Source organism: Streptomyces sp. NPDC048002 (genome assembly GCF_040653275.1).
Classification (GTDB): domain Bacteria; phylum Actinomycetota; class Actinomycetes; order Streptomycetales; family Streptomycetaceae; genus Streptomyces.
The window spans coordinates 1-91,740 of record NZ_JBEZNL010000031.1 but is presented as its reverse complement, the minus strand read 5'-3'; the positions used below and the strand labels follow the sequence as shown (position 1 = coordinate 91,740).

The following is a 91,740-nucleotide window of genomic DNA, read 5'->3' as shown; positions in this document are numbered from 1 at the left end:
GCGACCAGCCCGTCCAGGTCGGCGTCGAAGGCGATGGGGTAGATGTCCTGGTACTTCTTCGGCGGGTTCTCCGCGTACGCGATCGTCCCGTCCGGCCGGTGGTGGAACCACTCCGGGTGCTTCTCCACCCACGGATGGTCCGGCGAGCACTGCAACGCGAAGTCCAGCGCCACCTCCAGACCCCGCGCGCGGGCCTGCTCCACGAACCAGGTGAAGTCCTCCACCGTCCCCAAATCCGGGTGCACCGCGTCATGGCCGCCCTCCGGCGAGCCGATCGCCCACGGCACCCCCACATCCTCCGGCGCGGGGTCGAGGGTGTTGTTGCGGCCCTTGCGGAACGTCGTCCCGATCGGATGGATCGGCGGCAGGTACACCACGTCGAAGCCCATGTCCGCGATCGCCGCGAGCCGCCGCGCCGCGGTACGGAACGTCCCGTGCGGCACCTCCTCGGTGCCCTCCGACCGCGGGAAGAACTCGTACCACGCCCCGTACAACGCCCGCTCCCGCTCCACCAGCAACGGCAGCGGGTCGGACACGGTGACGAACTCGCGCAGGGGATACCGGGCCAGTACCGCCTCCACCTCGGAGGACAGCGCGGCGGCGAGCCGGGCGGTCGGCGGGGCGGTGTCGTCCCGGAGGCGCTCCACCGCGTCGAGCAGGACCGCGCGCCGGTCGGCGGGAACGTCGGTGGCGGCCCGTTCGAGCAGCCGGGCGCCCTCCTCCAGGACCAGCTCCGTGTCGATCCCGGCCGGGATCTTGATCCGGGCGTGGTGGTGCCAGGTGGCGACCGGGTCCCCCCACGCCTCCACGGTGTACGTCCACAGGCCCGGACCGTCCGGGGTGACCTCGGCGCCCCAGCGGTCGGTGCCGGGCGCCAGCTCGCGCATCGGCGTCCAGGGGCCCTCACGGCCGTCCGGGCCGCGCAGCACGACATTGGCGGCCACGGCGTCGTGCCCCTCGCGGAACACGGTGGCGGAGATCTGGAACGTCTCGCCCGTCACGGCCTTGGCGGGCCGGCGGCCCCCCTGGACGACCGGGCGGACGTCGAGCACGGGAATGCGCCCGACAACGGGAGCGCCGGGCGCCGGGGGTGGCCCGGCCGCGGGCGGTCCGGCGGCTGCCGGGGGAGGGACGGGGGGTGCTTCGGGCTTGCGCGTCGGGGGTGCTGACGAGTGGTGCTTGGCGGGCATGACCGCTCCTGTCCGCGTCAACGTGGGTGGGCGGATGGCTGTGGGGAGGTGGGTCCTGCGGTGTGCTGCTGTGGTGTGCCTGTGGGGCGTACCGGAGGAGCCTTCCCACCCTATTCGGGTGAGCAATCCGGCGCTTTGTTAACTACTCACGCGTACATCGGCGCACAAGACCGGCCCCGTCCACGCCGGACGGGGCCGATCGTTCCGCGCCACGGCCAACGCGCCGCCAACGGACCGCTAAGGGCCCGGTACCTGGAGCAGTTTGTTCGGTGAGCCGAGCCCCCGCCCGGATACCTTGCCGTTCGCCGCCCCGGCCCGCAGCGCCCCGGCGACCTGCGCGGGACTGGCCGCGCGGTGGTCGGCCAGGTACAGCGCCGCCGCGCCCGCCGCGTGCGGTGCCGCCATCGACGTACCGGAGTAGGTCGCGCGGGCGGTGTCGCTGACGTACGAGGCCGAGGTGACCGAGACGCCCGGGGCGAACAGGTCCAGTGCCGAGCCGTAGTTGGAGAAGTCCGCCCGCGCGTCCCGCCGGTCCGTGGCGCCGACCGTGAGGGCCTGGCTCACGCTCGCCGGTGAGTACAGGCCGGCGGGGAGTCCGTCGTTCCCGGCGGCGACCGTGTAGGTGACACCGGAGGCGATCGAGTTGCGCACGGCCGCGTTGAGCCGGTCGTGGTAGCCGCCGCCCAGGCTGATGTTGGCGACCGCCGGCTTCCTGGCGTTCCTGGTCACCCAGTCGACGCCCGCGATGACCTGGGCGGTCGTGCCGGCGCCGGAGCTGTCCAGGACGCGGACCGAGACCACCGTCGCCTTCTTGGCGACGCCGTACCGGGCCCCGGCGACCGTGCCCGCGACATGCGTGCCGTGGCCGTTGCCGTCGCCCGCCGACGCGTCGTCGCCGACGAAGTCCCAGCCGTGCCCGGCCCGGCCCCCGAAGTCCCGGTGCGAGACCCGGATCCCGGTGTCGATGACGTAGACGGTCACCCCGGCGCCCGCCGAGTCCGGGGAGGTGTAGCGGCCGTTCAGCGGCAGACTCCGCTGGTCGACGCGGTCCAGCCCCCAGGACGGCGGGTTCTTCTGGGTGCGCTCCACGCGCACGGTGGTGTCCTGGACGACCGAGGCGACGCGTGGGTCCGCCGCGAGCCGCTCGGCCTGTCTCTCGCTCGCCCTGATGGCGTAACCGTTGAGAACGGTTCCGTAGATGTGGCTGATTCTCGCCCCGTACCCCTCGGCGATGCCGGTGCCGGCCGCCGACGGAGCCCTCGTTCCCCCCTTGAGCGTCACCAGGTAGCTGCCGCTGACGGAGCCGGGTTCACCGGCGCCGAGTATCCGCCCCGTGGGTGCGGCGTGCGCGGGCGGGCCGATGGCCGAAAGTGCCGCGGCGCACATCACCGCGGCCAGGCCTCCCGCCCGGCGCAGACGCCGGGTTCGCGTCCGTGCCATGGTCCGAGTCCCCTCCTCGACTCGGCGTCCGGCCGCCTTCGACCGCCGGGTGCGCCCGGCGCGGGCCGGACCGCCGGTCAGCAGCCTCTCGCGGGCGGCGAAGTCACCACAAGGACGCCTGTAGGGGCGGAATCGGCCATATCCCCGATGGCGGATCCGGGACGGTTGCGGCGGCTTTCGGACGGAGCGCGGACGATGGTCCGACTGGAGTGCGTCCGGAGCCTCGGTGGAGGCGCCGGGAAAGGCGCCGTGGTTACGGAGCGCCATCACCGATACCGTGCAGATGATGACAGGACGCACACCGCCGTGCGTCCACTTCCGCACGCCTGCCGAGGTGGAATGTGAAGGCGATCCGTCGATTCACCGTCCGTCCCGTTCTCCCCGAACCCCTCCGGCCGCTCAGCGACCTCGCGCGCAATCTGCGCTGGTCCTGGCATGCGGAGACCCGCGACCTCTTCCAGTCCGTCGACCCCGAACGCTGGGCCGCCTCGGACGGTGATCCCGTACGCCTGCTGGGCAGTGTGCCGCCGGAGCGGCTGGCCGAGCTGGCCGAGGACCGCCGCTTCCTGCGCCGGCTGACCGCGGTCGCCGACGACCTGAGCGACTATGTCTCCGGTGACCGCTGGTACCAGGCGCAGTCCGCCGACCTGCCGGCGGCCGTCGCCTATTTCTCCCCCGAGTTCGGCATCACCGCCGCGCTGCCGCAGTACTCCGGCGGCCTGGGCATCCTGGCCGGCGACCATCTGAAGTCGGCCAGCGACCTCGGAGTGCCGCTGATCGGTGTGGGGCTGCTCTACCGCCACGGGTACTTCCGGCAGTCCCTGTCCCGGGACGGCTGGCAGCAGGAGACCTACCCGGTGCTCGACCCCAACGAGCTTCCCGTGGGGCTGCTCAGGGAGGTCGACGGCACCCCCACCCAGGTCTCCCTCGCCCTGCCCGGCGGCCGTTCGCTGCACGCCCGGGTCTGGCTGGCCCAGGTCGGCCGGGTCCCGCTGCTGCTGCTCGATTCCGACGTCGAGGAGAACGACCTCGGCGAGCGCGGGGTGACCGACCGGCTCTACGGGGGCGGCAGCGAGCACCGGCTGCTCCAGGAGATGCTCCTCGGCATAGGAGGTGTGCGGGCGGTCCGGACGTACTGCCGGCTGACCGGCCATCCCGACCCCGAGGTCTTCCACACCAACGAGGGGCACGCGGGCTTCCTCGGCCTGGAGCGGATCGCCGAACTGTGCGACCGGGGGCTGGACTTCGACTCCGGCCTGGAGGCGGTGCGGGCCGGGACCGTCTTCACCACCCACACCCCCGTCCCGGCCGGCATCGACCGCTTCGACCGCGAGCTGGTCGCCCGCCACTTCGGGCCCGACGCCGAACTCCCGCGCATCGACGTCGAACGCATCCTCCGGCTCGGCATGGAGACCTACGCCGGGGGCGAGCCGAACCTGTTCAACATGGCGGTGATGGGGCTCCGCCTGGGCCAGCGGGCGAACGGTGTCTCGCTGCTGCACGGCAACGTCAGCCGCGAGATGTTCTCCGGGCTGTGGCCGGGCTTCGACGCCGACGAGGTGCCGATCACCTCGGTCACCAACGGCGTCCACGCCCCGACCTGGGTGGCCCCCGAGGTCTTCCGGCTCGGCGCCCGCCAGATCGGCGTCCAGCGCACCGAGGACGCTTTCACGGTCGGCGGCTCCGAACGCTGGGACGCCGTCGCGGACATCCCCGACCAGGACATCTGGGAGCTGCGCCGGGTCCTGCGCGAGCAGCTGGTGACGGAGGTGCGGGAACGGCTGCGCGCCTCGTGGCGGCAGCGCGGCGCGGGCAGCGCGGAGCTGGGCTGGATCGACGGGGTGCTCGACCCCGACGTGCTGACCATCGGCTTCGCCCGCCGGGTGCCCTCGTACAAGCGGCTGACGCTGATGCTGCGCGACCGGGACCGGCTGATGGACCTGCTGCTCCACCCCGAGCGGCCGGTCCAGATCGTGGTGGCGGGCAAGGCGCACCCGGCGGACGACGGCGGCAAGCGGCTGATCCAGGACCTGGTGCGGTTCGCGGACGACCCGCGGGTCCGCCACCGGATCGTCTTCCTGCCCGACTACGGCATGGCCATGGCGCAGAAGCTGTACCCGGGCTGCGACATCTGGCTGAACAATCCGCTCAGGCCGCTGGAGGCGTGCGGCACCTCCGGCATGAAGGCCGCCCTGAACGGCTGTCTGAACCTGTCGGTGCTGGACGGCTGGTGGGACGAATGGTTCCAGCCGGACTTCGGCTGGGCGATCCCCACGGCGGACGGCTCGGCGACCGACGCCGACCGGCGCGACGACATAGAGGCCGCGGCGCTGTACGACCTGATGGAGCAGCGGGTCACCCCGCGGTTCTACGAGCGCGGCCAGACCGGACTGCCCGACCGCTGGATCGAGATGGTCCGCCAGACCCTCACCCTGCTCGGCCCGAAGGTGCTGGCCGGCCGGATGGTCCGGGAGTACGTGGAGCGTCTCTACGCCCCGGCCGCGCTCGCCCACCGCGCGATGGACGCGGAGGCGGCGCGTGAACTGGCGGCGTGGAAGGCGCGGGTGCGGGGCGCCTGGCACGGGGTGTCGGTCGACCACGTGGAGACCTCGGTCGCCACGACGACGGCGGAGCTGGGCACCACCCTGAGCCTCAGGGTCCGGGTCGGCCTCGGCGACCTCGGTCCCGACGACGTGGAGGTGCAGGTGGTCTCGGGCCGGGTGGACTCCGAGGACCGCATCACCGACGGCACGACGGTCCCGCTGAAGTCGACCGGCGGCCCCGACCTGGACGGCCGCTGGGTCTACGAGGGCCCGCTCTCCCTGGACCGCACCGGCCCGTACGGCTACACGGTCCGCATCCTGCCGGCGCACCGGCTGCTGGCGTCGAGCGCGGAGCTGGGGCTGGTGACCTCGCCCTCGCAGGACGTGGTGGAGGGGGCCGGGCTGCTCATGCGCTGACCCCGGGCGGCGGGGGCGTCACTCGGCGTCCCCGCACATCCGGCGCAGCACCGTTCCGCACCGGCGCGCGTAGGCGTTCTGGAGTCCCCGGGTCGCCGGTCCGCCCGCGCGGGAGTACCACTTCGCGGGGCGGCTGAAGGCGTGCACCGTCAGCCACACGGTGCCGTCCCCGGTGCGGTCCACGACGAAGGACTCCTCGCCGCACTCCGGGTGGCCGGCCAGCGTGCCGTACGCCCAGCCGGCGCGGCGGTGCTCCTCCACCGTCCAGACCACCCGGCACGGGGCCTTGATCAGACCGCCGGCCAGGGTGACGGTGACGTCCACCCCGGGGGCCGCCCGGTCCGCCGAGGTGTCCATGCCGACGCCCATCGTCCGGTGCAGGTCCCAGGTCAGTACGGCCTCGGCAGCGCGGCGGAAGACCTCGTGGCCCTCTCCGACGCGGGTGCGCACATGCAGGGGGTGGAAGCCGGGCGGGCAGAAGTCGTGCTCCCGGGTGGCACCGACGTCTTCGTAACTGAAGGACATGGGGCCCTAGCGTAAAGCGGCACCCGGGGCCGCCTCAGGCCCGGGTGCCGCCCGTTCGGTGCGGGGGTCGGTCAGGTGACGTTGACCGCGGTCCAGGCCGCCGCCACCGCGCTGTACTCGGTGGAGGAGGAGCCGTACAGGGCCGATGCCGCGCTCAGCGTCGCGGTGCGGGCGCCCTTGTAGTTGGTGGTCGAGGTCATGTACTCGGTCAGCGCCTTGTACCAGATCCTGACCGCCTTGTCGCGGCCGATGCCGGTGAGCGTCGAGCCGTTGTAGGTGGGCGAGTTGTAGCTGACGCCGTTGATCGTCTTCGCGCCGCTGCCCTCGGAGAGCAGGAAGAAGAAGTGGTTGGCCGGGCCGGACGAGTAGTGCACGTCCAGGCTCGCCAGCGAGGACGACCAGTAGTTGGCGGACGAGCCGTCCTTGCTCGGCTGGTCCATGTAGCGCAGCGGGGTGCCGTCGCCGTTGATGTCGATCTTCTCGCCGATGAGGTAGTCGCCGGTGTCCTGGGAGTTGGCGGCGTAGAACTCCACCGCCGTGCCGAAGATGTCGGAGGTCGCCTCGTTCAGACCGCCCGACTCGCCCGAGTAGTTGAGCCCGGCGGTGTTGGAGGTGACGCCGTGCGTCATCTCGTGGCCGGCGACGTCCAGCGAGGTCAGCGGCTTGACGTTGCCGGAGCCGTCGCCGTAGGTCATGCAGAAGCAGCTGTCCGACCAGAAGGCGTTGACGTAGGCGTTGCCGTAGTGGACCCGGGAGTAGGCGGCGACGCCGTTGTTTTTGATGCCGTTGCGGCCGAGGACGTTCTTGTAGAAGTCCCAGGTGACCTGGGCGCCGTAGTGGGCGTCCACGGCGGCGGTCTGCGAGGTGGAGGAGCTGGAGGCCGCCCCGGTGCCCCAGGTGTCGTCGGCGTCGGTGAAGAGCGTGCCCGCCGAGGAGGAGGTGGAGCGCGCCTTGTTGTACGTCTTGTGGGCGCCGCGCGAGGCGTCGTTGAGCTGGTACGTCGAACCGGACAGCGAGGTGCCGACGGTCACCGTGCCGCTGTACTGGCTGTTGCCGGTGCCGGTCTGGATCGCCTCCCACTCGTAGAGCTTCTCGCCCGTGGTGGCGTCCGTGATGACGTGCAGCTCCTGCGGGGTGCCGTCGTGCTGGAAGCCGCCGACGACCGTCTCGTAGGCGAGGGCGGGGGTGCCGCTCGCGGCCCAGACGACCTTGCGCGGGGCCTGGTCGGCGGCCGACTTGGTGGAGCCCTCCGCCTTGGCGGCCTTCACGGCCTGCTTCTCGGCGGCGGCCCTGGTCACGTCCGCGCTGAGGTCGGCGACCTTCACGGCGGCCTTGGTGGCCTTGGTGACGCCCTCGGTGCTGCCCGCGGCGGTCTCGTGGACGATCAGGTCGCCGCCGAGGACCGGGAGTCCGGCGTAGGTCCGCTCGTAGCGGGTGTGGGTGGAGCCGTCGGCGTCCTTGACGACGTCCTTGACGACCAGTTCCTCCTGGGCGCCCAGGCCTATCTCCTCCGCCGTGGTGGGGGCTTCGGCGGCCGCCTGCTTGATCAGGGCGGTCCGGGCGGAGGCGCTGAGCTGGACCGGGCTCGCGCCGACGGCCGGGTCGCTCTTGGCGACGGCACCGGTGCTGGTCAGTCCGGTGGTGAGGAGGGCTCCGGCCGCGATCGCGGTGGCGATGGCCAGGGTGGTGCGCTTGTGACGCGCGTAGCGGGGGGTCACACAAGCTCCTTATGTGGGGGAGGAACGGGAAGTTGTGCGGCGGGTGAGGGAAGAGTGGCACCAGGGGCGCGTACATGTCAGGACCCCCAAACGATGTTGACCGAAAGTCGACTGTCCGGTGAACGTTTCAGGAATGTAAAGAGCGCCCCAAGGGCGGGTATGCAAACGGGCGCCGTCCCGGGGAGTTGAACCACCGGGACGACGCCCTGTCACTGAGCGGGAGCGCTGTGTCCTACGGGAACGTCAGCTTCCAGCTGTTGATGTAGCCGGTGTCGAGGGCCGCGTTGTCCTGAACCCGCAACTGCCAGGTCCCGTTGGCCACCTCGGAGGAGGCGTTCACCGTGTACGTGGTGTTGATGTTGTCCGAGCTGCCGCCGGTGCCGTACGCCTTGAGCGTGTACGCCGTGCCGTCGGGGGCGACTAGCTGGACCTGGAGGTCACCGATGTAGGTGTGCACGATGTCCACGCCGACCTGGAGGTTGGAGGGCGCGTTGCCGGTCCGCCCGGAGACGGTGATGGAGGAAGTGACCGCCGCCCCGCGGTCCGGGATCGCCACGTCGGTGGTGTTCTCGAAGGTGGTGCCGCCACCGCCGCCGCCGGGACGCGAGCCGACCGCCACGCCCGCCCAGGCGTGCTGCACCGCCGCGTACTCGGCGCTGGTGGTGCCGTACAGCTCACCGGCCGCCGCGAGGGTGCCCGTGCGGGCGCCCGCGTAGTTGGTGTTGGAGGTGAACTTGGTGGTCAGCGCGCGGAACCAGATCTTCTCCGCCTTGTCGCGGCCGATGCCGGTGACCGCGAGGCCGTCCGCGGTGGGCGAGTTGTAGGTGACACCGTTGATGGTCTTGGTGCCGCTGCCCTCGCTCAGCAGGTAGAAGAAGTGGTTGGCGGGGCCCGACGAGTAGTGCACGTCGATCGAGCCGATGCCCGAGTACCAGCTGTCCTTGGACGATCCGTCCTTGCTCGGCCGGTCCATGTAGCGCAGCGGGGTGCCGTCGCCGTTGATGTTGATCTCCTCGCCGATGAGGTAGTCACCGACGTCGGAGGAGTTGTTGGCGAAGAACTCGACGGTCGAGCCGAAGATGTCGGAGGTCGCCTCGTTCAGGCCGCCGGACTCGCCGCTGTAGACGAGGCCCGCGGTGTTGGAGGTGAGCCCGTGCGTCATCTCGTGCGCGGCCACGTCGATCGAGGTCAGCGGGTTGGCGTTGCCCGAGCCGTCGCCGTAGGTCATGCAGAAGCAGCTGTCCGACCAGAAGGCGTTGACGTAGTTGTTGCCGTAGTGGACCCGGGAGTAGGCGCCCACGCCGTCGCCGCGGATGCCCGAACGGCCGTGCACGTTCTTGTAGTAGTCCCAGGTCAGCGCGGCGCCGTAGTGGGCGTCGGCGGCGGCCGACTCCAGGTTGGACGGGCTGCCGTTGCCCCAGATGTCGTCCGCGCCGGAGAAGAGCGTTCCGGTGCCGGAGGTGCCGCGGTTGAGGTTGTACGTCTTGTGCCCGCCGCGCGCGCCGTCGGTGAGGTTGTACGTCGAGCCGGACTGGGTGGTGCCCAGGGTCACCGTGCCGCTGTAGACGGTGTTGCCGGTGCCGGTCTCGATGGCCTCCCACTCGTAGAGCTTCTCGCCCGTGGTGGCGTCGGTGACGACGTGCAGTTCCTGCGGGGTGCCGTCGTGCTGGAAGCCGCCGACGACCGTCTCGAAGGCCACCTTCGGGGTGCCGCTCGCCGCCCAGATCACCTTGCGCGGGGCCCGGTTGACGTCCGGGCTCTTGGCGTCCTCCGCCTCGGCCGCGGCCAGCGCCTGCCGCTCGGCCTTCGCCGCCGGTACGGCGGCCGTGGTGGTGGCCGGCCGGATGGCCCGCTTGGTGGCCTTCACGACCGAGGCCGTCGCGTCGGACTTGGTGCTCTTGACGACGAGGTCGCCGCCGAGCACCGGCAGGCCGTCGTAGGTCCGCTCGTAGCGCGTGTGGATCGTGCCGTTGCCGTCCTTGAGGACGTCACGGACGACCAGCTTCTCCTTGGCGCCCAGACCCAGCTCGCGGGCGGTGCCGGCCTTGCCGGCGTTGGCCGTGCGGATCAGCTCGGCGCGCTGGGCGGGGGAGAGCTTCACCGACTCGGCGCCCGGCAGGACCTTGCCGGAGGCCGCCGCGGGGACCTGCTCCGGGGCGGCGGTGGCGGCGCCCGACTGGACGGCCGCGGCGATCAGGGCGGAGACACCGACCAGGGCCACGGCGGCGGCCCGGCGGGTGGTGGATCTGTGGGAGGTGCGTCGGTCCGAGGAACTGCTTCTCAAAACTGACTCCTTCTGCGCGGCCGCGGATCGCGCGGCCAGGGGAGACCGTCCGGCGGGTGGGCCGGCCGGCAGAACGGGGTGGTGCGCAGAACCACGTGCGGGAGCTTCGGCCGCACACAGCGGAGAGAGCTATGGGGTTGCTGTGAAGCAGCCGTGGGAAGAGTGGCAGGAGATCGCCACTCCTGTCAGGGTCGCGTCAGAAACTTGGCCGGAAATCGTTCGTTGTCCGGGAGTTCATGTTCGTTATACGAACGCTTCGCGTCCGGGCGTGTGTGGGGGAGCGCCTAGGCCAGACTGTCCCGCCAGGCCCGGTGCAGATCCGCGAACCGGCCCGTCCCCGCGACGAGTTCGGCCGGCGAGCCGTCCTCGACGATCCGCCCGTGCTCCATCACCAGGACCCGGTCCGCGATCTCCACCGTGGACAGCCGGTGCGCGATCACCACCGCCGTCCGCCCGTGCAGCACCGTCGCCATCGCCCGCTGCACCGCCCGCTCACCCGGAACGTCCAGCGAACTGGTCGCCTCGTCGAGGATCAGCACCGCCGGATCGGCCAGCAACGCCCGCGCGAACGCCACGAGTTGACGCTGACCGGCGGAAATGCGGCCGCCCCGCCTGCGGACGTCGGTGTCGTAGCCGTCCGGCAGGGCGCTGATGAACTCGTGCGCGCCGATCGCCTTCGCGGCCCGCTCGATCTCCTCCCGGGAGGCGTCCGGCCGCCCGATGGCGATGTTCTCCGCGACCGTGCCGGAGAACAGGAACGCCTCCTGCGTCACCATCACCACCCCGCGCCGCAGTTCGGGCACCGGCAGCTCGCGCAGGTCCACCCCGTCCAGCAGCACCCGGCCCTCGGAGGGGTCGTAGAACCGGGCCAGCAGCTTCGCCAGCGTCGACTTGCCCGCGCCCGTCGAGCCGACCACCGCGACCGTCTGCCCGGCCGGCAGGGTGAGGTCGAAGACCGGCAGCACCTCGCCCCCGGTGCGGTAGGCGAACCGCACCCCGTCGAAGACGACCTCGCGGCCGGGGTGTTCGGACGCGGGCGGCGGGAGCTCCCGGGGCGCGGCCGGCTCGGGCACGGACGGCGTCTGCGCCAGCAGACCCGCGATCTTCTCCAGGGAGGCCGCCGCCGACTGGTAGGAGTTCAGGAACATCGCGAGCCGGTCGATCGGGTCGTACAGCCGCCGCAGGTACAGCACCGCCGCCGCCAGCACACCGAGCGCCAGGGTGTCGCCGGCCACCCGGTGCGCGCCCCACAGCACGATCAGCGCGACGGCCGTGTTGGCGACCAGCCGGGACCCCGTCACATAGCGCGCCATCTCCAGCAGCGCGTCCCCGTTGGTGCGCTCGTGCCGCCGGTTCAGCACGGCGAAGTCGGCGTCGTTCACGGCCTCCCGGCGGAACGCGCGCACCGGCCGGATGCCGTTCATGGTCTCCACGAACTTCACGATCACCGAGGCGATCGCCGTCGACCGCACCTGGAACACCCGCCCGACCCGCCGCCGGTAGCCGCGCATCAGCAGGTACAGCGGCACGAAGGAGGCCACCGCGACCGCGCCGAGCCCCAGGTCCAGCCAGAGCAGCATCGCGGAGATGTACAGGAACGACAGGATGACCGTGACCAGCTCCTGCAGGCCCTCGTCCAGCAGCTCCCGCAGCGACTCCACGTCCGTGGTGGACCGGGAGATCAGCCGCCCGGAGGTGTAGCGCTCGTGGAAGTCGACGCTCAGCGCCTGCGCGTGCCGGAAGATCCGCCCGCGCAGGTCCAGCAGCACGTCCTGGTTGACCCGGGCGGCGGCGACCACGAACGCGTACTGGAGGGCACCGGAGACCGCCGCGCACAGCAGATAGCCCACGGCCACCGCGATCAGCGGACCGTGGTCGTCGCGCCGGAACGCCGGCACCGCCTCGTCGATGGCGTACGCCACCAGCAGCGGGCCCGCCTGCACGGCCGCCTGCTGGACGAGCAGCAGCAGCGTGGTCAGCGCCACCCGCGCCCGCATCGGGGCGAGCAGGGAACGCAGCAGAGCGCCGGTGGCGCCCGGGGGAGTGGGCAGGACGTCGTGGTCGAAGGGGTCGCCGGCCGCCCTCTCGCACGGTTCGTCGTCCCGGGCCGGTGCCTTCGTGGTGGTGGGCGCGGTCATCGACGGGCCTCCTCGTCCGCGCCCGACATCAGATGGGCGTACTCGGCGTTGGTGCGGAGCAGTTCGTGATGGGTGCCGACCGCGGTGATCCGCCCGCCGGACAGCAGCGCGACCCGGTCGGCGAGCAGCACGGTGGACGGCCGGTGCGCCACGATGAGCGCGGTGGTCTCCGCGAGCACCTCCCGCAGCGCCGCCTCCACGGCGGCCTCGGTGTGCACGTCCAGCGCCGACAGCGGATCGTCCAGCACCAGGAACCGCGGCCGTCCCACGACCGCGCGGGCCAGCGCCAGCCGCTGCCGCTGCCCGCCGGAGAGGCTCAGCCCCTGCTCGCCGACCTGCGTGCCGGTGCCCTCGGGCAGGGAGTGCGCGAAGTCGGCCTGGGCGACCGAGAGCGCCCGGTCCAGTTCGGCCGCCGCGGCGCTGTCGTCGGCGCCCATCAGGACGTTCTCCCCGACCGAGGCGGAGAACAGGGTCGGCTCCTCGAAGGCCACGGCCACCTGGGAGCGCAGCCGGTGACGGGACATCGCCATGATGTCCTCGCCGTCCAGCGTGATCCGGCCCTCGGTCACCTCGTGCAGCCTCGGCACCAGCGCGGTGAGCGTGGTCTTCCCGCTGCCGGTCGCCCCCACCAGGGCCATGGACTCCCCGGGGCGGATGTGCAGGTCGACACCGTCGAGGACCGGCGCGGAGTCCTCCGCGGCGTCGGGGTAGCGGAACCGCACGGACTCGAAGCGGAGCCCGCGCTCCCCGGAAGCCACCGCTCCGGCCGCGTGCGAGCCGTCCTCCGGCCGCTCGTCCACCACCTCGAAGTACCGCTCGGTCGCCGTCGCCGCCTCCTGGCTCATCGCCAGCAGGAAGCCGATCGACTCCACGGGCCACCGCAGGGCCAGCGCCGTGGAGAGGAAGGCGACCAGCGTGCCCGCCGACAGCGCGCCGTCGGCGACCTGCACCGCGCCCACCACCAGCGCCGCCCCCACCGCCAGTTCGGGCAGGGTGACGATCACCGCCCAGATGACCGCCAGCAGCCGCGCCTTGCGCAGCTCGGTCCCGCGCAGCGTCGAGGACAGCTCCCGGAAGGCGCGGGCCTGGCTCCGGTGCCGTCCGAAGCCCTTGATGATCCGGATGCCGAGCACGCTCTCCTCGACCACCGTCGTCAGGTCGCCGACCTGGTCCTGCGCCCGCCGCGCCACCGTGGCGTACCGCTTCTCGAAGACCACGCACATCACGATCACCGGCACCGCCGGCCCGAGGACCACCAACCCCAGCGTCCAGTCCTGGAGCAGCATGATGACCACGCCGACCACAATGGTGACGCCGTTGACCAGCAGAAAGGTCAGCGGGAACGCCAGGAACATCCGCACCAGCATCAGATCGGTGGTCGCCCGGGACAGCAACTGCCCGGACGCCCAACGGTCGTGGAAGGCCACCGGCAGGCGCTGGAGATGCCGGTACAGACCCGCCCGCATCTCCGCCTCGACATGGGACAGCGGCCGGGCCACCAGCCACCGCCGCACCCCGAACAGCACCGCCTCGGCCAGCCCGAGCAGCAGCAGGTACAGCGCCCCCAGCCACACCCCGCCCTGGTCCCGCTCCGCGACCGGCCCGTCCACCATCCACTTCAGTACGAGCGGAATCACCAGCCCCACGCAGGAGGCGACGATCGCCACCCCGGCGGCGGTGAACAGTCGCGCCCGCACCGGCCGGACGTAGGGCCACAGGCGCAGCAGGGTCCGGACGGCGGAGCGTTCCTCGGTCGTCACACGTGTCGAAGGCATCAGCAGCGAGCCTACGGAACGCCACTGACAACGCCCACGGATTTTCCCGTCGTTCCCGCTCAGCCGGCCGGGTACGGCAGCAGCCCCGCCGCGATCCCCTCCCACGCCTGCCGCAGCTCGCCCAGCAGCTCCGTCTCGTCACCGGCGCGGTCGGCCTGTTCGCGCCGGTCGGCGCCGAGGTCGTAGAGGTGGTCCGCGCCGGCGGCGTCCCGGTAGTACTTCCAGTCGCCGCGGCGCAGCGCGCGCTGGGACCGGACCCGCCAGAACAGGTCCCGCTCCGGCACCTCCCGCCCGCGCAGCAGGTACCCGGCCAGGCTCGTCCCGTCCAGCGGGTACGCCGGGTCCGGGCGGGCGCCGCCGAACTCCAGCAGGGTCGCCGTCCAGTCGGGGGAGAGGTTCGGCACGTCGCTGACCTGGCGGCCGTCGATCCGGGCCGGCCAGCGCAGCAGCGTAGGGACCCGGATACCGCCCTCCAGCAGCCCGGACTTCGCGCCGCTGAGCGGCCAGTTGTAGGAGAAGCGCTCACCGCCGTTGTCGCTGGCGAAGAGCACGACCGTGTTCTCCTCCTGCCCGGACCGGCGCAGGGCGTCGAGGACCTCGCCCACGGCGGCGTCGAGGTCCTGGACCATCTCGACGTACTTGGCGACCGAGCCGCCGTCGTAGTGGAACAGCGCCTTGTTGACCTCGGCCTGCGAGGTCGCGGCCCGGATCCTCGCCGCGATCTCGGCGCCGGCCTCCTCGTCGCCCTCGCCCAGCCAGGGCCAGTGCGGGGTCGTGAAGTTGAGGTTGAGCAGCCAGGGGGAGCCGTGGTCGCGGCCGACGTACTCCACCGCGCGCTCGGTCAGGACGGTCGTGTAGTAGCGCAGGTCCTGGTACTCGGCGTCGCCCTCGTAGAGGTCGTGGGTGCCGAGCTGGCCGAGCTTGGAGAAGTACTCCAGCACGCCACCGAAGTTGCCGAAGAACTCGTCCCAGCCGGACTTGGTCGGGCTGTGGTCCGGCAGCCAGCCGCAGTGCCACTTGCCGATCAGGGCGGTGGAGTAGCCCGCCTTCTTCAGCAGCGAGGCCAGGGTGGGGTGGCGGGGGTCCAGGCCCTGCGACCGGTTGGCGATCGGCTCGGCGAGCCCGCCCGGCGTACGGCCCGGATAGCGGCCGGTGTACAGGCTGAACCGGGTCGGCGAGCAGGTCGCGGAACCGGAGTAGGCGTCGGTGAACCGCACGCCCTGCCGGGCCAGCCGGTCCAGGTGGGGGGTGCGGATGTGCGGGGCGCCGTACGAGGACAGATCGGCCCAGCCCAGGTCGTCGCCGAGGACGACCAGGATGTTGGGCCGCTTGCCGGAGGCGGCCGGGCGGGCCCGGAAGGGGCGTTCGGCGGCTGCGGAGGCTTCGGCCGGGGCGGTCGTCGCGGCGACGGCGGACACGGCGCCGCCCCCGACGAGACCACCGAAGGAGCGGCGGGATATCTCGGGCATGCGGCCCAGTTGATCAGCGGGCCCGGCGCCGGAGCCAGGAATCCGGCGCGGAGTTCACGGGCTTGCAATGTTGCCGCGGTCAACCACTTCTACGGCCCCGACTCCGGGGCCGGCGGGTTCACCATCACGCCCGGACTCGGGGGCCGGCGGGTTCACCATCACGCCCGGACTCGGGGGCCGGCGGGTTCACCATCACGCCCGGACTCGGGGGCCGGCGGGTTCACCATCACGCCCGGACTCTGGGGCCGGCGGGTTCACCATCACGCCCGGACTCTGGGGCCGGCGGGTTCACCATCACCCCCGGCTCCGGGACCGGCGGTTCACCATCCCCTCGGCTCCGGGGCCGGTCGTCAGCGCACCACCCTCAGCAGCAGCACCGCACGGGCCGGCACCGTGATCTCCGTGCCCGCCCGGTGCACCACGCCCGGCCCCTCCCCCTGCTCCTCCCGCGAGGTGTCGACGACCACCTCGTACTCCTCCGCCCACGGCGGGGCCGGCAGCGTGAAGCTCTCCGGCCGGTGCCCCGCGTGCAGCACGGCCAGGAAGCTGTCGTCCACGATCGTCGCGCCCCGCTCGTCCCGACCCGGGATGTCCCGCCCGGACAGATACATGCCGAGCGTGGCGGCGGGCGCGTACCAGTCCTGCTCCGTCATCTCGGTGCCCCGCGCGGTGAACCAGGCCAGGTCCCGCAGTCCGTCCGCCGAGTGCGCGCGGCCCGAGAAGAACGCCCGGCGGCGCAGCACCGGATGCCGGTGGCGCAGCGCGATCAGCCGCGAGGTCAGCTCGAACAGGGCCCTCCACTCCGGGTCGTCCAGCAGCCCCCAGTCCAGCCAGCTGATCTCGTTGTCCTGGCAGTAGGCGTTGTTGTTGCCGCGCTGGGTGCGCCCCAGCTCGTCGCCCGCGACCAGCATCGGCACACCCGTCGACAGCAGCAGCGTGGTCAGCATGTTCCGCAGCTGCCGCCGCCGCAGCGCACGGACCCGCTCGTCGTCCGTCTCGCCCTCGGCCCCGCAGTTCCACGCCCGGTTGTCGTTCGTGCCGTCCCGGTTGCCCTCGCCGTTCGCCTCGTTGTGCTTGTGCTCGTAGGACACCAGGTCGCGCAGGGTGAAACCGTCGTGCGCCGTCACGAAGTTGACCGAGGCGTACGGCCGGCGCCCGCCCCACGCGTACAGGTCGCTCGACCCCGACAGCCGGTAGCCGAGGTCCCGCACGTCCGGCAGCGCGCCCCGCCAGAAGTCCCGCACGGCGTTGCGGTAGCGGTCGTTCCACTCGGTCCACAGCGGCGGGAAGGCGCCGACCTGGTAGCCGCCGGACCCCACGTCCCAGGGCTCGGCGATCAGCTTCACCCGGCTCAGCAGCGGGTCCTGGGCGATCACGGCGAGGAACGGCGAGAGCATGTCGACGTCGTGCATGGACCGGGCCAGCGCCGCGGCGAGGTCGAAGCGGAAGCCGTCGACCCCCATCTCCGTCACCCAGTAGCGCAGCGAGTCGGTGATCAGCCGCAGCACATGGGGCTGCACCACGTGCAGCGTGTTGCCGCAGCCGGTGTAGTCCGCGTACCGGCGCGCGTCCGACTGGACCCGGTAGTAGCCCCGGTTGTCGATGCCCTTCAACGACAGGGTCGGGCCCAGCTCGCCCGCCTCCGCGGTGTGGTTGTAGACCACGTCGAGGATGACCTCGATCCCCGCCTCGTGCAGCGCGCGCACCATCCGCTTGAACTCGCCGACCTGCTGGCCCCGGGTCCCGGAGGCCGCGTACCCGGCGTGCGGGGCGAAGTAGCCGATGGAGTTGTAGCCCCAGTAGTTCTTCAGGCCCCGGCGCAGCAGGTGGTCCTCGTGCGCGAACTGGTGGACCGGCAGCAGCTCCACCGCCGTCACGCCCAGCGCGGTCAGGTGCTCGACCGCCGCCGGGTGCGCCAGCCCCGCGTAGGTCCCGCGCAGCTCCTCGGGGATGCCCGGGTGCAGCCGGGTGAACCCCCGGACGTGCAGCTCGTAGATGACCGAGTCCGCCCACGGGGTCTTGGGCCGCCGGTCGTCCGTCCAGTCGTCGTCGTCATGGACCACGACCCCCTTGGGCACGTACGGCGCCGAGTCCCGGTCGTCCCGGACCGTGTCCGCGACCTGCTGCTGCGGCCAGTCACGGACGTGCCCGTACACCTCCGGGGGCAGCCCGAAGTCGCCGTCCACCGCGCGGGCGTAGGGGTCCAGCAGCAGCTTCGCGGGGTTCCAGCGGGCGCCGGTCCACGGGTCCCAGCGGCCGTGCACCCGGAAGCCGTACCGCTGGCCCGGCATCACGCCCGGCACGAAGCCGTGCCAGATCTCGTGCGTCAGCTCGGTCAGCCGGGCCCGGGTCTCCTTGCCGGCCTCGTCGAACAGACACAGCTCGACCGACTCCGCCCCGCCCGCCCACAGCGCGAAGTTGGTACCGGCCGCCCCGTCCGGCCCGATCCGGAAGCGGGCGCCCAGCGGGGTCGGCGCACCCGGCCACACGGGCATGCCCGGTGCGCGGACCGGAGTCCCGTTCCGTACGGCTCCCGGACGCTCGGCGGCCCGCTCCCGAGCCACCGCCTCCCGCTCGGCTGCGCTGCTGGACACCTTCGGCCTCCCACGGCTCACGGAACGACGTGGAAACGGGCATGCCGAATCCCGGCAGCGGCTCCCCGTCGCGTCGTCCTCCCCACTGTTCTGCCCAGCGCTTGGCTCGCACTCACGTTTCCCCGGAGCGTGCCCGCTCGTTGGGTTCGGTGTGAGGCATGCACAAGGGCGCGCGCGGCGCGCGAGGGCCACGCTGGCCGCCGTACTGGCAGGGGCGGCACTGCTGGCGGGAGCCGTCGGCTGCACTTCGGACGGCACCGGCGGGACCGGGCTCGGCGGACTCGGCAGGCCCGCCGCCGAGGACGTCATCAAGGTCTCCCCGGACGACGGCAGCCGCGGCGTCGGCCCCGGGGAGCGGCTGCGGGTGAGGGTGCCCAGCGGGCGCCTGGAGTCGGTGAAGGTGGTCAGGTCCCAGGACGCCCAGGAGACCCCCGTCCCCGGGCACATCTCCACCGACGGACTGAGCTGGGAACCCGACGACCGGCGGCTGGCACTGGCCGCCCGGTACACGGTCGACGTGGTCGCCCTCGACGGACACGGCCGCCGCTCCGCGCGCCACACCACCTTCACCACCCAGGTCCCCGAGGAGCGCTTCATCGGCTACGTCTCGCCGGAGAACCGCTCGACGGTCGGCACCGGCATGATCGTCTCCCTGGAGTTCAACCGGGAGATCAGGAACCGGGCGGCCGTGGAGCGCGCCGTCCAGGTCACCGCCCGGCCGGCCGTGGAGGTCCGCCCGCACTGGTTCGGCAACGGCCGCCTGGACTTCCGCCCCGAGACGTACTGGAAGCCCGGCACCCAGGTGACGGTCTCCCTCAAGTTCCGTGACGTGGAGGGCGCGCCCGGGGTCTACGGCCTCCAGCACAAGACGTTCTCCTTCACCGTCGGCCGCCACCAGGTCTCCACCGTCGACGCGGCGGCGCACACCATGGACGTCCGGCGCGACGGCGAACTGCTCGCCACCGTGCCGATCACCGCCGGCGCCCCGAAGACCACCACGTACAACGGGAAGATGGTGGTCACCGAGATGCTGGAGGTGACCCGGATGAACGGCGCGACCGTCGGCTTCAAGGACGCCGACGGCAAGGGCGAGTACGACATCCCGGACGTCCCGCACGCCATGCGCCTGACCGACTCCGGCACCTTCCTGCACGGCAACTACTGGGCGGAGGGCGTCTTCGGCAACGCCAACGTCAGCCACGGCTGCGTGGGACTGCGCGACGTCAAGGGCGGCGGCTCGGACACCCCGGCGGGCTGGTTCTTCGACCGCACCCTGATCGGGGACGTCGTCGAGGTCGTCCGCAGCAAGGACAAGCAGGTCGCCCCGGACAACGGACTCGGCGGCTGGAACATGGGCTGGAAGGCGTGGAAGGCGGGGAGCGCGCTGAAGTAGTGGCACGCGGCGGGCCGTTCGGTCCGCCGCGCCCCCTCCCGAACCCGCCGGTGAACTCGGTACGGAACGGTGACAAACGCGGGGCGCCGTGCCGGATGACCTTGTGGTTAATATGCGCCGAGTGCGCGCGTGGACGCGCGGGGGCGGGGCCCGACCAGGCCCGGCGAGGGGAGAGAAGGACTTGAACGTGCGACCGATATCGGGGGCGTCGGTTGGCGCACGCGCGGGTGCGCGCGGGCGGCGCGGGCTGATGGCGATGCTGGCCGGCGGAGTGCTGCTGGCTACCGCCGCGTGCGGCGGCGGCTCGGACGTGGGCTCCGGTGCCGAGGACGCCAAGGGCGGGGCGGGTGACTCGGGGAAGGCCCGGAGCACCCAGTCGACGGCCGTGGTCTCCATAGCCCCCAAGGACGGCGCCAAGTCCGTCCGCACCAGCGGCGCCCTGAAGATCGGCGCCGAGAAGGGCAGGCTGTCCGAGGTCGTCGTCAAGGACGGCAAGGGCCGCGAGATACCCGGGAAGATCACCGACGGGGGCGCGCGCTGGACGCCGTCCTCCCATCTGTCCGCCTCCACCACGTACACGGTGCGCGCGACCGCCGAGGACTCCGAGGGCCGCACGGCCACCGAGGACTCCAGCTTCACCACCCTGACGCCGCAGAACTTCTTCACGGGGCACTTCACCCCCGAGGACGGTTCGAAGGTCGGCGTCGGAATGCCCTTCTCCCTCCGCTTCGACCGGGGCATCACCAACCCCGACGAGGTGGAGAGGGCGGTCACCATCAAGACCGAGCCCGCCGTCGACGTCGAGGGCCACTGGTTCGGCAACGACCGGCTGGACTTCCGTCCGGAGGAGTACTGGAAGGAAGGCACCAAGGTCACCGTCGACCTCAACCTCGACGGGGTCGAGGGCCGGGACGGCGTCTACGGCGAGCAGAGGAAGACCGTCTCCTTCACCATCGGCCGCGACCAGGTCTCCGTCGTCGACGTGAAGACCAAGAAGATGAAGATCACGCAGGACGGCAAGGTCGTCAAGACCATCCCGGTGACCACCGGCAAGCCCGGTTACGACACCTGGAACGGCCAGATGGTCATCACCGAGAAGTTCGTCGAGACCCGCATGAACGGCGACACGGTCGGCTACGACGGCGAGTACGACATCGACGACGTCCCGCACGCCATGCGCCTGACCCAGTCCGGCACCTTCATCCACGGCAACTACTGGGGCGGCGACGCCTTCGGCAACTACAACGCCAGCCACGGCTGCGTGGGCCTGCGCGACGTCAAGGGCGCCTACGACGGCTCCACCCCGGCCGCCTGGTTCTTCAACCACTCCATGATCGGCGACGTGGTCGTCGTGAAGAACTCCGACGACAAGCAGGTCGCCCCGGACAACGGCCTCAACGGCTGGAACATGTCCTGGGAGGAGTGGACGAAGTAGCGGGGCCGGGGGCCGCCCTTCTGCGCGGTCGTTAGTCACCGTTAACCTGCGGGGCATGACCGTGAATCTCGAAGTCGCCGAGGGCGTGGGCACGCTCCGCCTGGACCGCCCCCCGATGAACGCGCTGGACGTCGCCACCCAGGACCGCCTGAAGGAACTCGCCGAGGAGGCCACCCGGCGCGACGACGTACGCGCGGTGGTGATCTACGGCGGCGAGAAGGTGTTCGCGGCGGGCGCGGACATCAAGGAGATGCAGGCCATGGACCACGCGGCCATGGTCCTGCGCTCCCGGGCCCTCCAGGACTCCTTCACCGCCGTGGCCCGGATCCCCAAGCCGGTGGTCGCGGCGGTGACGGGGTACGCCCTCGGCGGCGGCTGCGAGCTGGCCCTGTGCGCGGACTTCCGGATCGCCGCGGAGAACGCCAAGCTGGGCCAGCCGGAGATCCTGCTCGGCCTGATCCCGGGGGCCGGCGGCACCCAGCGCCTGTCCCGGCTGATCGGCCCCTCCAGGGCGAAGGACCTCATCTTCACCGGCCGGATGGTCAAGGCGGACGAGGCGCTGACGCTCGGCCTGGTGGACCGGGTCGTCCCGGCCGACGAGGTGTACACCGCCGCACACGCCTGGGCGGCGAAGCTCGCCCAGGGTCCGGCCCTCGCGCTGCGCGCCGCCAAGGAGTCGATCGACGCCGGCCTGGAGACCGACATCGACACCGGTCTGACCGTGGAACGGAACTGGTTCGCGGGCCTGTTCGCCACCGCGGACCGGGAGACCGGGATGCGCAGCTTCGTGGAGGAAGGGCCGGGCAAGGCGAAGTTCCTCTGACGCACCCGAATCCCCGCTCCGAATTCCCCCGGACCCCTTGCAATTGACGCGATGTCTGATCCGGGTCCCTCGATGGGACGGTTTATGGCAGCCTTAAGCGAGCCTTAAGCCTGTCTTGTCGAGGAGGCCCGTCGCTTGCCCTCAACAGAGCCTTCGTCGCAGGTCGGACGGGTTGCCGCGGACACCGAACTGCCTGCGGCATATGCCGATCGGCGCTCGCGGAATGATGGATTCCGGGGGGCGTATTCCGCGGGAACGGCCCCGGAGTGTCCCTGGGGCGGCCATGATGGGGGCATGGCGGGGCTGGAGGGCATCGAACAGCCGCGGGGACACGGCCGTGCGACCGCGGCGCGCTGGTCGCCGACGGTCGAGGACGAACACGCTCTGAAGGCAATGGAGTTGTTCGGCAACCCCACGGAGGCGGAGGTCCGGCTCCCGTCCCGCCCCGAGTCCGCCGCCACCGCGCGACGGCTCGCCCAGGTGGTGGTCCTGCGCCAGTGGGGCCTGACTCCGAAGCTGACCGAGGACGCGGTCTTACTCGTCTCCGAACTCGTGGGCAACGCGGTCCGCCACACCGGCGCCAGGGTCTTCGGCCTGCGGATGCGCCGCCGCCGGGGCTGGATCCGCATCGAGGTCCGCGACCCGTCCAGGGGCCTGCCGTGCCTGATGCCCGTCCAGGAGATGGACATCAGCGGCCGGGGCCTCTTCCTCGTGGACAAACTGGCCGACCGCTGGGGCGTCGACCTGCTCCCGAGGGGCAAGACGACCTGGTTCGAGATGCGCGTCGCGGACCGCTGAACGGCCGTCGCGGGACCGCCTCAGAACCTCAGCAGCACCTCCGAACCCACCGGCCGGTAGCCGGCCGCCTCGAACGCCCGCATGCTGCGCGCGTTCCCCGCCGCGACCTGCGCCCACAGCGGCTCACCCCCGGTCAGCCGCCGTGCCGCCAGCAGCAGTTCCCGGCCCAGCCCGCGGTGCCGTGCCCCCTCCGGCACCTCGACCGCGACCTCCAGCCGCCCCGCCACCCCGCGCCCCAGCACCAGGACGCCACCGCCCGCCGTCCACACCCGCACCTCCGCGCGCCGGGCACGGGAACTCACCACCCTGGGATGGCCCGGATCGTCGATCTCCCGCAGCGCGAGCGACGGCCGGCCCGGCAGCGGGGCGCCGGTCAGCATCACGTCGACGGTGTCGCACCCCCGCCCGGTGCGGTCCATCAGCGCCGTGAGGAAACGGGGGTTCATGGCGGCGGCGAGGGCGTCGCACGCCGTGGCGGCCAGGGTGTCGCGCACCCACTGCGGGTCCTCGTCGAGGGCGATCACGGAGTGCGCGGTGAAGGCGAAGACCCCGGCGTCCCGGCCGGCGGGCTGTGCGACGACGGTGGTGCCGCCGTCCGGGCGCGGGAAGGCGCCCCGCGCGGCCGCGTCCAGAATGTCCCGCAAGGTCGCCACCGCGCCGCTCCTCCTCTTTCTGGCCGCCGTTCACCGGCGAGGGTGGTCGGCGCACCGCGCGCTCGGACGGCCGGTTAATCTGACCTGCGACAGTACGACCAGTAGTTGAGAAATGGGGCGGACGGGTGGCCGACATCGACGAGGCACGCAAGCAGTTCGAGCGGATCGACACGGACGGTGACGGCTTCATCACCGCCGCCGAGTTCAAGACGGCGCTCGCCCAGGGCGGCGACTGGAACGTCACCGACACCGTGGCCGAGGTCATCATCAAGACCCGCGACCTCAACGGCGACAAGGTCCTGTCCTTCGACGAGTTCTGGGCCTACCTGGGCAAGTAGCACCCACGAAAGGGGCGCCCCACCGGACAACGGCGGGGCGCCCCTTCTGCGTTCCACGCGGGGCGTCAGGCCTTCTTCGCCCAGGCCCGGAGTTCCGCCCTGCTGTCGAAGTCGGCGACGTTCCTGTCCAGGGGATCGTCCGTGTACTGGTGGAAGCGCCACTTCGCCTTGATGCGGGGCTTGCCCGCGGAGACGTAGTCGGCGATCCAGAGGCCGTCGCCCGCGTAGGAGGTGGTGTCGACGGTGAGCCAGAAGTTCCGATTGCAGTAGAGGACGACCCGGTTGTTCGGCCGTAGTTCCCTCACCTTGCGGATGAAGCGGTCCTTCTCCGCGTTGGTCGCGTGGGTGCCCTCGCTCGTCGACTCCCAGTCGACGGCGAGGATGTCGCCCGCCTTCTCGGGGGCGTGGCGGACGAAATACTCCGCCTGGGCGGTGAGGTTGCCGGGCCACAGGAAGTGGTAGAAGCCGACGACCAGTCCGGCCTCGCGGGCCCGCTCGGTCTGGGCGGAGAGTTTCGGGTTGACGTACGAACGGCCCTCCGTCGCCTTGACGAAGACGAAGGAGAGGCCGTCGGTGTCGTACGCGGAGGGCTGGTAGGCGCTCACGTCAATGCCGCGCAGCATCGTGGGGGCTCCCTGAGAGGTGAGTGGGGGGACGGGAGTGGTAGATGCCCCGTGCCGCGCGGCCGATGCGTCAGCACTCGATGATGTTCACCGCCAGCCCGCCCCGCGCCGTCTCCTTGTATTTCACGCTCATGTCGGCGCCGGTGTCCTTCATCGTCTTGATGACCTTGTCCAGGGAGACCAGGTGGGAGCCGTCGCCGCGCATGGACATCCTCGCCGCGGTGACCGCCTTCACCGCGGCCATGCCGTTGCGCTCGATGCACGGGATCTGGACGAGCCCGCCGACCGGGTCGCAGGTCAGGCCGAGATTGTGCTCCATGCCGATCTCGGCCGCGTTCTCGACCTGTTCGGGCGAGCCCCCGAGGACCTCCGCCAGCGCGCCCGCCGCCATCGAGCACGCCGAGCCCACCTCGCCCTGGCAGCCGACCTCGGCGCCGGAGATGGAGGCGTTCTCCTTGAACAGCATGCCGATCGCGCCCGCGGCCAGCAGGAAGCGGACGACGCCGTCCTCGTCGGCACCCGGCACGAAGTTGATGTAGTAGTGCAGGACCGCGGGGATGATGCCCGCGGCGCCGTTGGTCGGGGCCGTCACGACCCGGCCGCCGGCCGCGTTCTCCTCGTTGACCGCCATCGCGTAGAGGGTGATCCACTCCATGGCGTGCGCGAGCGGGTCGCCCTCGGCCCGCAGCTGGCGGGCGGACATCGCGGCCCGCCGCCGCACCCGCAGCCCGCCCGGCAGGATGCCCTCCCGGGACATGCCCCGCGAGACACAGGCCTGCATGACCCGCCAGATCTCCAGCAGCCCGGTACGGATCTCCTCCTCCGTGCGCCAGGCCCGCTCGTTCTCCAGCATCAGGGACGAGATCGACAGACCCGTCTCCCTGGTCAGGCGCAGCAGCTCGTCACCCGTGCGGAAGGGGTACTTCAGCACCGTGTCGTCGAGCTTGATGCGGTCCGCGCCGACCGCGTCCTCGTCCACGACGAATCCGCCGCCGACGGAGTAGTACGTCTTCGACAGGAGCTCGGCCCCCGAGGCGTCGTACGCCCATATCGTCATGCCGTTGGCGTGGTACGGCAGCGTCTCGCGGCGGTGCAGGACGAGGTCGTCGTCGAAGGAGAACGGGATCTCGTGCTCGCCGAGCAGGCACAGCCGGCCCGCGGACCTGATCGCCTCGACGCGCTCGTCGGCCGTCTCCACGTCCACCGTCCGCGGCGAGGAGCCCTCCAGGCCCAGCAGCACCGCCTTGGGCGTGCCGTGGCCGTGTCCGGTCGCGCCCAGCGAGCCGTACAGCTCCGAGCGGACCGAGGCGACCGAGGGCAGCAGGCCCTCGTTGCGCAGTCGGCGGGCGAACATACGGGCCGCACGCATCGGGCCGACCGTGTGGGAGCTCGACGGGCCGATGCCGATCGAGAACAGGTCGAAGACCGAGATGGCCACGGGGAACTCCTCAAAAAAGGGTGGGGGCACACATCCTTGGGCGCCCCCACCAGGGAACTACTACTTGCTCAGGCCGGGGTACAGCGGGTGCTTGTCGGCCAGGGCCTTGACCCGGGCCTTCAGGGACTCCACGTCGTACGACGGCTTCAGGGCCTCGGCGATCACGTCCGCGACCTCGGCGAAGTCCTCGGCCCGGAAGCCTCGGGTGGCCAGGGCGGGCGTGCCGATCCGCAGACCGGACGTCACCATCGGCGGGCGCGGGTCGTTCGGGACGGCGTTGCGGTTGACCGTGATCCCGACCTCGTGGAGGCGGTCCTCGGCCTGCTGGCCGTCCAGCTCGGACTCGCGCAGGTCGACGAGGATGAGGTGGACGTCCGTGCCGCCGGACAGCACGTTCACTCCGGCCTCACGGGCGTCGTCCGCCGTCAGCCGCTCGGCGAGGATGCGCGCACCGTCCACGGTACGCCGCTGGCGCTCCTTGAACTCCTCCGAGGCGGCGACCTTGAAGGAGACCGCCTTCGCCGCGATCACGTGCTCCAGGGGACCGCCCTGGAAGCCCGGGAAGACGGAGGAGTTCAGCTTCTTGGCGAACTCCTGCTTGGCGAGGATGATGCCGCCGCGCGGGCCGCCCAGCGTCTTGTGGGTGGTGGAGGTGACCACATGGGCGTGCTCGACCGGGTTGGGGTGCAGCCCCGCCGCGACCAGACCGGCGAAGTGCGCCATGTCGACCCACAGGTACGCCTCGACCTCGTCGGCGATCCGGCGGAACTCGGCGAAGTCCAGCTGCCGCGGGTACGCCGACCAGCCGGCGATGATCACCTTCGGGCGGTGCTCCTTGGCCAGGCGCTCCACCTCGGCCATGTCGACCCGGCCGGCCTCGTCGACGTGGTAGGCGACCACGTCGAACTGCTTGCCGGAGAAGTTCAGGCGCATCCCGTGGGTGAGGTGACCGCCGTGCGCCAGGTCCAGGCCGAGGATCGTGTCGCCCGGCTTGGCCAGCGCGAAGAGCGCGGCCTGGTTGGCGGAGGCACCGGAGTGCGGCTGGACGTTGGCGTACTCGGCGCCGAACAGCTCCTTGACCCGGTCGATGGCGATCTGCTCGGTGACGTCGACGTGCTCGCAGCCGCCGTAGTACCGGCGGCCGGGGTAGCCCTCGGCGTACTTGTTGGTGAGGACCGAGCCCTGCGCCTCCATGACCGCGACCGGGGCGAAGTTCTCGGAGGCGATCATCTCCAGCGTGGACTGCTGGCGGTGCAGCTCGGCGTCGACCGCGGCGGCGACGTCCGGGTCGAGCTCGTGCAGCGACGTGTTCATGGCGGACATATGTCTTCGACTCCTCAGCCGGCGGAAAAGGCGGTGTACTCGTCGGCGGAGAGCAGGTCGGCCGGCTCCTCCGTGACGCGGACCTTGAACAGCCAGCCGCCCTCGAAGGGGGCCGAGTTCACCAGGGACGGGTCGTTCACGACGTCCTCGTTGATCTCGGTGACCTCGCCCGAGACCGGGGAGTACAGGTCGCTGACCGACTTGGTGGACTCCAGCTCGCCGCAGGACTCGCCCGCGGTCACCGTGGAGCCGGCCTCGGGGAGCTGGGCGTAGACGACGTCACCGAGCGCGTTGGCCGCGAACTCCGTGATGCCGATCGTCGAGACGCCGTCCTCGGCGACCGACAGCCACTCGTGCTCCTTGCTGTAGCGCAGCTGCTGGGGGTTGCTCATGGCCTGAATTCTCCTGTACGCGGGGAGGTGCTGACGAAGGGGGGACTGCCGTGGGCGTGCGTGAGCAGCGGTGATGTGCTCAGCATCACCTACGGCGACTACTTCTTGCGCTGGTAGAACGGCAGCGCCACGACCTCGTACGGCTCGTGGCTGCCCCGGATGTCCACGCCGACCCCGGGGGTGCCCGGCGCGGCGTGCGCGGCGTCGACGTAGGCCATGGCGATCGGCTTGCCCAGGGTGGGGGAGGGGGCGCCGGAGGTGATCTCACCGATGACCCGGCCCCCGGCGACGACCTGGTACCCGGCGCGCGGGACCCGGCGGCCCTCGGCGACCAGTCCGACCAGGACCCGCGGCGGGTTCTGCCCGGTTGCGGCGGCCTCGGTGAGCGCCTCGCGCCCGACGAAGTCGCCCTCCTTCTCGAACTTGACCACGCGGCCGAGCCCGGCGTCGAAGGGGGTCAGCGAGGTGGTCAGCTCGTGCCCGTACAGCGGCATGCCCGCCTCCAGGCGCAGCGTGTCCCGGCAGGACAGGCCGCAGGGGATCAGGCCGGCGCCCTCGCCCGCCTCGGTGAGCGCCTGCCACAGCTCCACCGCGTGCTCGGGCTTCACGAACAGCTCGAAGCCGTCCTCGCCGGTGTATCCGGTGCGCGCGATCAGCGCCGGCACGCCCGCGACGGTGCCGGGGAGCCCGGCGTAGTACTTCAGGCCGTCGAGGTCGGCGTCGGTGAGCGACTTGAGGATGCCGGGGGACTCGGGGCCCTGGACGGCGAGCAGCGCGTAGGCGTCGCGGTCGTCGCGGACCTCGGCGTCGAAGCCGGCGGAACGGTCCACCAGGGCGTCCAGGACGACCTGGGCGTTGGAGGCGTTGGCGACGACCATGTACGCGGTCTCCGCGAGCCGGTAGACGATCAGGTCGTCCAGGATGCCGCCGTCGGACTGACAGATCATGGTGTAGCGGGCGCGGCCGACGCCGACCGAGCCGATGTTGCCGACCAGCGCGAAGTTCAGCAGTGCGGCGGCCTGCGGTCCGGTCACGGTGATCTCGCCCATGTGGGAGAGGTCGAAGAGGCCGGCCCGGGTGCGCACGGCGTGGTGCTCGTCGCGCTCGGAGCCGTAGCGCAGGGGCATGTCCCAGCCGGCGAAGTCGGTCATCGTCGCGCCGAGCGAGCGATGCAGGGCGTCGAGGGCGGTACGGCGGGGTTCGGTACTGCTCATCGGTCGGTCGTCTCCCAGGGCATGACGGGCGAGGTCGTTCCTCCCCATCTGTCATCGGAACCTGAGAGGTTCGCCATGACCATCTGGACATGGCTTGCACCTTGGGTGGGGCCCCGGCTGAGGGGCCCGCTTTTCAGATGTGCCTCGCCCGCGCGGTAGGGGGGCCTGAGAGATTCAAGGGAGGGACTTGCTCCTTCGGCGCCCCAGCAGAAGGCTGGGGACTCTCCCGCGCGGATTCGAACGGCCGGTATGCAGTTGGCGCGGACATCATTGCATGGCCGAGGGGTATCGGGGCAGGCCGCATCTGTAACCGGCTTGTGGCGGTACGCATACGAAAAAGCTGAAGATCGCCCGTTACCTTCTCTTTACGTTCAGTGGGAAGGGGGCTCCCGACCCCGGAGGAGGACGATGACGGTGAACAGGACCACGGCCTGTGCGACGACCGCGGGTATCGCGCTGCCCGAGCAGCCCGCCGCCCCGGCCGTCGAGGCACGGGCCGCGCGCCCCGCGCGGGTCGTCCGCGACCTGCGGGAGCGGGACGGCCGCAGCCCGCACGCCCTGCTCTTCGGCCCGAAGGACCTCGTGGTGATCACCGGTCTGCCCGGCAGCGGCAAGTCCACCCTGATGCGGCGGACGGTCAAGGGCCCGCGGATCGACTCCCAGGACACCCGGGACCGCTGGGACGCCCGCATGCCCCGCCACCTGCCCTACGCCGTCTACCGTCCCCTCGTCCGGCTCGCCCACTACGCCGGCCTGTGGCGCGTCCTGCGGTCCGGTGAAGGCGTCGTCGTGCACGACTGCGGCACCCAGGCCTGGGTGCGCGGCTGGCTGGCCCGCGAGGCGCGGCGCCGCGGCGGCTCCCTGCACCTGCTGCTCCTCGACGTCACCCCGGACCAGGCGCTCCAGGGCCAGCGCGAGCGCGGTCGCGGTGTCTCGCGGTACGCGTTCCTGCGGCACCGCTCGGCGGCGGGCCGGATGCTGCGCGCGGTCCAGGAGGGGGAGCTGCCGCCGGGGTGCGGGTCGGCGGTGCTGATCGACCGGGACGCGGCGAGCGCGCTGCGCCGGATCGGGTTCACGGGCTGAGGGTTCACGGGCCGGGGGGCTCACGGGCTGAACCCGGCGCCCTCTTCAGGCGCTAGCCTTTGAGCCACAGCAGCGGTTCACGGCAGGCGGTCGAAGAGATGGACTTCCCGGCGGATCTCCCCGCGGACTTCCCGGCGCAGGCACACCCCCATCCGCACGGCGGATGGCCCGGCAACGAGTTGGAGGAGGTGCTCTCCGCCTCCCTCGGCGTGCCCTCGGCGGGCGGCCGGATCATCGAGGTCCTCGGGCGCAGCTACCTCTGGGTCCCGCTCCCGTCGGGCGGCGGCCCGGACAGCGGCCCGCTGGACCTGCCCACGCTGGAGATCGCCGGGCAGGCGTTCGTGCCGGTCTTCAGCTCCGAGGAACAGTTCCGCCAGGTCGTCGGCGGCCATATGTCGTTCACCATCGCCCCGGCGGTGGAGTTCGCCCGGGGGCTGCCCCCGCAGGTCGGCATCGCCGTCAATCCGGACGGTGTGGTCGGCATCCCCCTGCCGCCCCCCGCGGTGGCGGAACTGTGCCGGGTGGGCCGCACGCCCCTGGACGGCCCCGCGAGCGGCGGCCGGGTCAAGCTCTACGAACCGGACTGGCAGGACGACCCGGTCGACTTCCTCGCCGCGGCCTCCGCCGAGTTCGCGGCGACCGGCGTGGTCACCACCGCCCGCCGCTGCCTCGCCGACGTCGAGACGGCGGACCCGGTGATGTTCATCGGGGTCGAGCTGTCCCACTGGGAGGGCGAACTGCGCACGGCCCCCCTCGACGCGCTGGGCCGCGCCCTGGGCAGGGTCCCCACGAAGTGGCCGGTCAACCTGATCCTGCTGGACATGGCGGCCCAGGACCCGGTGGCCCTCTGGCTCCGCGAAAGGGTCCGCCCCTTCTACACCCGGGACTAGCGCGACCGACTCGGGGGCGCGAGGCTGCGTCGATGTGCGGCTCCGCCGCGCGGGCGCGAGCCACGACGCAGCCTCGCGCCCTCAGGACGGCGACAAGTCCCACCCCCGCAGGCGGGCTTAAGCTAACCCCACAGCTCGGTCGGAGAAAAATGAAGGGGCGGTACAGGTGAGCGCCAGCGGCATCGCGGCCGGGCAGGTCGAGCACATGCTGCGCCAGGTCACGCCCGGGCGTTACGACGCCTACGAGGCGCTCCTGCGCGCGCTCGCGACCCCTAACTCCGGCCAGATCTGGATGCTGCTCTGGCACGGCCAGTCCGGCTCCCCGGACGCCCAGTACGGGAACATGGAGGTCGACGGCCACGGCTACGCCCCCTGTGTCACCTCCGCCCAGGAACTGTCGGCCAGTGGCTGGAACCGCAGCTACGAGGTGGTCGACGGACTCGACGTCGCCCGCACGCTGTACCCGGACCACTACGGCCTCTGGCTGAACCCGCACGCCCAGGGCGGCGGCGTCGGCATCCCCTGGCTCGATCTGCGCCGGATCGCCACCGGCCTGGACCGCCAGCCCGCCGGCCCGCTCAGCCTGTCGGAGCCCGGTATCGAGATCCCGCACTTCTACGCCCTGCTCGCGCAGAACGCCCACCGCACCCCCGCGGTGCGCGCCCTGCGCCGCGCCTGGGTGCAGCCGGCGCTGGGGGCGCCGTATCTCGCCATCGGCCTGGAGGTGTACGACACCAGCCCGCAGGCCGTGGACTCGGTACGCGCGATGATGCAGCAGTCCATCGGCGCCGTCCCGGACGGGTTGCCGGTGTCGACCGTGGCCATGTCCGACGAGTTCGACCCGGTGGCCCTGTGGATGCGGGCGAAGGCCCGCCCGTTCTACGACCGTGAGGCGCACGCGGCCCAGGCGCCGGCCGCCGGCTACGGCTACCCGCCCGTGCACGGCGGTTACTGACGGTGTGAGACCTGCCGTCGCTCGTGAAGCCGACACCTTCCGGCCTTCACGCACCCGGCACATTTCTGCGCGCGTAGATGACGCTCGAAATCGGCACATGTCCGAAGTGTCATAACTCCCCCACGTCCGCCCTCCGTTGTCTGCCGTTCGGATAACGGAATCCCTCGTTAAGCATCACGGTTGCGCATACTTTCGCCGTCAGATCTGGCGGGTGATCGCGATGACGCTGAAGACTCGCGATTCATACACAGAACCAACGGTCCTGTGTTCGACGTGAGTCGAGAGAACTGCCGGGCCAGCGGGGTGCATCATCTGCGGCCGCCGCCCGGCCCGCTGATTGAAAAAAGCCGCTGACAGCGGCGGGCGTAGGCCGGTCACCACCGGCGAGAGGGGTCGGGTCACTGTGACCGCACCGATCGAGACCACCGGCACAGCCGAGGCGCAGCCGGAGGCTGTGCTCATCGGCGCCGACAAGGCGAAGATCGAGGGCCGTTCCCTTGGACAGATCGCCTGGAGCCGGTTCAAGAAGGACAAGGCCGCCGTCATCGGTGGTGTCATCGTCGTCCTGCTGGTTCTGCTCGCGGTGCTGTCCCGACCCATCCAGGCACTGTTCGGTCTCGACCCCAACGCCTTCAACCAGGATCTGATCGACCCCAACACCTCGCTGCCCACCGGGGACTTCGGCGGGATGAGCGCGGACCACCCGCTGGGCGTGGAGCCCAAGTTCGGGCGCGACATCGCCACCCGCATCCTCGAGGGTTCCTGGGTGTCCCTCGTCGTGGCGTTCGGGGCCACGATCCTGTCCAACACGATCGGCACCGTCCTCGGTGTGATCGCCGGCTACTACGGCGGCCGGGTGGACACCATCATCAGCCGCCTGATGGACACCTTCCTGGCCTTCCCGCTGCTGCTGTTCGCCATCTCCATCTCGGCGACGCTCCAGGGCGGTGCGTTCGGCCTGGAGGGCCTGCCGCTGCACATCACGGTGCTGATCTTCATCATCGGTTTCTTCAACTGGCCGTACCTGGGCCGCATCGTCCGCGGCCAGACCCTGGCCCTCCGGGAGCGCGAGTTCGTCGACGCCTCCCGCGGCATGGGCGCCAAGGGGCCGTACATCCTCTTCCGGGAGCTGCTCCCGAACCTGGTCGGCCCGATCATCGTCTACTCGACGCTGCTCATCCCGACGAACATTCTCTTCGAGGCCAGCCTGAGCTTCCTCGGTGTCGGCATCCAGCCCCCGCAGGCGTCGTGGGGCGGCATGCTCAACGAGGCGGTCGACTTCTACGAGGTCGACCCGCAGTTCATGATCGTGCCCGGCCTCGCCATCTTCGTCACCGTCCTGGCGTTCAACCTGCTCGGCGACGGACTCCGTGACGCTCTCGACCCGCGCAGCCGCTGAGGTGCGGCCGCGTCGAGAGCCCATCAAGTTTCCAACTATGGAGGGGAAGCAGACCATCATGCGAAGGTCAGCGCTGGCCGCCATCGCGGCCATCGGCACCGTCAGCCTGGTTCTTTCGGGTTGCAGCAAGGCCGATGACAACAAGGACAACGGCGACGGCAACAGCAAGTCGGCCGGCGCCAACGCGGCGACCAAGGGTGTCGTCAACGCCTCGACCGCGAAGGGGGGCACCGTCACGTACGAGTACTCGGACGTGCCGGACTCCTTCGACCCGGGCAACACGTACTACGGCTACATGTTCAACCTCAGCCGTCTGTACGCCCGCCCGCTGATGACGTTCAAGCCCGCGGCCGGCGACGCCGGCAACGAGCTGGTCCCGGACCTGGCGGCGAGCCCCGGTGAGCCCAGCGACGGCGGCAAGACCTGGACGTACAAGCTGCGTGAGGGCCTCAAGTACGAGGACGGCACGCCGATCACGTCCGCGGACGTCAAGTACGCGGTGGAGCGCTCGAACTTCGCGCGTGACGTGCTCTCCCTCGGCCCCAACTACTTCCAGCAGTTCCTCGAGGGCGCTGACAAGTACAAGGGCCCGTACAAGGACAAGAGCGACAAGGGCATCTCGTCCATCGAGACGCCGGACGACACCACGATCGTCTTCAAGCTCAACCGCGCCTTCCAGGAGTTCGACTACCTGGTCGCCAGCCCGCAGACGGCTCCGGTGCCGAAGGCCAAGGACACCGGCGTCGACTACGTCAAGAACATCGTGTCCTCCGGCTCCTACAAGTTCGAGAGCTACGCGGAGGGCAAGGAGGTCGTCCTCGTCCGCAACGAGAACTGGGACGCCGCGACCGACCCGCTGCGCAAGCAGTACCCGGACAAGATCGTCGTCAAGCTGAAGGTCAACGCCGAGACCATCGACCAGGACGTCATGGCCGGCAAGGCCATCGACCTCGGTGGCGGTGGCGTCCAGGCCGCGACGCAGGCGAAGGTCGTCAACTCCGCCGACCTGAAGGCCAGCACGGACAACACCTACGGTGGCCGTCTGGTCTACATGGCCATCAACACCCAGGTCGCGCCGTTCGACAAGGTCGAGTGCCGCAAGGCCGTGCAGTACGCGGTCGACAAGGTCTCCGTCCAGACCGCCCTCGGCGGCCCGATCCGCGGTGACATCGCCACGACCGTCCTGCCGCCGGACATCCCGGGTTACCAGAAGTCCGACCTGTACGCCACCACGGACAGCAAGGGCGACGTCGCCAAGGCCAAGGAAGAGCTGAAGGCCTGCGGCGAGGACACCATCAAGACCAACATCTCCGCGCGCAGCGACCGCCCGCAGGAGATCGCCGCCGCCACCGCGATCATCAACTCGCTGAAGGCGGCCGGGATCGACGCGACGCTGAAGCAGTACCCCTCGGGCAAGTACTTCACCGACTCCGCGGGTGTGCCGAAGTTCAACAAGAAGGAGAACATCGGCCTGCACATGATGCAGTGGGGTGCCGACTGGCCCTCCGGCTACGGCTTCCTGCAGCAGATCCTGCACGGTGACGCGATCGGCGAGTCCGGCAACACCAACCTGTCGCAGCTCGACAACGCCGACGTGAACTCCATGCTGGAGGAGGCGATCGGTACCGAGGACGCCGCCAAGCGGAACACCCTCTACGCCGAGATCGACAACAAGACCATGGAGGAGGCGGCCCTCGTTCCGCTGTCCTACTTCAAGGTCCTGCTGTACCGCCCGGACGGCTTCACCAACCTGGTCTCCACGGCGGCCTTCAGCGGTCAGTACGACTACCTCAACATCGGCACGACCCAGAAGTAGCCCCGGAAGGCAGGTGAAGGCATTGGTGTCCGCGGGCCGCGAGGCCCGCGGGCACCAGCGCCGATCCCCGTGATCTCGTATATCCTCCGCCGGACGGTCGCAGCGGTGATCCTGCTGCTGGTCGTCACCGCGGTCACCTTCGCGATCTTCTTCCTGTTGCCCCGGCTCGCCGGCCAGACGGCCGACCAGCTGGCTCAGCAGTACATCGGGAAGAGCCCCTCGAAGGCAGACATCGCAGCGGTCAAGCAGAACCTCGGTCTCGACCAGCCCGTGTACGTCCAGTACTGGGACTTCATCAAGGGGATCGTCTCCGGCACCACCTATGACCTGGGCCCCACCACGGCGCAGTGCAACGCGCCGTGCTTCGGCTACTCCTTCAAGGCGCACGTCGAGGTCTGGCCGGAGCTCACCGCCCGTCTCCCGGTCACGCTGTCGCTGGCCGCCGGCGCCGCCGTGATGTGGCTGCTGGGCGGTATCACCGCCGGTGTGATCTCCGCGCTGAAGCCGCGCTCCCTGTCCGACCGCGTGTTCATGGGCATCGCGCTCGCGGGTGTCTCGCTCCCCATGTTCTTCACCGGTCAGCTCGCGAAGTTCCTCTTCACGTTCCAGTGGCCGATCTTCGGCCGCGAGTACGTCCCCTTCACGGAGAACCCCTCGCAGTGGGCCAACACGCTGTTCCCGGCGTGGTGTTCGCTCGCGCTGCTGTACTCCGCCATCTACGCCCGTCTCACCCGCTCCGGCATGCTGGAGACGATGAACGAGGACTTCATCCGCACCGCGCGCTCCAAGGGGCTGCGTGAGCGGAACGTCGTCGTCAAGCACGGGCTGCGGGCCGCGCTGACCCCGATCATCACCGTCTTCGGCATGGACCTCGGACTGCTCCTGGGCGGTGCGGTGATCACGGAGAGCGTGTTCTCGCTGCACGGCATCGGGGAGTACGCGGTGCAGTCCATCCGGGACAACGACCTGCCGCCGATCCTCGGCGTCACCCTGTTGGCCGCCTTCTTCGTGGTGCTGGCAAACTTCCTGGTGGACCTGTTGTATGCCGCCGCCGACCCGCGGGTGAGGATCTCGTGACCGAACTCTCCAAGACCGCTGCCGCCGTGGGCGAGCCCGTCAAGGCGGGTTCCGACGAGCCCAAGGCCTTCCTTGAGGTCCGCGACCTCAAGGTGCACTTCCCGACCGACGACGGCCTGGTCAAGTCCGTCGACGGGCTCAGCTTCAAGCTGGAGAAGGGCAAGACGCTCTCCGTCGTCGGCGAGTCCGGCTCGGGCAAGTCGGTCACCTCACTGGCGATCATGGGTCTGCACCGGCTCGGCGCGCGCGGCAAGAACGTGCAGATGTCCGGCGAGATCTGGCTCGACGGCAAGGAACTGATCTCTGCCGACCCGGACGAGGTCCGCCGGCTGCGCGGCCGCGAGATGGCGATGATCTTCCAGGACCCGCTGTCCGCGATGCACCCGTACTACACGATCGGCAACCAGATCGTGGAGGCGTACCGCGTCCACAACGACGTCAGCAAGAAGGTGGCGCGCACCCGGGCCATCGAGATGCTCGACCGCGTCGGCATCCCCGAGCCCGCCAAGCGCATCGACGGCTACCCGCACGAGTTCTCCGGCGGTATGCGCCAGCGCGCCATGATCGCCATGGCCCTGGTGAACAACCCCGAGCTGCTCATCGCGGACGAGCCGACGACCGCCCTGGACGTCACCGTCCAGGCGCAGATCCTCGACCTCATCCGGGACCTGCAGAAGGAGTTCGGCTCCGCGGTCGTCATCATCACCCACGACCTCGGCGTGGTCGCCGAGATCGCCGACGACGTCCTCGTGATGTACGGCGGCCGGTGCGTGGAGCGCGGTCCGGTCGAGGACATCTTCGAGCGCCCGCAGCACCCGTACACCTGGGGCCTGCTCGGTTCGATGCCCCGCATCGACCGGGAGACCTCCGACCGGCTCATCCCGGTCAAGGGCCAGCCGCCGAGCCTCATCAACGTCCCGTCGGGCTGCGCGTTCCACCCCCGCTGCCCGTACGCGGACGTCCCCAAGGGCGACGTCACCCGTACCGTGCGCCCCGAGCTCGCGCAGGTCGCCACCGGACACTTCTCCGCCTGTCACCTCTCTCCGGAGGACCGCACGCGGATCTGGACCGAAGAGATTGCGCCGAAGCTGTGAGTGAGACGAAGAAAGCGGACGTGACCGTCCCGGCACAGGCGTCGGCGCCCCTCGCGGAGCGCGAGGTGCTGCTCAAGGTCGAGGGCCTGCAGAAGCACTTCCCGATCCGCAAGGGTGTGCTCCAGCGCCAGGTCGGCGCGGTCAAGGCGGTCGACGGCATCGACTTCGAGGTGCGCAAGGGCGAGACCCTGGGCGTCGTCGGTGAGTCGGGCTGCGGCAAGTCGACGATGGGCCGCGTCATCACCCGGCTCCAGGACCCGACGGGCGGCTCGATCCACTTCGAGGGCAAGGACATCACGCGGCTGAGCACCGCCGGGATGCGTCCGCTGCGGCGGGACATCCAGATGATCTTCCAGGACCCGTACGGCTCCCTGAACCCCCGGCACACCATCGGCTCGATCGTCTCGGCGCCCTTCCGGCTCCAGGGCGTGGAGCCCGAGGGCGGGGTGAAGAAGGAGGTCCAGCGCCTGCTGGAGCTGGTCGGCCTCAGCCCCGAGCACTACAACCGCTACCCGCACGAGTTCTCCGGCGGTCAGCGCCAGCGCATCGGCATCGCCCGCGCGCTCGCCCTGAAGCCGAAGCTGGTCGTCGCGGACGAGCCGGTCTCCGCGCTGGACGTGTCGATCCAGGCGCAGGTCGTGAACCTGATGGACGACCTCCAGCAGGAGCTGGGCCTGACGTACGTGATCATCGCGCACGACCTGTCCGTCGTCCGCCATGTCTCGGACCGGATCGCGGTGATGTACCTCGGCAAGATCGTCGAACTCGCCGACCGCACCGCGCTGTACGAGTCCCCCATGCACCCGTACACCAAGGCGCTGATGTCCGCGGTGCCGGTGCCGGACCCCAAGCGCCGGGGCGCCAAGAGCGAGCGCATCCTGCTCCGCGGTGACGTGCCGTCGCCGATCGCGCCGCCCTCCGGCTGCCGCTTCCACACGCGGTGCTGGAAGGCGACGGAGATCTGCAAGACGACCGAGCCGCCGCTGCTGGAGCTGCGCCCCGGTCAGCAGGTCGCCTGCCACCACCCGGAGAGCTTCGCGGACCAGGCCCCGCAGGACACCGTGCTGCTGACCGCCGCGAAGGAGGCGGCGGAGCTGGTGGCCGACGAGGTGCTCGCGGAGTCCGCCGAGACCTCGGCGGCGGTGGCCGCGGCGGTCGCGGAGGAGTCCCCTGCGGAGGAGTCCCCTGCGGCTGAGTCCGCTGAGGCTGTGTCCCCTGCGGAGGAGACCGCCACGGAGACTCCCGCCGAGGACACGGAAGCCAAGGGCAAGACCGACAAGTAAGACCAGTAGTACAAGCTGCATCGAGCCCTCGCCTTGCAATGAAAGGCGGGGGCTCGTTCTTGGGTGAGAATGTTCGAGTGCTCCAGCAACTCTTCACCCCGTCCGTCCAGCACACGCTCGACCTGATCGGCATCTTCGTCTTCGCCATCTCGGGCGCCCTGCTGGCGGTCCGCAAGAACTTCGACGTCTTCGGTATCGCCGTCCTCGCCGAGGTCACGGCCCTGGGCGGCGGCCTCTTCCGGGACCTGGTCATCGGCGCCGTACCGCCCGCGGCCTTCACGGACCTCGGGTACTTCCTGACGCCGATGCTCGCGGCCCTCCTGGTGTTCTTCCTGCATCCGCACGTGGAGCGCATCCAGGTCGGCGTCAACGTCTTCGACGCGGCCGGACTCGGCCTGTTCTGCGTCACCGGCACGACCAAGGCGTACGAGTACGGCCTCGGCCTGACCGCCTCCGCCGCCCTGGGCCTGGCCACCGCGGTCGGTGGCGGTGTACTGCGCGACGTGCTCGCCAACGAGGTGCCCTCACTGCTGCGCTGGGACCGCGACCTCTACGCGGTGCCGGCGATCGTCGGTGCCGCGATGGTCGCCCTGTGCATCCGCTACGACGCCCTCACGCCCCTCACCAGCGGAATCGCCGTGGTCACGGCCTTTGCGCTGCGGCTGCTCGCGATGCGGTACCACTGGCGGGCGCCCCGGGCCTGGAACCGCCGTTCGACCGTCCGTGAGGAGTAGCCGGACGGGGTGGCTGACGGGGTGGGATCTGAAAAAGCTACCGCTTAGTAGTTAGCTGTTGTACGGTTCATCCATGCCAGAAGCAGCGCCCACGCGGGCCACGATCGGTGACAGCGAGTTCGACCGCGACACCGCGCTCACCCGGCGCGAGCCCGGGGTCTACGACATCGACCTGTCCGCCGGCTGGACCATCATCAGCGCCGTCAACGGCGGCTACCTGCTGGCCGTCCTCGGCCGGGCGCTCTCCGACGCCCTGCCGCACGCGGACCCCTTCACCGTCTCGGCGCACTACCTCACCGCCTCACAGCCCGGCCCGGCGGTCGTGCGCACCTCCGTGGTCCGCACCGGCCGCACGCTGTCGACCGGCCAGGCCTCGCTCTTCCAGTACGACGACCAGGGCCGGGAAGTCGAACGCATCCGCGTCCTCGCCTCCTACGGCGACCTCGACACCCTCCCCGACGACGTCCGTACGACGGCCCTGCCGCCCGCCATCCCGTCGATGGACCAGTGCTTCGGCCCGCAGGACAGCCCCGCGCCCGTCCCCGGCAGCTCGGCCATCGCCGACCGGCTGATGATCAAGCTGGACCCCGCCACCCTCGGCTGGGCCCTCGGAGCCCCCTCCGGCAAGGGCGAGATGCGCGCCTGGTTCGGACTGGCCGACGGCCGGGACGCGGACCCCCTGTCGCTGCTCCTCGCGGTGGACGCGCTGCCGCCGACCGCCTTCGAACTCGGCATCAAGGGCTGGGTCCCGACGGTGGAGCTGACGGTCCACGTCCGTTCCCGCCCGGCCCCCGGGCCGCTGCGGATCTCCATCACGACCCGCAACCTGGCCGGCGGCTTCCTGGAGGAGGACGCCGAGGTCTGGGACAGCGCGGACCGACTGGTGGCCCAGTCCCGGCAGTTGGCGCGGGTCCGGCTGGGCTGAGCACCGGGCCGACTTGGAACGCCCTTTGCCCGGCTGACAGGGTGGCGACAGCGGAGCCCCAAGCAGCCCTTAAGTGCGATTGGTTGAGTGCCGTTCTCAGCACTCCCTCATCGTTCTTGGAGCTGTCCTTCATGATGCGTGCGCGTCTCCTCCCCGCGGTGGCCCTGCTGGCGCTCTCGCCGCTGGCGCTGACGGCCTGCGGTTCCGACGACTCCTCGTCGTCCTCGGACACGGGCACCTCCGCCGAGAACTGCGAGCGGCCGTCCGGGATGCCCAGCGGTGGCCCCTCGGGGATGCCGAGCGGGGCGCCTTCGAGGATGCCGAGCGGGGCGCCTTCGGGGATGCCCGGCGGGGGTCCCTCCGGCTCGCCTTCCGCAATGCCCTCGGGCATGCCGTCCGGGATGCCCAGCGGCGGTCCCTCGGGGATGCCGAGCGGCGGTCCCTCGGGGATGCCGAGCGGCGGCCCCGGTGGCGGCCAGGGCGGCTGTGGCGGTCCCGGTGGCCAGGGCCAGCAGGCGCAGCAGGGCTGACTCCCGCGGCGTACCCACGACAGGGGCGGCGCACCCGGTTCGGATGCGCCGCCCCCGCGCGTTCGTCCGGCGGGTGGGGGCGGCGTACCCGGTCAGCCGAGCCAGTGCCGGCGGCCGATGCTGATGAGCCGCAGCCGCCGGACCGCGATCCGGGTGACCCGGTCGCGCTCGTCCTCGGCGCCCTCCTCCAGCGTGTCCAGGAAGAGCGAGGCGGTCATGAGCATCTGGTCGACGTAGAGATTGGCCAGCATCAGCAGGTCGTCGTCGCTCCAGCCCGCGGACAGCGGGTCCTTGGCGAGTTCCTGCCCCACCTCGTCGCCGAACCGGGCGAGTTGGCCCTGGATGGCCTCCCGCACCGGCTGGACCCCGCCGTGCCGCTCGCGGGCGATGAAGCGGACGTGGGCGGGATGCGCGGCGACATGGCCGGCGATCAACTCCACGGCACGGGCGATGCGTTCGTCGGGGTCGCCGTCGTCGGCGACGGTGTGGCGGATCATCGCGTGCAGGCTGTCGAGCGCCTCCTCGACCAGGGCGACGCCGAGGTCGGCCGTGGAACGGAAGTGCCGGTAGAAGGCGGTGGGGGCGACGCCGACGGCACGGGTGACCTCGCGCAGGCCCAGACTGCTCAGGCTCTGCTCCTCCAGCAGTCCCAACGCGGCGTCCAGGAGCGCCTGTCGGGTCTTCTGCTTCTGCGCCTGCCGGATGCCGAGGGTGTGACTCATGCCATGCAGTTAACAACTGTTCTCCAGAATTGAAAAGCCGTGCGACACGTTAGACTCGACAGTCAGTGGACAAGTGTTACTACAACCGTTCACCGAAACGTCACGAGACCGCGTCTCGGAGGGGGATCCGATCCCATGCTGTTCCTCGTCGCCGCACTCCTGCTGCTGGGGGTCGTGATGGGCACCGTCGCCCACGCGCCGCTCGGCTTCACCGTCGTGGCCGCCGCCGTCATCGCGGTCTGGCTGGCCGTCTTCGCGCTCCGCGAGCGCCACGCCCGCCGCCGGCCCACCTCGCACTGACCGCCCAGCAGCCCTGCTCAGGGAGTTGACCCACCATGCAGCTCACCGCCCCGACCACCCGACGCCCGGCCGTCCGGGACGCCGACGGCATGGCCGTGGCGTCCTTCATCCTCGGACTGGTCGGCCTGCTCGTCCTCAACGTCTTCCTGGGGCCCGTCGCCATCACGCTGGCCTCCGTCGCCCTCTGGCGCGGCACCGCCCGCCGCGGCCGGGCCTTCCTCGGACTCGGCCTCGGCGTGGCCGACCTGGTCGTCCTGCTCGCCTTCATGCAGGCGGACGGCACGGTGTCCTGGAGCTTCTGACCCCGCCGAAGCGGCGGGCGGCCCGGACCGTGGCGCTCCGGCCCGCGGGCGGCCACCGCCCGCAGCCGGGGCCCGCCACGGGGCCCCGTAGAATCGCCTCACCATGGCTTACCTCGACCACGCCGCGACCACCCCGATGCTTCCCGAGGCGGTGGAGGCGCTCGCCGCGCACCTGAGTGTCACGGGCAACGCCTCCTCCCTGCACGCGGCAGGCCGCAGGGCCCGCCGTACCGTCGAGGAGTCCCGCGAGACCCTCGCGGAGGCACTGGGCGCCCGCCCCAGCGAGGTGGTCCTCACCTCCGGCGGCACCGAGGCCGACAACCTCGCGGTCAAGGGCCTGTACTGGTCCCGCCGGGATGCCGACCCGGCCCGCACCCGGGTCCTCGCCTCGCCCGTCGAACACCACGCCGTCCTCGACGCCGTGCACTGGCTCGGCGAACACGAGGGCGCCACCGTCGAGTACCTCCCGGTCGACACCTCCGGCCGGGTCCACGCCGAGGCCCTGCGCGAGGCCATCGCCCGCAACCCCGACGACGTGGCCGTGGCCACCGTCATGTGGGCGAACAACGAGATCGGCACCGTGCTGCCGATCCGTGAACTCGCCGACACCGCCGCCGAGTTCGGCGTCCCCCTGCACGCCGACGCGGTCCAGGCGTTCGGCCAGCTCCCCGTCGACTTCGCCGCCTCCGGACTCGCCGCCATGACCGTCTCCGGCCACAAGGTCGGCGGCCCCTACGGCATCGGCGCGCTGCTCCTCGGCCGCGACCAGGCGCCCGTGCCCGTACTGCACGGCGGCGGCCAGGAACGCCAGGTCCGCTCCGGCACCCTCGACGTCCCCGCCGTGGCCTCCTTCGCGGTCGCCGGACGGCTCGCCGCCGAGCGGCGCGAGTGGTTCGCCCGGGAGATCGGCGCCCTGCGCGACGAACTGATCGCCGCCGTCCGCTCCGCCGTCCCGGACGCGATCCTCGGCGGTGACCCCGTCGACCGCCTCCCGGCCAACGCCCACTTCATGTTCCCCGGCTGCGAGGGCGACTCCCTGCTGCTCCTGCTCGACGCCCAGGGCATCGAGTGCTCCACCGGCTCCGCCTGCACCGCGGGCGTCGCCCAGCCCAGCCATGTCCTGCTGGCCACCGGCACCGACCCGGACCTGGCCCGCGGCACCCTGCGCTTCTCCCTCGGCCACACCTCCACCCGGGCCGATGTCGAGGCGGTCGCCAAGGCCATCGGCCCGGCGGTGGAACGGGCCCGCGCGGCCGGGCTGAGCTGAGCCGGGTCAGGCGATCGCCGTGCGGGCCCGCCGCACCAGCTTCATGTAGCGCTTCCAGTCCCAGTGCTCGCCCGGGTCCGTGTGGTCCGTGCCCGGCACCTCGACATGGCCGATGATGTGCTCGCGGTCCACGGGTATGTCGTAGCGCGCGCAGATCCGGGCGGTCAGCCGCGCCGAGGCGGCGTACATCTCGTCCGTGAAGTCCTCCGGCCGGTCCACGAACCCCTCGTGCTCGATGCCGACACTGCGCTCGTTGTAGTCGCGGTTGCCCGCGTGGTACGCCACGTCCAGCTCGCGGATCATCTGGGTGACATGGCCGTCCTTGCGGACGATGTAGTGCGCCGCCGCCCCGTGCCCCGGGTCCTGGAACACCTGCACCGCGCTGTCGAAACTGCCCTGGGTGACATGGATGACCACCAGGTCGACGCCGTAGTCGTCCGGGCGGTCCGCCCGCCGCCAGTTCGCGTCCGACGCGGCCACCCAGCGCGCGTCGGCGTAGTCGACCTCACCCTCCTTGCGGGGCTTCTCCACGCCCGGCAGCCGCCACCACAGCCGCCCCAGCTCGTCCCGCGCCAGCACACCGGTGCCCACCGCGGCCGCGGCGCCGCCGATCAGCAGCGCCCGCCGCCCGATGCGCCGGTCCGTGTCCTTGGATGCCTTCCTCGCCCCCATGTGATCGTCAACGGATACCCGGCGGCTGCGGTTCCCGCGGACCCGTACTCTTGAGTTGTTATGACTGACACCCCGCAGCGCCCCCTTCGCGTCCTCGCCGCCATGTCCGGAGGCGTGGACTCCGCCGTCGCAGCCGCCCGCGCCGCGGAAGCCGGCCACGACGTCACCGGCGTCCACCTCGCGCTCTCCGCGAACCCTCAGTCGTTCCGTACCGGCGCGCGGGGCTGCTGCACCATCGAGGACTCCCACGACGCCCGGCGCGCCGCGGACGTCATCGGCATCCCCTTCTACGTGTGGGACCTCGCCGACCGCTTCCGCGAGGACGTGGTCGAGGACTTCGTCGCCGAGTACGAGGCGGGCCGCACCCCGAACCCCTGTCTGCGCTGCAACGAGAAGATCAAGTTCGCCGCGCTCCTCGACAAGGCGCTCGCGCTCGGCTTCGACGCCGTCTGCACCGGCCACTACGCGCAGATCGTCACCCTGGCCGACGGCTCCCGCGAACTGCACCGCGCCTCCGACATGGCCAAGGACCAGTCGTACGTGCTGGGCGTCCTCGACGACCGGCAGCTCGCGCACGCCCTCTTCCCGCTCGGCGACACGGTGACCACGAAGGACGAGATCCGGGCCGAGGCGCAGCGCCGCGGACTCGCGGTCGCCAAGAAGCCCGACTCCCACGACATCTGCTTCATCGCCGACGGCGACACCCAGGGCTTCCTGGCCAAGCGGCTCGGCCGGTCCGAGGGCGACATCGTCGACGAGTCCGGCAACAAACTGGGCACCCACGAGGGCGCCTACGGCTTCACCATCGGCCAGCGCAAGGGGCTGCGCATCGGCACCCCGGCCGCGGACGGCAAGCCGCGCTACGTCCTCGACATCTCCCCGGTCGACAACACCGTCACGGTCGGCCCGGCGGCCGCCCTGGACGTCACCGCCCTGCGCGCGATCAGGCCCCGCTGGTGCGGCACCGCCCCGACCGGCCCCGGTACGTACACGGCGCAGCTGCGCGCCCACGGCGGGGAGACCGAGGTCGGCGCGGAACTCGTCGACGGCACGCTGGAGGTCACCTTCACCGAGCCGGTCCGCGGGGTCGCCCCCGGCCAGGCGATCGTCCTGTACGACGGCACGCGCGTGGTGGGCTCGGCGACGATCTCGGAGACCACGCGCGTGACGGCGGGCGTCGCCTGAGCGACCGGACCCCCGGCGCCGCCGTCGAGCGGCGGCGGCCCGCTCAGCCGCCGAAGCACTCGGCCAGCACCGGGCCGAGGACCCGCGGCTCCACCATGTGCGTCTGCCCCGCCAGCGAGCGGTACGTGCCGTGCGCGGCGGCCCGTGCGACCGACTGCGCGGCCTCCCGCATCCACACGGGGCTCGCGCCGCCCGCGACCGCCAGCACCGGGACCTCGATCGAGGCGATCCGCGCCTGCGGCACGCGCCCGTCGCCCAGCACGGCGGCGTCGTGCGCGAGGCTCGGCGCGATGGCCTCCATGCCCGCCCACATGGGGGACTGGCGGGCGCCCTCGATCATCGGCTCGGCCAGCCCGGTGAGCCGCAGGAACAGTTCGACCGCGTCCCCCCGCCGGCCTTCACCGAGCGCCTCGGCCAGCCGCTCGGTGTACTCCGCCCACTGCGCCAGCCCGCCCTCGTCCATGGCGAACGGCGTCTCGTACACGGCGACCTGACGCACCGGCAGCCCGCTCGCCGCGGCCTCCAGCGCCAGCGCGCCGCCCGAGGAGACCCCGCACAGCGCGGCCTCCCCGCCCACCGCCTCGATCAGCGCGGCGAGATCCTCCACCTCGCGCGCCACGTCGTACGGTGCCGTGCCGACGCTCCCGCCACGCCCCCGGCGGTCGTAGGTGGCGACGGCGAACCGGTGTCCCGCCAGCGACTCGGCCAGGGGCGCGAGGGTCGCGCCCGTGGACATCGCGCCGCTGACGAGGACGACCGCCGGGCCCTCACCGGTGATCTCGTAGGCGAGAGAGGTGCCGTCGTGCGAAGTGGTCTTGTGTCCCATGCCCGACAGCCTGCCACCGCGTACCGGACTAATCGGTCACAACACCTCCACTTCGTAGAAGCACAGGTGCTCCTTGATGTCCGCGACATCCGGCTTGGGGTCCGGGTAGGCCCACACCAGATCCGCCGCGTCCGGCAGCGACCAGTAGGAGGCGGTGCCCTTGAACGGGCAGTACGTGTGCGTGTCGGAGGGGGTCAGCAGGTCGAGGCGGACGTCCTCGGCCGGGAGGTAGTAGCGCACCGGACAGCCCGTCTCCCGCAGCACGAGCGGCCGCTCGCTCTCCGCGAGGACCTGGCCGCCGTGGACGGCCCGTACGCGCCGGGTGCTCCGCTCGATGGTGATCGTGTGTCCTTCGGTCATGCCGGTAGGAGCGCCCGCGGGCCGCCCGTTCTTCCCGCGTACGGTGGCCGCATGCGCATTTGTGTCTTCCTCTCCGCGGCCGATCTCGACGAGCGCTACACCCGCCCCGCGCGGGAGTTCGCGAAGCTGCTGGGCAAGGGCGGCCACACGCTCGTGTGGGGCGGCTCCGACGTGGGTCTGATGAAGGTGGTCGCGGACGGCGTCCAGCAGGCGGGCGGCCGGCTGCTCGGGGTCTCGGTGGACTTCCTGGCCGCCAAGGCCCGGCGGGGCGCCGACGAGATGGTGATCGCCAAGGACCTCGCCGAGCGCAAGCGGCTGCTGCTGGAGAAGGCCGACGCGGTGGTGGTGATGGTCGGCGGCACCGGCACCCTGGACGAGGCGACGGAGATCCTCGAACTCAAGAAGCACGGCCACACCGACAAGCCCGTCGTGCTGCTCAACACCGAGGGCTTCTACGACGGCCTCAAGGAGCAGTTCCGCCGGATGGAGGACGAGGGCTTCCTGCCCCGGCCGCTGACCGACCTGGTGTTCTTCGCCGAGGAGCCGGTGGGGGCACTGGCGTACCTGGAGGAGAGCCAGGGCGTGGAGTGACCGCCGCCGGGTGCGACGATGGCGGGCATGGCTACTCATGTGATCACCGGGGCCGGCTCCGGAATCGGCGCGGCCGTGGCGCGGCGGCTGCACGCGCGCGGGGGCGAACTCGTGCTGCACGCGCGCGACGCGGGACGGGCGAAGGAACTGGCCGCGGAGTTTCCCGGCGCGCGGACCCTGGTGGGTGACCTGGCGGACCCCGAGAAGCTGTCCTGGGCCTTCTCCCACCAGTCGCTCCCGGACCGGGTGGACTCGCTGCTGCACATCGCCGGGGTCGTGGACCTCGGCCGGGTGGGCGACCTGACGCCCAAGTCCTGGCGCCACCAGCTGAACGTCAACCTGATCGCGCCGGCCGAGCTGACCCGGCACTTCCTGCCGCAGCTGCGGGCCGCGCGCGGGCAGGTGGTCTTCGTCAACTCCGGCGCGGGCCTCAACGCGCACGCCGACTGGTCCGCCTACGCGGCCTCCAAGCACGGCCTGAAGGCGCTCGCCGACTCCCTGCGCCACGAGGAGCACGCGAACGGCGTCCGCGTCACCTCGGTCTACCCCGGCCGCACGGCCAGCCCGATGCAGGCGAAGGTCCACCAGCAGGAGGGCAAGGAGTACGACGAGTCCAAGTGGATCGACCCCGAGTCGGTGGCGACGACGATCCTGACGGCCCTGGACCTCCCCAGGGACGCGGAAATCAACGACCTGACAGTCCGCCCGGGCAGGTGAGCCCCATCGGTCAACCGGCCCCCAGCCCGTCCGGCGTTTGAGGACAAGGCCCTTTCGGGGCCGTTGGGGGTCCGGGGGCGCAGCCCCCGGGGGACGGGAAGGGTAGGGGCGGCGGGGGCGAACCAACCCCCGGCCCCGGGGGCCACCCCCCGCCCCCACACCTACGTAGGCTTCGCCAGGTGAACGCACACTTCAGCTTCGCCCCCGCCACCGGCATCGGCTCCATGCCCGGCACCGACGCCCGCGAGGCGGCCAAGACGGTCACCGGCTCCTTCGAGGACTTCCCGTACCTCGCCGAACTCCCGGCCCGCGGCCCCGGCGCCGACATGATCGGCCGAACCGCCGGCCTCCTCGTGGAGCTGTACGCCCGCGTGGAGCCCAGCGGCTGGCGCATCGGCGACCGCCCGGGCCGCGACACCAGGCGGGCCCGCTCCTGGCTCGGCGAGGACCTCGACGCACTGGAGGAGTTCACCCAGGGATACGAGGGGCAGCTGAAGGTGCAGGCCGTCGGCCCCTGGACGCTCGCCGCGGCCCTGGAGCTGAAGAACGGTCAGGCGGCCCTCTCCGACCCCGGCGCCTGCCGCGACCTGGCCGCCTCCCTCGCGGAGGGACTCCGCCGGCACCTCGCGGAGATGAGCCGCCGCGTCCCCGGCGCCGAACTCGTCCTCCAGCTCGACGAACCCTCCCTCACCGCCGTCCTGCGCGGCCGGGTCAGGACCGCCAGCGGCTACCGCACGCACCGCGCGGTCGACCGCCAGATCGTCGAGGCGACGCTGCGCGAGGTCCTCGGGGTTCACGCCGACGGCCCCGTCGTGGTCCACTCGTGCGCACCGGACGTCCCCTTCGCCCTGCTGCGCAGAGCGGGCGCGGCGGCGGTCTCGTTCGACTTCTCGCTTCTCACCGAGCGTGACGACGACGTGATCGGAGAGGCGGTGGAGTCCGGCACCCGGCTCTTCGCCGGTGTCGTCCCGGGCACGGACGGCCCATTGTCGGACCCTGCCGGTAGCGTCATGGGTGTCAGAACGCTGTGGCGCAGGCTGGGGCTGCGACCGGGGCTTCTCGCGGAGTCCGTCACGCTCACCCCGGCGTGCGGTCTCGCGGGCGCCTCACCGGACTACGCCCGCAAGGCACTCGCCCACTGCGTCCGGGCGGCGAGATCCCTCGCGGACAACCCTGAGTAACGGGAGGACCACACGGTGGCCGGCGACAAGCAAGCGGAGACGACGGTGCCCGCCGAGGCGCGGGACAGGCACGCCAAGATCGCTGAGCAGATCGAGGAGCACCGCTTCCGGTACTACGTGAAGGACGCCCCGGTCGTCAGCGACGCGGAGTTCGACCGGCTGCTGCGTTCGCTGGAGGCGCTGGAGGAGGAGCACCCGGAGCTGCGCACCCCGGACTCGCCGACGCAGAAGGTCGCGGGGGCGTACGAGACGGAGTTCACCTCCGTCACCCACCGGCAGCGCATGCTCTCCCTGGACAACGCCTTCGACGACCTGGAGCTCGCCGCGTGGGCCGAGCGCGTCCACCGGGACGTCGGCGCCTCCGCGTACCACTTCCTGTGCGAGCTGAAGGTCGACGGTCTCGCCGTGAACCTGACGTACGAGCGGGGACGGCTCACCCGGGCCGCGACCCGCGGCGACGGCAGGACGGGCGAGGACATCACGCCCAACGTCCGCACCATCGCGGAGATCCCCGACCGGCTGGCCGGCGACGACGTGCCCGACCTCGTCGAGATCCGCGGCGAGGTCTACTTCCCGATGGACGAGTTCCAGGAGCTGAACGCGCGTCTGGTCGCCGCCGGTGACAAGCCGTTCGCCAACCCCCGCAACGCCGCGGCCGGTTCACTGCGCCAGAAGGACCCGAGGGTCACCGCCACCCGCCCCCTGCACATGGTCGTCCACGGCATCGGCGCCCTGGAGGGCTTCGAGGGCCTGAGCCGGCTCTCCGAGGCGTACGACCTGCTCAACACCTGGGGCCTGCCCACCTCCCGGCACAACAGGGTGGTCGGCGACCTCGACGGCGTCCGCGCCTTCATCGCCCACTACGGCGAGAACCGGCACTCCGTGGAGCACGAGATCGACGGAGTCGTCGTCAAGCTCGACGAGATCCCGCTCCAGGGACGGCTCGGCTCCACCTCCCGCGCCCCGCGCTGGGCCATCGCCTACAAGTACGCGCCGGAGGAGGTCAACACCAAGCTCGTCAACATCCGCGTCGGCGTCGGCCGCACCGGCCGGGTCACGCCGTACGCGCAGGTCGAGCCGGTGACGGTGGCCGGCTCCGAGGTCGAGTTCGCCACCCTGCACAACCAGGACGTGGTCAAGGCCAAGGGCGTCCTGATCGGCGACACGGTGGTGCTGCGCAAGGCCGGGGACGTCATCCCGGAGATCCTCGGCCCCGTGGCCGACCTCCGCGACGGCACCGAGCGCGAGTTCGTGATGCCGGCCGAGTGCCCCGAGTGCGGCACCGCATTGAGGCCGATGAAGGAGGGCGACGTCGACCTGCGCTGCCCGAACGCCCGCAGCTGCCCGGCCCAGTTGCGCGAGCGCCTGTTCTACCTGGCGGGCCGCAAGTCGCTGGACATCGAGCACTTCGGGTACGTCGCCGCCGCCGCGCTCACCAAGCCGCTGGAGCCCGCCGAGCCCGCGCTGGTGGACGAGGGCGACCTGTTCGACCTCACCATCGAGCGGCTGCTGCCCATCAAGGCGTACGTCCTGGACCAGGACAGCGGCCTGCCCAAGCGGGACCCGAAGACCGGCGAGGAGAAGATCGCCCTGATCTTCGCCAACCAGCAGGGCGAGCCGAGGAAGAACGCGCTTGCCATGCTGGAGAACATCCAGGCGGCCAAGGAGAGCCCGCTCGCCCGGATCCTGACCGGTCTGTCGATCCGGCACGTCGGCCCGGTCGCGGCCGAGGCGCTGGCCCGGGAGTTCCGCTCGATCGAGCGGATCGAGCAGGCCACCGAGGCCGAACTGGCCGCCACCGACGGAGTCGGCGGAATCATCGCCGCCTCGCTCAAGGAGTGGTTCGCCGAGGACTGGCACCAGGAGATCCTCCGCAAGTGGCGGGCCGCCGGGGTCCGCATGGAGGACGAGGGCGCCGGCGAGGACGAGGGCCCGCGCCCGCTGGAGGGCCTCACCGTCGTAGTGACCGGCACCCTGGAGCACTTCACCCGGGACGGCGCGAAGGAGGCACTCCAGCTCCGTGGGGCCAAGGTGACCGGTTCGGTCTCCAAGAAGACGTCGTTCGTGGTCGTGGGTGACAATCCCGGCTCCAAGTACGACAAGGCGATGCAGCTGAAGGTGCCCGTTCTGAACGAGGACGGCTTCAACGTCCTGCTGGAACAGGGTCCGGAAGCGGCCACCGAGGCCGCGCTCCCGACCGAGGAATAGCCGAGGAGCGGCGGACGGCAGCGGTTGAAGGCCACCCGATCGGCGCATATCAGATGCATACGGGTGGCCAGGGCGTAAACGGGCAACCGTCGACGACCGCTGCCCGTGGAAGGCTTCCGCGGCCTACTGTTGAGATATGCGCCTGCCGTGCCCAGCTGCGGCCGGGGCATTCCCTTGCTCTTGGTGGGCCGGGGGAAGGGTTTTCCAACGCGGCGGCGACCGGGGACTGTCGGGCACCGGGCCGCGTGGCGTGGGCACCGCCGGCTGTGAGAGGGACGGGAATGGAACCGACCGAGAGCGCCGCTCCGGACTCACGGCTGCGCCTGCGCCGGGTCACCGGCGCCTGGTGGGCGAGCCGTCGACCCGGGCGGGCCGGCGGGCGCCCCGGCGCCGGGCGCGCCCTGGGGCAGCTCACCGCCGCGAACGGCCTCGGCGCCCCCGCCCAGCTCACCGCAGAGCGGACGCCCGGCCTGCCGGAGCACGAGTCCGAACGGCACCTGTCCTGGCCCGCCCTGCCCGCGGCCGTCGTCGCGGCGGCGGGCTTCGTGCTCGGCGCCGGCTTCTACCGCGCCTTCACCGGCGGCCACGCCCTCTTCCCGTCCGGCACCGTCGGCTGGGCGCTGGCCGTGCTCACCGGGATCATCGTCGGCCACCTCGTCGCCCTCGGCCGGGCCCGCTGGTGGGGCGGCACCGGATCGGGCGCCGCCCTCACCCTCGCCGTCCTGCTGCTCTACGGCTGGGTGCCGGCCGGAATGGTCAGCCTCACCGTCGTCGTCCTGGTCGGCGTGGCCAGGCGTCACCGCTGGCGGCAGGGCGCCCTGCACGGCTCGGTGGACATCCTCGGCATCGCGGCCGGGGCGCTGGTGCTCGCCGCGTTCGGCCGGGTGCCGTCCGTCGAGGACCCGTGGAGCCCGGAGACCTGGACCTTCTACACCGTTCCCGAGGTGGTGCTGGCAGCCGCCGCGTACCTCCTCGTCAGCCGCGTCCTGCTCTGGTACCTGCACGCCCCGCGCGCCAAGGGCCTGCCCACCGTGGCCCGCACCGCCCTGGTCAGACAGGGCCTGGTCGCGGTCGCCCTGCTCGGCATCGCCCCGCTGGTCTGCGTGGTCGCCGTCTCCGAGCCGGTGCTGCTGCCGCTGTTCTCCGTCCCGCTGATCGCCCTCGACTCCACCCTGTGGATCGCGAGGGCCCGCGCCGAGGAGCAACTGCGCGATCCCCTGACCGGACTGCCCAACCGGCAGTGGCTGCTGGAACGTATCTGGACCGCGCTCGACGACGCCGAGCGGATCGAGGCCCGGTCCGCGCTGATGCTGATCGACCTGGACCGCTTCCGCTCGGTCAACGACACCCTGGGCCACCTCGCCGGGGACCGGCTGCTGCTCCAGATCGCCGACCGGCTGCGGCTGGCGCTGCCGCGCGGGGCCGAGGCCGCCCGGCTGGGCGGTGACGAGTTCGCCGTGTTACTGCCGGTCGCCGACTCCACGACGTCCGCCACCCGGATCGCCCGCAGCCTGGTCGCCGACCTCAGCTCCCCGCTCGACCTCGACGGCCTCACCCTGGTCCTGGAGGCCAGCGCCGGTGTCGCCGTCTTCCCCGACCACGCGGTGGACGCGGAGGGCCTGCTGCGCCGCGCCGACGTGGCGATGTACCAGGCGAAGCGGGACCGCACCGGCGTGGAGGTCTACGAGTCCAAGCGGGACTCCAACACCCCCGACCGGCTCGGTCTCCTCGGCGATCTGCGCCGGGCCCTGGACGCCCACGAGGTGCAGCTGCACTACCAGCCCAAGGTCCGCTTCGACGGCCAGGTCGCGGGCCTGGAGGCACTGGTCCGCTGGGTGCACCCGGAGCGGGGCAAGGTGCCGCCGGACGAGTTCATAGCGATCGCCGAGTCCTCGGGGCTGATGCCCCATCTCACCGAGTACGTCCTGGACACCGCGCTGGCCCAGGTGGCCAAGTGGCGGGCGCAGGGCCTGCGGGTCCCGGTCGCCGTCAACGTCTCCCCGCGGGACGTCCACACCCCGGGCTTCGCCGGATCCGTCGCGGCGAGGCTCGCCCGGCACGGGGTCCCGGCGGGCGCGCTCCAGCTGGAGATCACCGAGCACGTCCTGCTGGAGGACCCGCAGCGCGCCGCCGACACGCTCGCGGGCCTGACCGGGCACGGCGTGAAGATGTCCCTGGACGACTTCGGCACCGGCTACTCCTCCCTCGTCCATCTGCGCCGGCTGCCGGTCAGCGAGCTGAAGATCGACCGCTCGTTCGTGGCCCGGCTCGCCGTCGACACCGAGGACGCGGAGATCGTGCGCTGCACGGTCGACCTCGCGCACTCCCTCGGGCTGCTGGTCGTCGCCGAGGGCGTCGAGGACGACGAGACGTGGGAGCGGCTGCGGGACCTGGGCTGTGACGCCGTACAGGGCTGGCTGGTCGCGGCGGCGATGCCGCCGGAGGAGACCACGGCGTGGCTGCTGGCGCGCGGGTCGCGGGGGTGGCAGCGGCCGGCCGCGGCGCTGCCCGCCGCCTCAGCGGACGATCCTGGGCTGATCGGCTGACGGTACGGGTTCGGCTGCGGCGCCGTGGGGGCTGGTCGCGCAGTTCCCCGCGCCCCTGGGTGGGTGGACCTGCCCGGTGTTGGGATCTTGCCGTCCTTGTTCGGCGGCACGCCTCGGCGGGGGGTGAGGGGAAACCGTTTCACGGGCATGGGTTGGCGCCCCATAGGATTGGGCTCAAACCACACACACTCACCCCAGAGGATCGCTGCATGCCTGGCATCACGCGCGAGGAGGTCGCCCACCTCGCCCGGCTGGCGCGTCTGGAGCTGAAGCCCGAAGAGCTCGAACACTTCGCGGGACAGCTGGACGACATCATCGGCGCGGTCGCCCGCGTCAGCGAGGTCGCCGACCAAGACGTACCGCCGACCTCGCACCCGCTCCCGCTGACGAACGTCATGCGGGCGGACGAGGTCCGTCCGTCGCTCACCCCCGAGCAGGCGCTCTCCGGCGCCCCGGCCCAGGAGCAGCAGCGTTTCAAGGTGCCGCAGATCCTGGGGGAGGACTAATCACCATGACGGACATCATTAGGCTCACGGCCGCCGAGACCGCCGCGAGGATCGCCTCCGGCGAGCTGACGGCCGTCCAGGTCACCGAGGCCCACCTGGCCCGGATCGAGGCCGTCGACGAGAAGGTGCACGCCTTCCTGCACGTCGACCGCGAGGGCGCGCTGGCGCAGGCCCGCGCCGTGGACGCCAAGCGGGAGGCCGGCGAGAAGCTCGGCCCGCTCGCCGGTGTGCCGCTCGCGCTGAAGGACATCTTCACCACCGAGGGCATTCCGACGACCGTCGGCTCCAAGATCCTCGAAGGCTGGATCCCGCCGTACGACGCCACGCTCACCAAGCGTCTGAAGGCCGCCGATGTCGTCATCCTCGGCAAGACCAACATGGACGAGTTCGCCATGGGGTCGTCGACGGAGAACAGCGCCTACGGGCCGACCGGCAACCCCTGGGACCTGACGAAGATCCCCGGCGGCTCCGGCGGCGGTTCCTCCGCGGCCCTCGCCTCCTTCCAGGCGCCCCTCGCCATCGGCACCGACACCGGCGGCTCGATCCGCCAGCCGGCCGCCGTCACCGGCACGGTCGGCGTCAAGCCGACCTATGGCGCGGTCTCCCGGTACGGCATGGTCGCCTTCTCCTCCTCCCTCGACCAGGGCGGCCCCTGCGCCCGTACGGTCCTGGACGCGGCCCTGCTGCACGAGGTCATCGCCGGGCACGACCCGCTGGACTCCACCTCCATCGACGCCCCGGTCCCGCCGGTCGTCGAGGCCGCCCGCAACGGCAGCGTCGCGGGCATGCGTGTCGGCGTGGTCAAGCAGTTCCGCGGCGAGGGCTACCAGGCCGGCGTCATCCAGCGCTTCGACGAGTCGGTCGCGCTGCTGAAGGAGCTGGGCGCCGAGATCGTCGAGCTGGACTGCCCGTCCTTCGACCTCGCGCTGTCGGCGTACTACCTGATCGCGCCGTCCGAGTGCTCCTCCAACCTCGCCCGCTTCGACGGCCTGCGCTACGGCCTGCGGGCCGGCGACGACGGCAGCCGCTCGGCCGAGGAGGTCACCTCCCTCACCCGTGAGGCGGGTTTCGGCCCCGAGGTCAAGCGCCGCGTCATCCTCGGCACGTACGCCCTGTCGAGCGGCTACTACGACGCGTACTACGGCAGCGCCCAGAAGGTCCGCACCCTCATCACGCGGGACTTCGAGAAGGCGTTCGAGCAGGTCGACGTGATCGTCTCGCCGACCACCCCGACCACCGCCTTCGCGATCGGTGAGCGCGCCGACGACCCGATGGCGATGTACCTCGCCGACCTGTGCACCATCCCGACCAACCTCGCGGGCAACGCGGCCATGTCGCTGCCGTGCGGTCTGGCGCCGGAGGACAACCTCCCGGTCGGCCTCCAGATCATCGCCCCCGCGATGAAGGACGAGCGCCTGTACAAGGTGGGCGCCGCCGTCGAGGCCGCCTTCGTGGAAAGGTGGGGGCACCCGCTTCTCGAGGAGGCTCCGTCGCTGTGAGCAAGCTGTCCAAGGCCAAGGACTTCAAGAGGTCCAAGTCCGGTACCTACCTGTCGATGGCCACCACCGCGTTCGGCGCGATCGGTGTCGCCAAGCAGATCAAGAAGGCCCGTGCCGACCAGGACACGCTCCGGCTGATCGACGCCACCGTCTCCGCGGTCGCCGTCGTCACCGGCCTGGCCATCCTGTACCGCGAGCTGAAGCGGCTGGGCGACGACGACGTCCTGCTGGGCTGAGAGGGAAGTTTCACCGTGACCACCACGACCGACCTGGTGTCGTACGAGGACGCGCTGGCGTCGTACGACCCCGTCATGGGCCTTGAGGTCCATGTCGAACTCGGCACCAAGACCAAGATGTTCTGCGGTTGTTCGACCGCGCTCGGCCAGGACGCCAACACCCAGACCTGCCCGGTCTGCCTCGGCCTGCCCGGCGCGCTGCCGGTCGTCAACGCGACCGGTGTCGAGTCCGCCATCAAGATCGGCCTCGCGCTCAACTGCGAGATCGCCGAATGGTGCCGCTTCGCCCGGAAGAACTACTTCTATCCGGACATGCCGAAGAACTTCCAGACCTCCCAGTACGACGAGCCGATCGCCTTCAACGGCTACCTCGACGTGCAGTTGGAGGACGGCGAAACCTTCCGGGTGGAGATCGAGCGCGCCCACATGGAGGAGGACACCGGCAAGTCGACGCACGTCGGCGGCGCCACCGGCCGTATCCACGGCGCGTCCCACTCCCTGCTCGACTACAACCGCGCCGGCATCCCGCTGATCGAGATCGTCACCAAGCCGATCGAGGGTGCGGGCGAGCGCGCTCCGGAGGTCGCGAAGGCGTACGTCCGCGAGCTGCGCGAGCTCATCAAGGCGCTCGGCGTCTCCGAGGCCCGCATGGAGATGGGCCAGATGCGCTGCGACGTGAACCTGTCGCTGCGCCCGAACGGCACCGACAAGTTCGGCACCCGCTCGGAGACGAAGAACGTCAACTCGCTGCGGTCCGTGGAGCGCGCGGCCCGCTTCGAGATCCAGCGGCACGCGGCCGTGCTGTCCTCCGGCGGCACGATCATCCAGGAGACCCGCCACTTCCACGAGGACACGGGGTCCACGACCTCGGGCCGCGTGAAGGAGGAGGCCGAGGACTACCGGTACTTCCCGGAGCCCGACCTCGTCCCGGTGGCGCCCTCCCGCGAGTGGGTCGAGGAGATCCGCGCGGCGCTCCCCGAGCTGCCGCTGGCCCGCCGCACCCGGCTGCTGGCCGAGTGGGGCATCTCCACCACCGAGATGCAGGCGATCCTGAACGCCGGCGCGCTGGACTCGATCGTCGCCACGATCGACGCCGGCGCCGACGCGGCCTCCGCCCGCAAGTGGTGGATGGGTGAACTGGCGCGCAGCGCCAACGAGTCGGGCACCTCGCTCGACGAGCTGGCGATCACGCCGACGCAGGTCGCGCGGGTCACCGAGCTGGTCACCAAGGGCGACCTGAACGACAAGCTGGCCCGTCAGGTCATCGAGGGCGTCCTCGCGGGCGAGGGCACCCCGGACGAGGTCGTCGACAAGCGCGGTCTGAAGGTCGTCTCCGACGACTCCGCGCTCGGCACGGCCGTCGACGAGGCCATCGCCGGCAACCCGGGCGTCGCGGACAAGATCCGCGGCGGCAAGGTGGCCGCGGCCGGCGCCCTGGTCGGCGCGGTCATGAAGGCCACCCGCGGTCAGGCCGACGCCGCCCGCGTCAAGGAGCTGATCCTGGAGAAGCTGGGCGTCAGCGAGGGCTGAGCCCCCGGCACGCGCGCCGCGGCCCCGGAGGACCCGTCCTCCGGGGCCGCGGTGTCAGGCGCGGCGGCCCACGAGCCGTACGAAGCCCAGGGTGCGGCCCTCGTCGGCCCGGAGCGCCTCGGCGACCCGGGCGGCCGCCTCACGGTGCCACTGGTCCGGGCTCTCCGCGGCGATCACCTCGCACCACAGCAGCCAGTCCCGCCAGCCGTCCGGCTGCCAGTCCGCCGTCTCGACCTCGACGGCCCCGCTGCGGGTCCAGTGGCGCCGCCACCAGTCGGCGGAGTGGAAGCACCACCAGTCGGGCTCCCACCACTTCCTGAGGTGCTCCGGCGGTTCGTCGCCCGCCGGTTCCTCCTTCACCGCCGGCACCACCACCCCGATCCGGCCGCCCGGCTTCAGCAGCCGGGTCAGCGTGGGCAGGTAGAGGTCGTCGGTGCCGAAGTACTGGTAGGCGTCGATGCTCACGATCGCGTCGAAGCCCGCCTCGGCGAACGGCAGGTCATGGGCCTCGGCGTGCACCGGCAGCACCCGGTCGGCGAAGCCGGCCTCGGCGATCCGCCGGGCGTTGTCGTCGGGCGCGACCCAGAGGTCGGCCGCGGTGACCTGGGCGTCGTACTCCCGGGCCAGGAAGACGGAGGTCATGGCCCGGCCGCAGCCCAGGTCCAGGACGCGGGCGCAGGGGCGCAGCGCGTCCAGGCCGAGCGCGGGCGCGAGCCATTCCAGCAGCCACAGGGCGTTGGGGCCCATCTGGTTCTCGACGACCCAGCGGACGTCGTAGTGGTTGCTGCGGGGGTAGCGGGCGAGCGTCAGCCGCTCGGTGAGGTCATCCTCCGAGGGCCTCGCCGTCGGCGGGGTGATGTCTGGCATCGGTGAACGGGCTCCTTGAGTCCGGGGAAGCGGAAGGGGATACGGAGGAGCTCGGCCGGACGCTCAAACAATGCACCTGCTTCGGCCGGCGGCGGGCTGCCGCGGGAACGGGCGACGCCGGGACGCCAGCAACCCGGCACCCGGCTCCGCAGCGGGTTTCTCAGGGTGACCCGCTACGCTCGCCCGCCATGAGTGGACGCCCCGACTCCGAGCACACCGCGGACCTGGAAGAGGTGCCTCTCGTGGAACCGGGCGAGGCGGATGAAGGGGACGAGCCGGACGAGCCGGACGAGCCGGAAGGGCTGGATGAGCCGGCCGAGCCGGAGGAGCCGGCCGAGGCGGAGGAGCCGGCCGAGCCGGAGGAGCCGGCCGAGGCGGATGGGCTGGACGTGCCGAATGAGCCGGATGAGTCAGATGACCCGGACGATCCGTACGACGACGCCCGGCGGGCCCGCCGGGCGGCGGTGGCCACCGGCGCGCTGGCCCTGGCCGGGCTCTCCGCCGCGGCGCTCCGCGTCACCGGCTCCGCCCCGGCGCTCGTGCCGGCCGCCTACGCCCTCGGCGGCGCCGTCTGCGTGCTCGCGGCCCTCCTGGGCTCCCGGGGCCGTACCCGGCGGGCGCTGTGGCTGCTGATCACCGGGGTGACCGTGATGGCCCTCGGAGACCAGTTCGACTGACCTGACAGCACGACCGTTACTGTCCTGTGATCTGCCTCCCACTCCTGTGAATAAGCCCACGAACGCCGCAATCGATCACTTTCGCCTGTAACAGTGGCTTTGCATTGCTCATGCGTTCTTTGCGGGCTGTTCCACTACTGGACCACTGATCCCGGTCAAAGATCCACACATCACCCCTGGGAGCAAGGTTCGTGGCAGCCCTCGCACGCTGGTGTGTCCAGCGCCGCCTCGTCGCCGTCCTGCTGTGGCTCCTCGCTCTCGGCGGGGTGAGCGCCGCGGCCTTCGCCACGGGCGCCGCCTACTCCAACGACTACGAGGTCGCCGGCACCGAGTCGGGCCGCGCCACCGAACTCCTCCGGGACGGTTTCCCCGACCTCGGCGGCGACAGCGACACCGTCGTCTGGCACACCGACTCCGGCACCGTCCGCGCCGCGGACGTCCAGCAGACGATGACGCGGACCCTGGACGAGATCGCCGAACTGCCCGGCGTGGCCTCCGTGACCGGCCCCTACGACGGCCAGGACACGGCCCTGATCAGCGCGGACGGACACACCGCCTACGCCACCATCACCTTCGAGGACCGGGCCGAGGACATCGACCGCGCCGAGGCGCAGGCCGTCGTGGACACCGCGAAGGACGCCGAGACCGACGGGCTCCGGGTCGAGCTGGGCGGCACCGCCTTCGGGCTCACCGAGTCCTCCGGCGGGCATCTCGCCGAGGTGGTCGGCGTGGCCGTCGCCGCGGTCGTGCTCTTCCTCGCCTTCGGTTCGCTCGCCGCCTCCCTGCTGCCCATCGCGACCGCCCTGGTCAGCGTCGGCACCGCCTACGCCGGGACCGTGCTGCTCGGCCACTTCATGACCGTCGCCGACTTCGCGCCCATGCTCGGCATGCTGATCGGGCTCGGCGTCGGCATCGACTACGCGCTGTTCATCGTCACCCGGCACCGGCGCGGCCTGAAGCGCGGCCTGCCCGTCGCGGAGTCGATCACCAACGCCGTCGCGACCACCGGACGCGCGGTCGTGTTCGCGGGTGCCACCGTTTGCATCGCCCTGCTGGGCATGCTGATCCTGCGGCTGAACTTCCTCAACGGCGTCGCCATAGCGGCCTCGCTGACCGTGGTGCTCACCGTCGCCGCCTCCGTCACCCTGCTGCCCGCCCTGCTGTCCTTCATCGGTATGGGCGCCCTCAGCCGCCGCGAGCGGCGCAGGCTGGCCGAGCACGGGCCGCAGCCGGAGCTGCCGACCGGTCTCGCCGCCCGCTGGTCCGCGTTCGTGGAGCGCCACCCCAAGCTGCTCGGCGCCCTCGCCCTGGTCGTCATCACGATCCTCGCCCTGCCCACGCTCTCCCTCCGGCTCGGCACCTCCGACCAGGGGAACAACCCGCAGTCCAGCACCACCCGGCAGGCCTACGACCTCCTCGCCGACGGCTTCGGCTCCGGCGTCAACGGCCCGCTCACCCTCGTCACACCCGTCGACGGCGGCGACGACAAGCTCGCCCTGGACAACCTCGACGCCACCCTCCGCGCCACCGAGGGCGTCGCCTCGGTGACCCCGGTCACCTTCAACACGGCCGGCGACACCGCCTACCTCACCCTCGTCCCCGACTCCTCCCCGCAGTCCGACCGCACCAGCGACCTCGTCGAGCGGCTGCGCACCGAGGTGCTGCCCCGCGCCGAGACCGGCACCTCGCTCGATGTGCAGGTCGGCGGCGTGACCGCCGGCTACGACGACTTCGCCGACGTCATCGTCGGCAAGCTGCCCCTGTTCGTGGGCGCCGTCGTCGGCCTCGGCTGTCTGCTGCTCCTGCTCGCCTTCCGGTCCATCGGCATCCCGCTGAAGGCCGCGGTGATGAACATCGCCGCCGTCGCCGCGTCCTTCGGGATCGTCGTCGCCGTCTTCCAGTGGGGCTGGGGCAGCGAACTGCTGGGCCTCGGCCGGGCCGGGCCGATCGAACCCTTCCTCCCCGTGATCATGGTGTCGGTCCTCTTCGGGCTCTCCATGGACTACCAGGTCTTCCTGGTCAGCCGGATGTACGAGGAGTGGCTGGAGACCGGTGACAACCGGCGGGCGGTACGGGTCGGCCTCGCCGAGACGAGCCGGGTGATCAACTCGGCCGCCGTCATCATGATCTCGGTGTTCCTCGCCTTCGTGCTCAGCGGCGACCGGGTCATCGCCATGTTCGGCATCGCGCTCGCCGCCGCCGTGGCCCTGGACGCCTTCGTCCTGCGCACCCTGCTCGTCCCCGCCCTGATGCACCTGCTCGGCGGCGCCAACTGGTGGCTGCCGCGCTGGCTGGAGGCCCGCCTTCCGCGTATCAGCATCGAGGCGCCCGAAGTCCGCGCCGGTCATGAGAGGCTGGCCGACGTCGTGGAGGAGTTCGAACAGGAGCGGCGGGACGATGTACGCGATATCGCTGGGTGACGACGGCGCCGAATTGAGGCCGCTGGAGCCCTGGCACGCCGAGGAGTTCCTCGCGCACCTCGAACGCGGCCGGGACTTCATCAACCGGTACGTGCCCTTCGCCTCCAAGGCCCAGGACACCGCCGGCGCCCGCGAGGTCCTCCAGCGCTACGCCGACATGCGCGCCGCCGACACCGGCTCCCTGCACGGCCTGTGGCTGGACGGGAAGCTCGTCGGCGGGGTGCTCTTCCTGAACGTCGACGCCGACGCTCTCAACTGCGAGGTCGGCTGCTGGCTGGAACCGGCCGGCACCGGACGCGGACTCGTCACCCGAGCGATGCGGGTGCTCCTGGACTTCGCCTTCGGGCCCCGGGGCATGCACCGCGTGGAATGGCACGCGGCCTCGGCCAACGAAGCCAGCCTCAACGTGGCCCGGCGGCTCGGCATGACCCGCGAGGGCGTGCTGCGCGAGAACTGGCCGCACCGCGGGGTCCGCCACGACACCGAGATCTGGGCGATCCTCGCCCCCGAGTGGCACGCCGCACGCGCGCGTACCGCTCACAACGATCATTAAGAAACCTCTCAGACAGCGTCCGTACGGTGCGAGACATGGGAACGAAGACAGTGGACGAGACGAAGACCGCCCAGAAGCCGGAGGCCGTCGAGGCCACCGAACCCCAGAACGTCGAGGAGACCGAAGCCGAGGTCCTCCACGACGGCAGCGACGAACTCGACGAACTCGACGGCCTCGGCGAGGTGCCGGCCGAGAAGGAGGGCACCTCCTTCGTCGGCCAGGGCGCCGCGGCGGTCGTCGCCGCCGCCCTCGGCCTGGTCTCGCTGACCGGCAGCTGGGTCGGCACGGTGGCCTCCGCCCGCGAGGAGATCAACGGTCAGCTGGAGATGCAGGCCGCGTCGAACGCGACCGTCGCCACCCAGCTGGAGGCCGTCTACGGCGACGCCTGGCAGGCCACCGCGCTGTGGGGCGGGATCTTCGCCCTGGTCGCGCTGATCGTCGGCGTCGTGGTCCTGGCCCGGCCGGCCTTCGGCGCCCCGGGCAAGCCGCAGCCCGCCTGGATCAAGTCCGTCTCCTGGGCGGGCGTCGCGCTCGGCGTCGTCGGACTGCTCCTCGCGGTCCTCAAGTACACCGACGTCCTGCTCAGCCTGCCCTCCGTCTGAATCACCGCAGGTCCCGAGGGGTCCTAGTGCGTCCGTAAGCACCTTACGGACGCAACCGGGGCCCCTCAGCCGCGTCTAAGGCCCCACGAGCCGCCCAAGATGCGGAACTCTCCCGATGTGACGGACCCCCCTGGGAGCAGAGAGTTGAGTCATCGCAGCGAGCGAGGACCACACCACCGACTCTCCGCAGGGGACACCATGTTCGAGTACGAGCTCCACCACGTCCGTTCCGCCGAACTGATCCGCGAGGCACAGAACGAGCGGCAGGCCCGCGAGGCCCTCCGCGGCCGCCGCGCCGCCCGCCGGGAAGCCGCGCGACGGGCCGCCGAGGGCGAGGTGCATACCTCCCGCCGCGGCCGGCTCCGCTCCGCCCGCACCGCGTGAGCACCAGGGGAGTGCGGCGGGCGAACCTCCCCGCCGCACTCCCGAAAACCGGTGCCCCGCCGACCGGACCGCGTGCGATGCTCTGGCCCGTGGAGAGCCAGTCCGTCAGCCCGGTGTTCGTCGGCCGCACCGCCGAGTTGCAGACCCTGAACGACGCGCTCGCCCGCGCTGCCACTGGGGGCACCCCCCAGGCCACCGGCACCGCGGGCGAGCCACAGGCATTCCTCATCGGTGGCGAGGCCGGCGTCGGAAAGACCCGCCTCGTCGAGGAGTTCGCCCGCCGGGCGACCGCCGCCGGAGCCGTGGTCGCCCTCGGCGGCTGTATCGAGATCGGAGCCGACGGACTGCCCTTCGCCCCCTTCTCCACCGCCCTGCGCGCCCTGCGCCGCGCCCTCCCCGCCGAACTCGCGGCGGCCGCCGCGGGCCAGGAGGAGGAACTGGCCCGTCTGCTGCCCGAACTCGGCGAGACCGGCTCCGCCCGCTACGACGAGCACGGCACCGCCCGCCTGTTCGAACTCACCGCCCGCCTGCTGGAGCGCGTCACCGTCGACCGCACGGTCGTCCTCGCCCTGGAGGACCTGCACTGGTCCGACGCCTCCACCCGCCATCTCCTCGCCTACCTCGTCCGCACCCTGCGCTCCGGCCGCCTGGTCGTCCTCGCCACCTACCGCTCCGACGACATCCACCGCCGTCACCCGCTGCGCCCCCTGCTCGCCGAACTCGACCGGCTCCGCACGGTCCGCCGCATCGAACTCGACCGCTTCAACCGCGCCGAGGTCGCCCGCCAGATCGCCGGCATCCTCGCCGCGGAACCCACCCCGGCCCGGGTCGACGAGATCTTCGAACGCTCCGACGGCAACGCTTTCTTCGTCGAGGAACTCGCCGTCGCCGCCCACGAGGGCTGCCGCACGGGTCTCACCGACTCCCTGCGCGATCTGCTCCTGGTCCGGGTGGAGGCGCTCCCGGACTCCGCCCAGCGGGTCGCCAGGATCGTCGCCGAGGGCGGTTCCACCGTCGAGCACCGGCTGCTGGCCGCCGTCGCCCGGCTCGCCGAGGACGACCTCATCGAGGCACTGCGGGCCGCCGTCAACGCCGGCATCCTCACCCCCGCGGCGGACGGCGACGGCTACCGCTTCCGCCACTCCCTGGTCCGCGAGGCCGTCGGCGACGACCTGCTGCCCGGCGAGCGCTCCCGCCTCAACCGCGGCTACGCCGAGGCCCTGGAGAGCGACCCGGGCCTCGTCCCCGCCGACGAACGGGTCATGCGGCTGGCCAGCTACTGGTACCACGCCCACGACCCCGCCAAGGCGCTGCCCGCCGTCCTGGACGCCTCCGTCACGGCCCGCCGCCGGCACGCCTACTCCGAACAACTGCGGCTCCTGGAACGCGCGATGGAGCTGTGGGAGGCCGTGCCCGCCGAGGTACGGGCGACCCTGCGGCCCGTCGACTACACCGAGGTCTATCCCCCCTGCGGCTGCGACCCCGCCACCGCGCCCCTGCGCTATCTCGACCTGATGGCCGAGGCCGCCGTGGCCGGACGGCTGTGCGGCGAACGGGAACGCGCGCTGAAGATCACCAAGCGGGCGCTGCACCTGCTGGAGACCGAGGGCGACCCGCTGCGCACCGCGTGGTTCTGGATCCAGCGCTCCCGGCTGGTCCAGGCACAGGCCCGCGGCGACGGCTGGGAGGAGATCGCCACCGCGCAGGAACTGGTCCGCGGACTGCCGCCCTCCGAGGTGCACGCCGAGGTGCTGGCCACCGTGGCCTCCTGGGCCATGGTCCGGGCGCCGGGCCCCGACGCGATGACCGCGGCCGAGCGGGCCGTCGAGTACGCCCGCATGGTGGGCGCCACCGACATCGAGCTGAACGCCCGGCTCACCCTCGGAGTGCTCCTGGTCGACGCGGGCGACATCGACACCGGACTCGCCCTGATGCACGGCGTCCGCGAGGAGGTGGTGCCGCTCGGGCTGCCGTCCGTGCTGGGCCGCGCCCACATCAACCTCGCCTCCGTCCTCGAAGGGATCGGCCGCTCCGACGAAGCGGTGGACGTCCTGCGCGCGGGCCTGCGCCTCGTCCGGGACCGGGGCCTGACCGACTCCGAGGCCTGGCTGTGGGCCAACCTCGCCGAGTCACTGACCTCCCTGGGCCGCTGGGACGAGGCCGTCGAAGCCGCGGTCGGCGCGCGGCGGACCGGGCAGGTCGCCAAGCCGCGCGGCTGCGCCGCCCGCTGCCTGGCCCGGATCGCGCTGGACCGCGGCCGGCCCGACGAGGCGGCCCGCCACCTGGCCGAGGGCCGCGCCTCCTACGGCGACCACGACCCCATGCCGCAGAACAACCTCCCCCTGGACCGGCTCACCATCGCCCTCGCCGCCGCGGAGGGCCGCCTCCTCGACGCCCGCGCCGAACTCACCCGCACCCTGGAGTTCGGCTTCCAGCCCGGCACCCAGCGCTACGCCTGGCCCCTGCTGCTGACCGCCGCGGCCGCCGAGGCCGACGCCCGGGACCTGCCCGCCGCCGAGGCAGGCCGCGCCGAGGCACTGGCCGGCATCCGCGAGGCGATGAAGACCCTCACCACCGACGTCCCCGTCTGGCGCGCCCACGACCACTGGGTCCGCGCCGAACTGGAGCGGGCCGAGGGCCGGGTCGCTGTGGACCTGTGGTGGACGGCCGTCACCGCCTTCGAACAGCTCCAGCACCCCTACGACCTCGCCCGGGTCCGCCACCGTCTCGCCCAGGCCCTGCTCACGACGGGCGGCGACGAGGACCGCGCCTCGGCCGCCGAACTGCTCCGCCTGACGTATGCGGTCGCCGACCACCTGGGCGCCCGCCCCCTGGCCGAGGAAGCCGCCTCGCTGGCCCAGCGGGCCCGGCTGTCCCTGGTACCCGAGGCCCGCCGCCCCTCGGCCGACGACCTGGGCCTGACCAGCCGGGAGCACGACGTCCTCCGTCTGGTCGCGGCCGGCCGCACCAACCGCCAGATCGCCGAGGAACTCTTCATCTCCCCGAAGACAGCGAGCGTCCATGTCTCCAACATCCTCGCCAAGCTGGGCGTCGCCGGACGGGGAGAGGCCGCGGCGGTCGCGCACCGGACAGGGTTGTTCGAGAAGGGGGAAGGCGAGAGGGCACCAGTCGGTTGAGTATCGGCGGGGGCACCTCGGCACCGGGGCGCGCACCCGGCCGGGCACTGAGGAGGGACAGCGATGTTCAACGCCTTCGAGGAACTGTTCGCACCGGGCCGCAAGCACACCCGTGACGAGCAGAACCGTCTGGAGCTGACCCGCGTGGACGTGGGGGACGGCGACCCCGGGCGAGGGCCGATAGACCTCTCCTCCGGGAAGGTCGTCGTCCGGAGGCCGGCGCCGGGGGACCGGGGCACGGCCGGGGAGGACGACGGGACCGGGACCGGGCCGGGCGACTGAGCGGCGTTCCTACCTCACCTTCACCTCAAGGATCCTGTCGTCCCCGCCCGCCGGGGAGCCCCGGCCGTCCGTCTCGCTGGTCACCAGCCACAGTCTGTCGCCGCCGGCCGCGACCACCGTGCGCAGTCGGCCGTACTCGCCCTCCAGGAACGCCTGGGGCTCCGCCGAACTCTCCGTGCCCTTCAGCGGGATGCGCCACAGCCGCTCTCCCCGCAGGCCCGCCATCCACACCGAGCCCTCGGCGAAGGCGATACCGCTGGGCGACGCGTCGTCCGTCGCCCACTGGGCTATCGGGTTGTGGTACGCCGGATCGTCCGACTCGCCCTCCACCTCGGGCCAGCCGTAGTTGTCACCCGGCTTGATCGCGTTCAGTTCGTCCCAGGTGTCCTGGCCGAACTCGGCGGCGAACAGCCGTTGTTCGCGATCCCAGGCCAGGCCCTGCACATTGCGGTGGCCGTAGGAGTACACGGGGGAGTCGGGGAACGGGTTGCCCGGCGCGGGCTCGCCCTCCGGGGTCATCCTGAGGATCTTGCCGCCCAGCGACTCCTTGTCCTGGGACAGCCCTTCCTCGCCGCTCTCACCCGTCCCCGCGTACAGCATCCCGTCCGGGCCGAAGGCGATCCGGCCGCCGTTGTGCACGAAGCCCTTCGGGATGCCTCTGAAGACCGTGTCGGGGGCGCCCAGTTGCTCTCCGGCCGGCTTGTCCGTGTCGTAGAGCATGCGGACGATGCGGTTGTCGGAGGCCGAGGTGAAGTAGGCGTAGACCATGTGGTCCGAGGCGTAGTCCGGGGAGAGCGCGAGGCCCATCAGACCGCCCTCGCCGGCCGGGGAGACCCCGGGCACCTCGCCCAGCTCGGTCTGCTCGCCGGTCTCCGTGTCGACGCGGGTGACGGTGCCCTCGTCGCGCGAGGAGACCAGCAGGCCGCCGTCGGGGAGCGGGGCGATCCCCCACGGGGACTTCAGGCCCTCGGCGACCGTCCGCACGACCTCGGCCGAGCCCTTCGCGGGCGGAGCCTCCTCGGTCGCCCCGGACGAGGGCGGTGCCACCGCGGACGAGCCGCTCGACGCGGTGGCGCCGCCGCCGGACGGCTCTCCTTCCCCGTCGGAGGAGCACCCGGCCGTCAGCAGGAGCGCGGCAGCGGCCCACACGGCCGTCACAGCTCGACGTTGCACGATCTTGGTCCCTTCGACGCGGCGACTTCTACCTGTCATACACCGCCCGCGCCCCACAGGTTCCCGATCACCGCCCCCCGAACCACGATCAACCGACCGAGCCCCCCGACACCGCCCGCCGAGGACGGCGCCGATAGGCGGCCCCGCGAGCCGGTAAGCGGCCCCGCGAGCCGGTAAAGGCGGCCCAGCGCCGCCGCCTGCCAAGGGACCGGCACCAGACCCCGGCGGCGACACCGCCCCCGAGGAATCCGGCGCAGCCCCCCGTCCCCCCTCAGTCCCAGGACCCCCGTGCCCCCGGCAGTGTGCCCAGTTCGGTCAGGTCGGGCGGGGTGAGCCGCAGTCCCGCCGCCCCCGCGTTCTCGGCGACCCACCGTTCCCGCTTCGCCCCGGGCACCGGGACCACGTGCCGGCCCTGCGCCAGGACCCAGGCCAGCGCCACCTGGGCCGGGGTGACCCGCTCGCCGTGGCGGCGGGCGACCCGGCGCAGACCGGCCACGATCGGCTGGTTGGCCGCCATCATCTCCGCCGTGAACCGGGGATGCCGGGCGCGCAGGTCGTCGCGCTCGAAGCCCTCGCCCGGGGTCAGCGTGCCGGTGAGGAAGCCATTGCCGAGCGGCATCGCGGCCAGGAACCCGATGCCGCGCGCCGCGCACCACGGGAGCAGCGCCTCCAGCGCCTCCGGGGACCACACCGACAGCTCCGCCTCGACCGCGCTGACCGGGAAGACCTGCTGCATCCGCCGCAACTGCCGCAGCGTGCTGTCGTGCAGCCGCGCCCCGGACCGCCGCCCGCCGCGCGCGCCCACCGCGCACACGCCCAACGCCCGTACCTTTCCGGCCTGTACGAGCTCCGCCATCGCGCCCCACGTCTCCTCGACCGGGACCTCGGGGTCGGCGCGGTGCAACTGGTACAGGTCGATCACATCGGTCTGGAGCCGCCGCAGCGACGCGTCGCAGGCCCGCCGCACATAGCCGGGACGGCCGTTGGCCACGATGTGCTGCTCACCGACGAGGAGTCCGACCTTGGTCGACACGAAGGCGTCCGGCCGGCGCTCCTTCAACACCCGCCCCAGCAGCAGCTCGTTGGTGAACGGCCCGTACATGTCCGCCGTGTCCAGCAGCGTCGAGCCCAGATCGAGCGCCCGGTGCACCGCCCTCAGCGACTCGTCCCCACGCTGCCGCGACCCGCTGTACGCCCAGCTCATCGGCATGCATCCGAGTCCGACAGCCCCCACCGCGAGCGCCGCCGCGCCGATCGTCCTGCGCTCCACCTGGCCGTAACCCTCCCTCTTCCGCCACCCCAACCTAACCTCTGCCGTCCGGGTGGCCTGACATAGCCTCCTGACCATGACTCCTGACGTGTGGCTTCCCATCCCCCCGGACGAGATCGAGGGCCTTCCCGAGGGGCCCGACTACCTCTTCTGGGACGGCGCCGAGGACTTCCCCGCGGACCCCGCCGGGTGCGCCTTCTACGTCGTCCCCTACATGAAGTCACCCGAGGTGGGGCAGCGTCCGCTGCCCCGGATGAGCTCCGTCGAGGTCGTCCAGACGCTCTCCGCCGGCACCGACCACATCGAGCCGGGCCTCCGGCACCTGCGTCCCGGCGTCGCGCTCTGCAACGCGCGCGGGGTGCACGAGGCGAGCACCGCCGAACTCACACTCGCCCTGATCCTCGCCTCGCTGCGCGGCATCCCGGACTTCGTGCGCGCCCAGGACAAGGGGGAGTGGCAGGGCGGATTCCGGCCCGCCCTGGCCGACAAGAGCGTGCTCATCGTGGGGTACGGGTCGATCGGCGCCGCCATCGAGGACCGGCTCGTGCCGTTCGAGGTCGCGCGGGTGGCGCGCGTCGCGCGCTCCGAGCGCACCACGGAGCGCGGTCCGGTGCATCCACTCACCGAACTGCGCGCCCTGCTCCCGGAAGCGGACGTCGTCGTCCTGTCCACGCCCCTCACCGAGGCCACCCGGCACCTGGTCGACGCCGACTTCCTCGCCCGGATGAAGGACGGTGCCCTGCTGGTCAACGTGGCCCGCGGCGGTGTCGTGGACACCAAGGCCCTGCTGGCCGAGGTGGAGACGGGGCGCATCACCGCGGCGCTGGACGTCACCGACCCCGAACCGCTGCCCGCGGGGCACCCGTTGTGGCAGGCGCCCGGCGTCCTCGTCAGTCCGCACGTGGGCGGCCCCACGTCCGCCTTCCTGCCGCGCGCGAAGCGTCTGCTGAGGGACCAGTTGAGCCGTTTCGTGAACCGCGAGCCGTTGCGCAACGTGATCCTTACGACGGGTGGCCCCGGCGGCCCGTCGACCGACGCGACAGCCCCGTAGTCCGGTTCGGGTACCCTCCGCGACCACTCGAACGCTTTGCGTACCCGCATCCTCGCTGGTCGTCACGGAGCGTAGAGAACCTATGTCCCTGAGTGACGAGACTGGTGTATCGTCCCGACAGGGGCTGCGCCGCGCACCGTTCGGCGCCGGGGATGGACATTTCAGACTGTGAGGGGGGCGACGGGCGATGCACGGCCTATGGACAAGCGATCCGACGCGGCGGGGCCGCCGGCGACGACCCTGGCGCACCAGCGCGCGCAGACGGAGCCACCACACACAGCAGGGCGGCCGGCAGAGCCATCAGCGCCGGCCCGGCGGTCGCCGGAGGCAGGCGCTCCGGGACCCGCGGGACCGCGGGGCGGCACGGACCGGGAGGGACCGGTGAGCTCGCCGCCTCCCACGACCACCCTCAACGGGGCCTTCCGGGCCCGGCCCGCACCGGGCGTAGTGGCCGGTCCCCCGGCCTCGGGCGGCGGGACCGGTGTGCTGCCCCAACTCGTCCTGGCCCTGGTCTGCGCGGGATACGCCGTCGGTTCCGCGCTCGGCTGGGGTTCGGACCAAGTCGCGCTGATCATGGGGGACTTCGGGCTCAGTGTCGCGGCGGGCGCCGCCGCCGTGTCCTGCTTCCTCTACGCCCGCGACCGCCGTATCCGCTTCCGTCCCGCCTGGCTGCTGTTCGCCCTCTCGTCCCTGATGGCCGCCCTCGGCAACCTGGTCTGGGGGTGGTACGAGGTCGTACTCGGGCGACCCGTGCCCAGCCCGAGCTACGCGGACGGCTTCTTCCTCTGCTTCGCCCCGCCGGCCATCGTGGGCCTGCTGGTGCTCGCCAAACGCCCGGTGACCAAGGCGGGTTGGGTCTGTCTCGGTCTGGACGCCTGGCTGATCGGCGGCTCCCTGCTGACCCTCTCCTGGAGTCTCGCCCTCGCGCAGACCGCGGCGGAGTCGGAGACGGCGAGCGTGGCGCACACCGCGCTGTCGCTGGCCTATCCGATGCTGGACATCGCCCTGGTCAGCATGGTGCTCGCGCTGCACTTCCGGCGCTCGTCGGTGAACCGCACGGCGATCAACACCGCGATCGGCGCCCTGGCGCTGACCGTGATGTGCGACGCCCTGTTCACCTCGCCGCTGATGCACAACGACTACCGCTCAGGCCAACTCCTCGACGCGGGCTGGTTCGCGGGCTCGCTGCTGCTCGCCTACGCCCCCTGGGCCACGCCCCGCGAGGCCGAACGGTACGAGGGCGAGCGGCACTCGCGGGTGGTCCGCGAGCACCTGCCGGGGGAGCGGGGCGGCGACCACCCGCAGCCGCCCGCGCCGGGAGGTGATCACAGCCGGTACCCGGTGGCCCGCCCCATCGCCGGCTCGCTCGCCGCTCTCACGCCCTATCTCGCCGCCGCCGTCTGCACGTTGGGGATCCTCTACAACGTCCTCAACGGCCGCAGCGTCGACCGCGTCGTGCTCATCACCGGCGGCACCGTCGTGCTCGCCCTCGTGATGCGCCAGGGCATCATGCTGCTCGACAACATCACCCTGACCCAGGAACTGGCCCAGAAGGAGAACCACTTCCGCTCCCTGGTGCAGGGCTCCAGCGACGTGATCATGATCGCCGCACCGAACGGCATCCTCCGCTACGTCTCCCCGGCCGCGGCCGGGGTCTACGGCCGCCCCGCCGAGGAGCTGGTGGGAACCGAACTCGCCAACCTCATCCACCCGGAGGACCTGGGCTGCGTGGTGCACGAGGTGCGCCGCTTCCTCGCCGCCAGCCCCCTGGAGGAACCCACCACGCGCATCGAGTGCCGGTTCAGGTCCGGCGGTGGGGGCGCCTCCCGCCCGGGCGAGGCCGAGCGTGGGGGAGGCTGGCTGAACGTCGAGTCCACCGTCAACCGCCACCACGGCGGCCTGATCTTCAACAGCCGGGACGTGACCGAAAGAGTGCGCCTCCAGGCGCAGCTCCAGCACAACGCCGAGCACGACCCGCTCACCGACCTGCCCAACCGTGCCCTGTTCACCAAACGGGTCCAGCAGGCCCTCTCCGGACGCCGCGCCTCGGACCGCGGCGCCGCCCTGCGCGGCACGGCGGTCCTCTTCATCGACCTCGACGGCTTCAAGGCCGTCAACGACACGATCGGGCACCAGGCCGGGGACGAACTCCTCGTGCAGGCCGCCAGACGGCTCCAGGAGGCGGTGCGGCACGGCGACACCGCTTCCAGACTCGGCGGCGACGAGTTCGCCGCGCTGATCGTCGGGGACGGCACCCGGGACCGCGCCGCCCGCGAACGGCACATCCTGGAGCTCGCCGACCGCCTCAGGGTCACCCTGTCCCAGCCGTACGTCATCGACGGCAACGATGTCCGGGTCGCCGCCTCCATCGGCGTCTCCTTCGCCGAACCCGGACTCGGCGCGGGTGAGCTGCTGCGCAACGCCGACCTCGCGATGTACCGGGCCAAGGGCGCGGGCAAGGGCCGGGTCGAGCTGTACAAGCCGCAGATGCAGCAGGACGTCGTACGCAAGGCGGAGCTGGTCACACGGCTGCGGGCGGCGCTGCACGACGGCGAGTTCGCGCTGCTGCACCAGCCCGTGGTGCGGCTGGACGACGGCCGGATCACCTCCGTCGCCGCGCAGGCGCGCTGGCGGTCCTCGCAAGGGGTGCTGTTCACGCCGGCCGAGTTCCTCCGGGTCGCCGAGGACAGCGACAGAACCGCCGAGCTGAGCCGGTGGATGCTCCACGAGGCCGTGGAACAGGCCGCCGAGCGCTGCGCCACGGGGCTGACGATGCCGGTGGGCGTCCGGATGAGCGCGCGCCGGGTGCTGGACCGCTCGATGCCCCTGGACTCGATCGAGGCCCTGCTCACCCGGCACGGGCTCCCCTCGGGTTCGCTGGTGATCGAGGTGGCCGACACCGACGTACGGGTGTCGTTGGAGGAGCTGGAGCGCCGGCTGGCCGCCCTGCGCAGGATGGGGGTCCGGATCGCGCTGGACGGCTTCGGCAGCGGCAGCGCGGCCATCGTGGCGCTGCGCAGACTCCCGGTCGACATCCTCAAGCTGGACCGAGGGCTGGTCGAGGGCGTCGTGGAGTCGGCGCGGCTGCACAAGATCACCAGCGGTCTGCTGCGGATCGCCACCGACCTGGGCCTGCAGTCGGTGGCCGACGGGGTGGACCTGCCCGAGCAGGTGGTGGCGCTGCGCGCGATGGGCTGCACCCACGGTCAGGGCATGGCGTTCTCCGGTCCGCTGGACGAGTACCGGCTGCGCAGAGCGCTCGGATCCGGCCATTATCCGGTCCCGCACGGGCCGGTGGAGCCCGCGTTCGCCGGCCTGTCGGGCGAGCCCAAGGGGCGCGTCGCGGCCGAGGGCGCGTGGGCGCCGGCCCGCTCCACCGACGGCGACGGCACGGGCGCGCGCAGGCCCGAAGGGTTCAGCGCGGTCGTGGCCTCCACTCCGACAGCGACCCCCGGGAGGTGAACGCGATCGCGCTCGGGGCCGGGGAGGTGTACACCGGAGGGGTGCCCACGACACGCCGGGACAGACCCAGTCGCCGCCCATATGTTGAGACTCCCGTCCCACCACCTTGACACGCGGTGTGTGCCGGGGGGAGGGTCAGTGCCATGCGCACCCGAATTCTCGTACTTGGAAAGCGCGTCGGCTGACGCTGAGCCCCAGAACGCTCAGCGACCCACTCCCGGCGCGCTCCCCTCGCTTGCCTTACGGCACGAGGGGTTTTTTGTTGCACAGGCACCTGCCGAGCAGCAGTCGTACACCGCACAAACTTCGCAAAAACCCTCAGCATCGAGAAGAGAATGCCGATGACCGAGCAGGCCACCGGGGCCCATCATCCGCAGCCGCGGCCCCGTTCCGGAGGACAGCCGTCCGCGCCCGAGCACGTCACGGGAGCGCAGTCCCTCATTCGCTCTCTCGAGGAGGTCGGCGCCGACACGGTATTCGGTATCCCCGGCGGCACGATCCTGCCGGCGTACGACCCGCTGATGGACTCCACCCGGGTGCGCCACGTCCTGGTCCGGCACGAGCAGGGCGCCGGCCACGCCGCGACCGGCTACGCGCAGGCCACCGGCAAGGTCGGCGTCTGCATGGCGACCTCGGGTCCCGGCGCCACCAACCTGGTGACGCCCATCGCGGACGCCAACATGGACTCCGTGCCGCTGGTCGCGATCACCGGCCAGGTGGTCTCCAAGGCGATCGGCACCGACGCCTTCCAGGAGGCGGACATCGTCGGCATCACCATGCCGATCACCAAGCACAGCTTCCTGGTGACCAAGGCCGAGGACATCCCGCGGATCATCGCGCAGGCGTTCCACATCGCCTCCACCGGCCGCCCCGGCCCGGTGCTGGTGGACATCCCCAAGGACATCCTCCAGGCGCAGACCACCTTCTCCTGGCCGCCCACGATGGAGCTGCCCGGCTACCGCCCGGTCACCAAGCCGCACGCCAAGCAGATCCGCGAGGCCGCGAAGCTGATCACGGCGGCCAAGCGCCCGATCCTCTACGTCGGCGGCGGCGTCCTCAAGGCGCAGGCCACGGCCGAGCTGAAGGTCCTGGCCGAGCTGACCGGCGCGCCCGTCACCACCACCCTGATGGCGCTCGGCGCGTTCCCCGACAGCCACCCCCAGCACCTGGGCATGCCCGGGATGCACGGCTCGGTGGCCGCCGTCACCGGCCTCCAGAAGGCCGACCTGATCGTCGCCCTCGGCGCCCGTTTCGACGACCGCGTCACCGGCAAGCTGGACAGCTTCGCGCCGTACGCCAAGATCGTGCACGCCGACATCGACCCCGCGGAGATCGGCAAGAACCGCGCCGCGGACGTGCCGATCGTCGGTGACGCCCGCGAGGTCATCGCCGACCTGGTCCAGGCCGTGCAGAAGGAGCACAGCGAGGGTCACCGCGGCGACTACGAGGCCTGGTGGAAGGACCTCTCCCGCTGGCGCGACACCTACCCGCTCGGCTACGACCAGCCCGAGGACGGCTCGCTCTCCCCGCAGCAGGTCATCGAGCGCGTCGGCCAACTGGCCCCGGAGGGCACGATCTTCGCGGCGGGCGTCGGCCAGCACCAGATGTGGGCCGCGCACTTCATCGAGTACGAGAAGCCCGCCACCTGGCTCAACTCCGGCGGCGCCGGAACCATGGGCTACGCGGTCCCGGCCGCGATGGGCGCGAAGGCCGGAGCCCCGGACCGGACCGTCTGGGCGATCGACGGCGACGGCTGCTTCCAGATGACCAATCAGGAACTGACCACCTGCGCCCTGAACAACATCCCGATCAAGGTCGCCATCATCAACAACGGCGCCCTCGGCATGGTCCGCCAGTGGCAGACCCTCTTCTACAACCAGCGCTACTCCAACACCGTGCTGCACAGCGGCCCGGAGGCCGACGGCAAGCAGCCCAGCGCCGGCACCCGCGTCCCCGACTTCGTCAAGCTGTCGGAGGCCATGGGCTGTTACGCGATCCGCTGCGAGGACCCGGCCGACCTGGACAAGGTCATCGAGGAGGCGAACTCGATCAACGACCGTCCGGTCGTCGTCGACTTCATCGTCCACGAGGACGCGATGGTGTGGCCGATGGTCGCCGCCGGCACCTCCAACGACGAGATCCTGGCCGCCCGGGACGTCCGCCCCGACTTCGGCGACAACGAAGACGACTGAGCGAGAGAGACGTAAAAGATCATGTCCAAGCACACGCTCTCCGTCCTGGTGGAGAACAAGCCGGGCATCCTGGCCCGGATCGCCGCCCTGTTCTCGCGCCGCGGCTTCAACATCGACTCGCTCGCCGTGGGTGTCACCGAGCACGCCGACATCTCCCGCATCACGATCGTCGTGAGTGTCGACGCGCTGCCCCTGGAGCAGGTCACCAAGCAGCTCAACAAGCTCGTCGAGGTGCTCAAGATCGTCGAGCTGGAGCCGGCCGGCGCCGTTCAGCGCGAACTCGTTCTGGTGAAGGTGCGCGCCGACAACGAGACGCGCTCCCAGATCGTCGAGATCGTCCAGCTGTTCCGCGCCAAGACCGTCGACGTCTCCCCGGAGGCCGTGACCATCGAGGCGACCGGGTCCAGCGACAAGCTGGAGGCGATGCTGAAGATGCTGGAGCCCTTCGGCATCAAGGAGCTCGTCCAGTCCGGCACCATCGCGATCGGACGTGGTGCGCGTTCGATCACGGACCGGTCGCTGCGCGCACTCGACCGGTCGGCATAACAACGGATCCGGGCGGCCGCGAAACACCGGCCGCCCGCATACCGAGACCCCAGAACTTCCCTTCCGCCCGCCGTCATACGGTGGGACGCAACACCTGCACACAAGGAGAGAACCCAAAGTGGCCGAGCTGTTCTACGACGCCGACGCCGACCTGTCCATCATCCAGGGCCGCAAGGTCGCGGTCATCGGGTACGGCAGCCAGGGCCACGCCCACGCGCTGTCGCTCCGTGACTCGGGTGTCGACGTCCGCGTCGGTCTGCACGAGGGCTCCAAGTCCAAGGCGAAGGCCGAGGAGCAGGGCCTGCGCGTGGTGACCCCCGCCGAGGCCGCCGCCGAGGCCGACGTCATCATGATCCTCGTCCCGGACCCGATCCAGGCCCAGGTCTACGAGGAGCACATCGCCCCCAACCTGAAGGACGGCGACGCGCTGTTCTTCGGCCACGGCCTGAACATCCGCTACGGCTTCATCAAGCCCCCGGCCGGCGTCGACGTCTGCATGGTCGCCCCCAAGGGCCCGGGCCACCTGGTGCGCCGTCAGTACGAGGAGGGCCGCGGCGTTCCCTGCATCGCCGCCGTCGAGCAGGACGCCACCGGCAACGCCTTCGCGCTCGCCCTGTCCTACGCCAAGGGCATCGGCGGCACCCGCGCCGGCGTCATCAAGACCACCTTCACCGAGGAGACCGAGACCGACCTCTTCGGTGAGCAGGCCGTCCTCTGCGGTGGCACCGCCGCCCTGGTCAAGGCCGGTTTCGAGACGCTGACCGAGGCCGGCTACCAGCCGGAGATCGCGTACTTCGAGTGCCTGCACGAGCTGAAGCTCATCGTCGACCTCATGTACGAGGGCGGCCTGGAGAAGATGCGCTGGTCGATCTCCGAGACCGCCGAGTGGGGCGACTACGTCACCGGCCCGCGGATCATCACCGAGGCCACCAAGGCCGAGATGAAGCAGGTCCTCGCCGAGATCCAGGACGGCACCTTCGCCCAGCAGTGGATGGACGAGTACCACGGCGGTCTGAAGAAGTACAACGAGTACAAGCAGCAGGACTCCGAGCACCTGCTGGAGACCACCGGCAAGGAGCTGCGCAAGCTCATGTCGTGGGTGAACGAGGAGGCGTAAGCCTCAAGATCACAGGGCCGGGGAGAACGCCCCGGCCCTGTTGTCCACCTCGTCCAGCCACGGACGAGTGATCCTTACGCGGAGGCGCAAGACGCCCTCCACCACGGCACTACACTCCCGTACTACATACGCGTCAGGCCCACAGCGTCGTGCGTCTTCCACGCGGCCCAGCGACACCGAACGACGTGGGAACCCACCCCCACTTCTCCGGCGCCGCTCCCCCTCCACCGCCTGCGGCCGTCGGGACGGCCGTCCGCATCGGACATGTGAGGACTCACGTGAGCTCGAAACCCGTCGTACTCATCGCTGAAGAGCTGTCGCCCGCGACTGTGGACGCCCTTGGCCCGGACTTCGAGATCCGCCACTGCAACGGCGCCGACCGGGCGGAACTCCTCCCGGCCATCGCCGACGTGGACGCGATCCTGATCCGCTCGGCCACCAAGGTCGACGCCGAGGCCATCGCCGCCGCGAACAAGCTCAAGGTCGTCGCACGAGCCGGCGTCGGCCTGGACAACGTCGACGTCTCCGCCGCCACCAAGGCCGGCGTGATGGTCGTCAACGCCCCCACCTCCAACATCGTGACCGCCGCCGAGCTGGCCTGCGGTCTGCTCGTCGCCACCGCCCGCCACATTCCGCAGGCCAACGCCGCGCTGAAGAACGGCGAGTGGAAGCGCAGCAAGTACACCGGTGTGGAGCTGGCCGAGAAGACCCTCGGTGTCGTCGGCCTCGGCCGCATCGGCGCCCTCGTCGCCCAGCGCATGTCCGGCTTCGGCATGAAGGTCGTCGCCTACGACCCCTACATCCAGCCCGCGCGTGCCGCGCAGATGGGTGTGAAGGTGCTGTCGCTGGACGAGCTGCTGGAGGTCTCCGACTTCATCACCGTCCACCTGCCGAAGACCCCGGAGACGGTCGGTCTGATCGGCGACGAGGCGCTGCGCAAGGTCAAGCCGAGCGTGCGCATCGTCAACGCGGCCCGCGGCGGCATCGTCGACGAGGAGGCGCTGTACTCCGCCCTCAAGGAGGGCCGGGTCGCCGGCGCCGGTCTCGACGTGTACGCGAAGGAGCCCTGCACGGACTCCCCGCTCTTCGAGTTCGACCAGGTCGTCGCCACCCCGCACCTCGGCGCCTCCACCGACGAGGCGCAGGAGAAGGCCGGTATCGCCGTCGCCCGCTCGGTGCGCCTCGCGCTCGCCGGTGAGCTGGTCCCCGACGCGGTGAACGTCCAGGGCGGTGTCATCGCCGAGGACGTCAAGCCGGGTCTGCCGCTCGCCGAGCGCCTCGGCCGGATCTTCACGGCGCTCGCCGGTGAGGTCGCGGTCCGCCTCGACGTCGAGGTGTACGGCGAGATCACCCAGCACGACGTGAAGGTGCTCGAACTCTCCGCGCTCAAGGGCGTCTTCGAGGACGTCGTCGACGAGACGGTCTCCTACGTCAACGCCCCGCTGTTCGCGCAGGAGCGCGGTGTCGAGGTACGGCTGACGACCAGCTCCGAGTCGGCCGACCACCGCAACGTCGTCACCGTGCGCGGCACGCTGGGCAGCGGCGAGGAGGTCGCGGTCTCCGGCACTCTGGCCGGCCCCAAGCACCTCCAGAAGATCGTCGCGGTCGGCGAGTACGACGTCGACCTCGCGCTCGCCGACCACATGGTGGTGCTGCGCTACGAGGACCGTCCCGGTGTCGTCGGCACCGTCGGCCGGGTCTTCGGCGAGGCGGGCATCAACATCGCCGGGATGCAGGTGTCCCGCGCCGTCGCCGGTGGCGAGGCCCTCGCGGTGCTGACCGTGGACGACACCGTCCCCGCCGCCGTGCTGGCCGAGGTCGCCGAGGAGATCGGCGCGACGTCCGCGCGCGCGGTGAACCTGGTCTGAGACCGTCGTAGCCCGGGGGCCGCGGCCCCCGGGCTACGACGTCGGCCCCGAGCGGGCCGCGTCCTCACACGCCGGACGGGCTGAGCTGATCGGCCTGTCCGGCGTTCCGCCGTTCCCGGGGCAGAGCCGCCAGCGCCAGCACCGCAGCCCCCGCCAGTACGACCGCCCCCGCGACCGCCGCCCCGTGCATCCCGCCGGTGAACGCCTCCCGCGCGGCCGTCGCCAGTCCCGGAGCGCGATCGGCGACCGCCAGCGCCCCGCCCAGCGTCTCCCGGGCCGCCTCCAGTGCGCTCTTCCCCAGCACCGACTGGAGGTACTGGTCGTGCGCCGGCGGTGCACGAACAGGGCCGCGAAGAGCGGGCCGACGGTGATCGAGACGACGTAGCGGACGTTCCAGCCCTCGGAGGGGATCTCCTTCAGCCCGTAGACCACGGGCAGGACCGCCGCCATGGAGAGCGGGACGCTCAGCAGGTCGAGGCGCCCGGGGGAGGGGGTACGCGACTCGGGGAGCAGCAGCGGGCCGAGGACCAGGAGCAGGGCCATCGCGGGCAGGTTGACCAGGAAGACCGAGCCCCACCAGAAGTACTCGACGAGCACCCCGCTCAGCACGGAGCCGAGCGCGATCCCGGCCGTCATCACGCCGGACCACAGACGATCGCCGTGGCGCGCTGGCCGGGGTCGGTGAACATCGTGCGGAGCAGGGCCATCGTCGACGGCATCAGGGTCGCCCCGCCGATGCCGAGGACCGCGCGGGCCGGCACGGGCGGGAGGAATCGGGTTCGTCGTCACGTCGGAGAAAGTACGCACGTCATAAACGCCCGTCTATAACGCCTGTATAGGACGGCTGTATGGATCGTTGTAGTCTGTGCCGCATGGGACACCGTGAGGATCTGCTCGAAGGCGCCCAGCGCTGCCTGCTGGCGAAGGGCTTCGCGCGGACCACCGCGCGCGACATCGTCAAGGAGTCGGGGACCAACCTGGCCTCGATCGGCTACCACTACGGCTCGAAGGACTCGCTGCTCGCCCAGGCGTACATCGCGCTCGTCGAGGGGATGGGCGACGCGTTCGAGGGTCAGGGGGAGGCCGGGCTCACCGCCGCGCCGGGCTCGGTCGAGCGGTTCCAGGAGGTGTGGTCGAACATCATCGCGACCATGCGCGAGCCCGGGTCGGTCTGGCGGCTCAGCGTGGAGATCATCGCGATGGGGGACCAGCTGCCCGAGGTCCGCGACCACCTGGTGATCGCCCAGCGGGAGGCCGGGCGCGGCCTGATCCCGCTGCTCATGGGCGGACGCGAGGAGGGCGTCCCGGACGGGACCGCCGACACCCTCGGCATGTTCTACGTGACCCTCATGACCGGCCTCATCGCCCAGTACACCTTCGACCCCCGCACCGCGCCCGGCGCGGAGCAGCTCACCGAGGGCCTTCGTCAGGTGATCGCGGCCGCCGGCCCGTCCTGATCCGGACTACAGCCGGGCCCCCTTCAGGGCCATGTGCAGCAGCAGCCGGTCCTCGCCGTCGTCGAGGTCCAGGCCGGTCAGGTGCTCGACGCGGGACAGCCGGTAGTACAGGGTCTGCCGGTGGATGCCGAGTTCGGCGGCCGTGCGGGCGGCCTGGCCCGCGAGGTCGAGGTAGACCTCGGCGGTCCGGGCGAGTTCCCGGTGGGCGGGGGAGAGCAGCGGCGCCACCGCCGCGTCCTTCGCCGCCTCGGGGGGCAGCGCGGTGAGCAGGCGGTACGGGCCGATGCCGGACCACTCGGCGACCGGCCCCAGCCGGGGCTCGGCGAGCACCGCGCGGGCCGCGGCGGACGCCTCCCGCCAGGCGGGCCCCAGCTCCGTCAGCCCGGCCCGGGCGGCCGCGATCCCCGCGCCCGCCCCGCCCGCGCGCTCCAGCAGCCGGCCGGCGGCACTCGTCGCCGGGGTCAGCACCTCGGGGGAGCGCAGCCGGATCAGCAGCGCCAGCGCGTGGCCCGCCACTCCCCACGGCACCGTGCACAGGGCCGTGGCGCCCGGCACCGTCCGCACCGAGGGGGCGTCGTCCGGGTCGGCGGAGGGCCAGGGGGCCACGCAGACCACCGTGTGCGGGGAGTCGGCGCGCACGCCCAGGGCGGTCCGGAGTTCGGCGACCGCCATGTCCCGCTGCCAGTCCCGCTCGGCGGTGAGGACCGCCCGCAGTTCCCGGGTGAGGTCGGCGCCGTGCTGGGCCTCGTCCGCGAGCAGGGCGCCGATCCGCGGGGTGACGTCCATGGCGGCGGTGAGCTGGCGGTCGGTGGGGCCGGGGTCGCCGTCGAGGAGCCAGACGTAGCCGAGGACGACACCCCGATGGCGTACCGGCAGGCAGATCCTGCCGCGGTAGACGCCCGCCTCCGGGGTGGGCGGGATGCGGACGGGGGCGCTCGCGCGGGTGATGCCGAACCCCTCGAACCAGCTGCGGACCGCGGCGGTGGAGCGGCGGGTCAGGATCGAGCGGGTGCGCACGGGGTCCAGCGCGGAGGCGTCCAGCTCGTCCTCGCTGTCGTACGCGCCGAAGGCGATCAGCTCGAAGTCGCGGTTCTCCAGCGTCGCGGGGGCGCCCAGCAGCTCCGAGATCTCGTCGACCAGTTCCTGGTAGTCACCCTTGTAATCGGTCGCCACCCGGGCATTCTCCCTCATGTGCCGGGCTGCTTCATACATCTGTATGAGATCCGTGGCACGGATGCGTGACAGCTGTAGATGGCCGACGATCGGAGGGATCCTTAGATTTCACGGTGGTTCTCCGTGCCGTACCCGAATCGTCGGTGAGCGGCCTGTTTCTGATGGTTTGTGGAGGTGCCCCGTGCTGGGTCCCGTGATTCTCGCCGCGTCGCGCAGCGACCGGATGCGACGTCTGGTCTCGGCGGCCCCGGTCACCAAGCAGGTCGTCGACCGCTTCATCCCCGGTGAGACCGTGTCCGAGATCGTGCCGATCATCGAGGACCTCACGGCCAAGGGCCTGGAGCTGACCATGGACGTGGTCGGCGAGGACATCACCACCCCGGAGCAGGCCGAGGCCGCCCGTGACGCCTATCTGGAGCTGATCGACCGGCTCAAGGGCCTCGACCTCGGCACCCGTGCCGAGATGTCGGTGAAGCTGTCCATGTTCGGCCAGGCGCTGCCCGGCGGCCACGAGCTGGCGCTCGCCAACGTCCGCCCGGTCGTCGAGGCCGCCGCCGCCATCGGCACCACGGTCACGCTGGACGCCGAGGACCACACCACCCTCGACTCGATGTTCGCCATCCACGACGAGCTGCGGAAGGACTTCCCGCAGACCGGCTGCGTCATCCAGGCCTACCTCTTCCGCACCGAGGAGGACGCCCGCCGGCTCGCCGCGAACGGCAGCCGGGTGCGGATCGTCAAGGGCGCCTACAAGGAGCCCGCCTCGGTCGCCTACCAGGACAAGGGCGAGATCGACAAGGCGTACGTGCGGGTCATGCGCATCCTCATGGACGGCTCGGGGTACCCGATGATCGGGTCCCACGACCCGCGCCTGATCTCCATCGCCCAGGAGCTCGCCCACCGCGCCGGCCGCAAGCTCGACGAGTACGAGTTCCAGATGCTCTACGGCATCCGCAGCGACGAGCACCTGCGCCTGGCCGCCGAGGGCCACCGCATGCGCGTGTACACCGCGTACGGCACCGACTGGTACGGCTACTTCATGCGGCGCCTGGCCGAGAAGCCCGCCAACCTCCGATTTTTCGCCCGCAGCATGATCACCCGAGGCTGAGAAATGACGCTCACGCAGAGGCCTTTCCGCCGGGGGTCCGGGGGTTGTCCCCCGGGAAGGCACAGCATGCGGCGCCTGGCGGAGAAGCCCGCGAACCTCCGCTTCTTCGTCCGCTCGATGGTCACCAAGGGCTGAGCCCGAAACACCCGCTCAAGTACAAGGAGTTACGGATCTCATGGACGCTGTGACCCAGGTCCCCACCCCCGTCAACGAGCCGGTGCACGGCTACGCCCCCGGTTCGCCCGAGCGCGTCCGGCTGGAGGCCAAGCTCAAGGAGCTGGCCGAGAACCCGATCGACCTGCCGATGACCATCGGCGGCGAGCGGCGGATGGGCGGCGGCGAGGCGTTCCAGGTCGTGCAGCCGCACCACCACAAGGCCGTGCTCGGCACCTACCGCAACGCCACCGAGGCCGACGCCCGGGACGCGGTCGACGCGGCCCTCGCCGCCGCCCCGGCCTGGCGCGCGATGTCCTTCGACGACCGCGCGGCGATCATCCTGCGCGCCGCCGAGCTGCTGGCCGGCCCGTGGCGCGAGACGCTGGCCGCCTCCACCATGCTCGGCCAGTCCAAGACCGCCCAGCAGGCCGAGATCGACACCCCCTGCGAGCTCGTCGACTTCTGGCGCTTCAACGTCCACTACGCCCGCCAGATCCTCGCCGAGCAGCCCCCGGCGAACTCCCCGGGCGTGTGGAACCGCATGGACCACCGCCCGCTGGAGGGCTTCGTCTACGCGATCACCCCGTTCAACTTCACGGCCATCGCGGGCAACCTGCCCACCGCCCCGGCCCTGATGGGCAACGTGGTCGTGTGGAAGCCGTCCCCGACCCAGACCCACGCCGCGGTGCTGCTGATGCAGCTGCTGGAGGAGGCCGGTCTGCCCAAGGGCGTCATCAACCTCGTCACCGGTGACGGCATCGCGGTCTCCGAGGTCGCCCTGAACCACCGCGACCTGGCGGGCATCCACTTCACCGGTTCCACCAAGACCTTCCAGTACCTGTGGAAGACGGTCGGCACCAACATCGAGAAGTACCGCTCCTACCCGCGTCTGGTCGGCGAGACCGGCGGCAAGGACTTCGTCGTCGCCCACCCGTCGGCGGACCGCGCGGTGCTCAAGACCGCCCTGACCCGCGGTTCCTTCGAGTTCCAGGGCCAGAAGTGCTCGGCGAGCTCCCGCGCCTACGTCCCGGCCTCCATCTGGAACTCCGGCTTCAAGGAGGAGTTCGCGGCCGAGGTCGACTACCTGACGATGGGGGACGTCACCGACCTGTCGAACTTCATCGGCGCGGTCATCGACGAGCGGTCCTTCGCCAAGAACAAGGCCGCCATCGACCGGGCCAAGGCGGACCCGAGCTGCACGATCGTCGCCGGCGGTACGTACGACGACTCGGTCGGCTACTTCGTCCGCCCGACGGTCATCGAGTGCGCCGACCCGGAGAACGAGGTGTTCACCACCGAGTACTTCGGTCCGATCCTCGCCGTGCACGTCTACGAGGACGACAAGTACGACGAGATGCTGACCCAGATGGAGTCGGTCTCCGACTACGCCCTGACCGGCTCGGTCATCTCCGGTGACCGCGCGGCGACCGCGTACACGATGGAGAAGCTGCGCTACGCGGCCGGCAACTTCTACATCAACGACAAGTCGACCGGCGCAGTGGTCGGCCAGCAGCCCTTCGGTGGCGGCCGTGCCTCCGGCACCAACGACAAGGCCGGCGCCCCGCAGAACCTGATGCGCTGGACGCTGACCCGCGCCATCAAGGAGACGCTGGTCCCGCCGACCGACTACGGCTACCCGCACATGGGCTGACACCCCCGCGACGGGCACCCGCCCGTCCCGTGAACCCCGCCCCCGCTCCGGATCCCCCCTCCGGACCGGGGGCGGTTTCATGCCCGCGTGGCCATCCTCACCCGGGCATCTCCGTACGCTCCCACCACTCGTAGACGGGCAGCGGGCCCTCGGGGGTGTCCGCCGAACGCGAGGTCGGGCGGAAGTGCTCGTAGCCGTTGCGTAGCTCGATCTTCACGTCGGGGCCCGGGACCGGGGCCGGGACGGTCCGCTCGGGGACGTCGTCGGGGCCGCCTTCGAGAAACACCTTCTGCGTGTCGTTCATGACGTCAGGTGTTCCCCTGGCGGCCGCCGGGTGCGGTGCGGCGCGGGGAGGATCAGCCGTGTGGGCGATCCGGGCCCGCGGTCCGATCAGGTCCGCCGTCTCAGATAGTAGGAAGTCCGAGTAATTGTGGAGACAGAAGCGTCGGGCTCCCTTAGCTTTGTAGGAGCCGAACGTCTCGCTCGATCAAGCGAATGGCGGACGTGAGCCGGGCCCCGTACAGGCAACCCCTGTGGCACCGCTCCCCGCCCCACCCGGCGTCTCGTAACCCCCCTTCCGCACTCCCTGATTTCGAAGGAGTCGATTTCCCATGGCCGAGACGACCGCCCGCCGAGTGCGTCACCTCTCCCCCACGAGCGAGTCCGACCGCAAGAACGCCGCCGCCGCCCTTCAGCGCGCCCTCGACCGCCGTGACAACGGCGGCGCCACCGGCCACTGAGCCGGACACCCCACGCCGGGAGCCGCACCCGAGAGGTGCGGCGCGGACTACGCGCCGCGCCGCACCTCGAAATGGTCGATCCGCCCACCGTCGTGGGCCAGCGCGGACACCTTCAGCCGGGGCCGCGCACCGCTCTCCGCCTCGACCTTGAGCAGCGAGAACCCCCGGTAGCGCACCCGGGACCACTCCACGGTCTCCTTCCTGGCGCTCCGTGACCGCGTCCACTCGAAGGTGTCGACCGACTCGCGGTCCTTCACGTGGCCCTCGTAGCTCTCCTCCACGCCCGCCGGGAAGCCGTACAGATCCTTGCCGCCCCCGCCGGCCGTCACGAACACGGTGCCGTCCCGCGACGGGTCCGTGGCCCCGCCGATCGGTACCGGCCGGCCCACCTCGCCGTTCTTGACGGCGTCGGTGCGTTCGTAGACGTGGTTGTGACCGTTGATCACCAGGTCCACCCGGTGCTCGGCGAACAGTGGCAGCCACTCGGCGCGCACCCCGCCGTCCGAGGCGTGGCTGGACGTCGAGTAGGCGCAGTGGTGGAAGAAGACGACGACGAAGTCCACGCCCTTCGCCGCGCGCAGTTCGCGCAGCCGCCCGGCCAGCCACTTCGTCTGACGGCCCTCGGTGTGCCCGAGGTTGGCGGGGATCTCGTACGAGACGTCGTTGGCGTCCAGCGCCACGACGCCGACGTTGCCGTAGACGAAGGAGTAGACCCCGGGTGCCGTCCGCGGGTCGAAGCCGCTCTCCGGGAGGCTGAAGCGGGCCAGTTGGCCGCCGTAGCCGTCGGGCGAGTACCAGGCCTCCATGTCGTGGTTGCCGGTGGTCACCATCCACGGCACGGACTTCGCGACCGGCTCGTTCTGCTGGAGGAACAGGTCCCAGAACCCGGGGTCGTAGCCGTCCTCCTCGGTGCCCCGGCCCTTGACGTTGGCGTAGCAGATGTCACCGGCGTGCAGATGGAAGGCGGGCTTCTGGCGCAGCAGCAGCCGGTCGCTCGCCTCGGCCGCGTCGCTGACGCCCTGGTCGCCGAAGGCGGTGAAGACGAAGGACCCGGGATCGGCCGGGGCGGTGCGGAAGGAGGCGACGGTCGCCCGGTGCGGCGCCGAGGCGGGGTCGTAGCCGTCGTGGCCGACGCCGTAGTAGTACGTGGTGTCCGGCAGCAGGTCGTCCAGGGCCGCGTGCACGTAGTACTGCTCCAGGGGGAGGCGCACTCCCTGGACGCCGGGGGTGTGCAGGGCGCGGATCTCCGCCGCGACCTTGTCGCCCAGTCCGTCGGGGCGGGCGCCGATCCGTACGTAGGGCCGCTTCACCGCGGCCGGCACCTGCCAGGAGATCCGCATCCCGGTCCGCGGGTCCGCGCCGAAGGCGAGGTGGCGGCCGAAGGGCGTGGCCGCCGAGCCCGGCACCTTCGAGGTGGCGGAGGCCGAGGAGGTGGGCCCGGCCGCCGGGGTCCCGGATCCCGAGCAGCCGGTCAGCAGACCGCCCGCCACCGCACCCGCCGTCACCAGCGCCCGGCGCCGGGTGAGCTTCGTGCGCGCGTACTCGTACTGCTCGGCCATGCTCATCCGGTGCGCGAGCTGCGGCGGAATGCCGATGTCGGGGAGGTCCATGCTGGAGAACTTCCCAGCGAACCCCAACGCCCGTGCGGCGTACGGGTGAACGACGGCCGACGCGATGGGGCGGCCACCGAACGGGCTGTCCGTATCGCGGACAGCGCATGTCATTCCATGGGACGACGAGTAGGGTGCTGGCATGTCTCGCAGCATCAATCTCGCAGTGATTCCCGGTGACGGCATCGGCCAGGAGGTCGTGGCCGAAGGCCTGAAGGTCCTCTCCGCCGTCCTGCCGCAGGACGTGAAGCTGGAGACCGAGGAGTACGACTTCGGCGCCCAGCGTTACCACGCCACCGGTGAGACCCTCACCGACGCCGACCTCGACGCGCTCAAGAAGCACGACGCCATCCTGCTCGGCGCCATCGGCGACCCCTCGGTCCCGTCCGGCGTCCTGGAGCGGGGCTTCCTGCTGAAGCTGCGCTTCGCCTTCGACCACCACGTCAACCTGCGTCCGTCGAAGCTCCTCCCGGGTGTCGCCACCCCGCTGGCCGGCGAGCCGCAGATCGACTTCGTCGTCGTCCGCGAGGGCACCGAGGGCCCGTACACCGGCAACGGCGGCACCATCCGCAAGGGCACCGAGCACGAGGTCGCCACCGAGGTCTCCGTCAACACCGCCTTCGGTGTCGAGCGGGTGGTCCGGGACGCCTTCGCCCGCGCCCAGGCCCGGCCGCGCAAGAAGCTGGCGCTGATCCACAAGAACAACGTGCTGACCTTCGCCGGTCACCTGTGGACGAACGTCTTCAACCAGGTGGCCGAGGAGTTCCCCGAGGTCACCACCGAGTACATGCACGTCGACGCGGCGACCATCTACCTGGTCACCCAGCCCGAGCGCTTCGACGTGATCGTCACCGACAACCTCTTCGGCGACATCATCACCGACCTCGCCGCGGCCGTCTCCGGCGGCATCGGCGTCGCCGCCAGCGGGAACATCAACCCCGCGGGCGACTTCCCCTCGATGTTCGAGCCGGTCCACGGCTCCGCGCCGGACATCGCCGGCCAGGGCAAGGCCGACCCCACCGCCACGGTCCTGTCCGTCGCCCTGCTCCTGCGCCACCTCGGCTACGACGCCGAGGCGGCCCGTATCGACGAGGCGGTCTCCGCCGACCTCGCCGAGCGCACCGGCAAGCCCGCCCGCTCCACCACGGAGATCGGCGACGCGCTCGTCGTACGGGTAGCCGGCTGACCCTGCCGCGCTCGAAGCCGCCGGGTCCCATGCGCCCGGCGGCTTCCCCATGTCCGCCGCCGGGTGCCACCATCTTCCCCTGGGCCGCATTCACGCCGTTTCGTCCATGGCAGGCCGCGCGCGATAATCGAACGCGGAGCCGCGAAATGAGGGAATGCTCGGACGTCCTAGCACTGGCCACTGACAGTAACGGGACGTGAGCGGCGGCCCGTCATTTCAACCGGTACTGCATGTCCCGGGGGACAACCCCCGGATCCCCGGCCGGACGACAGGACGTTGCCCAGCCGTTTGCCAGGAAGCGAGGGACACCCACCCATGACGACGCCCACGATCGAGCTCAAGCCCTCCGCCAGCCCGCTCGCCGACGCGCAGCGCGCGGCGATCCTGGCCGACCCCGGGTTCGGCCGCCACTTCACCGACCACATGGTGACGATCAAGTGGACCGAGGGCCGCGGGTGGCACGACGGGCAGCTCGTCCCGTACGCGCCGCTCTCCCTCGACCCGGCCACGATGGTCCTGCACTACGCGCAGGAGATCTTCGAGGGCCTCAAGGCGTACCGGCAGCCCGACGGCACCGTCGCCACCTTCCGCCCGGACAAGAACGCCCAGCGCTTCCAGGCGTCCGCCCGCCGCCTGGGCATGCCCGAGCTGCCGGTGGAGACCTTCATCGAGGCCTGCGACGCGCTGGTCCGGCAGGACGCCGCCTGGGTCCCGGCGCACGGCGGCGAGGAGTCCCTCTACCTGCGCCCGTTCATGATCGCGACCGAGGTCGGCCTCGGGGTGAAGCCGGCCAACGAGTACCTCTTCCTGGTGATCGCCTCCCCGGCCGGCGCCTACTTCCCGGGCGGCGTGAAGCCGGTCTCCATCTGGGTCTCCGAGGACCACGTCCGCGCGGTGCCGGGCGGCATGGGCGACGCCAAGACCGGCGGCAACTACGCCGCCTCCCTGCTCGCGCAGGCGGAGGCGGCGGCCGAGGGCTGCGCGCAGGTCTGCTACCTCGACGCGGTCGAGCGCAAGTGGGTCGAGGAACTCGGCGGCATGAACCTGTACTTCGTCTACGGCGACCGCATCGTCACCCCGACCCTCACCGGGTCCATCCTGGAGGGCGTGACCCGCGACTCGCTGCTCGCCGTCGCCCGTGACCTCGGGTACACGGCCGAGGAGGGGCGGATCTCCGTCGACCAGTGGCAGAGCGACTCGGAGAACGGCACCCTCACCGAGGTCTTCGCCTGCGGCACGGCCGCGGTGATCACCCCGGTCGGCACGGTCAAGCGGACCGGCGCCCAGTGGCAGCAGGGCGGCGGGGAGCCCGGCGAGGTCACCCTCAGGCTCCGCCGGGCCCTGCTGGACATCCAGCGCGGCACGGCCGCCGACCAGCACGGCTGGATGCACCCGCTCGGCTAGACGTCACCGCTCGCCAGGGCCGCCGTGGACCGTGTGTCCACGGCGGCCCTGCTGTTTTCCGAGCCTTTCCCGGACGGCGGCTCCCCATGATTGGAACAACGCTCAATCCGATACTCTCCCGTCGGTCAAGCCTTTACTTTCCTCACTGGCTCGATGGCTTTAGAGTGGCGTTCTAACTTTGCAAGGCAAGGAGGTGCCCGCGTCATGCGACTGACCCCCACGGAACGTGACCGGCTGCTGCTCTTCGGGGCCGCGGAACTGGCCCGCGCCCGCCGCGCCCGCGGCCTCAGGCTGAACGTGCCGGAGGCCACCGCCCTGATCGCGGACACCGTCTGCGAGGCCGCCCGCGACGGCAGGCGGCTGGCCCAGGCCGTCGAGGCGGCCCGTTCCGTACTCGGTCCCGACGACGTGCTGCCCGGAGTGGCCGACGTGGTCACCGAGGTGCACGTGGAGGCGGTCTTCGACGACGGCTCCCGGCTCGCGATCGTCTCCGACCCGATCGGCGGCTCCCTCGGTGCCGAGGCCCCGGGCGCACTGCTGCCCGGCCCGGAGCACCCCGAACCCGAGGCGGCGCTGCGCCTGCCGGTCACCAACACCGCCCGGGTCCCGGTCTCCGTCACCTCCCACTTCCACTTCTTCGAGGCCAACCCGCGGCTCGACTTCGACCGCGCGCGGGCCTACGGCATGCGGCTCGCGGTGCCCGCCGGCTCCTCGGTCCGGTTCGGACCGGGGGAGAGCCTGGAGGTCGGGCTCCTGCCGATCGGCGGCGCGCGGATCGCCATCGGCTTCGCGGGACTCGTCGACGGCCCCCTCGACGCGCCGGGCGCGAAGGAGGAGGCCCTGCGCAGGGCGGCCGCCTGCGGATATCTGGGAGTCGACGACGAGGAGGCCGACCGATGAGCCGCCCCGGAGGACACCCGGCCGAAGCCCGCCGTCTGACCCCCCACGAGTACGCGGCCACCCACGGTCCGCGGGCCGGGGACCGGATCCGCCTCGGTGACTCCGGACTGACCGTCCGGGTCGAGTCCGACTCGCAGCGCTACGGCGACGAGTTCCTCGCCGGCTTCGGCAAGACCGCCCGCGACGGACTGCACCTCAAGGCCGCCGCCGTGCGCGACACCTGCGACGTCGTCATCAGCAACGTCGTGGTGATCGACGCCGTCCAGGGCATCCGCAAGGTCTCCATCGGCATCCGGGAGGGCCGGATCTGCTCGATCGGCAGGGCCGGCAACCCGGACACGCTCGACGGGGTCGACGTGGTGGTCGGCACCGGCACCTCCATCGTGTCCGGCGAGGGGCTCATCGCCACCGCCGGCGCCGTGGACACCCATGTCCACCTGCTGTCGCCGCGGATCATGGAAGCCTCGCTGGCCTCCGGCGTCACCACGATCATCGGGCAGGAGTTCGGCCCGGTGTGGGGCGTCGGCGTCAACTCGCCCTGGGCGCTGCGGCACGCCTTCAACGCCTTCGACGCCTGGCCGGTCAACATCGGCTTCCTCGGCCGGGGTTCCTCCTCCCACGACGCGCCCCTGGTGGAGTCCCTCGCCGAGGGCGGCGCCTCCGGCTTCAAGGTGCACGAGGACATGGGCGCCCACACCCGCGCGCTGGACACGGCGCTGCGGGTCGCCGAGGAGTACGACGTCCAGGTCGCCCTGCACAGCGACGGGCTGAACGAGTGCCTGTCCGTAGAGGACACCCTGAAGGTGCTGGAGGGCCGGACCATCCACGCCTTCCACATCGAGGGCTGCGGCGGCGGACACGTCCCCAACGTGCTGAAGATGGCGGGCGTCCCCCATGTCATCGGCTCCTCCACCAACCCCACCCTGCCCTTCGGACGGGACGCGGTCGCCGAGCACTACGGCATGATCGTCTCCGTCCACGACCTGAAGACGGACCTGCCCGGCGACGCCGCGATGGCCCGGGACCGGATCCGCGCGGGCACCATGGGCGCCGAGGACGTGCTGCACGACCTGGGCGCGATCGGCATCACCTCCTCGGACGCGCAGGGCATGGGCCGGGCCGGCGAGACCGTGCGCCGCACCTTCGCCATGGCCGGGAAGATGAAGGCCGAACTCGGCGCACCCGAGGAGCACGACAACGAGCGCGTCCTGCGCTACATGGCCAAGCTGACCATCAACCCGGCCATCGCGCACGGACTCGCGCACGAGGTGGGCTCGCTGGAGGTCGGCAAGCTCGCCGACATCGTGCTCTGGCACCCGGAGTACTTCGGCGCCAAACCGCAGCTCGTCCTCAAGTCCGGCTTCCCCGCCTACGGGGTGACCGGCGACCCCAACGCCGCCACCGACACCTGCGAACCGCTCGTCCTCGGACCGCAGTTCGGCGCCCACGGAGCGACCCCCGCCGACATCTCCGTCGCCTTCGTCGCCCAGGCCGCCCTGGACCAGGGCAACGACACCATGCCGACCCGGCGCCGCCGCGTCGCCGTGCGCGGCACCCGCGGCATCGGACCCGCCGACCTGCGCCTGAACTCCCGTACCGGAGCCGTCGACGTGGACCAGCGCACCGGTCTGGTGACGCTGGACGGCGAGCCGCTGCGCTCGGAACCGGCCGACTCGGTCGCCCTGAACCGCCTCTACTTCCTCTAGATGAGTGAGTCCGATGTTCTCAGTGGTCGTAGGCGATGAGAGATCGTTTGATCTTGGCGCCGGTGGTCCAGTTGTGCCAGATGCCGGCGGC

General features: G+C 71.5%; 76 protein-coding genes, 1 pseudogene and 1 riboswitch. Of the genes and pseudogenes, 51 read left to right on the top strand and 26 right to left on the bottom strand.

Annotated features, from left to right (window positions below):
* Together AB0E07_RS29655 and AB0E07_RS29650 are read right to left on the bottom strand one after the other, a co-directional pair.
* Positions 1-1,190 (bottom strand): maltotransferase domain-containing protein (locus tag AB0E07_RS29655; protein ID WP_362258871.1); only part of this gene is annotated, 1,190 nt, incomplete at its 3' end.
* A 237-nt stretch (positions 1,191-1,427) separates the two neighbouring features.
* Entirely contained in the window at positions 1,428-2,630 is a 1,203-nt protein-coding gene (locus tag AB0E07_RS29650; RefSeq protein ID WP_362258868.1) for a S8 family peptidase, read from the bottom strand.
* A gap of 341 nt (positions 2,631-2,971) precedes the next feature.
* Here AB0E07_RS29650 and AB0E07_RS29645 point away from each other — a divergent pair, with 341 nt between their 5' ends.
* On the top strand, positions 2,972-5,590 hold the full coding sequence (locus AB0E07_RS29645) for a glycosyltransferase family 1 protein (RefSeq protein WP_362258865.1): 2,619 nt from the start codon (positions 2,972-2,974) through the stop codon (positions 5,588-5,590).
* 18 nt (positions 5,591-5,608) lie between these two features.
* On the opposite strand, the gene AB0E07_RS29640 is transcribed toward AB0E07_RS29645, so the two are convergent.
* The 7 genes from AB0E07_RS29640 to glgX form a co-directional block, all read right to left on the bottom strand.
* Positions 5,609-6,115: a DUF1990 domain-containing protein gene (locus AB0E07_RS29640; protein WP_362258861.1), complete on the bottom strand. Its 507-nt coding sequence runs from the start codon at positions 6,113-6,115 to the stop codon at positions 5,609-5,611.
* A 71-nt stretch (positions 6,116-6,186) separates the two neighbouring features.
* Entirely contained in the window at positions 6,187-7,833 is a 1,647-nt protein-coding gene (locus AB0E07_RS29635; protein WP_362258858.1) for a M4 family metallopeptidase, read from the bottom strand.
* Positions 7,834-8,065: 232 nt separating this feature from the next.
* A complete protein-coding gene (locus tag AB0E07_RS29630) occupies positions 8,066-10,117 on the bottom strand; it encodes a M4 family metallopeptidase (protein ID WP_362258855.1) in 2,052 nt (683 codons plus the stop codon).
* Between the two features lie 284 nt (positions 10,118-10,401).
* Positions 10,402-12,255 carry an ABC transporter ATP-binding protein gene (locus AB0E07_RS29625; RefSeq protein WP_362258853.1) on the bottom strand — a complete coding sequence of 618 codons (1,854 nt, stop codon included), beginning with the start codon at positions 12,253-12,255 and terminating at the stop codon, positions 10,402-10,404.
* Entirely contained in the window at positions 12,252-14,030 is a 1,779-nt protein-coding gene (locus AB0E07_RS29620) for an ABC transporter ATP-binding protein (protein ID WP_362258851.1), read from the bottom strand. Before AB0E07_RS29620 ends, AB0E07_RS29625 begins: the two co-directional genes overlap by 4 nt.
* A 59-nt stretch (positions 14,031-14,089) precedes the next feature.
* Positions 14,090-15,499, bottom strand: a complete 1,410-nt coding sequence (locus AB0E07_RS29615; protein ID WP_362258848.1) for a sulfatase-like hydrolase/transferase — start codon at positions 15,497-15,499, stop codon at positions 14,090-14,092.
* 350 nt (positions 15,500-15,849) lie between these two features.
* On the bottom strand, positions 15,850-18,093 hold the full coding sequence (gene glgX / locus AB0E07_RS29610; RefSeq protein WP_362258845.1) for a glycogen debranching protein GlgX: 2,244 nt from the start codon (positions 18,091-18,093) through the stop codon (positions 15,850-15,852).
* A 151-nt stretch (positions 18,094-18,244) separates the two neighbouring features.
* Here glgX and AB0E07_RS29605 point away from each other — a divergent pair, with 151 nt between their 5' ends.
* From AB0E07_RS29605 to AB0E07_RS29590, 4 genes are all read left to right on the top strand, one after another.
* Positions 18,245-19,486 carry an Ig-like domain-containing protein gene (locus AB0E07_RS29605; protein WP_362258842.1) on the top strand — a complete coding sequence of 414 codons (1,242 nt, stop codon included), beginning with the start codon at positions 18,245-18,247 and terminating at the stop codon, positions 19,484-19,486.
* A gap of 181 nt (positions 19,487-19,667) precedes the next feature.
* The gene (locus AB0E07_RS29600; protein ID WP_362258839.1) at positions 19,668-20,921 is read left to right on the top strand and encodes an Ig-like domain-containing protein; all 1,254 of its coding nucleotides are present in this window, start codon (positions 19,668-19,670) and stop codon (positions 20,919-20,921) included.
* Positions 20,922-20,976: 55 nt separating this feature from the next.
* Complete coding sequence (locus tag AB0E07_RS29595) at positions 20,977-21,744, top strand: enoyl-CoA hydratase-related protein (protein ID WP_362258836.1); 768 nt, start codon at positions 20,977-20,979, stop codon at positions 21,742-21,744.
* Between the two features lie 294 nt (positions 21,745-22,038).
* Positions 22,039-22,542, top strand: coding sequence for an ATP-binding protein (locus AB0E07_RS29590; protein WP_362258834.1), 504 nt, complete (start codon positions 22,039-22,041; stop codon positions 22,540-22,542).
* A gap of 20 nt (positions 22,543-22,562) precedes the next feature.
* Here the strand turns inward: AB0E07_RS29590 and AB0E07_RS29585 are convergent, their stop codons facing one another.
* Positions 22,563-23,195, bottom strand: coding sequence for a GNAT family N-acetyltransferase (locus tag AB0E07_RS29585; protein WP_362258831.1), 633 nt, complete (start codon positions 23,193-23,195; stop codon positions 22,563-22,565).
* A 125-nt stretch (positions 23,196-23,320) separates the two neighbouring features.
* On the opposite strand from AB0E07_RS29585, the gene AB0E07_RS29580 reads away from it, so the two are divergent.
* A complete protein-coding gene (locus tag AB0E07_RS29580; RefSeq protein WP_362258828.1) occupies positions 23,321-23,533 on the top strand; it encodes an EF-hand domain-containing protein in 213 nt (70 codons plus the stop codon).
* 65 nt (positions 23,534-23,598) lie between these two features.
* On the opposite strand, the gene AB0E07_RS29575 is transcribed toward AB0E07_RS29580, so the two are convergent.
* From AB0E07_RS29575 to gcvT, 5 genes are all read right to left on the bottom strand, one after another.
* Positions 23,599-24,156, bottom strand: coding sequence for a glycoside hydrolase family 25 protein (locus tag AB0E07_RS29575; protein WP_362258826.1), 558 nt, complete (start codon positions 24,154-24,156; stop codon positions 23,599-23,601).
* A 70-nt stretch (positions 24,157-24,226) separates the two neighbouring features.
* Positions 24,227-25,594: an L-serine ammonia-lyase gene (locus tag AB0E07_RS29570; RefSeq protein WP_362258821.1), complete on the bottom strand. Its 1,368-nt coding sequence runs from the start codon at positions 25,592-25,594 to the stop codon at positions 24,227-24,229.
* Positions 25,595-25,654: 60 nt separating this feature from the next.
* Positions 25,655-26,917 carry a serine hydroxymethyltransferase gene (gene glyA / locus AB0E07_RS29565; protein ID WP_362258818.1) on the bottom strand — a complete coding sequence of 421 codons (1,263 nt, stop codon included), beginning with the start codon at positions 26,915-26,917 and terminating at the stop codon, positions 25,655-25,657.
* A gap of 14 nt (positions 26,918-26,931) precedes the next feature.
* A complete protein-coding gene (gene gcvH, locus AB0E07_RS29560) occupies positions 26,932-27,309 on the bottom strand; it encodes a glycine cleavage system protein GcvH (RefSeq protein WP_362258815.1) in 378 nt (125 codons plus the stop codon).
* Between the two features lie 98 nt (positions 27,310-27,407).
* Positions 27,408-28,523: a glycine cleavage system aminomethyltransferase GcvT gene (gene gcvT, locus AB0E07_RS29555; RefSeq protein ID WP_362258812.1), complete on the bottom strand. Its 1,116-nt coding sequence runs from the start codon at positions 28,521-28,523 to the stop codon at positions 27,408-27,410.
* A gap of 143 nt (positions 28,524-28,666) precedes the next feature.
* Positions 28,667-28,762, bottom strand: a riboswitch (glycine riboswitch).
* Between the two features lie 169 nt (positions 28,763-28,931).
* Between gcvT and AB0E07_RS29550 the strand changes: the two genes are divergently transcribed.
* From AB0E07_RS29550 to AB0E07_RS29500, 11 genes are all read left to right on the top strand, one after another.
* Positions 28,932-29,606, top strand: coding sequence for an AAA family ATPase (locus AB0E07_RS29550; protein WP_362258809.1), 675 nt, complete (start codon positions 28,932-28,934; stop codon positions 29,604-29,606).
* Between the two features lie 98 nt (positions 29,607-29,704).
* Positions 29,705-30,496 (top strand): enhanced serine sensitivity protein SseB, encoded by a 792-nt coding sequence (locus AB0E07_RS29545; protein ID WP_362258874.1) that lies wholly within the window; start codon positions 29,705-29,707, stop codon positions 30,494-30,496.
* A gap of 166 nt (positions 30,497-30,662) precedes the next feature.
* Complete coding sequence (locus tag AB0E07_RS29540) at positions 30,663-31,451, top strand: enhanced serine sensitivity protein SseB C-terminal domain-containing protein (RefSeq protein ID WP_362258806.1); 789 nt, start codon at positions 30,663-30,665, stop codon at positions 31,449-31,451.
* 403 nt (positions 31,452-31,854) lie between these two features.
* The gene (locus AB0E07_RS29535) at positions 31,855-32,850 is read left to right on the top strand and encodes an ABC transporter permease (RefSeq protein ID WP_362258803.1); all 996 of its coding nucleotides are present in this window, start codon (positions 31,855-31,857) and stop codon (positions 32,848-32,850) included.
* 37 nt (positions 32,851-32,887) lie between these two features.
* Positions 32,888-34,666 carry an ABC transporter substrate-binding protein gene (locus AB0E07_RS29530; RefSeq protein WP_362258800.1) on the top strand — a complete coding sequence of 593 codons (1,779 nt, stop codon included), beginning with the start codon at positions 32,888-32,890 and terminating at the stop codon, positions 34,664-34,666.
* A gap of 69 nt (positions 34,667-34,735) precedes the next feature.
* Entirely contained in the window at positions 34,736-35,743 is a 1,008-nt protein-coding gene (locus tag AB0E07_RS29525) for an ABC transporter permease (protein WP_362258797.1), read from the top strand.
* Positions 35,740-36,837, top strand: coding sequence for an ABC transporter ATP-binding protein (locus AB0E07_RS29520; protein WP_362258794.1), 1,098 nt, complete (start codon positions 35,740-35,742; stop codon positions 36,835-36,837). The genes AB0E07_RS29525 and AB0E07_RS29520 overlap by 4 nt, the downstream gene beginning before the upstream one ends.
* Positions 36,834-38,120, top strand: coding sequence for a dipeptide ABC transporter ATP-binding protein (locus tag AB0E07_RS29515; RefSeq protein WP_362258791.1), 1,287 nt, complete (start codon positions 36,834-36,836; stop codon positions 38,118-38,120). The genes AB0E07_RS29520 and AB0E07_RS29515 overlap by 4 nt, the downstream gene beginning before the upstream one ends.
* Before the next feature lie 77 nt (positions 38,121-38,197).
* Entirely contained in the window at positions 38,198-38,854 is a 657-nt protein-coding gene (locus AB0E07_RS29510) for a trimeric intracellular cation channel family protein (protein WP_362258788.1), read from the top strand.
* Positions 38,855-38,927: 73 nt separating this feature from the next.
* Positions 38,928-39,779, top strand: a complete 852-nt coding sequence (locus tag AB0E07_RS29505) for a thioesterase family protein (RefSeq protein ID WP_362258785.1) — start codon at positions 38,928-38,930, stop codon at positions 39,777-39,779.
* A gap of 131 nt (positions 39,780-39,910) precedes the next feature.
* Entirely contained in the window at positions 39,911-40,309 is a 399-nt protein-coding gene (locus tag AB0E07_RS29500) for a hypothetical protein (protein WP_362258782.1), read from the top strand.
* Positions 40,310-40,401: 92 nt separating this feature from the next.
* Here the strand turns inward: AB0E07_RS29500 and AB0E07_RS29495 are convergent, their stop codons facing one another.
* Positions 40,402-41,031 (bottom strand): TetR family transcriptional regulator, encoded by a 630-nt coding sequence (locus AB0E07_RS29495; RefSeq protein ID WP_362258780.1) that lies wholly within the window; start codon positions 41,029-41,031, stop codon positions 40,402-40,404.
* Positions 41,032-41,166: 135 nt separating this feature from the next.
* Between AB0E07_RS29495 and AB0E07_RS29490 the strand changes: the two genes are divergently transcribed.
* The 3 genes from AB0E07_RS29490 to AB0E07_RS29480 all read left to right on the top strand — a co-directional run bounded on the left by AB0E07_RS29490 (position 41,167) and on the right by AB0E07_RS29480 (position 42,900).
* Entirely contained in the window at positions 41,167-41,331 is a 165-nt protein-coding gene (locus AB0E07_RS29490) for a hypothetical protein (RefSeq protein WP_362258777.1), read from the top strand.
* Positions 41,332-41,366: 35 nt separating this feature from the next.
* Entirely contained in the window at positions 41,367-41,633 is a 267-nt protein-coding gene (locus tag AB0E07_RS29485; protein WP_362258774.1) for a DUF4190 domain-containing protein, read from the top strand.
* A 103-nt stretch (positions 41,634-41,736) separates the two neighbouring features.
* Positions 41,737-42,900: a cysteine desulfurase family protein gene (locus AB0E07_RS29480; RefSeq protein WP_362258770.1), complete on the top strand. Its 1,164-nt coding sequence runs from the start codon at positions 41,737-41,739 to the stop codon at positions 42,898-42,900.
* Between the two features lie 6 nt (positions 42,901-42,906).
* Here AB0E07_RS29480 and AB0E07_RS29475 read toward each other — a convergent pair whose 3' ends face one another.
* Positions 42,907-43,572: an N-acetylmuramoyl-L-alanine amidase gene (locus tag AB0E07_RS29475; protein ID WP_362258767.1), complete on the bottom strand. Its 666-nt coding sequence runs from the start codon at positions 43,570-43,572 to the stop codon at positions 42,907-42,909.
* A gap of 60 nt (positions 43,573-43,632) precedes the next feature.
* Here AB0E07_RS29475 and mnmA point away from each other — a divergent pair, with 60 nt between their 5' ends.
* Positions 43,633-44,757, top strand: coding sequence for a tRNA 2-thiouridine(34) synthase MnmA (gene mnmA, locus AB0E07_RS29470; protein WP_362258764.1), 1,125 nt, complete (start codon positions 43,633-43,635; stop codon positions 44,755-44,757).
* A gap of 43 nt (positions 44,758-44,800) precedes the next feature.
* Here the strand turns inward: mnmA and AB0E07_RS29465 are convergent, their stop codons facing one another.
* A complete protein-coding gene (locus AB0E07_RS29465) occupies positions 44,801-45,583 on the bottom strand; it encodes an alpha/beta hydrolase (RefSeq protein WP_362258761.1) in 783 nt (260 codons plus the stop codon).
* A gap of 36 nt (positions 45,584-45,619) precedes the next feature.
* A complete protein-coding gene (locus tag AB0E07_RS29460) occupies positions 45,620-45,943 on the bottom strand; it encodes a DUF427 domain-containing protein (RefSeq protein ID WP_362258758.1) in 324 nt (107 codons plus the stop codon).
* Between the two features lie 51 nt (positions 45,944-45,994).
* Between AB0E07_RS29460 and AB0E07_RS29455 the strand changes: the two genes are divergently transcribed.
* The 9 genes from AB0E07_RS29455 to gatB all read left to right on the top strand — a co-directional run bounded on the left by AB0E07_RS29455 (position 45,995) and on the right by gatB (position 56,957).
* Positions 45,995-46,534 carry a TIGR00730 family Rossman fold protein gene (locus tag AB0E07_RS29455; RefSeq protein WP_362258755.1) on the top strand — a complete coding sequence of 180 codons (540 nt, stop codon included), beginning with the start codon at positions 45,995-45,997 and terminating at the stop codon, positions 46,532-46,534.
* An 18-nt stretch (positions 46,535-46,552) separates the two neighbouring features.
* The gene (locus tag AB0E07_RS29450) at positions 46,553-47,251 is read left to right on the top strand and encodes an SDR family oxidoreductase (RefSeq protein ID WP_362258752.1); all 699 of its coding nucleotides are present in this window, start codon (positions 46,553-46,555) and stop codon (positions 47,249-47,251) included.
* Positions 47,252-47,430: 179 nt separating this feature from the next.
* A complete protein-coding gene (locus AB0E07_RS29445; protein WP_362258749.1) occupies positions 47,431-48,432 on the top strand; it encodes a methionine synthase in 1,002 nt (333 codons plus the stop codon).
* A 15-nt stretch (positions 48,433-48,447) separates the two neighbouring features.
* Positions 48,448-50,640, top strand: coding sequence for an NAD-dependent DNA ligase LigA (gene ligA, locus AB0E07_RS29440; protein ID WP_362258746.1), 2,193 nt, complete (start codon positions 48,448-48,450; stop codon positions 50,638-50,640).
* Between the two features lie 281 nt (positions 50,641-50,921).
* Positions 50,922-53,186 (top strand): bifunctional diguanylate cyclase/phosphodiesterase, encoded by a 2,265-nt coding sequence (locus AB0E07_RS29435; protein WP_362258743.1) that lies wholly within the window; start codon positions 50,922-50,924, stop codon positions 53,184-53,186.
* 209 nt (positions 53,187-53,395) lie between these two features.
* On the top strand, positions 53,396-53,692 hold the full coding sequence (gene gatC / locus AB0E07_RS29430; protein WP_007384860.1) for an Asp-tRNA(Asn)/Glu-tRNA(Gln) amidotransferase subunit GatC: 297 nt from the start codon (positions 53,396-53,398) through the stop codon (positions 53,690-53,692).
* A gap of 5 nt (positions 53,693-53,697) precedes the next feature.
* Positions 53,698-55,191: an Asp-tRNA(Asn)/Glu-tRNA(Gln) amidotransferase subunit GatA gene (gene gatA, locus AB0E07_RS29425; RefSeq protein ID WP_362258738.1), complete on the top strand. Its 1,494-nt coding sequence runs from the start codon at positions 53,698-53,700 to the stop codon at positions 55,189-55,191.
* Positions 55,188-55,427 carry a hypothetical protein gene (locus tag AB0E07_RS29420; RefSeq protein ID WP_362258735.1) on the top strand — a complete coding sequence of 80 codons (240 nt, stop codon included), beginning with the start codon at positions 55,188-55,190 and terminating at the stop codon, positions 55,425-55,427. The genes gatA and AB0E07_RS29420 overlap by 4 nt, the downstream gene beginning before the upstream one ends.
* Positions 55,428-55,442: 15 nt before the next feature.
* On the top strand, positions 55,443-56,957 hold the full coding sequence (gatB, locus tag AB0E07_RS29415) for an Asp-tRNA(Asn)/Glu-tRNA(Gln) amidotransferase subunit GatB (protein ID WP_362258732.1): 1,515 nt from the start codon (positions 55,443-55,445) through the stop codon (positions 56,955-56,957).
* 54 nt (positions 56,958-57,011) lie between these two features.
* Here gatB and AB0E07_RS29410 read toward each other — a convergent pair whose 3' ends face one another.
* Complete coding sequence (locus AB0E07_RS29410; protein ID WP_362258729.1) at positions 57,012-57,824, bottom strand: methyltransferase domain-containing protein; 813 nt, start codon at positions 57,822-57,824, stop codon at positions 57,012-57,014.
* 188 nt (positions 57,825-58,012) lie between these two features.
* Here AB0E07_RS29410 and AB0E07_RS29405 point away from each other — a divergent pair, with 188 nt between their 5' ends.
* From AB0E07_RS29405 to AB0E07_RS29375, 7 genes are all read left to right on the top strand, one after another.
* The gene (locus AB0E07_RS29405; protein WP_362258726.1) at positions 58,013-58,501 is read left to right on the top strand and encodes a hypothetical protein; all 489 of its coding nucleotides are present in this window, start codon (positions 58,013-58,015) and stop codon (positions 58,499-58,501) included.
* 191 nt (positions 58,502-58,692) lie between these two features.
* Positions 58,693-60,921, top strand: coding sequence for an MMPL family transporter (locus tag AB0E07_RS29400; protein WP_362258723.1), 2,229 nt, complete (start codon positions 58,693-58,695; stop codon positions 60,919-60,921).
* Positions 60,899-61,474: a GNAT family protein gene (locus tag AB0E07_RS29395; RefSeq protein WP_362258720.1), complete on the top strand. Its 576-nt coding sequence runs from the start codon at positions 60,899-60,901 to the stop codon at positions 61,472-61,474. The genes AB0E07_RS29400 and AB0E07_RS29395 overlap by 23 nt, the downstream gene beginning before the upstream one ends.
* 35 nt (positions 61,475-61,509) lie before the next feature.
* Positions 61,510-62,076, top strand: coding sequence for a hypothetical protein (locus AB0E07_RS29390; RefSeq protein WP_362258718.1), 567 nt, complete (start codon positions 61,510-61,512; stop codon positions 62,074-62,076).
* Between the two features lie 198 nt (positions 62,077-62,274).
* Entirely contained in the window at positions 62,275-62,460 is a 186-nt protein-coding gene (locus tag AB0E07_RS29385) for a hypothetical protein (protein ID WP_362258715.1), read from the top strand.
* Positions 62,461-62,537: 77 nt separating this feature from the next.
* Entirely contained in the window at positions 62,538-65,597 is a 3,060-nt protein-coding gene (locus AB0E07_RS29380; RefSeq protein WP_362258712.1) for an AAA family ATPase, read from the top strand.
* Positions 65,598-65,660: 63 nt separating this feature from the next.
* The gene (locus AB0E07_RS29375) at positions 65,661-65,879 is read left to right on the top strand and encodes a DUF6191 domain-containing protein (protein WP_362258709.1); all 219 of its coding nucleotides are present in this window, start codon (positions 65,661-65,663) and stop codon (positions 65,877-65,879) included.
* A 9-nt stretch (positions 65,880-65,888) separates the two neighbouring features.
* On the opposite strand, the gene AB0E07_RS29370 is transcribed toward AB0E07_RS29375, so the two are convergent.
* Both AB0E07_RS29370 and AB0E07_RS29365 read right to left on the bottom strand, forming a co-directional pair.
* On the bottom strand, positions 65,889-67,091 hold the full coding sequence (locus AB0E07_RS29370) for a PQQ-dependent sugar dehydrogenase (RefSeq protein ID WP_362258706.1): 1,203 nt from the start codon (positions 67,089-67,091) through the stop codon (positions 65,889-65,891).
* A 232-nt stretch (positions 67,092-67,323) separates the two neighbouring features.
* The gene (locus AB0E07_RS29365; RefSeq protein WP_362258703.1) at positions 67,324-68,322 is read right to left on the bottom strand and encodes an aldo/keto reductase; all 999 of its coding nucleotides are present in this window, start codon (positions 68,320-68,322) and stop codon (positions 67,324-67,326) included.
* A 76-nt stretch (positions 68,323-68,398) separates the two neighbouring features.
* Here AB0E07_RS29365 and AB0E07_RS29360 point away from each other — a divergent pair, with 76 nt between their 5' ends.
* From AB0E07_RS29360 to serA, 6 genes are all read left to right on the top strand, one after another.
* A complete protein-coding gene (locus AB0E07_RS29360) occupies positions 68,399-69,373 on the top strand; it encodes a 2-hydroxyacid dehydrogenase (RefSeq protein WP_362258700.1) in 975 nt (324 codons plus the stop codon).
* A 381-nt stretch (positions 69,374-69,754) separates the two neighbouring features.
* Complete coding sequence (locus AB0E07_RS29355; RefSeq protein WP_362258697.1) at positions 69,755-72,835, top strand: EAL domain-containing protein; 3,081 nt, start codon at positions 69,755-69,757, stop codon at positions 72,833-72,835.
* Between the two features lie 341 nt (positions 72,836-73,176).
* Complete coding sequence (locus AB0E07_RS29350; protein ID WP_362258695.1) at positions 73,177-75,027, top strand: acetolactate synthase large subunit; 1,851 nt, start codon at positions 73,177-73,179, stop codon at positions 75,025-75,027.
* A 21-nt stretch (positions 75,028-75,048) separates the two neighbouring features.
* Complete coding sequence (gene ilvN / locus AB0E07_RS29345; RefSeq protein WP_362258692.1) at positions 75,049-75,573, top strand: acetolactate synthase small subunit; 525 nt, start codon at positions 75,049-75,051, stop codon at positions 75,571-75,573.
* Positions 75,574-75,691: 118 nt separating this feature from the next.
* Entirely contained in the window at positions 75,692-76,690 is a 999-nt protein-coding gene (gene ilvC / locus AB0E07_RS29340) for a ketol-acid reductoisomerase (RefSeq protein WP_362258689.1), read from the top strand.
* A gap of 278 nt (positions 76,691-76,968) precedes the next feature.
* Entirely contained in the window at positions 76,969-78,558 is a 1,590-nt protein-coding gene (gene serA / locus AB0E07_RS29335; RefSeq protein WP_362258686.1) for a phosphoglycerate dehydrogenase, read from the top strand.
* 64 nt (positions 78,559-78,622) lie between these two features.
* On the opposite strand, the pseudogene AB0E07_RS29330 reads toward serA, so the two are convergent.
* Positions 78,623-79,313 (bottom strand): annotated as a pseudogene (locus AB0E07_RS29330) (MFS transporter); the annotation flags it as partial.
* 117 nt (positions 79,314-79,430) lie between these two features.
* Between AB0E07_RS29330 and AB0E07_RS29325 the strand changes: the two are divergent.
* Complete coding sequence (locus AB0E07_RS29325; RefSeq protein ID WP_362258683.1) at positions 79,431-80,015, top strand: TetR/AcrR family transcriptional regulator; 585 nt, start codon at positions 79,431-79,433, stop codon at positions 80,013-80,015.
* 6 nt (positions 80,016-80,021) lie between these two features.
* On the opposite strand, the gene AB0E07_RS29320 is transcribed toward AB0E07_RS29325, so the two are convergent.
* Entirely contained in the window at positions 80,022-81,206 is a 1,185-nt protein-coding gene (locus AB0E07_RS29320; protein WP_362258680.1) for a helix-turn-helix domain-containing protein, read from the bottom strand.
* Positions 81,207-81,369: 163 nt separating this feature from the next.
* Here AB0E07_RS29320 and AB0E07_RS29315 point away from each other — a divergent pair, with 163 nt between their 5' ends.
* Entirely contained in the window at positions 81,370-82,296 is a 927-nt protein-coding gene (locus AB0E07_RS29315) for a proline dehydrogenase family protein (protein ID WP_362258678.1), read from the top strand.
* A 175-nt stretch (positions 82,297-82,471) separates the two neighbouring features.
* Positions 82,472-84,103: an L-glutamate gamma-semialdehyde dehydrogenase gene (gene pruA / locus AB0E07_RS29310; protein ID WP_362258675.1), complete on the top strand. Its 1,632-nt coding sequence runs from the start codon at positions 82,472-82,474 to the stop codon at positions 84,101-84,103.
* Positions 84,104-84,200: 97 nt separating this feature from the next.
* On the opposite strand, the gene AB0E07_RS29305 is transcribed toward pruA, so the two are convergent.
* Positions 84,201-84,407, bottom strand: coding sequence for a DUF5988 family protein (locus tag AB0E07_RS29305; RefSeq protein ID WP_362258672.1), 207 nt, complete (start codon positions 84,405-84,407; stop codon positions 84,201-84,203).
* A 307-nt stretch (positions 84,408-84,714) separates the two neighbouring features.
* Between AB0E07_RS29305 and AB0E07_RS29300 the strand changes: the two genes are divergently transcribed.
* Positions 84,715-84,843: a hypothetical protein gene (locus tag AB0E07_RS29300; protein ID WP_362258669.1), complete on the top strand. Its 129-nt coding sequence runs from the start codon at positions 84,715-84,717 to the stop codon at positions 84,841-84,843.
* A 47-nt stretch (positions 84,844-84,890) separates the two neighbouring features.
* On the opposite strand, the gene AB0E07_RS29295 is transcribed toward AB0E07_RS29300, so the two are convergent.
* Positions 84,891-86,453 carry a metallophosphoesterase family protein gene (locus tag AB0E07_RS29295; protein ID WP_362258666.1) on the bottom strand — a complete coding sequence of 521 codons (1,563 nt, stop codon included), beginning with the start codon at positions 86,451-86,453 and terminating at the stop codon, positions 84,891-84,893.
* A gap of 142 nt (positions 86,454-86,595) precedes the next feature.
* Here AB0E07_RS29295 and AB0E07_RS29290 point away from each other — a divergent pair, with 142 nt between their 5' ends.
* The 4 genes from AB0E07_RS29290 to AB0E07_RS29275 all read left to right on the top strand — a co-directional run bounded on the left by AB0E07_RS29290 (position 86,596) and on the right by AB0E07_RS29275 (position 91,649).
* Positions 86,596-87,639 (top strand): 3-isopropylmalate dehydrogenase, encoded by a 1,044-nt coding sequence (locus AB0E07_RS29290; protein WP_362258663.1) that lies wholly within the window; start codon positions 86,596-86,598, stop codon positions 87,637-87,639.
* A 315-nt stretch (positions 87,640-87,954) separates the two neighbouring features.
* Positions 87,955-89,043 carry a branched-chain amino acid aminotransferase gene (locus AB0E07_RS29285; protein WP_362258661.1) on the top strand — a complete coding sequence of 363 codons (1,089 nt, stop codon included), beginning with the start codon at positions 87,955-87,957 and terminating at the stop codon, positions 89,041-89,043.
* Positions 89,044-89,247: 204 nt separating this feature from the next.
* On the top strand, positions 89,248-89,943 hold the full coding sequence (ureA, locus tag AB0E07_RS29280; protein ID WP_362258658.1) for an urease subunit gamma: 696 nt from the start codon (positions 89,248-89,250) through the stop codon (positions 89,941-89,943).
* A complete protein-coding gene (locus tag AB0E07_RS29275) occupies positions 89,940-91,649 on the top strand; it encodes an urease subunit alpha (protein WP_362258655.1) in 1,710 nt (569 codons plus the stop codon). The genes ureA and AB0E07_RS29275 overlap by 4 nt, the downstream gene beginning before the upstream one ends.
* The last annotated feature ends 91 nt before the right edge of the window (positions 91,650-91,740 follow it).

What these genes read in the sequence shown, in the direction of transcription:
- AB0E07_RS29290 (WP_362258663.1), top strand. Translation starts at nt 86,596, where the DNA reads ATGTCTCGCAGCATCAATCTCGCAGTGATTCCCGGTGACGGCATCGGC.
- AB0E07_RS29640 (WP_362258861.1), bottom strand. Translation starts at nt 6,115, where the DNA reads ATGTCCTTCAGTTACGAAGACGTCGGTGCCACCCGGGAGCACGACTTC.
- AB0E07_RS29435 (WP_362258743.1), top strand. Translation starts at nt 50,922, where the DNA reads ATGGAACCGACCGAGAGCGCCGCTCCGGACTCACGGCTGCGCCTGCGC.
- gatC (WP_007384860.1), top strand. Translation starts at nt 53,396, where the DNA reads ATGCCTGGCATCACGCGCGAGGAGGTCGCCCACCTCGCCCGGCTGGCG.
- gatA (WP_362258738.1), top strand. Translation starts at nt 53,698, where the DNA reads ATGACGGACATCATTAGGCTCACGGCCGCCGAGACCGCCGCGAGGATC.
- AB0E07_RS29455 (WP_362258755.1), top strand. Translation starts at nt 45,995, where the DNA reads ATGCGCATTTGTGTCTTCCTCTCCGCGGCCGATCTCGACGAGCGCTAC.
- AB0E07_RS29480 (WP_362258770.1), top strand. Translation starts at nt 41,737, where the DNA reads ATGGCTTACCTCGACCACGCCGCGACCACCCCGATGCTTCCCGAGGCG.
- glyA (WP_362258818.1), bottom strand. Translation starts at nt 26,917, where the DNA reads ATGTCCGCCATGAACACGTCGCTGCACGAGCTCGACCCGGACGTCGCC.
- AB0E07_RS29375 (WP_362258709.1), top strand. Translation starts at nt 65,661, where the DNA reads ATGTTCAACGCCTTCGAGGAACTGTTCGCACCGGGCCGCAAGCACACC.
- AB0E07_RS29505 (WP_362258785.1), top strand. Translation starts at nt 38,928, where the DNA reads ATGCCAGAAGCAGCGCCCACGCGGGCCACGATCGGTGACAGCGAGTTC.
- AB0E07_RS29545 (WP_362258874.1), top strand. Translation starts at nt 29,705, where the DNA reads ATGGACTTCCCGGCGGATCTCCCCGCGGACTTCCCGGCGCAGGCACAC.
- AB0E07_RS29590 (WP_362258834.1), top strand. Translation starts at nt 22,039, where the DNA reads ATGGCGGGGCTGGAGGGCATCGAACAGCCGCGGGGACACGGCCGTGCG.
- AB0E07_RS29300 (WP_362258669.1), top strand. Translation starts at nt 84,715, where the DNA reads ATGGCCGAGACGACCGCCCGCCGAGTGCGTCACCTCTCCCCCACGAGC.
- AB0E07_RS29370 (WP_362258706.1), bottom strand. Translation starts at nt 67,091, where the DNA reads ATGACAGGTAGAAGTCGCCGCGTCGAAGGGACCAAGATCGTGCAACGT.
- AB0E07_RS29595 (WP_362258836.1), top strand. Translation starts at nt 20,977, where the DNA reads ATGACCGTGAATCTCGAAGTCGCCGAGGGCGTGGGCACGCTCCGCCTG.
- AB0E07_RS29295 (WP_362258666.1), bottom strand. Translation starts at nt 86,453, where the DNA reads ATGGACCTCCCCGACATCGGCATTCCGCCGCAGCTCGCGCACCGGATG.
- AB0E07_RS29395 (WP_362258720.1), top strand. Translation starts at nt 60,899, where the DNA reads ATGTACGCGATATCGCTGGGTGACGACGGCGCCGAATTGAGGCCGCTG.
- AB0E07_RS29410 (WP_362258729.1), bottom strand. Translation starts at nt 57,824, where the DNA reads ATGCCAGACATCACCCCGCCGACGGCGAGGCCCTCGGAGGATGACCTC.
- AB0E07_RS29275 (WP_362258655.1), top strand. Translation starts at nt 89,940, where the DNA reads ATGAGCCGCCCCGGAGGACACCCGGCCGAAGCCCGCCGTCTGACCCCC.
- AB0E07_RS29495 (WP_362258780.1), bottom strand. Translation starts at nt 41,031, where the DNA reads ATGAGTCACACCCTCGGCATCCGGCAGGCGCAGAAGCAGAAGACCCGA.
- AB0E07_RS29390 (WP_362258718.1), top strand. Translation starts at nt 61,510, where the DNA reads ATGGGAACGAAGACAGTGGACGAGACGAAGACCGCCCAGAAGCCGGAG.
- mnmA (WP_362258764.1), top strand. Translation starts at nt 43,633, where the DNA reads ATGACTGACACCCCGCAGCGCCCCCTTCGCGTCCTCGCCGCCATGTCC.
- AB0E07_RS29575 (WP_362258826.1), bottom strand. Translation starts at nt 24,156, where the DNA reads ATGCTGCGCGGCATTGACGTGAGCGCCTACCAGCCCTCCGCGTACGAC.
- AB0E07_RS29550 (WP_362258809.1), top strand. Translation starts at nt 28,932, where the DNA reads ATGACGGTGAACAGGACCACGGCCTGTGCGACGACCGCGGGTATCGCG.
- ilvN (WP_362258692.1), top strand. Translation starts at nt 75,049, where the DNA reads ATGTCCAAGCACACGCTCTCCGTCCTGGTGGAGAACAAGCCGGGCATC.
- AB0E07_RS29380 (WP_362258712.1), top strand. Translation starts at nt 62,538, where the DNA reads ATGCTCTGGCCCGTGGAGAGCCAGTCCGTCAGCCCGGTGTTCGTCGGC.
- AB0E07_RS29620 (WP_362258851.1), bottom strand. Translation starts at nt 14,030, where the DNA reads ATGCCTTCGACACGTGTGACGACCGAGGAACGCTCCGCCGTCCGGACC.
- AB0E07_RS29615 (WP_362258848.1), bottom strand. Translation starts at nt 15,499, where the DNA reads ATGCCCGAGATATCCCGCCGCTCCTTCGGTGGTCTCGTCGGGGGCGGC.
- AB0E07_RS29460 (WP_362258758.1), bottom strand. Translation starts at nt 45,943, where the DNA reads ATGACCGAAGGACACACGATCACCATCGAGCGGAGCACCCGGCGCGTA.
- AB0E07_RS29305 (WP_362258672.1), bottom strand. Translation starts at nt 84,407, where the DNA reads ATGAACGACACGCAGAAGGTGTTTCTCGAAGGCGGCCCCGACGACGTC.
- AB0E07_RS29530 (WP_362258800.1), top strand. Translation starts at nt 32,888, where the DNA reads ATGGAGGGGAAGCAGACCATCATGCGAAGGTCAGCGCTGGCCGCCATC.
- AB0E07_RS29490 (WP_362258777.1), top strand. Translation starts at nt 41,167, where the DNA reads ATGCTGTTCCTCGTCGCCGCACTCCTGCTGCTGGGGGTCGTGATGGGC.
- AB0E07_RS29285 (WP_362258661.1), top strand. Translation starts at nt 87,955, where the DNA reads ATGACGACGCCCACGATCGAGCTCAAGCCCTCCGCCAGCCCGCTCGCC.
- AB0E07_RS29475 (WP_362258767.1), bottom strand. Translation starts at nt 43,572, where the DNA reads ATGGGGGCGAGGAAGGCATCCAAGGACACGGACCGGCGCATCGGGCGG.
- AB0E07_RS29485 (WP_362258774.1), top strand. Translation starts at nt 41,367, where the DNA reads ATGCAGCTCACCGCCCCGACCACCCGACGCCCGGCCGTCCGGGACGCC.
- AB0E07_RS29405 (WP_362258726.1), top strand. Translation starts at nt 58,013, where the DNA reads ATGAGTGGACGCCCCGACTCCGAGCACACCGCGGACCTGGAAGAGGTG.
- AB0E07_RS29350 (WP_362258695.1), top strand. Translation starts at nt 73,177, where the DNA reads ATGACCGAGCAGGCCACCGGGGCCCATCATCCGCAGCCGCGGCCCCGT.
- AB0E07_RS29385 (WP_362258715.1), top strand. Translation starts at nt 62,275, where the DNA reads ATGTTCGAGTACGAGCTCCACCACGTCCGTTCCGCCGAACTGATCCGC.
- gcvH (WP_362258815.1), bottom strand. Translation starts at nt 27,309, where the DNA reads ATGAGCAACCCCCAGCAGCTGCGCTACAGCAAGGAGCACGAGTGGCTG.
- AB0E07_RS29650 (WP_362258868.1), bottom strand. Translation starts at nt 2,630, where the DNA reads ATGGCACGGACGCGAACCCGGCGTCTGCGCCGGGCGGGAGGCCTGGCC.
- AB0E07_RS29465 (WP_362258761.1), bottom strand. Translation starts at nt 45,583, where the DNA reads ATGGGACACAAGACCACTTCGCACGACGGCACCTCTCTCGCCTACGAG.
- AB0E07_RS29320 (WP_362258680.1), bottom strand. Translation starts at nt 81,206, where the DNA reads ATGAGGGAGAATGCCCGGGTGGCGACCGATTACAAGGGTGACTACCAG.
- AB0E07_RS29450 (WP_362258752.1), top strand. Translation starts at nt 46,553, where the DNA reads ATGGCGGGCATGGCTACTCATGTGATCACCGGGGCCGGCTCCGGAATC.
- AB0E07_RS29360 (WP_362258700.1), top strand. Translation starts at nt 68,399, where the DNA reads ATGACTCCTGACGTGTGGCTTCCCATCCCCCCGGACGAGATCGAGGGC.
- AB0E07_RS29325 (WP_362258683.1), top strand. Translation starts at nt 79,431, where the DNA reads ATGGGACACCGTGAGGATCTGCTCGAAGGCGCCCAGCGCTGCCTGCTG.
- AB0E07_RS29625 (WP_362258853.1), bottom strand. Translation starts at nt 12,255, where the DNA reads ATGACCGCGCCCACCACCACGAAGGCACCGGCCCGGGACGACGAACCG.
- gcvT (WP_362258812.1), bottom strand. Translation starts at nt 28,523, where the DNA reads ATGAGCAGTACCGAACCCCGCCGTACCGCCCTCGACGCCCTGCATCGC.
- pruA (WP_362258675.1), top strand. Translation starts at nt 82,472, where the DNA reads ATGGACGCTGTGACCCAGGTCCCCACCCCCGTCAACGAGCCGGTGCAC.
- AB0E07_RS29500 (WP_362258782.1), top strand. Translation starts at nt 39,911, where the DNA reads ATGATGCGTGCGCGTCTCCTCCCCGCGGTGGCCCTGCTGGCGCTCTCG.
- ureA (WP_362258658.1), top strand. Translation starts at nt 89,248, where the DNA reads ATGCGACTGACCCCCACGGAACGTGACCGGCTGCTGCTCTTCGGGGCC.